Origin of the sequence: Pseudomonas sp. RC10-4-2 (assembly GCF_050433085.1) — a bacterium.
Taxonomy (GTDB): domain Bacteria; phylum Pseudomonadota; class Gammaproteobacteria; order Pseudomonadales; family Pseudomonadaceae; genus Pseudomonas; species Pseudomonas aeruginosa.
Map to the genome: position 1 here is coordinate 894,052 of NZ_JBNPXX010000001.1, position 110,236 is coordinate 1,004,287.

General features: G+C 66.9%; 112 protein-coding genes, 1 tRNA gene and 2 pseudogenes (2 of these 115 running past the window's edge). 74 read left to right on the forward strand and 41 right to left on the reverse strand.

Features of this window, described 5'->3' with window-relative positions:
* Positions 1-38 carry the 3' portion of an aliphatic sulfonates ABC transporter ATP-binding protein gene (gene ssuB / locus FHW81_RS04155; protein WP_003102311.1) on the forward strand. It extends 787 nt beyond the left edge of the window, so only the last 38 of its 825 coding nucleotides appear in the window; its start codon lies beyond the left edge, outside the window; the stop codon is at positions 36-38.
* Positions 39-78: 40 nt separating this feature from the next.
* Entirely contained in the window at positions 79-294 is a 216-nt protein-coding gene (locus FHW81_RS04160; RefSeq protein ID WP_003091900.1) for a TOBE domain-containing protein, read from the forward strand.
* A 179-nt stretch (positions 295-473) separates the two neighbouring features.
* On the opposite strand, the gene FHW81_RS04165 is transcribed toward FHW81_RS04160, so the two are convergent.
* From FHW81_RS04165 to FHW81_RS04190, 6 genes are all read right to left on the reverse strand, one after another.
* Complete coding sequence (locus FHW81_RS04165) at positions 474-812, reverse strand: HopJ type III effector protein (protein ID WP_003091899.1); 339 nt, start codon at positions 810-812, stop codon at positions 474-476.
* Positions 813-863: 51 nt separating this feature from the next.
* A complete protein-coding gene (locus FHW81_RS04170; protein ID WP_003091898.1) occupies positions 864-1,175 on the reverse strand; it encodes a DUF1244 domain-containing protein in 312 nt (103 codons plus the stop codon).
* 128 nt (positions 1,176-1,303) lie between these two features.
* Positions 1,304-1,675, reverse strand: coding sequence for a dihydroneopterin triphosphate 2'-epimerase (gene folX / locus FHW81_RS04175; protein ID WP_003091897.1), 372 nt, complete (start codon positions 1,673-1,675; stop codon positions 1,304-1,306).
* A gap of 1 nt (position 1,676) precedes the next feature.
* Complete coding sequence (folE, locus tag FHW81_RS04180; RefSeq protein WP_003091896.1) at positions 1,677-2,237, reverse strand: GTP cyclohydrolase I FolE; 561 nt, start codon at positions 2,235-2,237, stop codon at positions 1,677-1,679.
* Positions 2,238-2,254: 17 nt separating this feature from the next.
* Positions 2,255-2,959 (reverse strand): dihydromonapterin reductase, encoded by a 705-nt coding sequence (gene folM / locus FHW81_RS04185; protein ID WP_003091895.1) that lies wholly within the window; start codon positions 2,957-2,959, stop codon positions 2,255-2,257.
* Positions 2,960-3,069: 110 nt separating this feature from the next.
* Positions 3,070-3,627 carry an antibiotic biosynthesis monooxygenase gene (locus FHW81_RS04190; protein ID WP_003102317.1) on the reverse strand — a complete coding sequence of 186 codons (558 nt, stop codon included), beginning with the start codon at positions 3,625-3,627 and terminating at the stop codon, positions 3,070-3,072.
* Positions 3,628-3,906: 279 nt separating this feature from the next.
* Between FHW81_RS04190 and FHW81_RS04195 the strand changes: the two genes are divergently transcribed.
* Complete coding sequence (locus FHW81_RS04195) at positions 3,907-4,359, forward strand: flavodoxin (RefSeq protein WP_003102319.1); 453 nt, start codon at positions 3,907-3,909, stop codon at positions 4,357-4,359.
* Positions 4,360-4,511: 152 nt separating this feature from the next.
* On the opposite strand, the gene FHW81_RS04200 is transcribed toward FHW81_RS04195, so the two are convergent.
* Complete coding sequence (locus tag FHW81_RS04200; RefSeq protein ID WP_003114492.1) at positions 4,512-5,405, reverse strand: LysR family transcriptional regulator; 894 nt, start codon at positions 5,403-5,405, stop codon at positions 4,512-4,514.
* A gap of 95 nt (positions 5,406-5,500) precedes the next feature.
* Between FHW81_RS04200 and FHW81_RS04205 the strand changes: the two genes are divergently transcribed.
* The 7 genes from FHW81_RS04205 to FHW81_RS04235 all read left to right on the forward strand — a co-directional run bounded on the left by FHW81_RS04205 (position 5,501) and on the right by FHW81_RS04235 (position 10,670).
* Positions 5,501-5,890 (forward strand): CidA/LrgA family protein, encoded by a 390-nt coding sequence (locus FHW81_RS04205; protein ID WP_003091885.1) that lies wholly within the window; start codon positions 5,501-5,503, stop codon positions 5,888-5,890.
* Entirely contained in the window at positions 5,877-6,563 is a 687-nt protein-coding gene (locus FHW81_RS04210; protein ID WP_003102323.1) for an LrgB family protein, read from the forward strand. Before FHW81_RS04205 ends, FHW81_RS04210 begins: the two co-directional genes overlap by 14 nt.
* A gap of 128 nt (positions 6,564-6,691) precedes the next feature.
* Positions 6,692-7,471, forward strand: coding sequence for a class II aldolase/adducin family protein (locus FHW81_RS04215; RefSeq protein WP_003114490.1), 780 nt, complete (start codon positions 6,692-6,694; stop codon positions 7,469-7,471).
* A complete protein-coding gene (locus tag FHW81_RS04220) occupies positions 7,468-8,364 on the forward strand; it encodes an alpha/beta fold hydrolase (protein ID WP_003102328.1) in 897 nt (298 codons plus the stop codon). The genes FHW81_RS04215 and FHW81_RS04220 overlap by 4 nt, the downstream gene beginning before the upstream one ends.
* Before the next feature lie 98 nt (positions 8,365-8,462).
* Positions 8,463-8,756: a hypothetical protein gene (locus tag FHW81_RS04225; protein ID WP_003114489.1), complete on the forward strand. Its 294-nt coding sequence runs from the start codon at positions 8,463-8,465 to the stop codon at positions 8,754-8,756.
* A 115-nt stretch (positions 8,757-8,871) separates the two neighbouring features.
* Positions 8,872-9,783, forward strand: a complete 912-nt coding sequence (locus tag FHW81_RS04230) for an SDR family oxidoreductase (protein ID WP_003111019.1) — start codon at positions 8,872-8,874, stop codon at positions 9,781-9,783.
* A 116-nt stretch (positions 9,784-9,899) separates the two neighbouring features.
* The gene (locus FHW81_RS04235; RefSeq protein WP_003091874.1) at positions 9,900-10,670 is read left to right on the forward strand and encodes a crotonase/enoyl-CoA hydratase family protein; all 771 of its coding nucleotides are present in this window, start codon (positions 9,900-9,902) and stop codon (positions 10,668-10,670) included.
* A 19-nt stretch (positions 10,671-10,689) separates the two neighbouring features.
* Here FHW81_RS04235 and FHW81_RS04240 read toward each other — a convergent pair whose 3' ends face one another.
* The 3 genes from FHW81_RS04240 to FHW81_RS04250 form a co-directional block, all read right to left on the reverse strand.
* Positions 10,690-11,034 (reverse strand): cupin domain-containing protein, encoded by a 345-nt coding sequence (locus FHW81_RS04240; RefSeq protein ID WP_003091873.1) that lies wholly within the window; start codon positions 11,032-11,034, stop codon positions 10,690-10,692.
* A 34-nt stretch (positions 11,035-11,068) separates the two neighbouring features.
* Positions 11,069-12,475, reverse strand: a complete 1,407-nt coding sequence (locus FHW81_RS04245; protein ID WP_003102335.1) for an NAD(P)/FAD-dependent oxidoreductase — start codon at positions 12,473-12,475, stop codon at positions 11,069-11,071.
* A gap of 90 nt (positions 12,476-12,565) precedes the next feature.
* On the reverse strand, positions 12,566-13,309 hold the full coding sequence (locus tag FHW81_RS04250; protein ID WP_003119583.1) for an AraC family transcriptional regulator: 744 nt from the start codon (positions 13,307-13,309) through the stop codon (positions 12,566-12,568).
* A 284-nt stretch (positions 13,310-13,593) separates the two neighbouring features.
* Between FHW81_RS04250 and FHW81_RS04255 the strand changes: the two genes are divergently transcribed.
* The 3 genes from FHW81_RS04255 (at position 13,594) to FHW81_RS04265 (ending at position 19,411) form a co-directional block, all read left to right on the forward strand.
* Positions 13,594-15,351 carry a DUF1302 domain-containing protein gene (locus FHW81_RS04255; RefSeq protein WP_003102337.1) on the forward strand — a complete coding sequence of 586 codons (1,758 nt, stop codon included), beginning with the start codon at positions 13,594-13,596 and terminating at the stop codon, positions 15,349-15,351.
* Between the two features lie 56 nt (positions 15,352-15,407).
* Positions 15,408-16,778 (forward strand): DUF1329 domain-containing protein, encoded by a 1,371-nt coding sequence (locus FHW81_RS04260; protein WP_003111022.1) that lies wholly within the window; start codon positions 15,408-15,410, stop codon positions 16,776-16,778.
* A gap of 149 nt (positions 16,779-16,927) precedes the next feature.
* Complete coding sequence (locus tag FHW81_RS04265) at positions 16,928-19,411, forward strand: LuxR C-terminal-related transcriptional regulator (RefSeq protein ID WP_096237179.1); 2,484 nt, start codon at positions 16,928-16,930, stop codon at positions 19,409-19,411.
* 6 nt (positions 19,412-19,417) lie between these two features.
* Here FHW81_RS04265 and FHW81_RS04270 read toward each other — a convergent pair whose 3' ends face one another.
* Positions 19,418-20,230: a SirB1 family protein gene (locus FHW81_RS04270; protein WP_106120622.1), complete on the reverse strand. Its 813-nt coding sequence runs from the start codon at positions 20,228-20,230 to the stop codon at positions 19,418-19,420.
* 245 nt (positions 20,231-20,475) lie between these two features.
* On the opposite strand from FHW81_RS04270, the gene FHW81_RS04275 reads away from it, so the two are divergent.
* The 4 genes from FHW81_RS04275 to FHW81_RS04290 all read left to right on the forward strand — a co-directional run bounded on the left by FHW81_RS04275 (position 20,476) and on the right by FHW81_RS04290 (position 24,864).
* A complete protein-coding gene (locus FHW81_RS04275) occupies positions 20,476-21,501 on the forward strand; it encodes a Leu/Phe/Val dehydrogenase (RefSeq protein ID WP_003091859.1) in 1,026 nt (341 codons plus the stop codon).
* Between the two features lie 141 nt (positions 21,502-21,642).
* A complete protein-coding gene (pdhA, locus tag FHW81_RS04280; protein ID WP_039699150.1) occupies positions 21,643-22,740 on the forward strand; it encodes a pyruvate dehydrogenase (acetyl-transferring) E1 component subunit alpha in 1,098 nt (365 codons plus the stop codon).
* Positions 22,733-23,734: an alpha-ketoacid dehydrogenase subunit beta gene (locus FHW81_RS04285; RefSeq protein ID WP_003106981.1), complete on the forward strand. Its 1,002-nt coding sequence runs from the start codon at positions 22,733-22,735 to the stop codon at positions 23,732-23,734. Before pdhA ends, FHW81_RS04285 begins: the two co-directional genes overlap by 8 nt.
* A gap of 17 nt (positions 23,735-23,751) precedes the next feature.
* On the forward strand, positions 23,752-24,864 hold the full coding sequence (locus FHW81_RS04290; protein ID WP_106120623.1) for a dihydrolipoamide acetyltransferase family protein: 1,113 nt from the start codon (positions 23,752-23,754) through the stop codon (positions 24,862-24,864).
* On the opposite strand, the gene FHW81_RS04295 is transcribed toward FHW81_RS04290, so the two are convergent.
* From FHW81_RS04295 to FHW81_RS04305, 3 genes are all read right to left on the reverse strand, one after another.
* Positions 24,865-25,263, reverse strand: coding sequence for a DUF2809 domain-containing protein (locus FHW81_RS04295; RefSeq protein ID WP_039699153.1), 399 nt, complete (start codon positions 25,261-25,263; stop codon positions 24,865-24,867).
* A 93-nt stretch (positions 25,264-25,356) separates the two neighbouring features.
* Entirely contained in the window at positions 25,357-25,941 is a 585-nt protein-coding gene (locus FHW81_RS04300; protein ID WP_003114483.1) for a hypothetical protein, read from the reverse strand.
* A gap of 35 nt (positions 25,942-25,976) precedes the next feature.
* Positions 25,977-26,243 (reverse strand): YebG family protein, encoded by a 267-nt coding sequence (locus tag FHW81_RS04305; RefSeq protein ID WP_003091854.1) that lies wholly within the window; start codon positions 26,241-26,243, stop codon positions 25,977-25,979.
* A 209-nt stretch (positions 26,244-26,452) separates the two neighbouring features.
* Here FHW81_RS04305 and FHW81_RS04310 point away from each other — a divergent pair, with 209 nt between their 5' ends.
* The 9 genes from FHW81_RS04310 to FHW81_RS04350 all read left to right on the forward strand — a co-directional run bounded on the left by FHW81_RS04310 (position 26,453) and on the right by FHW81_RS04350 (position 36,985).
* Positions 26,453-26,722 carry a DUF2790 domain-containing protein gene (locus FHW81_RS04310; RefSeq protein WP_003091850.1) on the forward strand — a complete coding sequence of 90 codons (270 nt, stop codon included), beginning with the start codon at positions 26,453-26,455 and terminating at the stop codon, positions 26,720-26,722.
* 119 nt (positions 26,723-26,841) lie between these two features.
* Positions 26,842-27,060 carry a hypothetical protein gene (locus FHW81_RS04315; RefSeq protein ID WP_003107534.1) on the forward strand — a complete coding sequence of 73 codons (219 nt, stop codon included), beginning with the start codon at positions 26,842-26,844 and terminating at the stop codon, positions 27,058-27,060.
* A 76-nt stretch (positions 27,061-27,136) separates the two neighbouring features.
* Positions 27,137-27,652, forward strand: coding sequence for an RNA polymerase sigma factor (locus FHW81_RS04320; RefSeq protein ID WP_003107536.1), 516 nt, complete (start codon positions 27,137-27,139; stop codon positions 27,650-27,652).
* 64 nt (positions 27,653-27,716) lie between these two features.
* Entirely contained in the window at positions 27,717-28,703 is a 987-nt protein-coding gene (locus tag FHW81_RS04325; protein WP_003138216.1) for a FecR family protein, read from the forward strand.
* 209 nt (positions 28,704-28,912) lie between these two features.
* A complete protein-coding gene (gene hasR / locus FHW81_RS04330) occupies positions 28,913-31,588 on the forward strand; it encodes a heme uptake receptor HasR (RefSeq protein WP_079387005.1) in 2,676 nt (891 codons plus the stop codon).
* Positions 31,589-31,673: 85 nt separating this feature from the next.
* Entirely contained in the window at positions 31,674-32,291 is a 618-nt protein-coding gene (gene hasA / locus FHW81_RS04335) for a heme acquisition protein HasA (protein WP_003091842.1), read from the forward strand.
* 217 nt (positions 32,292-32,508) lie between these two features.
* On the forward strand, positions 32,509-34,305 hold the full coding sequence (locus FHW81_RS04340; protein ID WP_023117055.1) for a type I secretion system permease/ATPase: 1,797 nt from the start codon (positions 32,509-32,511) through the stop codon (positions 34,303-34,305).
* Positions 34,302-35,633, forward strand: coding sequence for an HlyD family type I secretion periplasmic adaptor subunit (locus FHW81_RS04345; RefSeq protein ID WP_017001281.1), 1,332 nt, complete (start codon positions 34,302-34,304; stop codon positions 35,631-35,633). Before FHW81_RS04340 ends, FHW81_RS04345 begins: the two co-directional genes overlap by 4 nt.
* Positions 35,630-36,985 (forward strand): TolC family outer membrane protein, encoded by a 1,356-nt coding sequence (locus FHW81_RS04350; RefSeq protein WP_003113107.1) that lies wholly within the window; start codon positions 35,630-35,632, stop codon positions 36,983-36,985. The genes FHW81_RS04345 and FHW81_RS04350 overlap by 4 nt, the downstream gene beginning before the upstream one ends.
* On the opposite strand, the gene FHW81_RS04355 is transcribed toward FHW81_RS04350, so the two are convergent.
* Positions 36,978-37,265, reverse strand: coding sequence for a DUF3509 domain-containing protein (locus FHW81_RS04355; protein ID WP_003091839.1), 288 nt, complete (start codon positions 37,263-37,265; stop codon positions 36,978-36,980). The two genes, FHW81_RS04350 and FHW81_RS04355, sit on opposite strands and share 8 nt — an antisense overlap.
* A 174-nt stretch (positions 37,266-37,439) precedes the next feature.
* On the opposite strand from FHW81_RS04355, the gene FHW81_RS04360 reads away from it, so the two are divergent.
* The 5 genes from FHW81_RS04360 (at position 37,440) to FHW81_RS04380 (ending at position 41,698) form a co-directional block, all read left to right on the forward strand.
* Positions 37,440-37,925: a phosphate-starvation-inducible protein PsiE gene (locus FHW81_RS04360; RefSeq protein ID WP_003091838.1), complete on the forward strand. Its 486-nt coding sequence runs from the start codon at positions 37,440-37,442 to the stop codon at positions 37,923-37,925.
* Positions 37,926-38,025: 100 nt separating this feature from the next.
* The gene (locus tag FHW81_RS04365) at positions 38,026-38,997 is read left to right on the forward strand and encodes an HlyD family secretion protein (RefSeq protein ID WP_003091837.1); all 972 of its coding nucleotides are present in this window, start codon (positions 38,026-38,028) and stop codon (positions 38,995-38,997) included.
* Between the two features lie 3 nt (positions 38,998-39,000).
* Positions 39,001-40,173: an ABC transporter permease gene (locus tag FHW81_RS04370; protein WP_003098671.1), complete on the forward strand. Its 1,173-nt coding sequence runs from the start codon at positions 39,001-39,003 to the stop codon at positions 40,171-40,173.
* Positions 40,170-41,303 carry an ABC transporter permease gene (locus FHW81_RS04375; RefSeq protein WP_031630919.1) on the forward strand — a complete coding sequence of 378 codons (1,134 nt, stop codon included), beginning with the start codon at positions 40,170-40,172 and terminating at the stop codon, positions 41,301-41,303. The genes FHW81_RS04370 and FHW81_RS04375 overlap by 4 nt, the downstream gene beginning before the upstream one ends.
* 53 nt (positions 41,304-41,356) lie before the next feature.
* Positions 41,357-41,698, forward strand: a complete 342-nt coding sequence (locus tag FHW81_RS04380) for a YceK/YidQ family lipoprotein (protein ID WP_003098676.1) — start codon at positions 41,357-41,359, stop codon at positions 41,696-41,698.
* A 1-nt stretch (position 41,699) separates the two neighbouring features.
* Here FHW81_RS04380 and FHW81_RS04385 read toward each other — a convergent pair whose 3' ends face one another.
* A complete protein-coding gene (locus FHW81_RS04385; RefSeq protein WP_003091833.1) occupies positions 41,700-42,626 on the reverse strand; it encodes a LysR family transcriptional regulator in 927 nt (308 codons plus the stop codon).
* A gap of 273 nt (positions 42,627-42,899) precedes the next feature.
* On the opposite strand from FHW81_RS04385, the gene fpr reads away from it, so the two are divergent.
* Positions 42,900-43,676, forward strand: coding sequence for a ferredoxin-NADP reductase (fpr, locus tag FHW81_RS04390; protein ID WP_003091832.1), 777 nt, complete (start codon positions 42,900-42,902; stop codon positions 43,674-43,676).
* 82 nt (positions 43,677-43,758) lie between these two features.
* Here the strand turns inward: fpr and FHW81_RS04395 are convergent, their stop codons facing one another.
* From FHW81_RS04395 to FHW81_RS04425, 7 genes are all read right to left on the reverse strand, one after another.
* Positions 43,759-44,295, reverse strand: coding sequence for a nitrous oxide reductase accessory protein NosL (locus FHW81_RS04395; RefSeq protein ID WP_003091829.1), 537 nt, complete (start codon positions 44,293-44,295; stop codon positions 43,759-43,761).
* Positions 44,296-44,311: 16 nt separating this feature from the next.
* A complete protein-coding gene (locus tag FHW81_RS04400; RefSeq protein ID WP_060774196.1) occupies positions 44,312-45,139 on the reverse strand; it encodes an ABC transporter permease in 828 nt (275 codons plus the stop codon).
* Positions 45,130-46,044, reverse strand: a complete 915-nt coding sequence (locus FHW81_RS04405; protein WP_003113111.1) for an ABC transporter ATP-binding protein — start codon at positions 46,042-46,044, stop codon at positions 45,130-45,132. Before FHW81_RS04405 ends, FHW81_RS04400 begins: the two co-directional genes overlap by 10 nt.
* Positions 46,041-47,327: a nitrous oxide reductase family maturation protein NosD gene (locus FHW81_RS04410; protein ID WP_003117558.1), complete on the reverse strand. Its 1,287-nt coding sequence runs from the start codon at positions 47,325-47,327 to the stop codon at positions 46,041-46,043. The genes FHW81_RS04405 and FHW81_RS04410 overlap by 4 nt, the downstream gene beginning before the upstream one ends.
* Entirely contained in the window at positions 47,324-49,234 is a 1,911-nt protein-coding gene (nosZ, locus tag FHW81_RS04415; protein ID WP_003098686.1) for a TAT-dependent nitrous-oxide reductase, read from the reverse strand. The genes FHW81_RS04410 and nosZ overlap by 4 nt, the downstream gene beginning before the upstream one ends.
* Before the next feature lie 42 nt (positions 49,235-49,276).
* Positions 49,277-51,424 (reverse strand): transcriptional regulator NosR, encoded by a 2,148-nt coding sequence (gene nosR, locus FHW81_RS04420; protein WP_058159182.1) that lies wholly within the window; start codon positions 51,422-51,424, stop codon positions 49,277-49,279.
* Positions 51,425-51,651: 227 nt separating this feature from the next.
* Entirely contained in the window at positions 51,652-52,065 is a 414-nt protein-coding gene (locus FHW81_RS04425) for a VOC family protein (RefSeq protein ID WP_034084317.1), read from the reverse strand.
* A gap of 60 nt (positions 52,066-52,125) precedes the next feature.
* On the opposite strand from FHW81_RS04425, the gene FHW81_RS04430 reads away from it, so the two are divergent.
* The gene (locus tag FHW81_RS04430) at positions 52,126-52,428 is read left to right on the forward strand and encodes a putative quinol monooxygenase (RefSeq protein WP_031672162.1); all 303 of its coding nucleotides are present in this window, start codon (positions 52,126-52,128) and stop codon (positions 52,426-52,428) included.
* 6 nt (positions 52,429-52,434) lie between these two features.
* Here the strand turns inward: FHW81_RS04430 and tsaA are convergent, their stop codons facing one another.
* From tsaA to amrZ, 4 genes are all read right to left on the reverse strand, one after another.
* Complete coding sequence (gene tsaA / locus FHW81_RS04435; RefSeq protein ID WP_060774197.1) at positions 52,435-53,130, reverse strand: tRNA (N6-threonylcarbamoyladenosine(37)-N6)-methyltransferase TrmO; 696 nt, start codon at positions 53,128-53,130, stop codon at positions 52,435-52,437.
* Between the two features lie 52 nt (positions 53,131-53,182).
* Positions 53,183-53,953: a 3-oxoacyl-ACP reductase RhlG gene (gene rhlG, locus FHW81_RS04440; RefSeq protein WP_003122221.1), complete on the reverse strand. Its 771-nt coding sequence runs from the start codon at positions 53,951-53,953 to the stop codon at positions 53,183-53,185.
* 97 nt (positions 53,954-54,050) lie between these two features.
* Positions 54,051-54,416, reverse strand: coding sequence for a DUF2784 domain-containing protein (locus tag FHW81_RS04445; RefSeq protein WP_003098694.1), 366 nt, complete (start codon positions 54,414-54,416; stop codon positions 54,051-54,053).
* A 153-nt stretch (positions 54,417-54,569) separates the two neighbouring features.
* Positions 54,570-54,896 carry a transcriptional regulator AmrZ gene (gene amrZ / locus FHW81_RS04450; RefSeq protein ID WP_003091802.1) on the reverse strand — a complete coding sequence of 109 codons (327 nt, stop codon included), beginning with the start codon at positions 54,894-54,896 and terminating at the stop codon, positions 54,570-54,572.
* Positions 54,897-55,256: 360 nt separating this feature from the next.
* Between amrZ and phnC the strand changes: the two genes are divergently transcribed.
* The 13 genes from phnC to phnP all read left to right on the forward strand — a co-directional run bounded on the left by phnC (position 55,257) and on the right by phnP (position 65,882).
* Positions 55,257-56,093 (forward strand): phosphonate ABC transporter ATP-binding protein, encoded by an 837-nt coding sequence (gene phnC, locus FHW81_RS04455; RefSeq protein WP_003098696.1) that lies wholly within the window; start codon positions 55,257-55,259, stop codon positions 56,091-56,093.
* 52 nt (positions 56,094-56,145) lie between these two features.
* Positions 56,146-57,150 (forward strand): phosphonate ABC transporter substrate-binding protein, encoded by a 1,005-nt coding sequence (gene phnD / locus FHW81_RS04460; protein WP_003113119.1) that lies wholly within the window; start codon positions 56,146-56,148, stop codon positions 57,148-57,150.
* 67 nt (positions 57,151-57,217) lie between these two features.
* On the forward strand, positions 57,218-58,012 hold the full coding sequence (gene phnE / locus FHW81_RS04465; RefSeq protein WP_003091793.1) for a phosphonate ABC transporter, permease protein PhnE: 795 nt from the start codon (positions 57,218-57,220) through the stop codon (positions 58,010-58,012).
* Positions 58,013-58,032: 20 nt separating this feature from the next.
* Positions 58,033-58,755, forward strand: a complete 723-nt coding sequence (phnF, locus tag FHW81_RS04470; RefSeq protein ID WP_003091792.1) for a phosphonate metabolism transcriptional regulator PhnF — start codon at positions 58,033-58,035, stop codon at positions 58,753-58,755.
* 9 nt (positions 58,756-58,764) lie between these two features.
* Entirely contained in the window at positions 58,765-59,223 is a 459-nt protein-coding gene (phnG, locus tag FHW81_RS04475; protein WP_003098697.1) for a phosphonate C-P lyase system protein PhnG, read from the forward strand.
* Positions 59,223-59,852 (forward strand): phosphonate C-P lyase system protein PhnH, encoded by a 630-nt coding sequence (gene phnH / locus FHW81_RS04480; RefSeq protein ID WP_003113122.1) that lies wholly within the window; start codon positions 59,223-59,225, stop codon positions 59,850-59,852. The genes phnG and phnH overlap by 1 nt, the downstream gene beginning before the upstream one ends.
* Positions 59,852-60,952 (forward strand): carbon-phosphorus lyase complex subunit PhnI, encoded by a 1,101-nt coding sequence (locus FHW81_RS04485; RefSeq protein ID WP_003098699.1) that lies wholly within the window; start codon positions 59,852-59,854, stop codon positions 60,950-60,952. Before phnH ends, FHW81_RS04485 begins: the two co-directional genes overlap by 1 nt.
* The gene (locus FHW81_RS04490) at positions 60,949-61,833 is read left to right on the forward strand and encodes an alpha-D-ribose 1-methylphosphonate 5-phosphate C-P-lyase PhnJ (protein ID WP_003098700.1); all 885 of its coding nucleotides are present in this window, start codon (positions 60,949-60,951) and stop codon (positions 61,831-61,833) included. The genes FHW81_RS04485 and FHW81_RS04490 overlap by 4 nt, the downstream gene beginning before the upstream one ends.
* The gene (phnK, locus tag FHW81_RS04495) at positions 61,830-62,645 is read left to right on the forward strand and encodes a phosphonate C-P lyase system protein PhnK (protein WP_003098701.1); all 816 of its coding nucleotides are present in this window, start codon (positions 61,830-61,832) and stop codon (positions 62,643-62,645) included. The genes FHW81_RS04490 and phnK overlap by 4 nt, the downstream gene beginning before the upstream one ends.
* A 49-nt stretch (positions 62,646-62,694) precedes the next feature.
* Positions 62,695-63,411 carry a phosphonate C-P lyase system protein PhnL gene (gene phnL, locus FHW81_RS04500; protein WP_003098702.1) on the forward strand — a complete coding sequence of 239 codons (717 nt, stop codon included), beginning with the start codon at positions 62,695-62,697 and terminating at the stop codon, positions 63,409-63,411.
* Complete coding sequence (locus FHW81_RS04505; RefSeq protein ID WP_003091776.1) at positions 63,401-64,564, forward strand: alpha-D-ribose 1-methylphosphonate 5-triphosphate diphosphatase; 1,164 nt, start codon at positions 63,401-63,403, stop codon at positions 64,562-64,564. Before phnL ends, FHW81_RS04505 begins: the two co-directional genes overlap by 11 nt.
* A complete protein-coding gene (gene phnN, locus FHW81_RS04510; protein WP_003098703.1) occupies positions 64,564-65,121 on the forward strand; it encodes a phosphonate metabolism protein/1,5-bisphosphokinase (PRPP-forming) PhnN in 558 nt (185 codons plus the stop codon). Before FHW81_RS04505 ends, phnN begins: the two co-directional genes overlap by 1 nt.
* Positions 65,112-65,882, forward strand: coding sequence for a phosphonate metabolism protein PhnP (phnP, locus tag FHW81_RS04515; RefSeq protein ID WP_003122225.1), 771 nt, complete (start codon positions 65,112-65,114; stop codon positions 65,880-65,882). The genes phnN and phnP overlap by 10 nt, the downstream gene beginning before the upstream one ends.
* A gap of 38 nt (positions 65,883-65,920) precedes the next feature.
* Here phnP and FHW81_RS04520 read toward each other — a convergent pair whose 3' ends face one another.
* The 4 genes from FHW81_RS04520 to FHW81_RS04535 form a co-directional block, all read right to left on the reverse strand.
* Complete coding sequence (locus FHW81_RS04520; protein WP_003098706.1) at positions 65,921-66,106, reverse strand: PA3371 family protein; 186 nt, start codon at positions 66,104-66,106, stop codon at positions 65,921-65,923.
* A 51-nt stretch (positions 66,107-66,157) separates the two neighbouring features.
* Positions 66,158-66,304: a hypothetical protein gene (locus tag FHW81_RS04525; RefSeq protein WP_003122226.1), complete on the reverse strand. Its 147-nt coding sequence runs from the start codon at positions 66,302-66,304 to the stop codon at positions 66,158-66,160.
* Positions 66,305-66,393: 89 nt separating this feature from the next.
* Positions 66,394-66,672, reverse strand: coding sequence for a hypothetical protein (locus tag FHW81_RS04530; RefSeq protein WP_003113127.1), 279 nt, complete (start codon positions 66,670-66,672; stop codon positions 66,394-66,396).
* A gap of 192 nt (positions 66,673-66,864) precedes the next feature.
* On the reverse strand, positions 66,865-67,383 hold the full coding sequence (locus tag FHW81_RS04535; protein WP_003091762.1) for a GNAT family N-acetyltransferase: 519 nt from the start codon (positions 67,381-67,383) through the stop codon (positions 66,865-66,867).
* A 119-nt stretch (positions 67,384-67,502) separates the two neighbouring features.
* Between FHW81_RS04535 and FHW81_RS04540 the strand changes: the two genes are divergently transcribed.
* From FHW81_RS04540 to FHW81_RS04590, 11 genes and pseudogenes are all read left to right on the forward strand, one after another.
* Positions 67,503-67,579, forward strand: a tRNA-Arg gene (locus FHW81_RS04540).
* Between the two features lie 1,753 nt (positions 67,580-69,332).
* Positions 69,333-69,581 (forward strand): annotated as a pseudogene (locus FHW81_RS04545) (DUF6531 domain-containing protein); the annotation flags it as partial.
* 273 nt (positions 69,582-69,854) lie between these two features.
* On the forward strand, positions 69,855-70,481 hold the full coding sequence (locus tag FHW81_RS04550; RefSeq protein WP_060852943.1) for an RHS repeat protein: 627 nt from the start codon (positions 69,855-69,857) through the stop codon (positions 70,479-70,481).
* Between the two features lie 14 nt (positions 70,482-70,495).
* On the forward strand, positions 70,496-73,153 hold the full coding sequence (locus FHW81_RS04555) for an RHS repeat-associated core domain-containing protein (RefSeq protein WP_023091128.1): 2,658 nt from the start codon (positions 70,496-70,498) through the stop codon (positions 73,151-73,153).
* A 21-nt stretch (positions 73,154-73,174) separates the two neighbouring features.
* A complete protein-coding gene (locus FHW81_RS04560) occupies positions 73,175-73,744 on the forward strand; it encodes a HEAT repeat domain-containing protein (RefSeq protein ID WP_078450959.1) in 570 nt (189 codons plus the stop codon).
* 1,190 nt (positions 73,745-74,934) lie between these two features.
* Positions 74,935-76,188 carry an O-antigen polymerase gene (locus FHW81_RS04565; RefSeq protein WP_003122406.1) on the forward strand — a complete coding sequence of 418 codons (1,254 nt, stop codon included), beginning with the start codon at positions 74,935-74,937 and terminating at the stop codon, positions 76,186-76,188.
* Between the two features lie 673 nt (positions 76,189-76,861).
* Positions 76,862-77,902, forward strand: coding sequence for an aliphatic amidase (locus FHW81_RS04570; protein WP_003091756.1), 1,041 nt, complete (start codon positions 76,862-76,864; stop codon positions 77,900-77,902).
* 82 nt (positions 77,903-77,984) lie between these two features.
* Positions 77,985-79,101 (forward strand): annotated as a pseudogene (locus FHW81_RS04575) (AAA family ATPase).
* 25 nt (positions 79,102-79,126) lie between these two features.
* Entirely contained in the window at positions 79,127-80,284 is a 1,158-nt protein-coding gene (gene amiC / locus FHW81_RS04580; protein ID WP_003117566.1) for an aliphatic amidase expression-regulating protein AmiC, read from the forward strand.
* Positions 80,281-80,871, forward strand: a complete 591-nt coding sequence (amiR, locus tag FHW81_RS04585; protein WP_003098722.1) for a transcriptional antitermination factor AmiR — start codon at positions 80,281-80,283, stop codon at positions 80,869-80,871. The genes amiC and amiR overlap by 4 nt, the downstream gene beginning before the upstream one ends.
* A gap of 42 nt (positions 80,872-80,913) precedes the next feature.
* A complete protein-coding gene (locus FHW81_RS04590; RefSeq protein WP_003098725.1) occupies positions 80,914-81,432 on the forward strand; it encodes an AmiS/UreI family transporter in 519 nt (172 codons plus the stop codon).
* 53 nt (positions 81,433-81,485) lie between these two features.
* On the opposite strand, the gene lecB is transcribed toward FHW81_RS04590, so the two are convergent.
* Positions 81,486-81,833, reverse strand: coding sequence for a fucose-binding lectin LecB (lecB, locus tag FHW81_RS04595; RefSeq protein WP_003098728.1), 348 nt, complete (start codon positions 81,831-81,833; stop codon positions 81,486-81,488).
* 467 nt (positions 81,834-82,300) lie between these two features.
* Between lecB and FHW81_RS04600 the strand changes: the two genes are divergently transcribed.
* Positions 82,301-83,359, forward strand: a complete 1,059-nt coding sequence (locus FHW81_RS04600) for an HlyD family secretion protein (protein ID WP_003119629.1) — start codon at positions 82,301-82,303, stop codon at positions 83,357-83,359.
* Positions 83,360-83,381: 22 nt separating this feature from the next.
* Positions 83,382-84,392: a DUF2955 domain-containing protein gene (locus tag FHW81_RS04605; protein WP_079388106.1), complete on the forward strand. Its 1,011-nt coding sequence runs from the start codon at positions 83,382-83,384 to the stop codon at positions 84,390-84,392.
* Positions 84,393-84,396: 4 nt separating this feature from the next.
* Here the strand turns inward: FHW81_RS04605 and FHW81_RS04610 are convergent, their stop codons facing one another.
* Together FHW81_RS04610 and dsdA are read right to left on the reverse strand one after the other, a co-directional pair.
* Entirely contained in the window at positions 84,397-85,275 is an 879-nt protein-coding gene (locus tag FHW81_RS04610; RefSeq protein WP_003098734.1) for a DMT family transporter, read from the reverse strand.
* Positions 85,276-85,331: 56 nt separating this feature from the next.
* On the reverse strand, positions 85,332-86,678 hold the full coding sequence (dsdA, locus tag FHW81_RS04615) for a D-serine ammonia-lyase (RefSeq protein WP_003098735.1): 1,347 nt from the start codon (positions 86,676-86,678) through the stop codon (positions 85,332-85,334).
* 325 nt (positions 86,679-87,003) lie between these two features.
* On the opposite strand from dsdA, the gene FHW81_RS04620 reads away from it, so the two are divergent.
* The 3 genes from FHW81_RS04620 to FHW81_RS04630 all read left to right on the forward strand — a co-directional run bounded on the left by FHW81_RS04620 (position 87,004) and on the right by FHW81_RS04630 (position 90,386).
* On the forward strand, positions 87,004-88,245 hold the full coding sequence (locus FHW81_RS04620) for a glutamine synthetase family protein (RefSeq protein WP_079388107.1): 1,242 nt from the start codon (positions 87,004-87,006) through the stop codon (positions 88,243-88,245).
* A 183-nt stretch (positions 88,246-88,428) separates the two neighbouring features.
* Positions 88,429-89,733 carry an MFS transporter gene (locus tag FHW81_RS04625; RefSeq protein ID WP_003098737.1) on the forward strand — a complete coding sequence of 435 codons (1,305 nt, stop codon included), beginning with the start codon at positions 88,429-88,431 and terminating at the stop codon, positions 89,731-89,733.
* Between the two features lie 41 nt (positions 89,734-89,774).
* Positions 89,775-90,386: a TIGR04282 family arsenosugar biosynthesis glycosyltransferase gene (locus FHW81_RS04630; RefSeq protein ID WP_003113134.1), complete on the forward strand. Its 612-nt coding sequence runs from the start codon at positions 89,775-89,777 to the stop codon at positions 90,384-90,386.
* 3 nt (positions 90,387-90,389) lie between these two features.
* On the opposite strand, the gene flgZ is transcribed toward FHW81_RS04630, so the two are convergent.
* From flgZ to flgA, 4 genes are all read right to left on the reverse strand, one after another.
* Positions 90,390-91,181: a flagellar brake protein FlgZ gene (gene flgZ, locus FHW81_RS04635; protein ID WP_003119635.1), complete on the reverse strand. Its 792-nt coding sequence runs from the start codon at positions 91,179-91,181 to the stop codon at positions 90,390-90,392.
* A 28-nt stretch (positions 91,182-91,209) separates the two neighbouring features.
* Positions 91,210-91,680, reverse strand: a complete 471-nt coding sequence (locus FHW81_RS04640) for a flagella synthesis protein FlgN (RefSeq protein WP_003091733.1) — start codon at positions 91,678-91,680, stop codon at positions 91,210-91,212.
* Between the two features lie 54 nt (positions 91,681-91,734).
* Entirely contained in the window at positions 91,735-92,058 is a 324-nt protein-coding gene (flgM, locus tag FHW81_RS04645; RefSeq protein ID WP_003098742.1) for a flagellar biosynthesis anti-sigma factor FlgM, read from the reverse strand.
* Between the two features lie 144 nt (positions 92,059-92,202).
* On the reverse strand, positions 92,203-92,901 hold the full coding sequence (gene flgA, locus FHW81_RS04650; RefSeq protein ID WP_003098745.1) for a flagellar basal body P-ring formation chaperone FlgA: 699 nt from the start codon (positions 92,899-92,901) through the stop codon (positions 92,203-92,205).
* Positions 92,902-93,032: 131 nt separating this feature from the next.
* Here flgA and FHW81_RS04655 point away from each other — a divergent pair, with 131 nt between their 5' ends.
* The 10 genes from FHW81_RS04655 (at position 93,033) to FHW81_RS04700 (ending at position 105,143) form a co-directional block, all read left to right on the forward strand.
* Entirely contained in the window at positions 93,033-93,965 is a 933-nt protein-coding gene (locus FHW81_RS04655) for a chemotaxis protein CheV (protein ID WP_003098747.1), read from the forward strand.
* 76 nt (positions 93,966-94,041) lie between these two features.
* Positions 94,042-94,866, forward strand: a complete 825-nt coding sequence (gene cheR, locus FHW81_RS04660; RefSeq protein ID WP_003091728.1) for a protein-glutamate O-methyltransferase CheR — start codon at positions 94,042-94,044, stop codon at positions 94,864-94,866.
* Positions 94,867-95,180: 314 nt separating this feature from the next.
* Positions 95,181-95,486, forward strand: coding sequence for an anti-anti sigma factor HsbA (gene hsbA / locus FHW81_RS04665; protein WP_003091727.1), 306 nt, complete (start codon positions 95,181-95,183; stop codon positions 95,484-95,486).
* Position 95,487: 1 nt separating this feature from the next.
* Complete coding sequence (gene hsbR, locus FHW81_RS04670; RefSeq protein WP_003098751.1) at positions 95,488-97,203, forward strand: two-component system response regulator HsbR; 1,716 nt, start codon at positions 95,488-95,490, stop codon at positions 97,201-97,203.
* A 65-nt stretch (positions 97,204-97,268) separates the two neighbouring features.
* A complete protein-coding gene (gene htpB, locus FHW81_RS04675; RefSeq protein ID WP_003091725.1) occupies positions 97,269-97,619 on the forward strand; it encodes a two-component system sensor histidine kinase HtpB in 351 nt (116 codons plus the stop codon).
* An 83-nt stretch (positions 97,620-97,702) separates the two neighbouring features.
* The gene (gene recQ, locus FHW81_RS04680) at positions 97,703-99,841 is read left to right on the forward strand and encodes a DNA helicase RecQ (RefSeq protein WP_106120624.1); all 2,139 of its coding nucleotides are present in this window, start codon (positions 97,703-97,705) and stop codon (positions 99,839-99,841) included.
* An 88-nt stretch (positions 99,842-99,929) separates the two neighbouring features.
* Positions 99,930-101,099, forward strand: a complete 1,170-nt coding sequence (locus FHW81_RS04685) for a GGDEF domain-containing protein (RefSeq protein WP_003119637.1) — start codon at positions 99,930-99,932, stop codon at positions 101,097-101,099.
* A 150-nt stretch (positions 101,100-101,249) separates the two neighbouring features.
* Entirely contained in the window at positions 101,250-102,266 is a 1,017-nt protein-coding gene (locus FHW81_RS04690) for a DUF2804 domain-containing protein (RefSeq protein ID WP_003098754.1), read from the forward strand.
* A gap of 117 nt (positions 102,267-102,383) precedes the next feature.
* The gene (locus FHW81_RS04695) at positions 102,384-102,818 is read left to right on the forward strand and encodes a MarR family transcriptional regulator (protein ID WP_003091721.1); all 435 of its coding nucleotides are present in this window, start codon (positions 102,384-102,386) and stop codon (positions 102,816-102,818) included.
* A 276-nt stretch (positions 102,819-103,094) separates the two neighbouring features.
* The gene (locus FHW81_RS04700; RefSeq protein WP_023104593.1) at positions 103,095-105,143 is read left to right on the forward strand and encodes a type IV pilus assembly protein FimV; all 2,049 of its coding nucleotides are present in this window, start codon (positions 103,095-103,097) and stop codon (positions 105,141-105,143) included.
* Positions 105,144-105,150: 7 nt separating this feature from the next.
* On the opposite strand, the gene plpD is transcribed toward FHW81_RS04700, so the two are convergent.
* Complete coding sequence (gene plpD / locus FHW81_RS04705; protein WP_003113139.1) at positions 105,151-107,337, reverse strand: patatin-like phospholipase PlpD; 2,187 nt, start codon at positions 107,335-107,337, stop codon at positions 105,151-105,153.
* Between the two features lie 68 nt (positions 107,338-107,405).
* Between plpD and FHW81_RS04710 the strand changes: the two genes are divergently transcribed.
* Both FHW81_RS04710 and rfaD read left to right on the forward strand, forming a co-directional pair.
* The gene (locus tag FHW81_RS04710) at positions 107,406-107,696 is read left to right on the forward strand and encodes a SelT/SelW/SelH family protein (protein ID WP_003091717.1); all 291 of its coding nucleotides are present in this window, start codon (positions 107,406-107,408) and stop codon (positions 107,694-107,696) included.
* A gap of 95 nt (positions 107,697-107,791) precedes the next feature.
* Positions 107,792-108,784 (forward strand): ADP-glyceromanno-heptose 6-epimerase, encoded by a 993-nt coding sequence (gene rfaD / locus FHW81_RS04715; protein WP_003106207.1) that lies wholly within the window; start codon positions 107,792-107,794, stop codon positions 108,782-108,784.
* Between the two features lie 10 nt (positions 108,785-108,794).
* On the opposite strand, the gene FHW81_RS04720 is transcribed toward rfaD, so the two are convergent.
* Positions 108,795-109,961, reverse strand: coding sequence for an MFS transporter (locus FHW81_RS04720; protein ID WP_003106206.1), 1,167 nt, complete (start codon positions 109,959-109,961; stop codon positions 108,795-108,797).
* A gap of 91 nt (positions 109,962-110,052) precedes the next feature.
* Positions 110,053-110,236, reverse strand: the end of a protein-coding gene (locus tag FHW81_RS04725; protein ID WP_003119643.1) for an SAM-dependent methyltransferase. It continues 569 nt past the right edge of the window; 184 of the gene's 753 nt are visible here — the last part of the coding sequence; its start codon lies beyond the right edge, outside the window; it ends in the stop codon at positions 110,053-110,055.

Consider the following 110,236-nt stretch of genomic DNA (forward strand, 5'->3'; position numbering starts at 1 on the left):
TTTCACCCCTGCCCACGCAACTGCGCTGGGCGCTCTAACCAACCATGCCTCGTTCCGAATCCCCCCAGGAGAAACGCCATGACCATCAAAGCCATCAACGTTCGTAACCAGTTCAAGGGCACCGTGAAGGAAATCATCGAAGGGCCGGTGCTCTCCGAGATCGACGTGCAGACCGCCGCCGGGATCGTCACTTCGGTGATCACCACGCGTTCGGTGAAGGAACTGGAGCTGGCCATCGGTAGCGAAGTGATCGCCTTCGTCAAGTCCACCGAGGTATCCATCGCCAAGCTGTGACGCTGGCTGCGCCGCGCTTGCGGCGGCGAGAAGGGCGGGGACCCCGATGGGGCCCCGCCTTTTTTCGTCGCGTATCGGCAAGGCCGGCCGGTGGCGACGGCTGGCGTGGGTCGCTATGGAGCGGTCGGTAGGGCGAATAACCGCTCGCGGTTATCCGCCGTGGGGGCGACCGGGACTTCTCAGCCCCGGCGCGACAGGGGCTGGCGCTCGAAATGCACGCCGGCCAGGCCGGTCTGTTGCAGGGCGCGGATGTTGGCGTGGTCGTCGCCTTCCGGGTTGTCGCGCACCGCACGGTAGTGCTCGCCGAAGGCCAGCAGGGTTTCCTCGAGGCTGAGGCCCTCGAGGATGGCGAAGCCCAGGGTCTTGCAGGAACCTTCGTTCTGCCCGGCCGGGTTGCTCACGCTGCCGTTGTCGAAGGCGCTCGGCGTGTAGCTGTAGTGCTCGGCGATGAACGCCAGGGTGTCGGTGAACAGGTGGTGTTCGCTGCGCAGACGCGCGCGGAAGTCGGTCAGGGTCATCGAAACAGGCTCATGGTGTCTGGGGCAGGGTTGGCAAGGGGCCCGGTGGCCTCAGGCGTTGCCCTGGCTCTTGGCGAAGGCGGCCTGTTGTTCCGGGCTCGCTTCTTTCTGGTACTTGGCTTTCCACTCGGCATAGGGCATGCCGTAGATCTCTTCGCGGGCCTGGTCATTGCTGACTTCCACCCCGAGGTCGTCGGCGGCGGCCTTGTACCACTTGGACAGGCAGTTGCGGCAGAAACCGGCGAGGTTCATCAGGTCGATGTTCTGCACGTCCTTGCGGGTCTGCAAATGATGGACCAGGGTGCGGAAGGCGGCGGCTTCGAGTTCCAGGCGTTGCTGTTCGGTGAGGTTGGCTGCGGTCATGGCGGTGTTTCTCGACGATGGCTCGGGGCAGGGTGAAGGCACAGGGCCAGGTCCGGCGATGATAAGAGTTGGCGCGGCCGGCGGGCAACGCTTGTGCGCGTCTTCGCGCGGTTCGCTCGTCGGCCGCCTCAGCGGTGGCCGGCGAGGGTGATCGAGACCGACTCGGCGAAGCGCAGCGCGTGCGGCTTGTCCACTTCCACCTCGGCGTAGCGCACCGCCGGGTTCTCCATCACCAGGTCGAGGATTTCCTGGGTCATCCGTTCGAGCAGGGCGAAGCGGTTCTCCTCGACGTGGCGGATGATCGCCTTGGTGATGGTGCGGTAGTTCAGCGCGTGCTCGATGTCGTTGACCTCCACGGCGTCCGCGGCCGGGTAGAGGATGGTCAGGTTGATCAGCACGTCCTGCTTGTTGAGGATTTCCTCCTCCTTGATCCCGATGAAGGTGCGCAGGCGCAGGTCCTTGACGCGGATTCGCGCCATTCCCGGTTCCAGTCGCGGCATGTCACTTGCTCCTTCCGATCAATTGCAGAAATTCCTGGCGGGTGGTGTTCGAGTCGCGGAACGCGCCGAGCATCACCGAGGTGAACATCTGCGAGTTCTGCTTCTCCACCCCGCGCATCATCATGCACATGTGCTGGGCCTCGATCACTACCGCCACGCCGGCGGCGCTGGTCACCTGGCGGACCGCCTCGGCGATCTGCCGGGTGAGGTTCTCCTGGATCTGCAGGCGGCGGGCGAACATGTCGACGATCCGCGCCACCTTCGACAGGCCGAGCACCTTGCCGGTGGGAATGTACGCCACATGAGCCTTGCCGATGAAGGGCAGGAGGTGGTGTTCGCACAGGGAGTACAGCTCGATGTCGCGGACGATGACCATTTCATCGTTGTCCGAGGCGAACAGCGCGCCGTTGACGATTTCCTCCAGGGTCTGGCCATAGCCGTGGCAGAGGTACTGCATGGCCTTGGCCGCGCGCTTCGGGGTGTCGAGCAGGCCTTCGCGCTGCGGGTCTTCGCCGAGACCGACGAGGATCTCCCGGTAATGCTGGGAAAGTGCTGGGTTCATAAGGGGTCCTTGGCGCCTCACTTGACGTGGCGGCCGCCGTTCACGGTCAGGGTGGTCCCGGTGACGTAGGGGTTGTCCAACAGGTAGCGAAGGCTCTGGTAGATGACTTCCGGCCCCGGTTCGATGCCGAGGGCGGATTTCGCCAGGGTGCGGGCGCGGTATTCGGCGTCGTCCCCGTCGTTGAACATCACCAGCGCCGGTGAAATGGCGTTGACCTTGATCCTCGGCGCGAAGCGCGCGGCGAACGACAGGGTCAGGTTGTCCAGCCCGGCCTTGCTCGCGCAGTAGGCGATACGCCGGGCGCTGCCCTTGCGCGCCACGTCGTCGGTGAGGTGAACGATGTCGGCAGGCTGCGAGCGTTCCAGCAGCTCGGCGCAGTGCAGGTTGATCAGGTAGGGCGCGAGCATGTGCACGCTGAACAGTTGCTGGAACGCCTCGGCTTCGTGGCCGGGCGTCTCGGCGACCCAGTCCGAGGCGTTGTGGACGATCGCTCGCAGGCTGTCGGTATGCTGTCGGAGGGCCCCGATGAAGGCGAAGATGCCGGCCTCGCTGGCGAAGTCGGCGTGCAGGGTCAGCGCGCCGGCCTGGCGCAGTTCGTCCAGCGCCGGGCGTTCGCTGCGGTAGCTGACGATCACCGACTCGCCGTCGGCCAGCAGGCGGCGGGCGCAATGCAGGCCGACACGCTGGCTGGCGCCGGTGATCAGGATCGGGGCTGTCGCCATGGGACTCTCACAGCAGGCGAAGGGAATCGGATGGATGCAGGGTACCCGACTGAGCCAGTCGGGCAAAGCCTTGCGCTACGGCCCACCCCGCCGGGGTGGGCGGCAAGCCGTCAGTGCGCTTCCGGCAGGCTGGCGGCGCGCTGCGGGCGGCGGTGCAGCCAGGGGGCGAGCAGGCGGCTGGAGAGAGGGATGAACCAGTAGGTCATCAACGGGGTGAGGACCAGGGTGCTGAGCAGCACCCGCGCGGCCAGCGACAGCTCGCCGAGGTAGGGGCCGGCGCCGAGGTTGAAGGCCAGCGAGACCGGGAAGAACGCCAGCCAGATCGCCACGCTCTGCTTCCAGCGCGGCGGTTTGCGGTTGTCGTCGAACCAGGCGGCGAGACCGTGGGCGCGGCGCTCGCGCGGTTCGTCGAAGAGCCCCTGGCCGCGTTCGAGCCAGGCCTGGCGCGAGGCGGAGTGGGCCCAGGCGGCGAGGGTGGCGTCGTCGGCGAAGCGAAAGATCATCTGGAATTCGTCTCCGCCGGCGGGCGGCGCCAGCGCCCCGGAGCCGAGGTAGCCGGGGAAGTCGGCGGCGAGGGCTTCGCCTTCGCGCTGCCAGGCGAGGAAGTCGCGGTAACGGCCGGCGGCGACGCGGCGGGCCACCAGCAGGGTAACGGGAGCGGTAGACATCGTGTATCTCCTGGAACGGTTGAGCGCGCTTCGTGGGCGCCCTCGGACAACGGCGCAGCGCCGGGGGTGGTGGGCTGCGTCGGAGGACAGGCAAGGATCGTTCCCGGCGTGGTGGCGAAGGTTCGCTGCCGTGTCTACGGCAGCGCGATGACATCCCGATGACAGGGTGCGCACCGAAATGGTGCTTTTGCAGCCTGTCTGCATTGATTCGGTGCGTCCCGCTCGGCGAACGCATGCGGCATAATGCCCGGCTTACCCCTGTTGGCTTACGGAGTGTTCATGAAAGTCGCCATTCTCTCCGGCTCGGTCTACGGCACCGCCGAAGAAGTCGCCCGGCACGCCCAGAAATTGCTGTCCGCGGCCGGCCTCGAGGCCTCCCATCTGCCCCGCGCCAGCCTCGACGAACTCAAGGCCTTCGCCCCCGAGGCATTCCTGGTGGTGACCTCGACCACCGGCATGGGCGAACTGCCGGACAACCTGCAACCGCTGTACTACGCGATCCGCGACCAACTGCCGGCCTGGCACGGCCTGCCGGGCGGGGTCATCGGCCTGGGCGATTCGAGCTACGGCGACACGTTCTGCGGTGGCGGCGAGCAGGTTCGCGAACTGTTCGGCGAACTGGGCGTGCGCGAAGTGCTGCCGATGCTGCGCCTGGATGCCAGCGAAACCGTTACCCCCGAGACCGACGCCGAGCCTTGGCTGGCCGAGTTCGCCGCCGCCCTCAAGGGCTGATCCCGGGCCTGCCCCGCCGAGGCGGCGGATAACCGCGTAGCGGTTATTCGCCCTACACGGGAGGGGACAAGCGGTAGGGCGAATAACGCCCCAGGCGTTATCCGCCGAAACGCCTGCCGAGGCGGCGGATAACCGCGTGGCGGTTATTCGCCCTACGCCGGGCTTTCCTCCAGCGGCTGCTCGCGCAGCAGCTCCAGCCAGGCCTGCGCCGCCCGCGACAGGTAGCCGCCACGGCGCCAGATGAAGGCGATGTCCCAGCGCAGGTCCGGCTCCCTGAGCAGGACCCGCACCACTCCCGGGCGTTCGATCTCGCGAGCGATCACCCGTGGTAGCAGCACCACTCCCTGGTTGGCCGCCACCAGCGCGCCGAGGAAGTCGGCCTGGCCGCTGCGGCCGCCTTCGCGCGGGCTGAAGCCGGCCTCCAGGCAGGCGCGCAGCAGGCGGTCGTTGAGGGTGAAGCTCTGCTGGTAGAGCAGGAACGGGCTGTCCGCCAGTTCGCCGAGGGCGACGCTGGCGGCAGCGGCCTTGGGATGCCCGGCCGGCAGCAGCACGTCCAGCGGTTCGTTGCAGAACGGCTGGTAGTCGAAGCCGTCGTCCGCCGGGGTGAGGCTGCCGGCCAGTTCCAGCTCGCCGGCCAGCACCGCCTGCTCCATGGTCTTGCTGCCGCCTTCCACCAGGTGCACGGCGATGTTCGGATAGCGCCGCCGGTATTCGGCGAAGCGTTGGGCGAACAGCGCGTCGGCGCCGAGCAGCGGCAGGCCCAGGCGCAGTTCGCCGCGGTTGAGCTGGCTGAGGTCGTCCAGTTCGCTGAGCAGGTCGCGGCGCAGCCGCAGCATCTCCTCGGCGCGGCGAAACACCACGGCGCCGGCGTCGGTCAGGCGCACGTGCGGCCCGTTGCGTTCCAATACCTGCACGCCAAGGCTCTGCTCCAGTTGGGCGACCTGCTTGCTGATAGTCGACTGGCTGGCGTGGCGGACCTGCGCCGCCTGGGTGAAGCTGCCCTGGCGGACCACTTCGACGAAGCTGCGGAGTTGACGGAATTCCATTCTGGAATGGCTCTCATGCGGACAATTCGCTTTGGGGATGATAGGCCGGGCCTTATCCTTTCTCCATCCCCGATTTCCCAGCCAAGGCCTTTCCCATGTTGCCCCCGCTCGTCCGCCGTCTGTCCCGCCTTGCCGCCGAACTGGCGGTACTCATCGCCTTCTGGTGGGCCGGCGGCTGGCTGGCGAAGGCCATCGGCCTGCCGCTGCCGGGCGGGGTGGTCGGCCTGGCGGCGCTGTTGCTGCTGTTCGCCAGCGGCCTGCTGCGTCCGGCCTGGCTGCAGGCCGGCGCCGGCCTGTTGCTGGCGGAGATGTTGCTGTTCTTCATCCCGGCGCTGATGAGCCTGCTCGACTACGGCGCGCTGCTACGCAGCGAGGGCTGGCGCATCCTCCTGGTGATCATGCTCAGCACCCTGCTGGTGATGCTGGTCACCGCGGTGTCGGTGGAGTGGATGTGCCGCTGGAGGGCGCGCCATGAGTCTCGATAAGCAAGCCCTGTTCTGGTTGGCGGCGACCGTCGGCGGCTACCTCCTGAGCCGCCAGCTGTACCGCCGGGTGAAGTGGTACTGGCTGTCGCCCATCGTGTTCGTCCCGGTGCTGCTCTATGCCCTGGCGATTCCCACCCATACCCGCTACGCCGACTACGCCCGCGACACCAATTGGCTGGTGGCGCTGCTCGGTCCGGCGACGGTGGCCTTCGCCATCCCGATCTGGCAGCAGCGCGAGCTGCTGATGCGCCACTGGCCGGCGCTGCTGGCCGGGATGTTCGCCGGCACCGCGGTGGCCATCGGCAGCTCCTGGGCGCTGGCCCAGGCCCTGGCGCTGGACGGCCAGGTCACGCTGTCGTTGCTGCCGCGCTCGATCACCACGCCGTTCGCCATGGAGATGTCCCACGACCTGGGTGGCGTGCCGGAACTGACCGCCGCCTTCGTGATGATCACCGGGGTGTTCGGCGCGGTGATCGGCGGCACCCTGCTGCGCGTCCTGCGCTTGCGCACGCCGCTGGCCCGCGGCGCGCTGTTCGGCGTCGGCGCGCACGGCGCCGGCACCAGTCGGGCCTACGAGTTCGGCGGCGAGGAAGGTTCGGCGGCCGGTCTGCTGATGGTTCTCACCGGGCTGTTCAACCTGCTGGTCGCGCCCCTGGTCGCCCACTGCCTGTAGCCTGCGCGCATAGGCCGGCTGAATCCTCCGCCATTCAGCCGGCGCGCGAGTGTAAGCCCGGCGACAGTCGCCGGAGGAGGGCGGGGCTAGACTGCGGGCATCCGATAACGACAAAAGAGGATGCCGCCGTGACCGCCGTTCACTCCCTGCCCGCCGATGTGCAAGCCCAGGTCTCCGCCGCCGAATGGCAGACCCGCGTCGATCTCGCTGCCTGCTACCGGCTGGTCGCCCTGCACGGTTGGGACGACCTGATCTTCACCCACATCTCGGCCAAGGTGCCGGGCACCGAGGACTTCCTGATCAACCCGTTCGGCCTGATGTTCCACGAGATCACCGCCTCCAGCCTGGTGAAGGTGGATGCCAGCGGCAAGAAGCTGATGGACAGCCCCTACGAGATCAACCCGGCCGGCTACACCATCCATAGCGCGGTGCACGAGGTCCGCCACGACGTCGAGTGCGTGCTGCACACCCATACCGCCGCGGGGATCGCGGTGTCCTGCCAGAAGCAGGGCCTGTTGCCGCTGTCGCAGCAATCGTTGTTCGTGCTCTCCAGCCTGTCCTACCACGCCTACGAGGGCGTCGCCCTGAACCATGAGGAAAAGGCCCGCCTGCAGGCCGACCTGGGGGCCAGCAATTTCCTGATCCTGCCCAACCACGGCCTGCTCACCTGCGGCGGTTCCATCGCCGATACCTTCCTCATGATGTTCACCCTGCAACGCGCCTGCGAGGTACAGGTGATGGCGCAGAGCGGCGGCGCCGAGCTGATCCACATCCCGGGGCAGATCCTCGCCGGCGCGCGCGACATGATCGCCGGGGTGATGCGCAGCAAGACCGGCATGGGCGGCCAGCTCGCCTGGCCGGCGCTGCTGCGCAAGCTCGACCAGCAGAACCCGGGCTACCGCCAGTGACCGCGGCGCTGCCCGGCATTCCACTGGAGGCCTGGCGGAGGCGCGGCCGCACCCTGGATTTCAAGGGCTTCCCGATCCGCTACTGGGAAGCCGGGCAGGGTCGGCCGTTGCTGCTGATCCACGGTTTTCCCAGCGCCGCCTGGGACTGGCACTACCTCTGGGAGCCGCTGGCGCAGCGCTACCGCGTGCTGGTCTGCGACCTGCTCGGCTTCGGCGATTCGGCCAAGCCGCGCGCCCATCGCTACAGCCTGCTGGAGCAGGCCGACCTGCAACAGGCGCTGCTCGGCCGCCTGGGAATCGATGAGCCGCTGCACGTGCTGGCCCACGACTACGGCGACAGCGTCGCCCAGGAACTGCTCGCCCGCCATCACGAAGGCCGGCTGCGGCTCGCCTCCTGCGTGTTCCTCAATGGTGGGCTGTTCCCGGAAACGCACCGCCCGGTGCTCAGCCAGAAGCTGTTGCTGAGCCCGTTGGGCGGGCTGTTCGGCCGGCTGTTCGACCGCCGCGCCCTGGCGCGCAACTTCGCCAAGGTCTTCGGCCCGCGCAGCCAGCCCGGCGAGACCGAGCTGGATGCCTTCTGGAGCCTGATCGAAAGCAACCAGGGGCAGCGGGTGATGCATCGCCTGATCCGCTACATCGTCGACCGCCGCGAGCAGCGTGAGCGCTGGGTGGCGGCGTTGCAGCACGGCGGGGTGCCGTTGCGGGTGATCGACGGCGCCGTCGACCCGATCTCCGGGGCGCACATGGTCGAGCGCTACCGGCAACTGGTCGCCGATGCCGACTGCGTGCTGCTCGATGGCATCGGCCATTATCCGCAGATCGAAGCGCCGGCGGCGGTGCTCGAACATTACCTGGCGTTTCGCGCCCGACTGGATGATTCAGAGTTTTCTTAAGCGAGTTTGAGATTGCAGCAAGTGCCATCGCGCAAGGATCGGGGCTAGGGTGCTGGCGCCTCGCTGGACGAGGCGTTTCGTCACCCATGGAGGTCTCCATGCACGATCCCGTTTCTCCCTTGCGCGCGTTCGACGAGGGCTCCTGGTTGTTCCGCCAGATGGTGCAGGCGCAACCGTTCATCCGCCAGTCCGGGATGGTCCTCGCCGAACTCGGCCTGCTGCTGGCGCTCGGGCTCGGCTACCTGTGCTGGCAGGAAGGCAGTCGCTGGTACGCCGTCGGCGCCGGCCTCGCGTTGCTCGGCAGCCTGCTGCTGGTGGTGGTCCGGCACAACTACGACTGGTGGCTGTTCAAGCTCGGCCCGCGTGGCCGGCTGTACATTCCGTTCGACTGAAGCGGAACATCCCGCTGCCTTATCGGGCGCCATTCATGGCGGCGCGAAGCCTTGTCCCCGCCGGCGGGCTGGCCGACACTCGGGCAATCCTTCCTACTGCCCTGGAGTCCCGAACATGAGCGATGCCCTGCGTTTCGACGACCAAGTCGTGATCGTCACCGGAGCCGGCGGCGGCCTTGGCCGCGCCCACGCCCTGCTGTTCGCGAAGCATGGCGCCCGGGTGGTGGTCAACGACCTCGGCGGTAGCACCCATGGCGAAGGCGCCAGTGCCTCGGCGGCGGACAAGGTGGTGGCGGAGATCCGTGCCGCCGGCGGCACCGCGGTGGCCAACCACGACTCGGTCACGGACGGCGGCAGGATCGTGGAGAACGCGCTGGACGCCTTCGGTCGCGTCGACGTGGTGGTCAACAATGCCGGCATCCTGCGTGACAAGACCTTCCACAAGATGGAGGACGCCGACTGGGACCTGGTCTACCAGGTGCATGTCGAAGGCGCCTACAAGGTCACTCGCGCCGCCTGGCCGCACTTGCGCGAGCAGGCCTACGGGCGGGTGGTGTTCACCTCCTCGACCTCGGGCATCTACGGCAACTTCGGCCAAAGCAACTACGGCATGGCCAAGCTCGGCCTCTACGGCCTGACCCGCACCCTGGCCCTGGAAGGGCGCAAGAACAATATCCTGGTCAACGCCATCGCCCCCACCGGCGGTACGCGGATGACCGAGGGGCTGATCCCGCCGCAGGTCTTCGAGCAGCTCAAGCCGGAGCTGGTCAGCCCGCTGGTGGTCTACCTCGGCAGCTCGGCCTGCGAGGATACCTCGGGGCTCTATGAGGTCGGCGGTGGCTGGATCGGCAAGGTACGCTGGGAACGCAGCCTGGGCTTCGGCTTCGATCCGAAGGCCGGCTTCGACGCCGAGGACGTGGCCGCGCACTGGCAGCAGATCTGCGACTTCGAGAACGCCGCGCACCCGGCGGACAACGTCGAGGCGCTCCGTGAAATGATGGCCAACCTGCAGAAGCACGCGCTCTGAGACGCCCGGCGGATGCGGCGCGGCCGCGGGAAAAGGACTAAGGTGAAGACCGGCTGACGCCGGTCTTCTGCCATCCGGCCGGTGTCTTTTTTCGCTTTTTCCGCAGGGAGTCTGTCATGAGTGTCATCGTCGAACGCAACGGCCCGGTCACCACCCTGGTCATCGCTCGCCCTGAGCGGCGCAATGCGGTGGACCGGCCGACCGCCCAGGCCCTGGCCGACGCCCTGCGCGAGTTCGAAGCGGACGATACGGCGCGGGTCGCGGTACTCACCGGCAGCGGCGGCAATTTCTGCGCCGGCGCCGACCTGGCGGCGGTGGCCGAGGATGGCGAGCGGCGCAATCGCCTGGAGGCGGAGGGCGACGGACCGATGGGGCCGAGCCGCATGCAGCTCGGCAAGCCGCTGATCGCCGCCATCGAAGGCTATGCGGTGGCCGGCGGGCTGGAGCTGGCGCTGCTCGCCGACCTGCGGGTGATGGCCGAGGACGCTATCTGCGGAGTGTTCTGCCGGCGTTTCGGGGTGCCGCTGATCGATGGCGGCAGCGTGCGCCTGCCACGGATCGTCGGGCAGGGCCGGGCGCTCGACCTGATCCTCACCGGGCGTCCGGTGAAGGCCGACGAAGCGTTGCAGATCGGCCTGGCCAACAGGGTGGTGCCGAGCGGTTCGGCGCGAGCCGAGGCCGAGGAGCTGGCGGCGGAACTCGCCGCCTTCCCGCAGACCTGCATGCTCGCCGATCGCGCCAGCGTATACGCGCAGTGGGAACTGTCCTTCGACGTGGCCCTGGCCAACGAATTCCAGGGCGGGCTGGCGGTGATCGAGAGCGGCGAGACCCTGGAGGGCGCGCAGCGCTTCAAGGACGGCGAGGGGCGCCACGGGCGCTTCGAGTGACGCCGTCGCGCCGCCCGGGCTAGCGGTGGATGATCACGTAGCTCTTGCGCACGGTTTCCTGCACATCCCACACGCCAAGACTGTTCTCCGGCAGCAGCAGGGCATCGCCGGCCTCGATGCGGATGGTCTCGCCGCCGTCCGGGGTGAAGGTGCAGCGGCCTTGCAGGAAGTGGCAGAACTCCTGCTCGACGATCTGCCGCCGCCAGCGTCCGGGGGTGCATTCCCAGATGCCGGTTTCCACCTGGTCGGTGCGCTCCACGGCGTAGGCGCGGGTCTGCGCGACCGGCTCGCCAAGGGGCACCGCGACCGGGCTGGCGGCGCCAAGATCGGCGCCGGCGGTATTTTTCAGAAGGGTCAGGGCCATGCGGTTTTTCCTCTGTGGGAGGTGGAGGGGATTCTCAGCGCATCAGGCTTTCCATGCCGGCCGCGAGGGTTTGCGCCAGGCTGCGGCGCCAGGGCGCGCTGTGCGGGTCGGCAAGGACCCGGTCCTCATGGACGAAACTGCGGATGATCGCGTTGTAGCCGAGCCAGCGGCAGGGTTCCGGTTCCCAGCGGGCCAGGCTGTCCAGCGGACGCTCGCCCAGCACCCAGGGCTGCCGCAGCAGCTCGCTGTCCTCACCGAGGATCAGCGCGGCCAGGGTGCGGCCGCCGAGGTTGCTGGCGCCGACCCCTTCGCCGCCGTAGCCGCCGGAGAGGGCGATGCCACTGGCGCGGTCGAGCAACATGTGCGGGCGGAAGCGCCGGGCCATGCCGAGGTTGCCGCCCCAGGTGTGGCTGATCCTGGCGTCCTTGAGCAGCGGGAAGAGTTCGCCGAACAGGTAGCGACGCAGGCCGACTTCCTCGTCGTCGAGGCTGAAGTCGCTGCGCAGCTTGCCGCCGAAGCGGTAGCCGCCCCGCGCGCCGAAGGCCAGGCGGTCGTCGGCGGTGCGCTGGCCATAGGTGACCTGGCGGCTGAATTCGCTGAAGGCCTGGCCGCGCTCCAGGCCGATCTCCGCCCAGACCGACGACGGCAGCGGCTCGGTGGCCACCAGCAGACTCTGCACCGGCAACTGGTAGTGGCCCAGCGGCGGCAGGCTGGCGGCGTAGCCTTCCACTGCCGGTACGATCCATTCGGCGCGCAGTTCGCCGCGCTCGGTGCGCAGCAGGCCGCGTTGCCAGTGCAGCACCCGGCTCTTCTCGAACAGCCGCACGCCCAGGCGCTCCACCGCGCGGGCCAGGCCGCGCGCGAGCCTGGCCGGCTGGATGGTGGCGCAGTGCGGCGAATGGATCGCCCCGTAGCTGCCGGGGATGCGCAACTGCTGGTCGAGTTCCTGCGGCGTCAGCCAGCGGTAGTCGCTTTCGTCCAGGCCTTCGGCATAGAGATCATGCAGATAGGCGCGCAGGCGGCGTTCCTGTTCCGGGTAGCGCGCCGCGCAGTAGAGCACGCCGCCCTTGCGGTAGTCGCAGTCGATGCCTTCCTCTTGCAGCACCCGCGCGACTTCGTCGGGAATCCCGTGCAGCAGGTCGTAGCCGGCCCGGCGCCGCTCCGGCGGCAAGCCGGCGAGCAGGCCGTCCTCGCCGAGCAGGTTGCCCATCAGCCAGCCGCCGTTGCGCCCCGAGGCGCCGAAGCCGGCGGTTTCTGCCTCGACGATGGCGACGCGCAACTGCGGCGCCCGGCGCTTCAGGTAATAGGCGGTCCAGAGGCCGGTGTAGCCGGCGCCGACGATGGCCACGTCGACCTCGAGGGATTCTTCCAGGGACGGGCGCGCTTCGAGCGGATCGTCCAGTTGATTCATCCACAGGCTGAGGTGGCGCCAGGCCGACATAGAGGGCTCCATAGCGAGAGGGAAGGGGGAATGCGGCGAGAGTAGGAAGATGCCGTGCGCCTGTCGTGCGCGCGGGTCCGCTGGGAAATCTCAGCGGCGCGACGACAGGCGCTTCAGGTATTCGCGCGGAGACTGGCCGGTGTGCTGGCGGAAGCAGCGGTAGAAGGCCGACAGCGAATTGAAGCCGGCGGCGAAGGCCAGTTCGTCGACCCGTCCGGGCAGCTCGCCGGAAAGCTGGCCGAGCAGGTGTTGCAGGCGGGTCTGGTTGACGTACTGGTAGAAGCTCAGGCCGAGCACCTGGTTGAGCAGGTAGGAAATCTGGTTGCGCGTATAGCCGGTGGCATTGGCCACCTGGGTCAGGTCCAGGTCCGGATCGAGATAGGGCTGGGCCTGCTGGAAGTAGTGCTCCAGGTCGCGTGCCAGCAGGCTCAGCTGCTTGGCCGAAAGCCCCAGGCGGCTGGCCGGCGGCCGGCCGTCGCCGCCGGCCTGGGCTCCGCCGCCGCTTTCGTGGACCAGCGAGGCGTATTCGTTGATGCGCCAGATCAGGCCGTCGCGCACGGTGATCGCCTCGCTGGCGCGGAACGAAGCCAGGCGGCCGCTGAGGGTCACCCGCAGGCGGTACTGGATGAAGGCGGTATCGCCGTCGAAGCGGATACGGTCGGTGTGCTCCAGCGACTCGTCGGGGCCCTTGGGCATGGTCGCCTCGACGTACTCGCGGAGATCGGCCAGGCGCATCCGGCGGTTCTGGAAGAAGTCGTTGTATTCGACCTCGGGATGATAGAGCGCCATCACCGCGTCGATGTCGCGGTGCTTCCAGCTGAGGTGATAACGCATGACCGTCTCGCGGGTGGCGTCGGCGAGATCGCGGTCGGCGGGAATGGTCTGTTCGGGCTGCATGCAGCGAAGGATGCCATCGCCGCCGCCGGCGGAACAGTGCCGCGCTGTCATCCATGCACTGGATGACGGCGTATCCATCCTGCATATGGCGTTCGCCGAGGCGCTTTCCAGGGCCCCTGTTCACTCTTTCGGGCGACAGCCGGAATACCTCCTTGGTGCGCTTACCGCCGTTCGGGCCGCTGGGTAGGGTGTAGCCACCTCGACCCTGTCAGGAGAGCCGCATGACAACAACAAAAAGGCGCGGAATCTTCCCTCTGCACGCACTCGCTGCGGCCACAGCCCTGGGTTGCGCCACCCAGGCCTCGGCCGTGTCATTCAACATCGGGGAGATCGAAGGGCAATTCGACTCGTCGCTGTCGGTGGGGGCCAGCTGGTCCATGCGTTCCGCCGACAAGGACTACATCGGCACCCGCAACGGCGGCCACGCCTCGTCGCAGACCTCCGACGACGGCCGGCTGAACTTCAAGAAGGGCGAAACCTTCTCGAAGATCTTCAAGGGCATCCACGATCTGGAACTCAAGTACGGCGACACCGGCGCGTTCTTCCGTGGCAAGTACTGGTACGACTTCGAGCTGAAGGACGAACACCGCCTGCTCTACGACATCGACGACCACAATCGCAAGGAGGGCGCCAAGTCCTCCGGGGCGCAGCTGCTCGATGCCTTCCTCTACCACAACTACAGCATCGGCGACCTGCCCGGCAGCGTGCGGGTCGGCAAGCAGGTGGTGAGCTGGGGCGAGAGCACGTTCATCCAGAACTCGATCAACAGCATCAACCCGATGGACGTCGCCGCGTTCCGCCGGCCCGGCGCGGAGATCAAGGAAGGCCTGATCCCGGTGAACATGCTCTACCTGTCCCAGGGCATCAGCGACGCGCTGACCGTCGAAGGCTTCTACCAGTTGGAGTGGGACCAGACGGTGATCGACAACTGCGGCACCTTCTTCTCTACCACCGACGTGGTCGCCGATGGCTGCGAGCGGATGGTCTACGCCGGCAGCGACTTCGACCCGAACCCGGCCAACGGCTACCGCTACCTGCCGCGCGCCGGCGATCGCGATGCCCGCGACAGCGGCCAGTGGGGCCTGGCCCTGCGCTGGTACGCGGCGGAGCTGAACGACACCGAGTTCGGCCTGTACGCGATGAACTACCACAGTCGCAACCCGTACTACAGCGTGATCGCCGGCAACGGCCTGGCCACCTCCGACCCGGTCACCGGGCGCTCCACCGGCTATTACTTCATCGACTATCCCGAGGACATCCGCCTCTACGGCCTGAGCTTCCAGACCAACATCGGCAGCACCTCGGTGGCCGGCGAGCTGAGCTACCGGCCGAACATGCCGCTACAAATCAACAGCACCGACATGTCGATCGCCGCGATCTACCCGACCACCCTGTTCGGCAACCCGATCTACGACAGCGGCTTCGCCACCCCGCGCGCCGGCGAGGTGATCAACGGCTACGTGCGCAAGCCGGTGACCCAGGCACAGGTGACCGTCACCCAGTTCTTCGACCGGGTACTGGCGGCCGACCGCCTGACCGTGGTCGGCGAAGTCGGCTACAACCACCTCAGCGGGGTCGACGGCGACGACCTGCGCTACGGTCGCGACGCCATCTATGGCATCGGCGAACTGCCGAACAACGCCTTGTGCACCGGCGCGCTCAACGTGGCCAACCCGCAGGAGTGCAACAGCCACGGCTTCTACACCCGCAACTCGTGGGGCTATCGCCTGCGCGGGATCCTCGAATATCCCAACGTGTTCGCCGGGGTCAACCTGAAGCCGAACCTGGCCTGGTCGCACGACGTCGAGGGCTACGGGCCGAACTTCAGCGAGGGCGCCAAGGCCGTCAGCGTCGGCCTCGATGCCGACTACCAGAACACCTATACCGCCAGCATCAGCTACACCGACTTCTTCGGCGGCAACTACAACCCGATCAACGACCGCGACTTCCTCGCGGTGAGCTTCGGGGTGAACTTCTGAGGTCCGCCGCCCCTCGGGGCGGCCGCTTTCGCGGATACGAACAAGGATAACGACGCATGAAAACAGCACGACTCCTGTCCTCCGGGGCGCTGGCCCTCAGCCTGCTGGCCGGTTCGGTGACGGCGGCGGTTTCGCCCGACGAGGCCGCCAAGCTCGGCAGCAGCCTGACCCCCATCGGCGCGCAGAAGGAAGGCAACGCCGACGGCAGCATCCCGGCCTGGACCGGCGGCCTCGCGGCCAGCGCCGGCAAGGTCGATGGCAAGGGCTTCCTTTCCGATCCCTTTGCCGACGAGAAGCCGCTGTTCACCATCACCGCGCAGAACGTCGAGCAATACAAGGACAAGCTCTCCGACGGCCAGTTGGCGATGTTCAAGCGCTACCCGGAAACCTACCGGATCCCGGTGTACAAGACCCATCGCACGGTGGCCCTGCCGGCCGAGATCGACGAGGCGGTCAGGCAGAGCGCGCTGAACGTGCAGCCGATCAACGACGGCAACGGCCTGTCGAATTTCGAGAAGAGCCGCTACTACGCCTTCCCGATCCCGAAGAACGGTGTCGAAGTGCTCTGGAACCACATCACCCGCTACCGCGGCGGCAACCTCAAGCGCACCATCGTCCAGGCCACCCCGCAGACCAACGGCAGCTTCACGCCGATCCGCTTCGAGGAGTCGGTGGCATTCCCGCAGAACATGCCCGACCTCGACCAGAGCAAGGCGGCCAACATCCTCACCTTCTTCAAGCAGCAGGTGACCGCGCCGGCGCGCCTGGCGGGCAACGTGCTGCTGGTCCACGAGACCCTCGACCAGGTCAAGGAGCCGCGCCTGGCCTGGGTCTACAACGCCGGCCAGCGCCGCGTGCGGCGCGCCCCGCAGGTGGCCTACGATGGCCCGGGCACCGCCGCCGACGGCCTGCGCACCTCGGATAACTTCGACATGTTCTCCGGCGCCCCGGACCGCTACGACTGGAAGCTGGTCGGCAAGCGCGAGATGTACATCCCCTACAACGCCTACAAGCTCAACGACCCGACCCTGAAGTACGGCGACATCATCAAGGCCGGGCACATCAACCAGGACCTGACCCGCTACGAGCTGCACCGGGTGTGGGAAGTGGTCGGCACGGTGAAGCCGGGCGAGCGGCACATCTACGCCAAGCGCCACATGTACATCGACGAGGACAGCTGGCAGATCGCCCTGGTCGACCACTACGACGGTCGCGGCCAGCTCTGGCGGGTCGGCGAGGGCCACGCGCAGTACCACTACGACCAGAAGGTCGCCGGCTACACCCTGGAGGCGCTCTACGACGTGATCGCCGGTCGCTACCTGGCGCTGGGCATGAACAACGAGGAGAAGCGCGGCTACGAGTTCGGCTTCAAGGCCTCGTCCGCCGACTACACGCCGGCCGCCCTGCGCAACGCCGGGGTACGCTGAGTCCCGGCCAGTCGCGACGAGCGCGTCGGCTTGTGCCGACGCGCTCGTGCGTTATGACGGCCCATCACCCGGCGCAATCATCGTTCAGCAGCGGGGCAGGCGCGGTCTAGGCTCCCGGCAAGGCGCTTCGACAGAACAAGAGCACTGCCATGACCGAGCCGACCGAGCTGCCCGCCGCCTTGCCGCGGCTGCCGCCGCAGCACCTGCCGCGGCCCCGTTTGCACCAGCCGCTGCTGCGCGGCGAATGCCGCCTGCGACTGCTCTGCGCGCCCGCCGGCAGCGGCAAGACCGTCCTCCTCGGAGAATGCGCACGGCGGGCGCCGCCTGGCGTGCAGGTGGTCTGGCTGGCGCTGGGCGGGGAAGCGCTGGACCCCGCGACCTTCCGCCGCCGCCTGGCCGGCGCTCTCGGCTTGGCCGAGGACAGCGACGAAGCGCAGCTGTGCCGGCGGCTGCGCAACGCTTCCGCGCTGTGGCTGCTGCTCGACGATTACCCACGGCATCCCGACCCCGCCCTCGACGCCTGCCTCGATCGCCTGTTGAGCGCGGCCTCGCCACGGGTGGGCTGGTGGCTGGCGAGCCGGCGGCGGCCGCAGTGCAACCTGGCGCGGTTGCTGCTGGAAGGGGAGTTGCTGGAGGTCGACGGCGGCCTGCTGGCGTTCGATGCCGACGAGGTCGCCGAACTGCTCCGCCTGCACGGGCGCGGCGCCGATGCCGCTACGGCCGGGACACTGCTGGAACGCAGCGGCGGTTGGTGCGCCGCGTTGCGCTTGCGCCTGCTGGTCGGCGAAGAGACGGCCGGACCGTTGTTGCAGGAATACCTCCAGCACGAGTTGCTCGACGAGCTGCCGCCGCCGCTGGCCGACGCCGCGCGTGCCCTGGCCTGGCTGCCGCAAGTCGGTCCGGAGCTGTTCCGCCGGCTGTTCGAGGAGCTGCCCCACGGGCTGGACGACCTGTTGGCGCGGGGCTTCCCCCTGCTGGCCGATGCGAACCAGCGCTACAGCCTGCCACCGGCGATCCGCGAGGCCTGGCGCGAAGCGCCGCAGCGCCCGCAGCGGGACTTCCACCGGGAAGCCTGCGAATGGTTCGCCGAACACGGCGAGACCCGCGAGGCGGTCGACCAGGCGCTGGCCGCCGACGAACCGGAAACCGCCGCCGGATTGTTGCAGAAGCTCACCGAGGAGCAATTGCTGCACGGCCACAACATCGGCATGGTCCTGGCCCTGCGCGACGAACTGCCGGCGGCGCTGCTGGCCAGCACGCCGCGCCTGGTGATCCTGAATGCCTGGACGCTGCTCTACGCCGGACGCCTGGCCGAAGCCGAGGACTGCATCGGCCAGTTGGCGCGCTTCCTGCCGATGCCCTCGGCGTCCCGCCAGCGGGTGCTGCTGGCGCAATGGCAGGGCTTGTTCGGGATCCTCCTGCACTGCCGCGGCGAGCGCGGCGCCGCCGACTACCTGCGCGAGGCGCTGGAGCAACTGCCGGAGGACGCCTGGTCGCAGGGACTGATCTGCCGCTCGGCGCTGATGCAACTGGCGATGATCGAGGGGCGGATGGACCAGGCGCGGTTGATCGGCCGCGATGCCTTGCGCCTGGCGCGCGAGCACGACAGCCTGATCTTCGAGGCGCTGATCGAACTGGAGCGGGCGCAGTGGCTGGAGCAGCGCGGCGAACTGCTGCGCGCGGAAGGCGTCCTCGATCGCGCCCAGCGCTACCTGGAGGACCTCGGCCAGCAGGGCAGCCCGATGCTCGGCCGGATCGCCCTGCGCCGCGCGCGCCTGTGCCTGCAGCAGGGCCGCGAGGTCGAGGCCGGGCACTGGTATCGGCTGGGCCTGGAGCAGGCACGGGAGAATCTCGATCCCTGGGCGCTCTACGGCTACCTGGGACTGGCCTTGCTGGAGGCCGGGCAGGGCGACCTGGACGCGGCGTTCAACCGCCTGCTGGAGGTCGAACGGCTGATGCAGCAGCGCCATGTCCCCGATCCGCTGTATCGCGGCGCGCTGCTGCTGGTCAGCTCCGCCCTGACCCTGCAGCAGGGACGGCCGGCGCAGGCGCGGGAGATCCTGCTGCGGGTCCGCGCCTACTTCCAGCCGGGACGGGCGCGCCTGTCGCCGCCCTCCGAACCGGAGCTGGAAGCGCGGGTAGAGCACCAATTGGCACTGGCCGAACTCTACAGCGGCGAGGCAGCCGCCGCCGAAGCGCGGCTGCGCGGGCTGCTCGCCATTCTCGAGGCGCAGGGGCGGCAGACGCTGCTTTGCGAAGTGCGCATGGGTATCGCCGAGTGCCAGTTCCTCTCCGGACAATTGCCCCAGGCCCAGCAGACCCTGCGCAGCGGCCTGGAGCTGGCGGAGCGGCTGGGCCTGCAACTGCCGCAGCGGCGACTGCGGGATCGCCAGCCGCAACTGTTCGCCGCCCTGCCGGGGGAAGAAGAGGAGGGGCTCAGTCCGCTCAGTTGTCGGGAGCTGGCGGTGCTCGGCCTGATCGCCCAGGGCTGCTCCAACCAGGAGATCGGCGAGCAACTGTTCATTTCCCTGCACACGGTGAAGACCCACGCCCGGCGGATCAACGGCAAGCTCGGGGTGGCCCGTCGGACCCAGGCGGTGGCGCGGGCCAAGGCCCTCGGCCTGCTCGCCTGAGCGGCCTCAGTGCAGGGCGCGGCTGGTCGGCGGGGCGAGTTCGCCCAGGCGCTGGCCGAGGCGCAGTTGCTCGGTGGGATCGTCGCTGAGCAAGAGCGCGCGTTCCAGGTCGTAGCGTTCCGCCTGCGGGCAATCCAGTTGCCGATAGAGGCCCGCGCGGGCCTCGTGGTCGGTGGCGCCCACCGGGCCGAGTTCGATCACCCGCTGGGCATCCTTCAGCGCGGCCAGCGGCTCGCCGGCGGCGCTGTGCAGTTGTCGCAGGTTGCGCGACAGACGCTGGAGGATTTCCCCGGGAGAGGCCTGCTTCAGGTAGGCGGCTTGCAGCTCGCTCTTCGGCCCCTGCAGGCGCAGCAGCAGTTCGCGGCAGTCGGGGGTATAGAGGCGTCGTCCGGTGGCCGGGTCGAGCAGATGGTCGGCCTGCGGCACGCGCAGCAGGAAGCGTCCCGGGAAGTTCACTCCGACCAGCGGAATGTCCAGCCGCCGCGCCAGTTCCATGGCCACCAGCGCCAGCGACAACGGCTGTCCCTGGCGCCGCTGCAGCACCAGCGGGAGCAGGGCCGAGCGCGGTTGCAGGGGGAAGTCGTCGTCTTCGCAGAAACCCTGTTCGCTCATTCGCCGCAGCAACCCCTGGGCGCGCTCGCTGGCCGAGGCGCGGTCGTCCAGGCTGGCGCCGATCTGCCGGACGAGTTCGTCGAGCTCGCGCAGGGCGTGGGCGGGCGAATACGCCGGGAGGTGCTCCGCGGCGATCCACAGGGCCGCCTCGAACAGCGCTGGCGGTTCCTGGGCGAGACAATCGAGGCAGGCTTGACGCGGGTCCATGGCTTTCCTCCTGGTGCGCCTGGATCGCTGCGGACGGGCCGTTCGGAGCACGCCGGGGCCGGTTTCGAGCGGGCGGACCCCAAGGTTGTAACCGTCCGCCGAAGCTTCGTCCAGTACCCGGCTCGGCGAGCGCCGCCGCCTGGTCGTCGGCCTTGCGGGCGTTTCGCCGACGCCTGCCTATACTGAAGGTGCCGGGCGGCAACGGCCCGGCCCGGACAACAAGCAGCAAGCAGGGGAGCCCCAGCATGTTCGACATGATGGACGCGGCCCGGCTCGAGGGTCTCCACCTCGCCCAAGACCCGGCCACGGGACTCAAGGCCATTATCGCCATCCACAGCACGCGACTCGGCCCGGCGCTGGGTGGTTGTCGCTACCTGCCTTACCCCAACGACGAAGCCGCCATCGGCGACGCCATCCGCCTGGCCCAGGGCATGAGCTACAAGGCGGCCCTGGCCGGGCTGGAGCAGGGTGGCGGCAAGGCGGTGATCATCCGCCCGCCGCACCTGGACAATCGCGGCGCGCTGTTCGAGGCCTTCGGGCGCTTCATCGAAAGCCTCGGCGGACGCTACATCACTGCGGTGGACAGCGGTACCTCCAGCGCCGACATGGACTGCATCGCCCAGCAGACCCGCCACGTCACCAGCACCACCCAGGCCGGCGACCCCTCGCCGCATACCGCCCTCGGCGTGTTCGCCGGGATTCGCGCCAGCGCCCAGGCGCGCCTCGGCAGCGACGACCTGGAAGGCCTGCGGGTCGCGGTGCAGGGGCTCGGCCACGTCGGCTACGCATTGGCCGAGCAACTGGCGGCGGTCGGCGCCGAGTTGCTGGTCTGCGACCTCGATCCCGGCCGGGTGCAACTGGCCGTCGAGCAGCTCGGTGCCCATCCGCTGGCGCCGGAGGCATTGCTCTCCACCCCTTGCGACATCCTCGCGCCCTGCGGGCTGGGCGGCGTGCTCACCAGCCAGAGCGTCAGCCAGTTGCGCTGCGCGGCGGTGGCCGGGGCGGCGAACAACCAGTTGGAGCGGCCGGAGGTCGCCGACGAGCTGGAGGCGCGCGGCATCCTCTATGCGCCGGACTACGTGATCAACTCCGGCGGCCTGATCTACGTCGCCCTCAAGCACCGCGGCGCCGACCCGCACAGCATCACCGCGCACCTGGCGCGGATTCCCGCGCGGCTCACCGAGATCTATGCCCATGCCCAGGCCGACCACCAGTCGCCGGCGCGGATCGCCGACCGTCTGGCGGAACGGATTCTCTACGGCCCGCAGTGACGGGCCGGCGTTTCCGGCGAGGCCGCCAGCGGGCCTCGCCAGCGGCAGTGCGGGCCACCCCCGCCGCGCCGCGCGTGCACGCCGCCACCCGCGGCGCGACCCTGAGCGGCACGCCTACCCGGCGTGCGGAGGAGGTTTGCGATGGTTCACAACCGGATCGACCCGCCTTTCACCCGCTACCTCGACAGCGACGGTCGGCCCCTCGGCGAGTTGCCCGCCTGGGCCGGCGACAGCGATGCGCTGGTCGGCCTCTACCGGCAGATGCTCCTGACCCGCCTGTTCGACCAGAAGGCGGTGGCCCTCCAGCGTACCGGGCGGATCGGCACCTATGCGCCAACCCTCGGCCAGGAAGCCATCGGAGTGGCCATCGGCAGCCAGATGCGCGCCGAGGACGTGCTGGTGCCGTATTACCGCGATACCGCCGTGCAATTGATGCGCGGCGTGCGCATGGAGGACATCCTCCTCTACTGGGGCGGCGACGAGCGCGGCAGCGACTACGCCGAACCGCTGGCGGCGCAGGACTTTCCCATTTGCGTGCCGATCGCCACCCAGGCCCTGCATGCCTGCGGGGTCGCCTCGGCGTTCCGCATCCGCGGCGAACACCGGGTGGCGGTGACCACCTGCGGCGACGGCGCCACCAGCAAGGGCGATTTCCTCGAGGCGCTGAACGTGGCGGGCGCCTGGCAGTTGCCGGTGCTCTTCGTGGTCAACAACAACCAGTGGGCGATCTCGGTGCCGCGGCGCATCCAGTGCGGCGCGCCGACCCTGGCGGAGAAGGCGGTGGGTGCCGGCTTCCCCGGCGAACAGGTGGACGGCAACGACGTGCTGGCGGTCGCCGAACGCGTCCGCGCGGCCCTGGAGCGCGCGCGCCAGGGCAAGGGGCCGACCCTGCTGGAGTGCATCAGCTATCGCCTGTGCGACCACACCACGGCCGACGACGCCAGCCGCTACCGTTCCGCCGAGGAGGTCAACCAGGCCTGGCGCGAGGAGCCGATCAAGCGCCTGCGCGCCTTCCTCGCCGGCCGCGGCCAGTGGGACGAGGAGCGCGAGCAGGCGCTGGTGGGCGAGTGCCAGGCGCGGGTGCAGGAGGCGGTGGAGCGTTTCGAGACGTTCGCCGCGCAGGCGCCGCAGGCACTGTTCGAGCATGTCTACGTGCGCTGGCCGGCGGTCCTGGAGGAGCAGCGCGAGCAATTGCTGGAGCGCGCCGCGCGGCGGCAGGGAGGGGCCGAACATGAATGAGCGCAACGGCGAAGCGAAACGCCTGGCCCTTCTGGAGGCGGTCAACCTGGCGTTGCACCGGGCCATGGCCGAGGACGAGACGGTGGTGGTGCTGGGCGAAGACGTCGGGGTCAACGGCGGGGTGTTTCGCGCCACCCTCGGCCTGCGCGAGCGCTTCGGCTTCAAGCGGGTGCTGGATACGCCGCTGGCGGAGAACATGATCGCCGGGCTGTCCATCGGCATGGCCGCCCAGGGCCTGAAGCCGGTGATGGAGATCCAGTTCATGGGCTTCATCTACGCCGCCATGGAGCAACTGGTGTCCCATGCCAGCCGCCTGCGCAATCGCACCCGCGGCCGCCTGGCCTGCCCGTTGGTGCTGCGCACGCCGATGGGCGCGGGGATCCGCGCGCCGGAGCACCACAGCGAGGCGACCGAGGCGATGTTCGCGCACATCCCCGGCGTCCGCGTGCTGGTGCCGTCGTCGCCGGCGCGGGCCTACGGCCTGCTCCTGGCGGCGATCGACGATCCCGATCCGGTGATCTTCCTCGAGCCGACCCGGCTCTACCGGATGAACCCGCAGCCGCTGGCGGACGACGCCCGGCGCCTGCCACTGGACAGTTGCTTCACCCTTCGCGAAGGCGGCGACCTGACCCTGGTCAGCTGGGGCGCCAGCGTCCACGAGACCCAGCAGGCCGCCGAGCGCCTGGCGCAGCGCGGCATCGAGGCCGAAGTGATCGACGTCGCCTGCCTCAAGCCGCTCGACCTCGACACCCTCGAAGCCTCGGTGCGCAAGACCGGTCGCTGCGTGATCGTCCATGAGGCGCCGAAGAGTGGCGGCCTCGGCGGGGAAATCGCCGCGAGCCTCTACGAGCGTGTCCTGTTCGACCTGCGGGCGCCGATCCAGCGGGTCGCCGCGGCCGATATCCCGCCGCCGCTGTACCGCCTGGAAGCGCTGTACATGCCCGCCGTGGAGGACATCCTGGCGGCCTGCGACACCGTGCTCGGCTACGCCTGAGCCAAGGGGAGACGACCATGAAGCACTTCAAGCTGCCCGACCTGGGCGAGGGCCTGCAGGAAGCGGAAATCGTCGAATGGCACGTCAAGGCCGGCGACAGCGTGCGCGCCGACCAGCGCCTGGTCTCGGTGGAAACCGCCAAGGCGCTGGTGGACATCCCTGCGCCCTACGATGGGGTGGTGGGCAAGCTGTTCGGCGCCGAGGGCGACATCCTCCACGTCGGCGAACCGCTGGTGGGCTTCGAGGGCGAGGAGGCGGACGCCGGTACCGTGGTGGGGCGCCTGGAGGGCGGCGGTAGCGCCCTGGAAGACCGTTTCTTCATCGGCGCCGCACCGTCCACCCGCGAACACCTGGCACCGCGCGCGACCCCGGCGGTGCGCCAGTTCGCCCGCCAGCAGGGCGTCGAACTGGCCGGCCTGAGCGGCTCCGGCCCGGATGGCCTGATCACCCGCGCCGACGTCGAGGCCGCCGCCCAGGGCGCCCGCGAACGCTTCGGCGGCGAGCGCTTGCGCGGGGTACGGCGGAGCATGGCGCTGAACATGGCGCGCTCGCATGCCGAGGTGGTGCCGGTGACGATCTACGGCGACGCCGACCTGCATCGCTGGAAGACCGCACGCGACCCGTTGATCCGCCTGGCCCAGGCGCTGGCCGAGGCCTGTCGCGCCGAGCCGACCCTCAACGCCTGGTTCGATGGCGCCTCGTTGTCGCTGAAACTGCATGAGCGGCTCGACCTGGGGATCGCCGTGGACACCCCGGACGGCCTGTTCGTGCCGGTGCTGCGCGACGTCGGTGCGCGTTCGGCGGAGGACCTGCGCGCCGGTATGCGGCGCCTGCGCGAAGACGTCCAGGCACGCTCGATCCCGCCGGCGGAAATGCTCGGCGCGACCCTGACCCTATCCAACTTCGGCACCCTGTTCGGCCGCTACGCCAACCCCGTGGTGGTGCCGCCGCAGGTGGCCATCCTCGGCGCCGGCGGCATCCGCGACGAAGTAGTGGCCTGGCGCGGCGAGATGGCGGTCCACCCGATCCTGCCGCTCTCGCTGAGCTTCGATCACCGCGCGGCCACCGGTGGCGAGGCGGCGCGTTTCCTCAAGGTACTGGTGAACGCCCTGGAGCAGCCCGACGGCTGATCAGCGCCGGCGCTCCAGCCACCATGCCAGCAGCGCGCCGAGGGCATAGGCGAGCAGGTCGAAGCCGTCGGCGGTGCTACCGAGAACGATGCGCAGCACGGGGCTGGAGAATTGCCAATGCAGTTGCGCCGCCAGGTACTGGCCCAGTTCCAGCAGCGCGCCGACGGCAAAGGCGGCGGATGTCAGCCAGGCGGCCGGCGCCCTGAGCGCGCTGCCCATCAGGTAGTAGAGCCAGACCACCGCCAGCAGGTCGCCGCCGAAGCTGCGTATCCAGCCCCAATGCCGGCCCAGGGTGGCGAGCAGGACCAGCAGGCCGAACAGCAGCAGTGCCAGCAGCAGGCTGCGCCGGTCCAGGCGCCAGCGTCGGGAGCGGACGGGGGAGGCGGGGAGAGCGGGCATGGGACCTTCCTGGTCGATGGGGCTGCCGGGCGTTGTACGGCAAGCGCCGGTTTCCGGCAAGCCGGGCGCGGGTCGGACAAGCGCCGCGCGGACTCAGCGGCGTCGCAGGCTGGCGAGCAACTGCTCGATGAAGGCGTCGCTGCCGGAGCTGTCGAGGTAGTGCACCTGGGGACCGTCGAGCAGGTAGAGCGCGTGGTAGGGCTTGCCGGCCTGGCTGCCGCGCAGGCGATAGACCTCGGTGCCGGCCACGCGGTAGCGGCTGACGCTGGCGCGCCGGTCGCACAGGCCGAGGGCCTGGCGCTGCGCCTGGAGACGCTCGCGCTCGGCGTCGGGCAGGCCGTCCAGCGGCAGGGCTCCGAAGAGCAGGCGAACCTGTCGCGGAAGGTCGAGCCGTTCGCCCTCGTCCGCGCCCATCTCGTTGCCTTCGAGCAGGCGGTGGGCGAGGTAATGACCCTCGGCGTAGCGAGCGATCAGCAGGTCGCCGCTGTGCAGCAGGGTTGCGGGGGCCCGTTGCAGGTCGAGTTGCAGTCTGCCGGTGCCGCCCAGGGCCAGGACCTGCGCGGCGCCGGCAGAGGCTGCCGGTGTCTCGGCGTCCGTGGCCCGGAATGGGCAGGCGAGGGCAGGGGCGCCGGCGAGGCCGAGGAGGACGCACAGCAGGCCGGCAAGTTGTCGCGGCATGTTTCGGCTCCTTGCGCTTTGCTTGCAGCGGCGGCTCATTCGTCCGCGGCGTTTTCCTCGAACAGTTCGTTGAGGGCGTCCGGCTGGTTCTTGAAGGCGCGGGCGAAGGCGTCGCGGTTCTTCGCCATGAAGATGCCGAGTTCTTCCACCTGTTCCTCCTTCAGCGACGGCACCGCCTTCTGCAGCACCTCGGCCAGCGTTTCCGCCAGCTCCAGCATCTTGTCGTAACGATCGGCTTCAGCCTTGTCCATGAACAAACGCTCCTGATCCCGGCTGCTGCGGTACACCACTTCGACGGCCATTCATCACCTCTGTGCCTTCTGAGTCGGAAGGTTGCTTTGACTGGTTATTCATACAGTATATGGCGTCTTGCCGTCCGTGGATAGCGCCAGGATTGCCGGCGCATTGCCGGGGCGGTCGTCGTCTGACAGAAATGTCACGCCGGGCTCATGAGCCTGACAGTCTCCGCAGCGTAGTTTCAGGCTGAACGTTCTACCAAGGAGACATCCTCATGAGAGTGATCCCGTTGGCACTTGTCGCGCTGCTCGGCCTGGCGCCGCTGGCCCAGGCGCAGCAGCAGCCCTACGGACCCAACCCGGACTCGAAATCGCTCCGCCAGCACTACGTGGAAGGGCGCCTGGACATCGCCCGGGTGATCTACAAGACCGACCTGTGGAGCGCCTGTGGGATCGTCCCGGCGCGCCTGGTCTACGAGGACTCGCAGGGCGAGCGGCATACCGTCGAGTACAAGGCCTGGGGCAGCGGCTGCAGCGGCAATTGAGCGAACCCGGCGCGGCACGGGCCGCGCCGGGTTTTCCTCGGCTCCCGCGCTTCTGCTAAGGTTGCGCGCCTGCCGCCCGTTGCGCGGCGCATACCTTCCGCCCCGCAAGGATGCCCGGCATGCAAGACTTCGGTTTCGCCCTTCTGCTCATCGGCTACGTCTGGTCCGTGGCCAGCGGCGGTCGCCGTTCGATCCCCTGCGCATTGCTCTGCCTGCTGCTGTTTCCGCTGGCGCAACTGGCCTTCGCCATCAACGACGCGCCGATGCGCCCGCCGCTGGCGCTGGCGGCCCTTGGCGCGGGCCTGGCCTACCTCGGCGGCGGCTCGGTGTTCGGCTGAGCCCGGCATCTCACAAGAATACGATTGAAAATCATTATCATAAAAAATATGCTGCTGTCCTTCTGAAAGGACGTGGGTGGATGCGCCGTTGGCGGAGCAGGATCTCAAGGCACTGTTTCTCAGGCATGCCCGGCAGTTGCAGTCGTATCTGTTGCGCAAGACCCGCGATCCGCACCTGGCGGCGGACCTTGCGCAGGAGAGCTTCCTGCGCCTGGCCGAGCAGCGGCACAAGGAGCCGATCGAGCATGTCGACGCCTATCTCTACCGCACCGCGCACAACCTCACCATCGACCATTACCGGCAGGAACGGCGGCGCCGCACCGAGACCCGGCCCAACGACGACCTCGCCGGGTTCGTCGCCGACCAGCCCGGCCCCGAGGAGTCCGCGGTGGATGCCGATGCGCTTGCCCGCCTGCGCGAGATAGTCGCCGAACTGCCGCCGCGCACCCGTGAGATCTTCCGTCTCAACCGTCTGGAGGGGCTGACCCATGCCGAGGTGGCGAGACGCCTGGAAATCTCCGATAGCTCGGTGCAGAAGCACCTGGCCCGCGCCCTGGCCCATGTGATGCAGGCACTCGAGGATTCCCGCTGAATGGATTACCGAGTCTTGCCGGTTCGCGCGTCTGAACCTCTATAACGACCAACGAGAGCCGCACGTGAACAGCCCCCAGGAACAACAGCAGATCCGCCAGCAGGCCGCCGAATGGGCGATCCGCCTGGACGGCGGCGACCTCGACCGGTCCCGGCGCGAAGCGCTGGACGGCTGGCTGGCGGCCGACCCCCGGCACCCGGCCGCGCTGGCGCTGGCGCAACGGACCTGGAAACAGCTGGGATCGCTGGCCGAACCGCGGACGATGGTTCAGACGCCGGTCGCCAGCGCGCCGCGCCGCGCCGGGGGGCGGCGCAAGGGCTGGCGCGGCTGGGCCGCGGCGGCGGCGGTGCTGCTGGCCCTGGGCAGCGCCTGGAACGAACGCGACGCCGGCGTGAGCTGGCTGGCCGACCACGCCACCGGCAAGGGCGAGGTGCGCATCCTGCGGCTGGTGGATGGCAGCGAGGTCGAACTGGACGCACAGAGCGCCATCGATGTCGCCTACGACAGCCGCGAGCGACGGGTGCGCCTGCTCGAAGGCAGCGCGATCTTCCGCGCCGCCCCGCGCGCGGGCCGGGAGACCCGGCCCTTTGTGGTGGAAAGCGCCGGCGGCAGCACTCGCGCGCTGGGCACTCGGTTCCTGGTCAGCCGCAACGACGACGGCAGCGTCCAGGTCGGGGTGCTCGAACACCGCGTCGCGGTGGCCCTGGCGCATCCGCGCACGGGGACCGTCGGGCGCCGCGAGCTGGGCGAGGGCGAGAGCCTGCGCTACAGCGCGGAGGGCGGCGTCGAGGCGCCGCTGGGCGGTCGCCTCGACGACCTGACCAGTTGGCGGCGCGGCCTGCTGGTCTTCGACGAGCAGCCGCTGGGCGAGGTGGTGGCGCGCCTCAATCGCTACCGGCCGGGGCATTTGCTGGTGGCTCCCGGTGCGTTGGCGCAGCGGCGGGTCAGCGGCGTATTCCGGGTCGCCGACCTGGAGGCCTCGTTGCAGTCGATCAGCGATGAGCTGGGAGTGCGCAGCCTGGGCCTGGCGGGAGTGACGCTGCTGTACTGAGCGGCGCGATCGCTTCCGAGAGCCTCGACCACGGGCCAGGCAGTCGCCCCGCGCGCTTGTTCCGGCAGGGGCCGGGAAGCGCATTTTCGAGCCGTGGATCCCGCCGGCGAAAAATTTTCTCGATTTCCGTTACTGACTTTCCCTGCCTCCATCGTTCTCTTAACGAGACTGATTCTTATTACACAAAACGATGGAGTGTAGGCGCTGTCATGAAACATCGTGGATGGAGTGCCGTGCGAGGCGGTCGCAAGGGGGCGCAACTGGCCCTGGGGCTGGGCCTGGTCCTGCTGGGAACGGCCGCGCTACCGCTGCATGCGCAAGACGGGGCGGACTCGGCGAGCCAGCAGCAGACCGCGCTGCGCCGGGTCCGGCTGGACATCCCGGCACAACCGCTGAACCGCGCCCTGCTGCGATTCGCCGAGCAGGCCGGGGTCCAGGTGTTCTTCGACAGCCAGCGTTTCGCCGGTCTCGGCAGCGCGGCGGTGCACGGCGAATACGTGCTGGCCGACGGCCTGAGCCAGATGCTCCAGGGCAGCCCGGTGGAATACCGCTTCTCCGGCAAGGACCAATTGAGCCTGATCCGCGTCAGCCAGGACGACCTGGTGCAGATGTCGCCCTCGGTGATCTCCGCCGCGCGTCCGGACGACTGGGTCTACCAGACGCCGCATTCGGTCAGCGTGATCGGCCGCGAGCAGATCGAGCGCAACCCGCCGCGGCATGCCGCCGACATGCTCGAGGAAACCCCCGGGGTGTACTCCTCGGTGAGCCAGCAGGACCCCGGCCTGTCGGTGAACATCCGTGGCATCCAGGACTACGGGCGGGTCAACATGTCGGTCGACGGCATGCGCCAGAACTACCAGCAGAGCGGCCACCAGCAGCGCAACGGGACGCTCTACGTCGATCCCGAGCTGCTCAGCGAGGTGGTCATCGACAAGGGCGCCAGCTCGGCCATGGGCGGCGCCGGGGTGATCGGCGGGATCGCCAACTTCCGCACCCTGGAGGCCCGCGACCTGGTCAAGCCGGGCAAGCAGGTCGGTGGCCGGGTGCGCCTCACCAGCGGCCTGGGCGGCGACGCCAACGGCACCCACTTCATCGGCAGCGCGGCCTTCGCCATCGGCACCGAGGCCTGGGACATGCTGGTCGCCGCCAGCGAGCGCCACCTGGGCGACTACGACCCGGGGACCAAGGGCAGCATTGGCGAGCTGCGCACCGGCGCCTGGTTCAATCCCGAGGCCGGGCAGCGGGTCAAGCATTCGCCGGTGGCCTACTCCGGCTACGTGATGCGCTCGCGACTGGCCAAGCTTGGCGTCGCCCTGCCGCAGGACCAGCGCCTGCAGTTCAGCTACCTGACCACCCAGGTGTCCTACGACGACGCCAACATGCTCAACACCGAGAACCAGGCGCTCTGGGAAAAGCTCGGCAGCAGCGACGTGCGTGCGCAGAACTTCGCCATCGACTACGGCTACGCGCCGGACAACCCGCTGGTGGACTTCAAGGCCAAGCTCTACTACGTCGACAACCGCAACCGCCAGCAGACCCTGCAACGCGGTATCACCCCCGGCTACTCGATCACCTACCAGACCGACACCTACGGCGCGCAGGCGCAGAACACCTCGACCTTCGCTCTCGACGAGCTCTCCACGCTGCGCGCCAACTATGGCCTGGAGTTCTTCTACGACAAGGTGCGGCCGGACTCCAGCCAGCCGCGGGCGAGCACCTCGGCGGTCGGCTTCCCTGCGGCCGAAGGCATGACCCCCAAGGGCGACCGCGCCCTCGGTAGCCTGTTCGCCCGTCTCGACTACGACTACGACGACTGGCTCAACCTCAACGCCGGGCTGCGTTACGACCGCTACCGCCTGCGCGGCGACACCGGCTTCAACGCGCGCACCTTCATCCTTGGCACCACCCGGCAGACCGACATGCCGCTGCAATACGCCGTCGACCGCGAGGAGGGGCGCTACTCGCCGACCTTCGGCCTGTCGGTCAAGCCCGGCGTCGACTGGTTGCAGTTGTTCGCCACCTACGGCAAGGGCTGGCGCCCGCCGGCGGTGACCGAGAGCCTGATCACCGGCCGCCCCCACGGCGGCGGCGCGGAAAACATGTACCCCAACCCGTTCCTCAGTCCGGAGCGCTCGAAGGCCTGGGAAGTCGGTTTCAACGTGCTGAAGGAGAACCTCTGGTTCAGCGATGACCGCCTGGGCCTGAAGGTCGCCTACTTCGACACCCGGGTCGACGACTTCATCTTCATGGGCATGGGCATGCAGCCGCCGGGCTACGGCATGGCCGGGATCGGCAACAGCGCCTACGTCAACAACCTCGACAGCACGCGCTTCCGTGGCGTCGAGTACCAGCTCGACTACGATGCCGGGCTGGCCTACGGGCAGCTCTCCTACACGCACATGATCGGCAGCAACGACTTCTGTTCGAAGACCGCCTGGCTCGGTGGCGTCACCCAGACGGTGAAGGGCAGCGGTCGCCGCCCGCCGGTGATCGACATGCGGCCGGACGAGCAGGCCAACGCCGCCACCCATTGCAGCGCGGTGCTCGGCTCCGCCGAACACATGCCGATGGATCGCGGCTCGCTGACCCTGGGCATGCGCTTCTTCGACCGCAGGCTGGACGTCGGCGCCCGTGCCCGCTACAGCGAAGGCTACTCGGTGGCTGGCGGCGCCACGGTGTCGCAGGCCGGCGTGTACCCGGCGGACTGGAAGGAATACACCGTCTACGACCTGTACGGCAGCTACCGGGTGAGCGATGAACTGACCCTGCGCCTGGCCATGGAGAACGTCACCGACCGCGCCTACCTGGTGCCGCTGGGCGACGTGCTGGCCTTCACCCTCGGTCGCGGGCGGACCCTGCAAGGCACCCTCGAATACCAGTTCTGACCCCCGTTTTGCCCAGTGAAGGGCAAAACCGGAGCGGGCATCCGTGCGCTCCGGCATTCACCACTCGTTGAATTGGAGTTTTGGCATGAGCATTTCGATTTCCTACAGCACCACCTACAGCGGCTGGACCGTAGCGGATTACCTGGCGGACTGGTCGGCCTACTTCGGCGACGTCAACCATCGTCCGGGCCAGGTGGTGGACGGCAGCAATACCGGCGGCTTCAACCCCGGTCCGTTCGACGGCAGCCAGTACGCGCTGAAGAGCACCGCCAGCGACGCGGCCTTCATCGCCGGCGGCGACCTCCACTACACCCTGTTCAGCAACCCCAGCCACACCCTGTGGGGCAAGCTGGACAGCATCGCCCTCGGCGACACCCTGACCGGCGGCGCCTCCAGCGGTGGCTACGCCCTGGACAGCCAGGAGGTGAGCTTCAGCAACCTGGGCCTGGATTCGCCGATCGCCCAGGGCCGCGACGGCACCGTGCACAAGGTGGTCTACGGCCTGATGAGCGGCGACAGCAGCGCCCTGCAGGGGCAGATCGACGCGTTGCTGAAAGCGGTCGACCCGAGCCTGTCGATCAACTCCACCTTCGACCAGTTGGCCGCGGCCGGCGTCGCCCATGCCACCCCGGCTGCGGCAGCGGCGGAAATCGGCGTGGTCGGCGTGCAGGAACTGCCGCACGACCTGGCCCTGGCGGCCTGAGCAACTGTCCACGATAGCGTTCGTGGACTGCTTGCGCTAAAGGCCGGAGAGGAGTTGGCGCTCCTCTCCGGCGCACGAACCGCCGTCGCTGCGCCTCGCACCCGTGGCGACGGCGGCCCCCGGATTGTTCCTCCGCCGGCCGTGCCCGGCAAGCGGAGACTGCCGCAATGTCCTCCGGGCCCGCTCGCGGCCCGGACACCCACAGGACCCGACTCCGATGAAGCTCCGGCCGGCCTCGCCGCGCAATGAAATCCTCGCCACCCTCGGCCGCTTCCGCCCGGCGCTGCGCAGCGTCGCGCTGTTCACCGCGGTGATCAACCTGCTGATGCTGGCGCCGTCGCTGTACATGCTGCAGGTCTACGACCGGGTGCTCGGCTCCGGCAACCACATGACCCTGCTGATGCTGACCCTCATGGTGCTCGGCCTCTACCTGCTGCTCGGCGCCCTGGAGTGGGTGCGCAGCCTGGTGGTGATCCGCCTCGGCGGCCAGCTCGACATGCAACTCAACCAGCGCATCTACGACGCCTCGTTCCGCGCCAGCCTGGAGCGCGGCGAGCAGGCCGTCGGGCAGGCGCTGAACGACCTGACCAGCCTGCGCCAGTTCCTCACCGGCAACGCCCTGTTCGCCTTCTTCGACGCGCCCTGGTTCCCGCTCTACCTGCTGGTGATCTTCCTCTTCAGTCCCTGGCTCGGCCTGCTCGCCCTGGTTGGGGCGCTGCTGCTGGTGCTGCTCGCCTGGGTCAACGAAAGCCGCTCGCGCGAACCGCTGGCCGAGGCCGGGCAACTGTCGATCCTCGCCACTCAGCAGGCCTCGGCCAACCTGCGCCAGGCGGAAACCCTGGCGGCAATGGGCATGTTGCCGGCCATGCGCGCGCGCTGGTTCGCCCAGCACCAGGCCTTCCTTGCCCGGCAGAACCTCGGCAGCGAGCGCAGCGCGGCGATCGGCGCGACCTCCAAGGGCGTGCGCCTGGCCCTGCAGTCGCTGGTGCTCGGCCTCGGCGCCTGGCTGGCGGTGGAAGGCCTGATCACCCCGGGGATGATGATCGCCGGCTCGATCCTGATGGGCCGCGTGCTCAGCCCCATCGACCAGTTGATCGCGGTCTGGCGCCAGTGGAGCGGCGCGCGGCAGGCCTACCAGCGACTGGCGCGGCTGCTCGAGGAGAATCCGCCGGCCGCCCTGGGCATGCCGCTGCCGGCGCCGCGCGGCGCGTTGCGCGTCGAGCGGCTCTGCGCGGCCGCGCCGGGACGCGAGCAGGCATTGTTGCAGGACCTCGGTTTCGCCCTGGAGCCTGGCGAAGCGCTCGGCGTGATCGGGCCGTCCGGTTCCGGCAAGTCGACCCTGGCGCGCTTGCTGGTGGGCGCCTGGCAGCCGCTGTCTGGCGCGGTGCGCCTGGACGGCGCCGACCTGCGGCAGTGGAGCGCGGCGGCACTGGGGCCGCACATCGGCTACCTGGCCCAGGACGTGCAACTGTTCGCCGGCAGCATCGCCGAGAACATCGCGCGCTTCGCCGAGGTGGATGCCGAGAAGGTGGTGGCGGCAGCGCGCCTGGCCGGCGTACACGACCTGGTGCTGCGCCTGCCGCAGGGCTACGACACGCGCCTTGGCGACGGCGGCGCCGGTCTCTCCGGCGGCCAGCGCCAGCGCATCGGCCTGGCCCGCGCGCTGTACGGGCGACCGGCGCTGATCGTGCTCGACGAACCCAATGCCAGTCTCGACGAGGCGGGTGAGGCGGCCCTGGCCGAGGCCATCGCGGCGATGCGCCGGCAGGGCAGCAGCCTGGTGCTGGTCACCCACAAGCCGGCAGTGCTGGCGCTGACCGACAAGCTGTTGTTGCTGCATGGCGGGCGCCTGCAGCGTTTCGGCGCGACCGCCGAGGTGCTCGCCAGCGCCTCGCCGCCGGCCGCTGCGGCCCCGGCCCCGGCGCCGACACGGCCGACGCCGGCGTTCGGTTTCGGCTACCGGCCGGGACCGGGCATGCCGGTCGGCGGTGTGCCGGGAGGAGCGGCGCGATGAGCGGGCAGGCGCGGTTGCGCGAAGTCGGCGCCGGCGGCGCGGCGCTGGAACTGGACGAGAAGCGTTTTTCCCGGCTCGGCTGGGGGCTGGTGCTGCTCGGCTTCGTCGGCTTTCTCCTGTGGGCCGGGTTGGCCCCGCTGGACAAGGGCGTCGGGGTCTCCGGCACGGTGATGGTGGCCGGTAGTCGCAAGGCCGTGCAGCACCCTACCGGCGGCCTGGTCAGGCACATCCGCGTGCACGAAGGCGAGCGGGTTGAGGCAGGACAGGTGCTGCTGGAGATGGACGCTACCCAGGCCCGGGCCCAGGCCGATGGCCTGTTCGCCCAGTACCTGGCGGCGCTGGCGAGTCTGGCGCGGCTGAGCGCCGAGCGCGATGAAAAGGCGCGGATCGAGTTTCCCGCCGAGCTGCTGGCGCTGGACGACCCGCGCCTGCCGACCCTGCTGGAACAGCAGCGGCAGTTGCACGACAGCCGTCGGCGGGCGCTGCGCCTGGAACTCGATGGTCTCGCCGAGACGGTCGCCGGCAGCCAGGCGCAACTGGACGGCCTGCAAGCCGCGCTACGCAGCAAGGAGCAGCAGCGCGCCGCCCTCGAGGAACAATTGCGCGGCCTGCGCCAACTGGCCAGCGAGGGCTACGTGCCGCGCAACCGCCTGCTCGACAGCGAGCGCCTGCTGGCCCAGGTCAACGGCGAGATCGCCGGCGACCTCGGCAGCCTCGGCAGTACCCGCCGGCAGATCCTCGAACTGCGCCTGCGCATGGCCCAGCGGCGGGAGAAGTTCCAGGAAGAGGTGCGCGCCAGCCTGGCCGACGCCCAGGTGCGCGCCGAGGAGTTGCGCAATCGCCTGGCCAGCGCGCGCTTCGACCTGGCCAACAGCGAGGTACGGGCGCCGGTCGCCGGCCTGGTGGTCGGCCAGGAAGTGTTCACCGAGGGCGGCGTGATCGCGCCCGGCCAGCAACTGATGGAAATCCTCCCGGAGCGCCAGCCGCTGCTGGTGGACGCTCGGCTGCCGGTGGAGATGGTCGACAAGGTCCGCGTCGGCCTGCCGGTGGAGCTGATGTTCAGCGCCTTCAGCCAGAGCACTACGCCGCGGGTGGAGGGCGAAGTGACCCTGGTTTCGGCCGACCGCCTGCTGGACGAGCGCAGCGAGGCGCCGTACTACCGGGTGCGCATCCGCGTAGGGGAGGAGGGCGTACGTCGCCTGGCCGGCCTGGAGATCCGCCCGGGGATGCCGGTGGAGGCCTTCGTTCGCAGCGGCGAGCGCTCGCTGTTGAACTACCTGTTCAAGCCGCTGGCCGACCGTACCCACCTGGCGCTGGGGGAAGAATGAATCGCCTGCGAGCCTGCCTGCTGTCCTCCGCGCTGCTTTCGGCCTCTTCGGCCCAGGCGCTGGGCCTGCTGGACGCCTACCAACTGGCGGTGCGCCACGACCCGACCTTCCAGGCGGCGCTCCACGAGCGCCGCGCCGGCAGCGAAAACCGCGCCATCGGCCGTGCCGGCCTGCTGCCGAGCCTGCGCTACGACTACAACAAGGCGCGCAACGACTCCACCGTCAGCCAGGGCGACGCCCGCGTCGAGCGCGACTATCGCAGCTACGCCTCGACCCTCAGCCTGGAGCAGCCGCTGTTCGACTACGAGGCCTACGCGCGCTACCGCCAGGGCGAGGCCCAGGCGCTGTTCGCCGACGAACAGTTCCGCGGGCGCAGCCAGGAACTGGCGGTGCGCCTGTTCGCCGCCTACAGCGAAACCCTGTTCGCCCGCGAGCAGGTGGTCCTGGCCGAAGCCCAGCGGCGCGCCCTGGAAACCCAGCTGGCGTTCAACCAGCGTGCCTTCGAGGAAGGCGAGGGCACCCGCACCGACCTGCTGGAGACCCGCGCCCGGCTGAGCCTGACCCGCGCCGAGGAGATCGCCGCCAGCGATCGCGCGGCGGCGGCGCGGCGTACGCTGGAGGCGATGCTCGGGCAGGCACTGGAGGATCGCGAACTGGCCGCGCCCATCGAGCGCTTCCCGGCGCTGCGCCTGCAACCGGCGACCTTCGAAGGCTGGCGCCAGGTGGCCCTGCAACGCAGCGCCGAGCTGGGCGCCCAGCGCCATGCGCTGGAGGCGGCAGCCTACGAGGTGGAGCGCAATCGTGCCGGCCACTTGCCCAGGCTCAGCCTCTACGCCAGCAGCAGCAAGACGCACTCGGCTTCGGAAAGCACCTACGAACAGAAATACGACACCGACAGTGTCGGCCTGCGTCTCAGCCTGCCGCTGTTCGAGGGCGGGCGGGTGTCGGCAGCGACCCGCCAGGCCGGCGACAAGTACGCCCAGGCCCAGGCCGAGCTGGATGCCCAGGTGGCCAGTGTGATCAATGACCTGCACAGCCAGTTCGACCTGACCGCCAGCAGCCTGGCCAAGGTGCGTGCCTACGAGATGGCGGTGGCGGCGGCGCGCGAACAGGTGACAGCGACGCGGCGCAGCGTCGCCGGCGGGGAGCGGGTCAATCGCGACGTGCTGGACGCCGAACAGCAGTTCTACGGCGCCCGCCGCGACCTGGCGGAAGCGCGCTACGCCTACCTCAACGCCTGGCTGCGCCTGCGCCAGCTGGCGGGGGTGCTGGAAGACCGCGACCTGGCGGTGCTGGCTGCCTATTTCGGCGCCGGCGAAGGACGCGCGCAGGTCACCGCTGCCATCAGATAGCTATCGGCCAGCGTGCCTTGCCTTGGGTCATCGCCTGCAACAGTTGCGGCGCGCTGGTGCCGTTTTCGATGGCGATGCCGAAGCGGATGCTCTCGATCATCCGCTGCAACTGTTCCAGGTCATGCAGTTGCGCCGGTCGGATCAGGCGCTTGGCGGCGACCCCGCGTTCGTTGGAGAGGGTGAGGACGATGCTGCCGTCCGGCCGCTCCAGGCTGAGGTTGACCCGGTACTCGGCCTGGAAGGCCTCGGTGAGGAGCTGGAAAGGGCTGCTGTCGGTCATGGCGGACCACCTGAATGCTGTCGTGCTGGTTGGGACTGGGTGCCGCCCGGAAAGTTCTTTGTCACCGCCGGGCTGTACCCTGCGCCGACGTGCGGACGTCTATCTGCGCACGTGCCTTGGCCTGGGCCTTGCACGCTTCGGGCCAGGTGGCCGTCGTCTTTGTCGGGAGAAGCTATGAAACAGAATTGGGCCGAGCGCCTGCGCGCAAGCATGCACCACCAGGCGGAGAGCCTCGGCAACCTGCTGGTGGAGGCGTTCCACTACCTGGCCCTGTTCGCCATCGGCGCCACGGTGTTCTGGGCGGCGGGCGCGGCCTTCCTGGGGATGGTGAACAAGGGGCATGCGTCGATCGACGACATCCTCCTGCTGTTCATCTACCTCGAGCTGGGCGCGATGGTCGGTATCTACTTCAAGACCAACCACATGCCGGTACGCTTCCTGATCTACGTGGCGATGACCGCGCTGACCCGCCTGATGATCGCCGACATCCAGCACAACCATACGCCGGACGATGGCATCATCCTGGTCTCGGTGGCGTTGCTGCTGCTGGCGCTGGCGATCCTGGTGGTGCGCTTCGCCTCGGCGCGCTTCCCTTCGGCGAAGTCCGACGGCGCCGCCGCGCGGCGGGTGGCGAGCGAGGACGCCGAAGGGGAAGCCTGATTCGTCGCCGCGCCGGAGCCGGTCTCCGGCGCGCTTCCGGCCAGCGCAACGGCCTGGCAATGTACTACCATCGCCCGGTCGTGTTCAGGAAGCCTGCCCCATGAAGGGATGGAAACTCTTTACCCCGCTGCTGATCCTCGCGATCGTCGCCATCACCCTCTACCTGCGCCTGCACAATCCGCCCCTGCTGTTGCAGGGCGAGGCGGACGCCACCAACGTCATCGTTTCCTCCAAGGCCAAGGGCCGGGTCCAGGTGCTGCACGTGCGGCGCGGCGACGAGGTGAAGCAGGGCGACCTGCTGATCAGCCTCGACAGCCCCGAGCTGGAAGCCCAGCTCGATGCCCTGCACGCGGCGCGCAACCAGGCCCAGGCGCAGCTCGATGAGTCGCTCCACGGTACTCGCGAGGAGAGCATCCGCGCGCTCAAGGCCAGCCTGGCACAGGCCGAGGCCGAGTTGCGCAACGCCGAGTCGGATTTCCAGCGCAACCAGCAGATGGTCGAGCGCGGCTTCCTCTCGCGGACCCAGTTCGACCTCTCGCGGCGTGAGCGCGATGTCGCCCGTGACCGCGTCGCCGAGGCGCGGGCCAATCTCGACGAAGGCCTCAAGGGCGACCGCGAGGAGCGCCGCCAGGCGTTGCAGGCCGCGGTGCGCCGGGCCGACGCGCAGATCGCCGAGCTACAGGCGCAGATCGACGACCTGCAGGTGCGCGCGCCGGTCAACGGCGAGGTCGGGCCGATCCCCGCCGAACAGGGCGAACTGATCAACGCCTACAGTCCGCTGCTGACGCTGGTGCGGCTGGACGACAGCTACTTCGTCTTCAACCTGCGCGAGGACATCCTGGCCAAGGTGCGCAAGGGCGACCGCATCGTCATGCAGGTGCCCGGCCTGGGCGGCGCCGAGGTCGAGACCGAGCTGCGCTACATCGCCCCGCTGGGCGATTTCTCGACCAGGCGCGCGACCCGCGCCACCGGCGATTTCGACCTGAAGACCTTCGAGACCCGCTTCTACCCGTTGCAGCCGACACCCGGCCTGCGCCCGGGCATGAGCGCGCTGTGGCGCTGGACGAACTGAGCGATGGCGTGGGCCGCGCTGAAGCGCAACGCCAGCCGTTTCGTCCAGGCGTTCAACACCGAGACGCGGATCGCCTGCCGCAGCTGGACCATCCACTGGCTCGGCTGGTGCTGGCCGCTGCTGCTGTTCGGCGTGATCAGCGGCGTCTACCAGGCCGGTACCCTGCTGGACATGCCGCTGGCGGTGATCGACAAGGACCATAGCCAACTGTCGCGCAAGTTGATCCGCGAACTCGACGCGACCTCCCACGCCCAGGTGATCACCGTTCCCGCCGGCGTCCAGGAGGGGCTCGACGCGATCCGTCGGGCCGATGCCTACGCCTTGCTCTACATCCCGCCGGACTTCGAGGCCGACGTGCTCGGCGGGCGCGCGCCGAAGGCCGAGCTGTACTACAACGCGCTGCTGTATTCGGCCGGCTATGCCGCCACCCAGGACTTCTCGGCGCTGGTCGCCAGCCTCAACGGCGAATTGCGTCCGCGCCTGGCCGCCGGGATGCCGGCGGCGCTGCCGCACCTGGCGAGCATCAGCGTGTCCTACGACAGCCTGTTCAATGCCAGCGGCAACTACATCTATTACCAGCAGTTCGCCGCCATCGTGCACCTGCTACAGCTGTTCGTGATCGTCACCATGGTCCATGTGCTGGCCCGCGAGGCGCCGGAACTGCGCGCCTCCTCGCCGCACATCCTGCGGGCCAAGGCCCTCGGCGTACGCCTGGTGGGCAAACTGGCGCCCTACACACTGCTGTTCACCGCGCTGCTGATGCTGGAAATCTTCCTGCTGGTGGCGTTCTCCGGCGCGCGCATCAACGGCAGCCCGCTGGCGATGCTGATGATCACGCTGTTCTACGTGATTGCCGCGCAGAGCGTCGGGTTGGTGCTGTTCGTCTTCACCGCCAACCGCTTCACCGCCTATTCGCTGGTGGGCATGCTGATCGGCGTCGCCCAGACCTACTCGGGAGTGCTGATCCCGGAACTGGCGATGCCGACCCTGGCGCGGGTGATCGCCGAGGCCGAGCCGCTGACCCACACCCTGCACGGCCTGTTCGACCAGTTCCTGCGCCAGGCGCCGCCCAGTTCGGCGCTCTACACCTGCGCCAAGCTGGCGCTGTACCCGCTGATCGCCTACATGATCGCCAAGATGCGCCTGCGCAGCCGCCTGGACCTGAGCCCGATATGAAGAACTACCTGCAGATCCTCCGGGAAACCCTGAAGGCCATGCTGTCCAAGCCGATGTGGCTGATGGTCGTGGCCTCGGTGTGCATCACCTCGCTGCCGTACATGAACCACACCGCCCTCGACCTGCCGGTGGCGGTGGTCGACGAGGACCACAGCGACGTGTCGCGCGAGCTGGTCCGGCTGCTCGATTCGGCGCCGAAGGTCGCCGTGGTCGGCTACGACAGCCTGCCGCAGGCCAAGCGCGACCTGGCCTGGCGCGAGCTGTACGCGATCATCGTGATCCCGCTGAACTTCGAGAAGCGCCTGCTGCGCGGCGAGGCGCTGGTGATCCCGTACTTCGGCGATGCCACCAACCGCATGGCCAACGGCCAGATCCAGCAGGACATCTCGGCGGTCTACAGCGCGCTGACCAACCGCTACAACGCTGCCCTGCTGGAACGCGAAGGCTTCACCGCGACCCAGGCGCAGTTGGTGCTGAGCCCGCTGGTAGGGCAATTGACCGACCTGTTCAACCCCGGCATCAGCTTCGCCGCCATCGTCCTTCCGGGGTTGCTGTCGCTGATCCTGCAACACAGCCTGCTGCTCGGCTGCACCCGCGGCAACATCATGCTGCGCGGCGGCACCCCGCGCTACATGCGCCAGCCGCTGTCGACCCGCTTCGGCCGCTACAGCGCGCAACTGCTGATCTGGACCGTGCTGGCGATGCTCTTCTACGTGATCTGGCCGCACCTGCTGGGCTATCGCCAGTCGGCCTCGTTCTTCATGCTGCTGGGGATCGTCCTGCCGTTCCTGATCGCGGTGATCGCCCTCAGCGAGTTCATCGCCGAGCTGCTGCCCACCGAGGAATCGGTGTACCTGACCATGACCTTCATCACCCTGCCGCTGTTCTACATGGCCGGCTACAGCTGGCCGGAACAGGCCATGCCGGACTGGGTACGCTGGCTGGCCGACGCGATCCCCTCGACCTGGGCGATCCGCGCCATCGCCGAGATGAACCAGATGGACCTGCCGCTGCGCGAAGTCAGCGACCATGCCCTGGTGCTGCTGGGCATGGCCGCCACCTATGCGTTGCTGGGTACGCTGCTGTACCAGTACCGCAACTGGCGCTGGGACAACGTCAAGGGTTGGTGAAGCGGCGCAAGGCCGGCCATACTCGGCTGGCGTTCGCACAGGGAGATGAAGGAATGTTTCGTTCGGGGCTTTCTTTGCTGGTGCTTCTGGGGCTCGCCACGCTCGGCGGGTGCGGTTCCGTCAACACGCTGGTGCGCGACGACGCCAGCGCCGCCCACGACCTGCGCCTGAAGGCGACCGCCTGCACCAGCCTGCCGCGGGTGTACAGCGGGGTCAGCTACACCTTCTGCCGGCTCAACGTGAAGACCGGGTCGCCGGTGGCGCCGGCGCAAGCCGACGGCATCCTCGAGGTGCTGGCCCTCGACTTCGCGCTGTCCGGGGTGATCGACACCCTCGCGCTGCCCTATACCTCGTACCGCCAGTACCGCGACGGCAACCTGTCCCTGGCCAACTGAGTCAGGGAATCAGCGGCAGCACGATCTCGTCGCTGCGGCTGATCCCGGCGGTCTCGCTGCGGCACAGGTCGAGGAACTCGCGCATGGTCGCGGTCTGGTACTTCTGCTTGTGCCAGATGAAGTAGAACTGCCGGCGCAGGTCCAGGCCGGGCGTTTCCACCGGCACCAGGCTGCCGCGGCGGAAAGCGTCGCGCAGGGCCAGGCGGGAAATGCAGCCGATGCCCAGGCCGGACTCCACGGCACGCTTGATCGCCTCGGTGTGCTCCAGCTCCAGGCGGATGTTCAGCGGCCGCGGGTGATGACGCATGGCCTGGTCGAAGGTCAGGCGGGTGCCGGAGCCCTGCTCGCGGAGGATCCAGGCCTCCCGCGTCAGCCGTTCCAGGTCGGCGCCGCCCCGCCGCGCCAGCGGATGCTGGGGGGCGCAGAACACCACCAGTTCGTCCTCCATCCAGGGTTGCACCTCGATGTCCGGATGCCGGCAGTCGCCCTCGATCAGGCCCAGGTCCAGCTCGTAGTGGGCGACCTGCTGCACCACCTGGGCGGTGTTGTGCACGTGCAGGCGCACCCGGCAGTCCGGCTGGCGCTGCATGAAGGCGCCGATCAGCAGCGTGGCCAGGTAGTTGCCGATGGTCAGGGTGGCACCGAGGTCGAGGGAGCCGAAGGCGGTCTTGCCGTTGAGCAGGTTCTCGATTTCCTCGCCGCGGTCGAGCAGCGCCACCGCCTGCGGCAGCAGTTGGCGGCCGAGGGCATTGAGGGTCAGGCGCTTGCCGGCGCGGTCGAACAGCTTGCAGTCGAACTGCCGCTCCAGCTCGCCGAGCGAGGTGCTGGTCGCCGACTGCGACAGCGACAGCCCCTCGGCGGCACGGGAGACGCTCTCCTGCTGGGCCACGGCGACGAACACCTCGAGCTGGCGGAGGGTGAATTTCATCCAGGCTTCCTCGTCTAGAGCGAAAGACCCCGCGACATTTTGCCGTTCCGTCGGCGGGGTTGGCTCGGTTATCCTTGCGCCCCGTCCGCGGGAGCGATGGGAGCCCTCGGCGGCCGGCGGCCGACCGATATCGTGTTATCCCATATCCATATTCTGGATAAGCATTATCCAGACAATTCATTTTGCGGATATTTTGGCAACCGATAAAATGCCGCGCAACTGCGTCACGTCTGCTGCTGTTGGTGTGCGCCCGCGTTTTCCTAGGAGTCTTTGATGAGCAATCTGTACACCGAGCGCGTTCTCAGCGTGCACCACTGGAACGACACCCTGTTCAGCTTCAAGACCACCCGCAACCCGGGTCTGCGCTTCAAGACCGGCCAGTTCGTGATGATCGGCCTGGAAGTCGACGGTCGTCCGCTGATGCGCGCCTACAGCATTGCCAGCCCGAACTACGAAGAGCACCTGGAGTTCTTCAGCATCAAGGTCCCGGACGGCCCGCTGACCTCGCGCCTGCAGCACCTGAAGGAAGGCGACGAGCTGATGGTCAGCCGCAAGCCGACCGGCACCCTGGTGCACGACGACCTGCTGCCCGGCAAGCACCTCTACCTGCTCAGCACCGGCACCGGCATGGCGCCCTTCCTCAGCGTGATCCAGGACCCGGAAACCTACGAGCGCTACGAGAAGGTGATCCTGGTCCACGGCGTGCGCTGGGTCAGCGAACTGGCCTACGCCGACTTCATCACCAAGGTCCTGCCGGAACACGAGTACTTCGGCGACCAGGTGAAAGAGAAGCTGATCTACTACCCGCTGGTGACCCGGGAGCCGTTCCGCAACCAGGGCCGCCAGACCGACCTGATGCGCAGCGGCAAGCTGTTCGAGGACATCGGCCTGCCGCCGATGAACCCGCAGGACGACCGTGCGATGATCTGTGGCAGCCCGAGCATGCTGGAAGAGACCAGCGCCGTGCTCGATAGCTTCGGCCTGAAGATCTCGCCGCGCATGGGCGAGCCGGGCGACTACCTGATCGAGCGCGCCTTCGTCGAGAAGTAGGCCTCCGCCGCGCCTCGTCGCGCCAGGCGAAGAAAGCCCCTGCCGTATCCGCGGCAGGGGCTTTCTGCTTTCCGGCCCCCGCTCAGTGCGCCGGGTGCCGGTGCGGGTGGTCGCCGCCCACGCCTTGCAGCACCGCCTGGTCGATCTCGTCGAAGCGCAGTACCCGGCCGCCTTCCTCGGCCGCCAGGCGCGTCGCGGCCTCTTCGTCGGCGAACGAGGCGAGGGTGGCGCCCATGCCGCCCGGCCGCTGGATGCCGACCACGTAGTAGGCGCGGGTGGCGTCGATCAGGCGGGCATCGTCGGGGTGCCGCCAGTCGGCCTGGCTCATGTCGTGGACATACAGGCGCGCCTGGCCCTGGCGGTTTTCCGGTTGCAGCCACCAGCCGAACAGTTCGGCGGTGGAGCAGAACTTGCGCACCGCGCCGGGAAGCACCGCCTCGCCCTTGGGACCGGGCATTTCCTCGATGAGCATGCCGCAGACGTGGCATTCGTCGCCGCTGGCGATCGGCACCGGGCCGAGTGCCGTGGCGTCGTCCCGCGACGCATCGCAGCCGGCCAGCAGCAGGCCGAGCAGGAGCGTGCCGAGCAGAGGGCGCAGGGGGAGGGTATGACGTTGCATGGCGGAACCTCGTGAGTCAGATGGGGCGGCGGCGGAACAGGCCGTGGGCCAGCGCCAGGGCAGCGCAGGCCCAGAGGACCAGGGCCAGCCAGAGGGCGCTGGCGGACACCGGCAGGTCGCTGGCCAGGGGAACCACCCCGCCGGCGGCGGCTGCGTCGAAGCCGGACAGGTTGATCAGCCGGTAGAGGTCGGTCGGGTTGAGCAGCAACAGCCAGGGCAGCAGCCGCGGGCTCAGGTGACCCTGGCTGAGGACCAGGATCGCCAGCAGGGCCAGGTCGAACAGCAGGACGAAGAAGAACCACAGGCCGAGCGCCTGCCCGGCGGCGCTGGATTTCTCGCTGGCGCGGCTGCTCAGGGCGTAGGCCAGGGCGAGGAACACGCAGCCGAGCAGCAGCGAGGAACCCATGAAGCGGCCGAAGGCGCCCAGCAGGATGGCCGCCTCGACCTCCGGCACCAGCGCGAGGATCGCCAGCGCCGCGCTGCCGAAGCCGATCAGGGTGGCCAGGGCGAGGATCAGGCCGTGACCGAGGAACTTGCCGAGCAGCAACTGGCCGCGCCCCAGCGGGTAGGTCAGGAGCAGCAGCAGGGTGCCGCCTTCCTCCTCGCCGACGATGGCGTCGTAGGCCAGCAGCAGGGCGATCAGCGGCATCAGGAAGGTGGCCAGGCTGGTCAGGCTGGCGACCGTCGCCGGCACCGAAGTGAAGCCGACCTGGCCGGCCGCGGCGGCGCCGAACCAGGCGATGCCCACCGAGAGCAGGGCGAACAGCAGGCTGATCGCCAGCAGCCAGCGATTGCGCAGGCCGTCGGCCAGTTCCTTGCGGGCGATGGTCCAGACTACGGGCATGGCGTGGCTCCGGCGGGGGCGGGGGACATGTGGTGGCGATAGAGGTCCTCCAGCGACGGCGGCAGGATTTCCAGGTCGAACTCGCGCGCGGCCAGCAGCGCTTCCAGCACGCCGTCGCGCTCGGCATCGTCCAGCAGTACCTCGATGCGCTGGTCGTCCAGTCTCCGCGCCGCCAGGCCGGCCCGGTGCCAGCGTTCGAGCCACTGCGGGTTATGCGGGCTGGCCAGGCGCACGCGGGTCGGCAGAGCCGCCTTGCGGCGCAATTCGGCGAGGCTGCCGGCCACTTGCAGGCGGCCGCCGGCGAGAATCGCGGCGCGGTCGATGTGCGTCTCGACGCCGGGCAGCACATGGGAGCAAAGGACGATCCCGGTGCCCTGGCCGCGCAGGCGGTCGAGCAATTGGTAGAGCTCGACGGTGGCCAGCGGGTCGAGGCCCACCGTCGGTTCGTCGAGCAGCAGCAGGCGCGGTTCGCCGAGCAGCGCCTGGGCCAGGCCGAGGCGCTGGCGCATGCCCTTCGAGTAGGTTTTCAGGCGCCGCCTGGCGGCATGGCCGAGGCCGACCTGTTCCAGCAGGCGCGCGGCTTCGGCCGGCGCCACGCCCTTGAGGCGGGCGAAGTGGCGCAGGGTTTCCGCGCCGCTGAGCTGCGGGTAGAAGGTCACGTTCTCCGGCAGGTAGCCGAGCTGGCGGCGCGCCTCCAGGCTCCTCGCATCGTGGCCGAGGACCCGCACGCGGCCTTCGCTGGGGGCCAGCAGGCCGAGGACCAGCTTGATGGTGGTGGTCTTGCCGGCGCCGTTGTGGCCGAGCAGGCCGAGCACCTCGCCGGGCTCCAGGCGCAGGTCGAGCCCGCTCAGGGCGGTGAGGGCGCCGTAGCGCAGGGTCGCGCCGTCGATCTCGACCAGGCTCATGGCCTCGGCTCCGCGGCGGGCATCCGCATCAGCGGATGGCTGTCGCGCACGCCGGGCGAGCGCACCACCGGGAAGGCGCGCTGGACCCAGCGCAGCAGCTCGATGCTCGGGCTGTTCAACAGCAGGCGTACCTGCGGGTACAGCCAGATCAGCCGGTCGACGTTGTCGTTGGGCTCGTAGGCGACGTCGCCGAGACCGTCGTCGTCGCGGTCCCAGCCCAGGTAGTCGCTCCAGTAGTTGCCGCGGCCGTCGGCGGACCACTCCTGCTCGCGGCTGGCGACGTACTTGACCTGCTGGCGGTTGCCTATGAAGGCGTTGCCGGCGATGCGATTGTCCTCCGAGCCGGCGGTGAGGTGGATGCCCAGGGCGCTGTCGGCGAAGCTGTTGCCTTCGATGCGGTTGAACAGCGAGTTGTAGATGAACAGCGCCTTGCCCTCGGCGCCGGAAATCATCGCGTCGCCGGTGCTGCCGCTGCGCACGCCCTCGACGCGGTTGCCGGCCAGGGTCGAGTAGGTGATGTAGTTCATCAGGATGCCGTAGTTCTCGTCGTCGATGGAGCGGTTGCCGGTCACGGTCAGCTTGCGGCTCTGCATCAGCGCGTAGCCGGTGCGGGTGCGCCGGGTCAGGTTGTCGGTCACCCGGCTGTTGTGGGTGAACATGTAGTGCACGCCGTAGCGCAGCTCCTCGAAGCGGTTGGCTTCGATGCTGCTGTCGTTGGAAGTGTCGATGTAGACCCCGTCGCGGGTGTGGCTGACCCGGTTGCCGCGGACCAGGGCGTCCTTCACCGCATAGAGGTGGATACCGTTGCCGCGATCCTGGGAGCGCACGCTTTCGTCGCCCTCGATGCGGTTGTCGAGCACCTGCGCGCCCGCCGTGGCGTCGAGCCAGACGCCGAAACCCGCGCCGCGCAGGTCGTTGCCGCGGATCACGGCGCCGCTGGCGGCCTTGCCGACGAAGATCGCGGCGTCGAGTTCGGTCAGGTTGCGCCCCCAGTTGCGCAGCCGGCAGCCCTCGACGGTGATCCCGGGGCTGGTCAGGGTCAGCAGGCTGCCGTGGCCGCCGCCGTCCAGTTCGGCGCCGGCCTCGCAGCGTAGGTGCAGCGGCCGGTCGATGACGAAGTTGCCGGCGTAGCGGCCCGCCGCCAGGCTCCAGCGGCCATCGCCGTCGGCCCGCAGCGGCAGGCCGTCGACCGGCTCCGCGCGGGCCGTGGCGAGGCCGAGCAGGAGCAGGGCGAGGAGCGGCCCCGCCCGGCGCCCGGCCAGCGACCGCGCTGCGTGGATCAAGCCTTTTCCACCAGCATCCGCCCGCACATTTCCATGTGCAGGGCGTGGCAGAACCAGCTGCAGTAGTACCAGTGCACCCCGGGCTTATCGGCGACGAAGGTGATCGACGAGGTCTGTTGCGGGCTGATCTCCATGCAGACGCCGTGGTTGACCATGACGAAGCCGTGGGTCACGTCCTCGATCTCGTCGAGGTTGGTGATGGTCACGGTGACTTCGTCGCCCTGCTTCACCTTGAACTCGGTGAGGCCGAAGGAGGGCGCCATCGAGACCATGTAGACGCGGACCTTGTTGCCCTCGCGGATGACCTTGTTGTCCTTCATCAGGTCGATGCCGTCCTTTTCCGCGCGCTTGACCGTCTCGGCGAAGAACGGGTCCTTGCGGTCCCAGATCTTGCGGGTCTTGATCTGGTCGCGGCGGGCGAGGATGCAATCGTGCGGTTCGGCGAAGGTCGGGCCGTCGTGGACCAGCTTCATTTCCTCGCCGGAAATGTCGATCAACTGGTCGTTCTCCGGGTGCAGCGGACCGGTGGGCAGGAAGCGGTCCTTGGAGAACTTGCTGAGCACCACGATCCACTTGCCGTCGGCTTCGCTGGTCTCGCACAGGGTGGCGTGGTTGTGCCCCGGCTGGTACTGCACGTCGAGTTTCTGGCGGATGTAGTCGACCTTCTCGCCCTTGTAGGCGCGCACCGCGTCGGCCAGGTTCCACTTCACCAACTGGCTGTCGATGAACAGCGTGGTATAGGCGTTGCCTCGGCCATCGAAAGTGGTGTGCAGCGGGCCGAGGCCCAGTTCCGGCTCGCCCACCACCACGTCGCGCGGGTCGGCCAGCTTGCCGGCGAACAGGTCGCCGAGGCGCTCGATGGCGATCATGGTGCAGGTCGGCGAGAGCTTGCCGTTGGCGATGAAGTACTTGCCGTCCGGCGAGGTGTTCAGCCCGTGGGGGTTCTTCGGTACCGGGATGTAGCGGGTCACCGGGCTGTCCTTGCCGTCCTTGCGCCGGCCGTCGACCACCGGCACCTTCGAGTCGCCGAGGGTGACGAAGCGCTTCGCCTTGATCTCGGCCTCGATGCGCGGGATGTCGAACACCACCACCCAGTCGCGCTCGTTGCGCATCATGCCGCCGAGGTCGACGGCCTTCTCCGAGTTGTAGCAGGTGGAGGCGGCGAACCTGCCGCTGTAGTCCATGTCGGTGTTGTCGAGGTTGCCGTCGACGATCACCTGCCAGGCCACTTCCATGGTCTCGGCGTCGATGGCGTTGTACAGGGTGAAGGCGTTGTCGCCGGACAGGTCGAAGGTCGAGCCGTCGTTGGGATGGGGGATGATGAACTCGGCGTTGCAGAACACGTAGCGGGTATGCGGCACCTTTTGCAGGCGCAGGCCGTGGATCGCCTGGACGTTGGGAATGGTGACGATGCGGTCGCATTTCATGACGTCCAGGCGGATGCGCGCGACCCGGCTGTTGGCCTTGTCGTTGATGAACAGGTACTTGCCGTCGTACTTGCCGTCGGTCATCGAGATGTGCGGATGGTGGCAGTCGCCGTTGAGGAAGCGCGCGCTGTCGCCGAGGACCCGCTTGCTCTCGTTGGTCAGGCCCCAGCCGGTGGCCGAGTCGACGTTGAACACCGGTATGCGCATCAGCTCGCGCATCGACGGCACACCGAGCACGCGTACTTCGCCGGAATGTCCGCCGCTCCAGAACCCGTAGTACTCATCCAGTTCGCCGGGGGCGACCTCGGCCTTGCTGCGCTCGCCCTTGCCCGCGGCCCGGGCCTCGCGGCCGACCACCGCGCTGCCCAGGGCGCTGGCGCCAACCAGGGCGGCGGCTCCGGTCAGCGCCGAGGCGCCGAGGAAGCCGCGGCGGTTCAGGCCGTGGGTTTCTTCGTGGGGGCTTTTCGTGTCGTCGCTCATCTCGTGTCGTCCTCAAGGGCAGTCAGGGGAAAGGGAGCCAGGTCAGAGGTTCTCCGCGGGTATCCGCGCGTTGTCCGCCGGCGCGCTCTTCGCGCGCTTCTTGCGCTTGTTCACCAGCGGCGGGCACTTGTCCTGGTCGTGGTAGGTCATCTGGCAGTCGAGGCAGTAGTGGCATTCGTTGGCCTCGATGCGGCCGTCGGGATGGATCGCCTGGATCTCGCATTCGCGGGCACAGAGCTGGCAGGGCCTGCCGCATTCCGCGCGGCGCTTGAGCCAGTCGAACAGGCGCGCCTTGGCCGGGATCGCCAGGGCCGCGCCCAGCGGGCAGAGGTAGCGGCAATAGACCTTGCGGGTGAACAGGTTGACCACCAGCAGCGCGACGGCGTAGGCGACGAACCACCACTGGCGGTCGAAGCCGAGGGTGATGGCGGTCTTGAACGGCTCCACCTCCGCGGCCTGCTCGGCCAGCGCCAGGGATTCCAGGGAGAGACCGAAGAGCACCAGCAGGATGATGTACTTGATCGCCCAGAGCCGCTCGTGCACGGCGAACGGCACCTGGAACTGCGGCACGCGGAGCTTGCGCGCGAGTTCGTTGAGCAGTTCCTGTAGCGCACCGAACGGGCACAGCCAGCCGCAGAACACGCCGCGGCCCCAGAGCAGCAGGCTGGCTGCGGTGAAGGTCCAGAGGATGAACAGCAGCGGGTCGCTGAGGAACAGCTCCCAGCGGAAGCCTTCGAACAGCGCGTGGACGAAGGTCAGCACGTTGACCACCGATAGCTGGCCGAGGCAGTACCAGCCCAGGTAGACCAGGGTGAACGCCAGGTAGCCGGTGCGCAGTCGCTGCATCAGGCGCGGCCGTCGCACCAGGCGGTCCTGGAGGAAGAGGATCGCCAGGAGCAGGACGAGGGCGGTACAGAGGACTCCGATCTGGAAGCTCTTCTGGTACCAGACCCGCAGCCACAGCGGCCGGGCAGCCTCTTCCAGGGCGGCCAGTTCCTCGGCCGTTGGCTGCGGCCGCTCCAGGTATTCCTCGGGCGTCTGGCAGGCCAGCTCGAAGCTGGTGAATACCCCCGCCACCGGGCCGGTCTGGCGCCGCACGAGCAACTCCAGGGTCCAGGGCGAGCCCGGATCGAAACGCTGGCTGGCGCGGGCGACGAAGATCGCCATCTCGCGGAACTCCGGCATGCCTTCGGCGTAGACGTCCGACAGGCGCTGGTAGTCGAGGTCGCGGAAGCTGATGATGTCGCCGAACTGGCGCAGTTGGACCCGATCGAAGATGCCACCGCGCACGTAGCCGGAACCCTTGAAGGAATACTCGCCGTCGCCGAGCACGACGAAGGCGTATTCGCCTGGCTTCAGCGACGCCATCAGTTCGCGGTACTGGTTGTCGCCGAGCAGGCTGCGGCCCACCGCGGGAGGGTTGAGCAGGGCGCTGTAGAGATCGATGAACGGCTCGTCGCGGTGCGCCGCGTCGGCTTCGCCGATGCCTTCGGCCTCGCTGCCCTTGAAGGCGTCGTCGATCTGCCCGCGACTCAACTGCAGGCGGCGGATCGCACCGTTGCCGAGCAATTCGCTCCAGCTCGCCGTCGCTGCCGGTTGCTGGCGCACCTGCGCCGGCTTGGGCCGCACATTGCCGCGGTCCTCGATCAGGCCGAGGGAAACCGCCACCGTATGTGCGGCGCGCATGACGATCTCGTTGACCACCATCACCGTCACCGTGGCGCCGCTCACCGCGTCGACGGTAACCGCCTGCGGGTCGCTGGAGCGGCCGACCACCACCCGCTGGTCGGCGCGCACGCCGTCGTACCTGGCGCTGAAGGCGTGCAACTTCTCTTCCGGGATGCCGATCAGCAGGATCGGTTCGTGGTGTTCGAGGACGTAGGCGTCGCGGATAACCGCCTGCGGATCGAGGATCACCTGCAGGTTGATCGGCTTGCCGGAGTAGGCCGGGATGTCGGTGACGCTGAGGGTCTGGAAGGCGTAGCCGAGGGTTTCCTCGCCCTTGCTCAGGCGGCGTACGCCGTAGTCGCCTTCGGGGTCGCCGATCCGCTCGACCGCGGGGAATACCTGGGCGATGCGCAGACGCTCCAACTCGCTGAGTTCGGCACCCTGGGCGGCGAGGCCGACCAGCAGGAGCATCCAGGCGAAGACACACCGCCACGATCCGGCGGAAAAACGAAGGGCGCGCATAGGTTCCATCTACTACTGGCTACCGGCGAAAAAAGGGACGCCGCGCTGCGGTGGGGTCTGCGCCTGGCGGTGGAATCGCTTCCGTTGCCGGATGCTAGGAGGAGCGGGGGCGGAACGCGCTTGATGAAAGTCAAGAAGTGGAGATGAGGAACAAGCGAGGTTGCTGGCACTCAGTGTACCGAGTCGCCCCTCTCCCTTCAGGGAGAGGGGAGAGGGCTGCCCGAGGCTCAGGCCAGGCGTTGCCCGGATACCGCTGGATGGTACAGCGGCTGCACCTTGTTGCCCGCCGGGTCGAGCAGGTGGAAGCTGCGCGCGCCGTCGCCGTGGTCTAAGGGTTGGTCGAGCAGGGTCACGCCCAGCGCCTTCAGGTAACGGTACCAGGCTTCCAGTTCCTCCACGCTGTCGACGACGAAGCCGTAGTGATCCATGGTCTGCAGGCCGTTGCTGGCGGCGTGGGCGCGGCCGAGGGAAAGGTTGTCGTTGCCGCAGGTGAGATACACCAGGTCTTCGTTGGCGCGGTTCAGCACTTCCATGCCCAGCACGTCGACATAGAAGCGCTCGCATTCTTCCAGGTTGGGCACCAGCAGGGCGAGGTGACGCAGGCCGTTGAGGCGGGAGGGGCGGGCAGGGCGGTCGGACATGGGTTTGCTTCCTTTTTTGTATACAATAATTTTGTAAATCTAAAACAAAAGGAAGTTTCCGTGTACTGCATCTTTATCAAGACCCGCCTCAGGGCCGGCTGCGCCGAGGCTTTCATCGATGCCATCCAGGTCAACGCCGCCGCTTCCGTGTCCACCGAGCCCGGCTGCCTGGTGTTCGACGTTTCCCGCGACCGACAGGACCCTGACCTGGTCTATCTCTACGAGGTCTATCGCGATGACGCGGCCTACGAGGCGCACACCCGCACCGCGCATTTCCGCGACAGCCGGCCGTTGGTCGAGCCGCTGATCCTCGAACAGGAAGTCTTCGAAAGCGACGCGCTGGCGCTCAATCCGCTGCGCTGAGAAGGCTCAATCGCCGCGGGCGACGTCCAGCACGCGGATCAGGTCCGGGCGCGGGTAGTGCCAATGCACGTCGAGGTCCCACAGGCGCACCCCGTAGCGGCGCCCGGGCTCCGGCTTCTGGTAGGCCGGGCGTGGGTCCTGGGCCAGGCATTGCTCGATCAGCTCGGCTACCGGCTGCCGCAACCGCTGGCCGTGCTCATGGGCCTGGCGCCGCGCCTGCTCGCTCCACTCCACCGTGATGCCCGGCGGCGGCGCGTCGGCGATGCCGTTGCGGGCGTCGGCCACGGCGTCGGCGTAGGGTACGTAGGGCTTGATATCGAGTACCGGGGTGCCGTCGAGCAGGTCGATTCCGGACAGCCACAGGCGCCCCGCTTCGAAGCCCTCCAGGCGCACCACCGACTGGCCGATGCCGTTCGGCCGATGGGTGGCGCGGGTGGCGAAGACTCCCAGCGAGCGGTTGCCGCCCAGGCGCGGCGGGCGCACCTTCAGTCGCGGCTTGTCTTCCAGGGCCTGGTGGAAGAGGAACAGCAGCCAGACATGGCTGACCTGCTCCAGGCCTTCCAGCGCTTCCACCTGGTCGAACGGCGGCAGCAGTTCCAGGGTCCCCCGCGCCGCCGGCGCGAGCAGCGGCTGGCGCGGGATGGCGAACTTCTCCATGAAGCAGGAGCGGATGTAGCCGATGGGAGAAACGCTGTGGGTCATGGCGGGACGAGGCGAGCGGTCGGGGGCGTCATGTTACCCGGATTGGCGGCGCTCAGAGATGAAAACCGCCGTCGATGGGGATCACGTTGCCGGTCATGTAGGCGCCGGCGGTGCCGGCCAGGCTGATCGCCAGCGCCGCCATCTCCTCCGGGCGACCCCAGCGGCCCATGGGAATCGACGCGCTGTCCGCCTCCAGTGCCTGCGGGTCATTGGCGATGTGACGGGTCATGCGGCTCGGAAAGCGTCCGGGAGCGATCACGTTGACATTGATGTGCTCGCCGACCAGTTCCTTCGCCAGCATCCGCGACAGTTGATGCAGCGCGGCCTTGCTCGGCCCGTAGGCATAGGCTTGTTCGCCCATGGCGCTGATGCCCGCCACCGAGCCGATGTTGATCACCCGCGCCGGGTTCTCCGCGCTGGCCGAGCGGCGCAGCAGCGGCAGCAGTTGCTGGATGCAGGAAAACACCGAGGTGACATTGAGCTGCATGACCTTTTCCCAGCCGGACACCGGATAGCTTTCCAGCGCTGCGCCCCAACTGGTGCCGGCGTTGTTCACCAGGATATCCAGCCGCGCGCTGAGTCCGCCGAGCGCCTCCGCCAGGCGCCGGGCACCGGCTTCGCTGGAAAGGTCGGCGGGGATCGCCTGGCAGTCGCCGTAGGCCGAGAGGCGTGTGGCGGTGTCGGCGCAGGCCTCTGCGTCACGTGCGCAGATGAAGACGCGGGCGCCGGCTTCGAGAAGACCCTGGGCGATCATCTGGCCGATGCCGCGGCTGCCGCCGGTGACCAGGGCGATGCGACCGGCGAGACTGAAATAGGGATGCATGGGAATGACTCCGGGCTGGGCAGGGGAGACCAGCCTACGATTCGCCTCGCTGCCGGCGCAGCATTATCCAGGTACGGAATGACGTGGCATCCGTGGCTCAGCGGCTACCGCGGCGATGCAACAGATACAGGTAGGCGATCAGGTTGAGCAGCAGAACGATGGCGCCAAGGATCCACTGCACCGCCGGGGTCAGGCCGGCGGGATAGATCAGCGGCAACAGGTAGTGCTCGACGAAGCCGCCGCTGTAGCCGGCGTCCCCGGCGGCCCGGCGCAGACGATTCTCCAGCGGGGTCAGCGGACAGGGCAGGCCGAGAAACTCCACCGCGCAGCCCCAGGCCACCGCCGGCAGGTGCAGCCAGGCCAGGCGTGGCCAGCGCAACGGCAGCAGGCCGCCGAACAGGACGAACAGGATGAAGCCCAGGTGCAGCCAGACCAGGGCATCGGCGGCCAGGCGATAGCTCATTCGGCTCTCCCTCGTGGCGTTGGAGGGATAACGCCACCGCTACAGGGGCCGGCGGATAACCGCCTTGCGGTTACTCGCCCATGGTTTGGCCATCCATAAAGAAAAAGCCGGCGAATGCCGGCCATTTCAAGCGCTACGCGTGGGCTTCGGCGCTCAGGCCTGGGCCAGCTCCGCATCGTGTGCGATCAGGGCGACCAGCGCGTTCTGCTGACGGTGGGTCAGCTGGCGGAAACGCTGCAGCAGCTCGCGCTCGTGCAGGCTGAGTTCCGGGCTGTCCAGGCGAACACCGAGATTGTCTTGCAGCGCCCCTTCCTGGAGCAGGCTCTGCTCGAGTCGGGCGATGATCTCGGAGTTCATGCTGCGGTGATGGCTGCGAGCGACTTCTGCGATCTGCTCACGCATGCCCTCGGGCAGACGAACGACGAATTTGTCAGCGGTACGGCTGGAGTAGGTAGGAGTTGCCTGTTTCAGTGGGCGCATACATTGAACCTGTAGAGTCAGGGAAAAGCGGTGCCGAGGAAGCGTTCATTGTTCTCGGGCCTATGACCACGATTTCCGCTAGCCGTTCAGTCTGTTATTTCGGAAACAACAATTAGTTGACGTCAATTGTGCGTTGCGTGCCGGCGTTTTGCCAGTACCAGCTATCTGAAATGCGATCGATTCAGCAAAAGCCTAGTTTTTTACTGGGGGTTGGATGATGGCCTTCTGACCACCGGTCGTTCAAGGGATTGTCACTCGACTGTCATCGTCACTTCACCGGGCTGACACAGTCTCCTTCTATCTTGGTCTACACCAGATGGCGCCGCTGGCGTCTTCGTGCAACCGATTGGAGGGAGAACGATGAGCGCGGTGATCCGTGTCGACAGCCTGAACAAGACCTTTGCCCGCAAGCAGGCGCTTTTCAACCTGAGGCTGGAGATCCAGGCGGGCGAGATGGTGGCGTTGATCGGTGCATCCGGCTCCGGCAAATCCACGCTCCTGCGTCACGTCGCCGGGCTCGCCCGCTGCGACCGCGACAACGGCGGCAGCATCGACGTGCTGGGTCGCCGCCTGCAGGCGTCCGGCCGCCTGAGCGGCGAAGTGCGTCGCCTGCGCGCCGACATCGGTTACATCTTCCAGCAGTTCAACCTGGTCAACCGCCTCAGCGTGCTGGACAACGTCTTGCTCGGCTTCCTCGGTCGCATGCCGCGCTGGCGCGGTTCGCTGGGGCTGTTCAGCGCCGAGCAGAAGCGCCAGGCCCTGGAAGCGCTGGCGCGGGTCGGCCTGGCCGATTTCGCCGGGCAGCGCGCCTCGACCCTTTCCGGTGGCCAGCAGCAGCGCGTGGCCATCGCCCGCGCCCTGACCCAGAAGGCCGAGGTGATTCTCGCCGACGAACCGATCGCCTCGCTCGACCCGGAGTCGGCGCGCAAGGTGATGGACATCCTCGCCGACATCAACCGCCACGACGGCAAGACCGTGGTGGTGACCCTGCATCAGGTCGACTACGCGTTGCGCTATTGCCCGCGCGCGGTGGCCCTGAAGGGCGGCCGGATCCTCTTCGACGGCAGCAGCGAGCACCTTTCCGAAGGCTTCCTCAACGAACTCTACGGCGCCGAAGGGGACACCCCGCTGCTGTTTTCCGACCGTGCCCGGCGAGGGGCGGAGAGCCAGCCGGAACTGACCCTCGCGCGCGCCTGACGTCATTCGAACCGCATAAAAACCCGCCAAACCCTGCCCAGGAGTTCTCTCCATGTTGAAACGCTTCAGTCGTGTGCTCGCGGCTTCCGCCCTGCTCGCCGGCTCCCTTGCCGGGATGGCGCACGCCGACCAGCCGGTGATCAATTTCGGGATCATCTCCACCGAGTCGTCGCAGAACCTCAAGAGCATCTGGGAACCCTTCCTCAAGGACATGAGCCAGCAGACCGGCTACCAGGTGAAGGCCTTCTTCGCCCCCGACTACGCCGGGATCATCCAGGGCATGCGTTTCGACAAGGTCGACATCGCCTGGTACGGCAACAAGGCCGCCATGGAAGCGGTGGATCGCGCCCACGGCGAGATCTTCGCCCAGACCGTCGCCGCCAGTGGCGCGCCGGGCTACTGGAGCCTGCTGATCGCCAACAAGGACAGCAAGATCGACAGCCTCGAGGACATGCTGGCGAACGCCAAGAGCCTGACCTTCGGCAACGGCGATCCGAACTCCACGTCCGGCTACCTGGTGCCCGGCTACTACGTGTTCGCCAAGAACAACGTCGACCCGGTCAAGGCCTTCAAGCGCACCCTCAATTCCAGCCATGAGGTCAACGCACTGGCGGTGGCCAACAAGCAGGTCGACGTCGCCACCTTCAATACCGAGGGCATGGAGCGCCTGGAATTGACCCAGCCGGAGAAGGCCAGGCAGCTCAAGGTGATCTGGAAGTCGCCGCTGATCCCGGGCGACCCGCTGGTGTGGCGCAACAACCTGAGCGACGAGCAGAAGAACAAGCTGCGCGACTTCTTCTTCAAGTACGGCGCCAACGCCGAGCAGAAGAAGGTCCTCGCCGACCTGCAATGGTCGAAGTTCCAGCCCTCCGACGACGACCAGTTGCTGCCGATCCGCCAGCTCGAGCTGTTCAAGCAGCGCACCGACGTGGCGAACAACGCCAACCTCGGCGCCGAGGAGAAGGCCGCCAAGCTGAAGGCCCTCGACGAGGAGCTGGCCAAGCTGGAGAAACGCATGGCCGAGCGCGAGCAGAAAACCGCCGCCAACGCCGGCTGATCCACCCCGGGCGCGGCCGGCGCCGCGCCCCACCCGATTCGCCAATACCGCTGTCGAGATTCCCGATATGAGCACTCTGAGCACCACTGCCGCGGCGGCCGCCACCGGCAAGCCATCCTGGGGTCGCCTGGTCGGCTGGGGCCTGTTCCTCGCCATCCTCGCCTGGTCCTGGAAGGGCGCGGAAATGAACCCGGCCGTGCTGTTCCGCGACGCCGGCAACATGGCGACCTTCGCCGCCGACTTCTTCCCGCCGGACTTCGGCAACTGGAAGCTCTACCTCAGCGAGATGCTGGTCACCGTGCAGATCGCCCTCTGGGGCACGGTGCTGGCGATCGTCTGCGCCATCCCGCTGTCGATCCTGGCCTCCGAGAACATCGTGCCCTGGTGGGTCTACCAGCCGGTGCGGCGGGTGATGGATGCCTGCCGTTCGATCAACGAGATGGTCTTCGCCATGCTCTTCGTGGTCGCCGTCGGCCTGGGCCCGTTCGCCGGCGTGCTGGCGCTGTTCATCAGCACCACCGGGGTGCTCGCCAAGCTCTTCGCCGAGGCGGTCGAGGCGATCGACCCCGGTCCGGTCGAAGGCGTCCGCGCCACCGGTGCCAGCGCCCTGCAGGAGGTCATCTTCGGGGTCATCCCGCAGGTCCTGCCGCTGTGGATCTCCTATTCGCTGTACCGCTTCGAGTCCAACGTACGTTCCGCCACCGTGGTCGGGATGGTCGGCGCCGGCGGCATCGGCGTGATCCTCTGGGAGGCCATCCGCGGCTTCCAGTTCGGCCAGACCTGCGCCGTGCTGATCGTGATCATCGTGGTGGTGAGCCTGATCGACGTTCTGTCACAACGCCTGCGCAAGCTGTTCATCTGACGACGCGAGGAGGGCGCCTGGTGCGCCCTTTCCAAACCATGCACTTGTCTAGACAAAGCGAACCGCTGTACCGCGAACTGGCCGAACGGCTGCGCCAGGAACTGCTGGCCTACCGCCCCGGCGACTACCTGCCCGGCGAGATCCAGCTGGCCCAGCGCTTCGCGGTGAACCGCCATACCCTGCGCAGGGCGCTCGACGAACTGGTGCTCGAAGGCCGCGTGCTGCGGCGCCAGGGCAAGGGCACCCAGGTCCTGGAGGCGCCGACGATCTACCCGATGGGCGCCGCCAACGCCTACACCGAGTCGCTCTCGGCCCAGGGCCACCGGGTCGAGGCCCGGCTGCTGGAGGCGCGCCAGCGTCCGGCCGGCGCCGCCGAGGCCACCCACCTGGGGATCGGCGAGGGCGGGCGGGTGCTGGAACTGACCACCCTGCGTTACCTCGACGGACAGCCAGTGAGCCTGATCCGCCATTGCTACGCCGTTTCCCGCAGCGAGCTGCTCGCCGACTACCAGGGCGGTTCGCTGCGTCGCTACCTGGCCGACAAAGGCCTGCCGCTGACCCGCACCTACAGCCTGATCGGTGCGCGCCTGCCCAACCGCGAGGAGGCGGCGCGCCTGCTGATGCCCCGCCATGCGCCGTTGCTCACCGTCCTCACCCTGTCCCGCGACCGTACCGGCCAACCGGTGGAACTGGCCCAGTCGATCAGCCGCGCCGATCGCTTCCAGTACCAGGTCGCCCCCTAGGAGAAGCCCATGACCGCCTTGCATTCCGATCCCACCATCGCCGCACGACAGCGCTGGATGGGCGTGCTCGCCCGCGCCCGTCGCGAGGAGCTGGACGCCCATGCGGACGCCCTGCGCGATGCCGACTATCACCTGCTGCGCGCCGCCGAGACCGGCATGACCCTGGTGCGCGGACGCATGGGCGGCACCGGCAGCCCGTTCAACCTCGGCGAGATGACCGTGACCCGCTGCGTGGTGCGGCTCGGTGACGGACGCACCGGCTACAGCTATGTCGCCGGGCGCGACAAGCGCCACGCCGAACTGGCCGCCCTGGCCGACGCGCACCTGCAGGGCGCCGACGCGGCGGCCTGGCAGGCGCGCCTGATCGAACCGCTGGCCCGCACCCAGGCCGAGCGCCGCGCCGCCCAGGAGGCGGAAATCGCCACTACCAAGGTGGAGTTCTTCACCCTGGTCCGAGGAGAAGATTGATGACCAGCGCTTCGCTTCCCAGCCCGGCGGATACCGCCGCGCTATTGCAACCGGCGTTCCAGGACCCGGTCCTGGATGCCCAGCGGAGTTTCCGCGCGGCGCTCAAGGCCCTCGCCGAACCGGGGCTGGTGCGCAACCTCGACCGCGCACCGGCGCTGGCCGCGTTGCAACCGGCCAGCTACGCGCTGTGCCTGAGCTTCCTCGACTCCGACACCCCGCTGTGGCTGGCGCCGGGTCTCGACAGCCCGACGTTGCGCGCCAACCTGGCCTTCCATTGCGGCTGCCCGATCGTCGCCGAGCGTGAGCAGGCGCTGTTCGCTTTGCTCGACGAAGGCGAGCTGGACGACCTGAGCGGCTTCGACAGCGGCAGCGACCGTTATCCGGACCAGTCCTGCACCCTGCTGATCCAGCTTGCCGGCCTCGATGGCGGCGCCTCGCTGGAGTGGCGCGGACCGGGCATCGCCGAAGTGCGCCAGGTGGCGTTGCCGGTGAGCGCCGGGTTCTGGGCACAGCGCGCCGCACGCACCGAATTCCCCAGGGGCCTGGATGCTTTCTTCGCCGCTGGCGAGCGCATCCTCGGCCTGCCACGCAGTACCCGGGTCAGCGAACCCGTCGAGGAGGTGGCCTGATGTACGTAGCCGTCAAGGGTGGCGAGAAGGCCATCGACAACGCCCATCGCCTGCTGGCGCGCAAGCGCCGCGGCGATACCGCGCTGCCGGAGCTGTCGGTGGAGCAGATCCGCCAGCAGATGCCGCTGGCCGTGTCGCGGGTGATGACCGAGGGTTCGCTGTACGATGAGCAACTGGCGGCACTGGCGATCAAGCAGGCGGCCGGCGACCTGATGGAAGCGATCTTCCTTCTCCGCGCCTACCGCACCACGCTGCCGCGCTTCGCCGCCAGCCTGCCGCTGGACACCGCCGGGATGCGTCTGCAACGACGGATCTCGGCGACCTACAAGGACCTGCCGGGCGGGCAACTGCTCGGTCCGACCTTCGACTATACCCATCGCCTGCTCGACTTCAGCCTGCTCGCCGAGGGCGACTACCCCGGCCCCGAAGTGGAGCGGGGCGCGTCCCTGGAGCCTTGTCCGCGCGTGCTCGGCCTGCTCGACCGGGAAGGCCTGATGACGCCGGAGTACGAGCTGCCCGGCGCGGTGCCGGATATCACCCGCGAGCCGCTCGACTTCCCCACCGGCCGCGCCCAGCGCCTGCAGGCCCTGGCCCGCGGCGACGAGGGCTTCCTTCTCGCCCTGGGCTATTCGACCCAGCGCGGCTACGGCCGCAACCATCCGTTCGCCGGGGAGATCCGCATCGGCGCCTGCGAGGTCTGGCTGGAGCCCGAGGAACTCGGCTTCGCGGTGCCGGTGGGCGAGATCGAGGTCACCGAGTGCGAGATGGTCAACCAGTTCGTCGGTTCCCGCGAGGAACTGCCGCAATTCACCCGTGGCTACGGCCTGGCCTTCGGCTACGCCGAGCGCAAGGCGATGGGCATGGCCCTGGTCGACCGCGCCCTGCGCGCCGAGGAATACGGCGAGGAGGTGGTGTCGCCGGCGCAGCAGGAAGAGTTCGTCCTGATGCACTGCGACAACGTCGAGGCCGGCGGCTTCGTCTCGCACCTGAAGCTGCCGCACTACGTCGATTTCCAGTCCGAGCTGGAGCTGATTCGCAAGCTGCGTCGTCCCGGCGTCGCCGAATCCGCGCAACCCACTGACCAGGAGAAGCGCGCATGAGCCTTTCCCCGCAAGCCAGCGCCGCGCCGGAGCAGGGCTACAACTTCGCCTACCTCGACGAGCAGACCAAGCGCATGATCCGCCGCGGCCTGCTCAAGGCGGTGGCGATCCCCGGCTACCAGGTGCCCTTCGGCGGCCGCGAGATGCCGCTGCCCTACGGCTGGGGCACCGGCGGCATGCAGGTGACCGCGGCCATCCTCGGTGCCGACGACGTGCTCAAGGTGATCGACCAGGGCGCCGACGACACCACCAACGCGGTATCCATCCGGCGTTTCTTCGCCCGCACCGCCGGGGTCGCCACCACCGAACGGACCCCGGAGGCGACGGTGATCCAGACCCGCCACCGGATACCGGAAACCGCCCTGAGCGGCGAGCAGATCATGGTCTACCAGGTGCCGATCCCCGAGCCGCTGCGCTTCATCGAGCCTTCCGAGGCGGAGACCCGGACCATGCATGCGCTCGACGACTACGGGGTGATGCACGTGAAGCTCTACGAGGACATCGCCACCTTCGGCCATATCGCCACCAGCTATGCCTACCCGGTTACGGTGGACGAGCGCTACGTGATGGATCCCTCGCCAATTCCCAAGTTCGACAACCCCAAGCTGGACATGAGCCCGGCGCTGATGCTGTTCGGCGCAGGTCGCGAGAAACGCCTGTACGCGGTGCCGCCGTTCACCCGGGTGGCGAGCCTGGACTTCGAGGACCACCCCTTCGAAGTCCAGCGCTGGGAGGAAAGCTGCGCCTTCTGCGGCAGCCACGAGTCCTACCTGGACGAACTGATCGTCGACGACCGTGGCGGCAAGCGCTTCGTCTGTTCCGACACCGATTACTGCACGCAGCGGCGTGCCTGCCAGGAAGAAGGGGAGGACGCGCAATGAACGCGGTCTGCGAATCCATCGATGCGAACCTCGACGCGCGCGATCGGCCGCTGCTCTCGGTGCGTGGCCTGACCCGCCTGTACGGGCCGGAAAAGGGCTGCCAGGAGGTCGACTTCGATCTCTACCCCGGCGAGGTGCTGGGCATCGTCGGTGAGTCCGGCTCGGGCAAGTCGACCCTGCTCTCGTTGCTCTCCGGGCGCTGTCCGCCGGACGCCGGCACGGTCGCTTACCGCGACGACGGCGACCGCTGGCTGGACCTCTACGCCGCCAGCGAAGCCGAGCGGCGCACCCTGCTGCGCACCGAGTGGGGCTTCGTCGAGCAGAACCCGCGCGACGGCCTGCGCATGGGCGTGTCCGCCGGCGCCAACATCGGCGAACGGCTGATGGCCCAGGGCGTGCGCCACTACGGTCGGCTGCGCCAGGCCGGGCTGGACTGGCTGGAACAGGTGGAGATCGATCCGCTGCGCATCGACGACCTGCCGCGAACCTTTTCCGGCGGCATGCAGCAGCGCCTGCAGATCGCTCGCAACCTGGTCTCGGCGCCACGCCTGGTGTTCATGGACGAACCCACCGGCGGCCTCGACGTGTCGGTGCAGGCGCGCCTGCTCGACCTGCTGCGCGGCCTGGTGCGCGAGCTGGACCTGGCGGTGGTGATCGTCACCCACGACCTGGCGGTGGCGCGCCTGCTCGCCGACCGCCTGATGGTCATGCGCCGTTCGCGGGTGGTGGAAGCCGGTCTCACCGACCAGATTCTCGACGACCCGCAGCATCCGTACACGCAATTGCTGGTGTCGTCGGTCCTGCAACCCTGAGCCGAAGCGTCGGCGCCGGTCCGCGCGACGGGCGCCCGGAGAAGTAGCGATGAACAACCTGATCGAGGTCCGCGACCTCAGCAAGACCTTCACCCTGCACCAGCAACAGGGCGTAGTGCTCAATGTGCTGCGCGGGCTCAACTTCAATGTCGCCGGCGGCGAATGCCTGGTGCTCCACGGACGCTCCGGCGCCGGCAAGAGCACCCTGCTGCGCACGCTCTACGGCAACTACCTGCCGGCCGGCGGCAGCATCCGCCTGCGCCACGCCGGCGACTGGTTGGAACTGGTCGGCGCCGAGCCTCGCGAGGTGCTCGCCGTGCGTCGCCAGACCCTCGGCTACGTCAGCCAGTTCCTGCGGGTGATCCCGCGGGTGGCGACCCTCGACGTGGTCATGGAGCCGGCCCTGGCCCGTGGCTGGAGCCGCGACAGCGCCGAACTGCGGGCGCGCAGCCTGCTGGCCCGGCTGAACATCCCGGAACGCCTCTGGCAACTGGCGCCGGGTACCTTTTCCGGCGGCGAGCAGCAACGCGTCAACATTGCCCGCGGCTTCATGGTCGAGTGGCCGATCCTGCTGCTCGACGAGCCGACCGCGTCCCTCGACGAAGCCAACCGCCAGGTAGTGCTGGAGCTGATCGGCGAAGCCAAGGCCGCTGGCGCCGCGTTGATCGGCATCTTCCACGACCGCGCCGCCCGCGAGGCGGTGGCCAGCCGCTACCTGGACATGAGCCAGGAGCTTTCCCGTCAGGAGCAAGCCCATGTCGTCTGAACGCGTTCTCAGCAATGCCCGGGTAGTCAGCGCCGAGCGGGTCTTCGTCGGCAGCGTGCTGCTGCGCGACGGCCTGATCGCCGCGGTCGACGAAGGCCGCAGCCACCTGGCCGGGGCCGAGGACCTGGGGGGCGACTACCTGCTGCCCGGTCTGGTCGAGCTGCACACCGACAACCTGGAGAAGCACATGACCCCGCGTCCCGGCGTCGACTGGCCATCGGCCTCGGCGGTGCTGGCGCACGACGCGCAGATCGTCGCCGCGGGAATCACCACGGTGTTCGACGCGCTGTCCATCGGCGACGTCAACCCCAAGGGCAAGCGCATGCAGCAGTTGCCGAAGATGCTCGAGGCCATCGGCGAGGCCGCCGCCAGCGGCGACGCGCGCGCCGACCATCGCCTGCACCTGCGTTGCGAGGTCAGCCATCCGCAGACGCTGGAGGTGTTCCGCGAACTGGTCGAGCATCCGCTGGTGCAACTGGTCTCGGTGATGGACCACGCCCCCGGCCAGCGCCAGTTCGCCAGGCTGGAGAAGTACCGCGAGTACTACCAGGGCAAGTACCACCTGAGCGATGCCGAGATGGACGCCTTCATCGTCGAGCAGGTAGCCAACTCCGAGCGCTACAGCGACGCCGCCCGTGCGGCCATCGTCGATGTCTGCCAGGGACGCGGCCTGTCGGTGGCCAGCCATGACGACGCGACCCTCGCGCATGTCCGCGAGTCGGCCGGCTACGGCATGGCCATCGCCGAGTTCCCGACCACCGTGGAGGCCGCCAGGGCCAGCCACGAGCACGGCCTGCAGGTGCTGATGGGCGCGCCCAACGTGGTCCGCGGCGGTTCCCACTCGGGCAACGTGGCGGCGGCGCAACTGGCGGGAATCGGCGTGCTGGATATCCTTTCCAGCGACTACTATCCGGCCAGCCTGCTGCATGCGGCCTTGCTGCTCGCCGGCGAGCACAGCGAGTATGATGCGATCCGCTACGACCTGCCGCGCGCGGTGGCGATGGTCAGCCGTACCCCGGCGCTGGCCGCCGGGCTGACCGATCGTGGCGAAATCCGCGTCGGCCTGCGCGCCGATCTGCTGCAGGCGCGGGCGCTCGGCAACAACCAGCCGGTGGTGCGTCAGGTCTGGCGCGGCGGGCAGAGAGTGTTCTGATGACAGGCAGACTGATTTATCTGATGGGGCCTTCCGGCTCGGGCAAGGACAGCCTGTTGCAGGCCGCGCGCGAGCCCCTGGCGCTGCGCGGCTGCCGTATCGTGCGGCGGGTGATCACGCGCTCCGCGGAAGCGGTGGGGGAGGACGCCCAGGCGGTGACTCCGGCGCAGTTCGACACCCTCGAGCGGGCCTCGGCGTTCGCCATGAGCTGGCGCGCGAACGGCCTTTGCTATGGCATTCCGGTGCAGATCGACGAGTGGCTGGCGCAGGGCTACGACGTGCTGGTGAACGGCTCGCGCGGCTACCTGGCGCAGGCCCGCCGGCGCTATCCGGATCTGCTCGCGGTCCTGCTCGGGGTGAAACCCGAGGTGCTGCGCCAGCGCCTGCTGGCGCGCGGCCGGGAAAGCCCCGAGGAAATCGAGGCGCGCCTGGCGCGTAACGCCGAGTTCGCCGCCGGCCTGGAGGGCCCGCTGTTCCAACTGGACAACTCCGGTGATCTCGACGACACGCTACGCACCCTCCTGGCCCGTCTCGGCAGCGACCGCGCATGCGCCTGACCCTGCTCGGCACCGGCGACGCCCGCCAGGTGCCGGTCTACGGTTGCGATTGCCCGGCCTGTCGCAACGCCCGCGCCGACGCCGGCCTGCGTCGCCGTCCCTGTAGCGCGCTGCTGGAGTGCGCCGGCCAGCGCTGGCTGATCGACAGCGGCCTGGTCGATCTCTGCGAGCGCTTCCCGCCCCATAGCCTCGATGGCATCCTCCAGACCCATTACCACGCCGACCACGCCCAGGGCCTGCTGCACCTGCGCTGGGGCCAGGGTCTGGTGATCCCGGTGCACGGCCCGGCCGACCCGGAGGGCCTCGCCGACCTCTACAAGCATCCGGGCATCCTCGATTTCAGCCAGCCCTTCGGCGCCTTCGAGCGGCGCCAGTGGGGCGCGCTGGCGGCGACCGCGTTGCCGCTGGTCCACTCGAAGCCAACCTTCGGCTACTTGCTGGAGGGGGCTTCCGAGGAGGGAACGATACGGCGCCTGGCCTACCTCACCGATACCGTCGGGCTGCCGGCGGACAGCGCCTCGCGATTGCTCGCGGCGCCGCTGGACCTGCTGGTGCTGGACTGCTCGATGCCGCCGCAGGAGCGGCCGCCGCGCAACCACAACGACCTCACGCGGGCACTGGAGTGCATCGAATCGCTGCGTCCCCGGCGGGCCGTGTTGACTCACGTCGGGCATACGCTGGACGCCTGGCTGCTGGACCACCCCGCTGCGTTGCCCGAAGGGGTGGAACTGGCGCGCGACGGCGTGTGCCTGCCGCTGTGAGCGACGCTGTAGCGCCCGGTAAAGCGCTGCGGGCGAAATCAGTCCAGGCTTGGATCGAAGCGGATTCGCCGACCTACCACCAGTGCAAACAGCAGCCATGCGCCGGAAATGCCCAGCAGTCCCCAGGCGCACCAGGCGAGGAGGGTGGCCTCGGGCGGCAGGCTCAGCGCCAGGATCGCGCTGGCGATCACTACGAACAGAAGAATGACGGCGGATCGTGACATGGTTTCACTCCCGGAGCCCTCTCCGTCGGGCTCGCTGTTCCTTGTGCCGGCTCAGTGGCGCCGAGGTTCCGTGGCGCCCTTGTCGCTCAGCGGAAGCTTCGCTGGATATTCGTCTCCTCCGTGCTCTATCAGCCAGAGCAGCCCGTAGACGCCGACCGAAAGGGCCAGGGCGGTCAGCGGCAAAGCCAGGATCCACATGTTCTTTCTCCCTTTCCGCCCGCCAGCATCCCGGGGACCTGTGCGGCGGTGTAGCGTCGTTGGATGCCGGTCTCCCGGCGCTTGCTTCGTCAGAATGTCCAGGCCTGTTCGTCGGCCGCGGTCACCAGCGCCGTGCCGCGCTCGTCCTCGCCTACGGTGACGATGCGCGGGGATTCGTCGGGCGCCTGGATCACCAGTTGTTGCGCAGCGGGTGCCCACTGCGGCGTTGCGTTGCTGTCCAGCACTACCGGCCTTTCGCCGTTGCGTTCCTGCGTCCTGTCCTCGTCGCCCAGTGCGCTGTTCTGGAAGACTACGAGAGCCAGCAGGGAAAGAAGTCCGGTGCCGACCAGGTTGCGTGAGCTGCTCATGTTCACCTCCATTTCGTAGCTTTGCCAGGCAGATGGCCAAGGTTTGATCCTGAGGGTCTTGTAGCAGCGGTTGTGCCAACTTTTTTCTATAAAAAATCCTTTTAAATCAATGAATTATATATGTGCCCGAGACTCTCTCGCATGCACTTTGCACGGATGGGCATTTTACCGGTTGCAAAATGCATGATGATGTCAGCCCAGATGCAGCGCCAGGCTTACGCCGTGGCTGGTGAACCCTAGCGCGGCATAGAAGCGCTGCGCGGTTTCCCGGTCCTGGTGGCTGGAAAGCGCCAGTTTGTAGCAGCCCCAACTGCGCGCGCGCTCCACGGCCCGGCCGATCAGTTCGCGGCCTACGCCCTGGCCGCGGGCGTGGCGGTCGACCACCATGTCTTCGAGAATCGCCGAGCGGGCGAAATCGTGCGCCAGGTGTTCGATCAGATGCAGGGTGCAGGTGCCGAGCAGGCGCTCGCCGCGCTCGGCCACCAGGGTGACCCGGTCGCCGCGCGGTCGTTGCAGCTGGATGGCCAGCAACGCCGGGTCCGGGCGCGGATCGGCGCTACCGAGTTGCTGTAGCAGCAACGACAGGCGCGGCGCGTCGTGCTCGCTGGCGATCCGCACGTCGAAGCTGGCGAAGGGGGAGTCCGGTATCCGCGGCTGGCGCGGGGCGTCCGGCAGGTCCTGTGCGGCGGGAATGGCGACGGTCTGGTTCATGCTGCACCTCCAGGGTTGCGGAAAATTATGCGCAGCCTTGGTGGCAGTGGCATGACAAACGCTTTCTCTGCCGTTAACATGCCGCCCGGACGCGGCGCACCGCTCGCCATGTCCGGCGTGTCCCGGTAGCTCAATTGGATAGAGCATCCCCCTCCTAAGGGGAAGGTTGGAGGTTCGACCCCTCTCCGGGACGCCAAATATATCGGGCACTTACCGCACATCGCTTCTCCCGGGCCAGTTCTTTGTCAGGGCATGGTGGGTGCAGTAAGCCTACAAAGAAAGCCTCGTCCTGAATCGCTCAGACGGGGCTTTTCCATGCCGGCCAGCTCAAATGTCTGTCGTCAGCGCCAGCAGGACAACCGGGTGGCCTGCGCCGCTCCCGGTAAGCTCGATCCTCGCTTTCCCTTCTCATCGCGACCTTCGCGCGCGTTCTTAATTCTCCGAATACCCTACCAAGCGCATCGCTGGATGCAGCTTCGAGATCTTTCACCTTCATCGAGAGCACGTCCTCATTGTGGTTTTCCGGGCAGTTCTAGCCTAGTGCCATTACGTCGAGGTCTGGGCTCGATGTGATGGTGTGCCTAAGGGCGGTGCCGGCAGATCGCATCCAGGCGAATGAGGTGCTGGAGATAGGCGGAATTTTCCGCCGATCAGGAGGGGCCAGAAACTTTCCGGACTCTGGCCGGAGGGGAGTGCGGAATCATTGCAGATCCTGGCCATGCCATGCCGGAAAATTTTCCGGTATATGGCGGGAAAGTATCCGGCACATGCGACGGGCACGCTTTTGTACCGTATCGGGTGGGTCCCTCGGCGACTGGTCTGGCAAGGTAGGTTTTTCTCACTTTCCCCCATTAGTAGTGGTCGTGATCTGTGGTGCCTGACTGTCTCCTCAACGTTGTGGGCACGGTCGCGCGACCCTCTCCTGAAAATTCAGGAATTTCGTCCCCAGCTCAAAAGAACGTTTTGCGTCCTTTAGCCTGGGCGAGATACTGGGAGTTTTCCTGCATTGCAGGAGATCCGAACTGGCGATTTTCCGGTTTTGCCGGGGTGTCGTTTCATCGTCCTTGGGCATAGCGGGACGGTATCCTCATTGGCCGTCCTCCATTGGAGTTTTTGCCGCCGGCGGTGGCCGCAAGGCAGGCCGACTGCGCCACCTCGTCCGAGGTCGGTAGATTCCTGGCTTAATCACCTTGGCCGCGTGCTTGCTCCCGTCTGGCTCACGGACAGAAATTTGCGTAAACGCCGTCGGTTCTTAAGACTGGCTCACGGAATACAGTGAACATCTATACGAAACTCGACTGCCGGATATGATCGGCACTGGATTTGGGGCGAATAGTAAGCCGGGTAGATGATCGAGGGGGCTCCATTGCGAACAGGGATGTGGCAGGAAATGGAGGTTCTTTGTAGGTGCTCATCAAATTCCGCTCGACTTTCTAACAGCGAGACGCGAGAGAGTGGGCTGGGCGCGCTAAGCACGTCCACGAATCACTCTGCACTATGTTTGTCCGGTTTCGCAGTTGCAGACCGGGCTTTTTATTGTCCCGGAGAAAGGATGGATGAGAATTAAGACACGTATATCAGCCCTGAGGATGTCGCTTTTTATGGCGTGCTTATTGCCTTCGCTATTTTTTGCTCGGGACGTTAATGCACAACAGTTTTATTGGGCTTTGGCATTTCCTTCTGCCGTTTCTGGGGGGAGCTACAGCTCACCGTCGTCGGCGTGCGCTGTTGTGTTCGACTATTTCAAGTCGAGAACTAACTGGATCGAATCCGTGGAGCCTGTGCGAAGAAATGACAGGGCTTTTGATTGCTTTGCGCGCGGCACGGATCCTTCTGGAAGTGCGCACTCTGGAAATGTTGGAGCTATCTCTAGATTTGGCGATTCGTGTCCTTTAGGTGCTGAATATAATGCGGAAACAGGCAGTTGTGATTGTCGGTCAGGGTATGAAATGGATGACTCTGGCTGTAAGATTCCAGATAAAAACGGCCTCGAAAAGGGACCGCCTCCACCAGAGGGCTGCGCAGGAAATCCGGTCAATATCACCAATGGCAACAAATACCAAGTTGAACACGACTTAAGTATTCCGATCCCGTTGACCCGGTACTACAATGGCCTGGACAGCTTGTGGCGACATTCGTATTCTGCGCGTATAACACGCAAGGATGATGGCTTCCTACTCTACCGCGAAAACGGAAAAGCCTCGGAGTTCACGGGATCGGGAAAAGATCTAACCTCCATCACAGACCTGGGCAGGCTTAGCCGGTTACCAGGAAAGTTTAGCTACACCTCCGAACTCAACGAAGTGATGGAGTTCGACCAGAATGGAATACTCACTAAACTCACTACCAAGGAAGGTCGCAAATATCGTGTAGAGCGAGGCGCTAATCTTACGATTGGCGACGAGCATGGCAACAAGCTCGTTCTCTCGGAGGGAGCCAACCATCAACTCCTTCGCGCTCAGATAGGGGGTATGTCCATTGAGTACACATACGACAAGGAACAGCGACTCACTTCGGTAACACGGACAGATGGGCAATACAGCACGAAAACACAGTACCTCTATGACGACCCGAGGAACATAAAACTACTTACAGGCATCCAGGATAACAATAATCGCCGCTTCGCCACCTGGGCCTACGACAACCAAGGCCGCGCCATCTCCAGCGAACACGCCAACGGCGCCGAAAAGGTCTCCCTCGCCTACAACGATGACGGCTCCACCACCGTCACCAACGAATACGGCAAGCAGGCCACCTACCGCTTCCAGGTGATCCAGGGCATCAAACGCATCGTCGCCATCGAAGGCGAGCCCTCTCCCAACTGCCCCAGCAGCAATTCCACCTTCACCTACGACGAACGCGGCCTGCTCAGCAGCAAACGCGACAACAACGGCAACCTGACCACTTACCAGTACAACGCCCGTGGCCTGGAGACCTCGCGCACCGAGGCCGCCGGCACTGCGCAGGCGCGCACCATCACAACCGACTGGCACCCGACCCTGTTCCTCCCAGTGCAGGTCAGCGAGCCCGGCCGGATCACCCGCTACCAGTACGACGCCGAGGGACGCAAGACCGGCGAGACCGTCACCACCCGCTGACAAGGACGACCCCCATGCGCATCCCCCCATACTTCCCCCGCCTCGGCGCCCTCGCCCTGGCCTGCGCCCTGGCCCTGCCCGCGCAGGCGGCCGAGCGCGCCTGGAGCTACAGCTACAACGCCCTCGGCCTGATCGAGCGCGCCGACGGTCCGCGCACCGATGTGCAGGACGTCACCCTCTATGCCTACGACAGTCGCGGCAACCTGACCCAGGTGACCAACGCCCTCGGCCAGGTCACCCGCCTCGGCGACTATGACGAGCGCGGCAAGCCCGGCAGCATCACCGATGCCAACGGCGTCACCAGCAGCCTCGCCTACACCGGCGTCGACGGCTGGCTGGCCTCCGTCAGCACCGCTGGCAGCACCACCCGCTTCGACTATGACGCGGTCGGCCAGATCACCCGCGTCACCCGCGGCGACGGCAGTTGGCTGAGCTACGAATACGACGACGCACGGCGGCTGGTGGCGATCGGCAACAACCTCGGCGAACGCCTCGAATACGACGTCGACACCAAGGGCAATCGCACCGCCCAGCGCATCAAGGACGCCAGCGGCAGCATGGTGCGTCAGCAGCAATGGGCCTACGACGAGCTTGGCCGGCTGCTCCGTGCGGTCGGCGCCGGCGGCCAGACACGCAGCTTCGCCTACGACCTCAACGACAATCCGGTCGGCGAAACCAACCCGCGCCAGTTCGCCCACAGCCAGGCCTTCGACGCCCTCGACCGGCTGGTCGGCCAGAGCGATCCTCTCGGCGGCAAGACCCAACTCGCCTACGACGCCCAGGACAACCTCACCGAGGTCAAGGACCCGCGCGGCGTCACCACCCGCTACGAATACGACGGCCTCGGCAACCTGACCCGACTGGTCAGCCCGGACAGCGGCACCACCACCTTCGAGCACGACGCCGCCGGCAACGTCATCCGCCGCACCGACGCTCGCGGTGCGGTCACCGAGTATCGCTACGACGCCCTCAATCGCCTGATCGAGCGCCACTCGCCGAGCGACCCGAGCCTCGACGTACAGTACCGCTACGACCTCACCGCCGACGGCAACAAGGGCATCGGCCGCCTGGGCGCCATCGAAGGTGCCCGCGACAGCCTGGTGTACCGCTACGACGAGCGCGGCAACCTGGTCGAGCAGGTACGCAGCATCCGCCTCGACCAGCAGACCCTGCTCGACCGCGTGACCTACCGCTACGACGCGGCCAACCAACTGCTGGAGATCGGCTACCCCTCCGGCCTCGCCATCGGCTACCCGCGCAATGCCGGCGGCCAGGTCGCCAGCGTGACCCTGGCAGTGGGCGACAAGGCACCGAGCACCCTGGTCGGGCAGATCGCCTACCTGCCCTTCGGCCCGCTGCAGCGCCTGACCTGGGGCAACGGCATCGCCCTCAGCCGCGAGTACGACCAGGACTACCAACTGCTGCGGCAGAAGGTCGGCCCCTGGCAGAGCGACTACCAGCACGATGCCAATGGCAATATCCAGCAGCACCGCCACAGCCTCTGGGGCACCCTGGACTACCAGTACGACCCGCTGGACCGCCTGACCGAGGAACGCGGCGTCCAGGGCGGGCGCAGCTACGCCTACGACGCGGTCGGCAACCGCACCCAACGCAGCGACAACCCCGCCTCAGGCGGCACCGCCAGCAGCCAGGACTACCAGTACGCGCCCGACAGCAACCGATTGACCGCCATCGGCGCGCAAGCGGTGACCAGCGACGCCGCCGGCAACCTCACCCAGGACCGCGCCGCGCGCAAACTGGCCTACGACACCCAGGGCCGCCTGCAAAGCGTCAGCCTCGACGGCCAGCAGGTCGCCGAATACCGCTACAACGCCCTCGGCCAGCGCATCGTCAAGCTCACCCCCGAGAGCGTCACCACCTACCTCTACGGTCCCGACGGCCAGTTGCTCGGCGAAGCCGAACACGACGGCAGCGGCCGGAAACTGCGAGCCCAGTACTACCTGTGGCTGGACAGCCTGCCGCTGGCCACCATCGACGCCGACTACGACGCCCAGGGCAAGGTCGGCAACCCGACCCTGCTCTACCTCCATGGCGACCACCTCGACACCCCGCGCCTGGCCACCGACGCCAGCGGCCAGATCGCCTGGCAGTGGCAGTCCGACGCCTTCGGCCGCGGCGAAGCGCTGAGCCAGGGCAGCACCCAGGTCAACCTGCGCTTCCCCGGGCAGTACTACGATGCGGAGAGCGGGCTGCACTACAACTACTTCCGCGACTATGATCCGGAGACTGGGCGGTATGTGGAGAGTGATCCGATTGGGTTGGCCGGCGGCTTGAATACGCTTGGATATGCCGGCCAAAATCCTGTAATGCACCAAGATCCTGATGGCTTGGCATTTATGCTTTTAGCTCTCCCCTTTGCAGGTGGAACCAGCCTAGGCTCTGCGCTCACATCAGCTACAGCATTAGGAATAGGGGCTTGGGGGCTAACCACCCTTGGTGACTCCCCCGTGCAAATGGCTGCTCCAGGGAACGTAGCTGATTCGCAAATTGTTCGAGATTACGGCGAAGACGCATCTCAAGCACGCCAGTGTGGAGGTAAAGCCCCTGATCGATGTGAATGGCTTGAGCAAAACAAAAATAACTATCGCCCTGACCAGGTTAAGGCAACCCAAAAAGCATGGGGATGTCGTAGAAGTAGGCATGGTCGTTAAACTTAAATAGTGGAGTACGAAATGATTGACGACCTTGACGAGTCATCCTCAATACTTAGGCTGCTCGTTGCAGACTCACTTAAAAGATGGACAGATAATGCTCTTCTTGGTCTGCTAAGTGAACAGGATGCTATTGTTAGAACCGCCGCAGCTCGAGAGCTACAGATGAGAGGGGGGCGTGACATATTTGAGAAAGTTCAGCATCTATCTGGAAACGAGAATCCCGAGACTCGGGAGATTGCAGCTTTCATTCTTGGGCAAATTGGAACACCTAAAATGCCTTTTAAGGATGAATCGCTTCCGACCCTGTTATCGCTTGCAGATGATGAGGATGCGGGGGTTCGATCAGCCACTGCTGCTGCATTTGGACATTTGTGCTATGAAAGTATGCCTCTCAATGTAGAGAAATGCTTAATTAAGCTTTGCTCTGACAGTAATGAAAGTGTCAGGGCATGTGCAGCATATGCACTAGGTAACTCTTCTGGAGGAAAAGAAGTTCGAATTTTACTTGAAAAGCTTTTGGCTCAAGAAGGAGTTGGCGAATATGCCGAGCTTGGGCTTGAAATTCTTGAGGCCAAAAAAAATAAATAATTAAATATTGAATGATGGATGTAAAGTGCACGTTGGGGACTCTGTTGAGGATTTCCCGAATCAGGTGAAATGTACCGATCCCGTTACCCTGCTTTCCGATGAGGCAGGTGAGTTTCTCTGATACCGAGAGAAAAGGGGCAGATTTATTTTTACTACTCTAACTTCGGCGACTGCGCCCACGCTGAACTACCCAAAGCAAATAACTCGCTAAACCATGCGCCCTTGCCTAGGCATCGCGAAGTTCCTTTACGGCATCTGCTCTGGAGCCTCCATGCTAGGAGGATTAGAGTAGAGAAAATAAATCTGTCCCCTTTATGCTCAAAGCAAATAACTCGCTCAACCATGCGCCCTTACCTAGGCATCGCGAAGTTCCTTTACGGCATCTGCTCTGGAGCCTCCATGCTAGAAAAATTAGAGTAGAGAAAATAAATCTGTCCCCTTTATGCTCCTGAAGATGCACAAAACTGGGGGCTTGATGAGGCTGGTATTTCAATTGAGGCGGAACCATTTGGATTAGTATTCTGGCCGCAATCTGAAACTGAAGATCCAGTTAGATTTATTTCCAGAAAAGAGATCAGCTAGTCTTGCTGGAAATATAAAGGGGAATGGGGCAGATTTATTTATGTCACCTGACTTTCCAGAAGGTATAAGCCCAGCCCTGCGCTGGGCTTTTTCCTCCGCGATTTAGCCGATTACCTTGCACCGAGTAGCGCTCGTTGGCGGGCTTTTTCCGAGAAAAGGGGACCGAGAAAAGGGGACCGAGAAAAGGGGATAGACTTATTTTTACTACTCTAATTTCAGCGACTGCGCCCACGCTGAACTACTCAAAGCAAATAACTCGCTAAACCATGCGCCCTTGCCTAGGCATCGCGAAATTCCTTTACGGCATCTGAACTGGAGTCTCCATGCTAGAAAATTAGAGTAGAGAAAATAAATCTGTCCCCTTTATGGGTCCCCTTTATGGTCGTATGAGGAATGTTCGGGTGGAAGCGTTAAGATCACTAGCGCCGTGGCAGAATCTCTGACAGTACCTATGCGACCTACACCAATACTGATGGCACAACCCTGAACCTAACCGCAGGACGGTACGCCGAGCTTTGAAGCAATGAACAGCTGGATCCTGAAGTGAATCGTAGCCACAGAGATGTGGCTATCGGCTACAATCGGCGCCTGTCAGTCTGGAGGATGCCATGTACGCGATGCTCACCGGTGCAACCCTGCTCATATTTGCAGTGGCTGCGAGGCTTCTAGCGCGTAGCGCCATACACCCCTCGGTCGCTATGCCTATCACCTGGGGGCTAGGTCTCATCGGTGTCAGTCTAGCATCGTTGATAGGGTTCTACCGTGTCGAGTCTGATGCACTGCTAATTTTTCTGTTTGGTGTGATGTCATTCTCCCTCTCCGCTGGGTGTTTCTCGTTTCTTTACAACGGTTACTTTCGTGCGCCGAGTTCAAATTTTCTGTTCGATAGCGAACTTCGGACCAGGGCGCTCGTAATCTTTTTCTGCTTGGCGCACATCGTATTTCTTACGGTAATTTATAGAGACTTGTCTTCTATAGCTCCAACACTGCGCGAGGCTGCGTATATGGCGCGCGCCCAGTCTGTATCCGGTGAGCCCGTTTTAAGCTCGCTCTCAATGAACTATTTACAGCTTGGACAGACCGTCATACCACTTGTGGTTTTACTATACTTGCGCGGTAAGTGTGGAGTCCTAGGCTTCTTGGCTATATCTGTTCCATGGATGGGGGTTATCTTGCTCGCAAGTGGTCGAGCATCACTTATGCAGATGCTTGTCGGGTTATTCTTTATCTACATACTTGTCAAGGGGAGTCCTTCTTTAAAAAGCCTTCTTGTAATAGGTTTGGCAATGTTTTTAGTTATTGCTGTTGGCGCTGTCGCTACATCCAAGATTCAATTTCATGAAGGTGATGGGATCTCGACTCTTTTCATAGAGCTCTATCGTCATGTGGCGGGATATGCTTTGCAAGGGCCTGTTCTCTTCGATAGGTACTATCAGGGCTCAATACATTTAGAGCCATATTGGTCGCCGCTAAATGGCTTTTGCAGCATATTGGCTACAGTTGGTCTCTGCCAGAAACCCCCTCTTCATCTTGACTTCTATGAGTATGCGCCTGGTGAACTCGGCAACGTTTACTCGATGTTCTTCTCAATGTATCCGCACTATGGCGCTTTGGGCGTAATAGGAGTGATGGCTCTGTATGGAATGCTTTGCTCTTATGCATACTGTAAAGCGAAGAAAGGTAGCCTATACTTTACAGTCCTTTCCTCGTACCTCTTTTCTGCCATTGTCTTTTCCCTGTTCAGTGACCAGATATCCACCTCCTGGTGGTTCTACGTCAAGATGACAATAATTCTTGGAATTCTGTGCTTCGTATTCAGGCGAGATCGAATGTTCGTGATCCGCCTTCCACAAGCTGGGTAATCATCAGTGGTTTGTATTGTGCTGTATATGGCTTTCGTTAGAAATCCCTCTCAAACTCCCTAGCATCTGCATCAATGGCGTCCCTCTTCGGGACGCTATGTGCCAAACTTCCGTCGTTCTGCGTTGCAGGAAAGAATATCTCCATACCATATCTCGTATGCATATGCGCCAACTCCATAAGGAGAGAAATTATTTGGCAATGAGCTAATATTCGAGCGAATTTCATGCTTCTTGCCGTTAATGTGTAGACAGTATTTATTACCTGGGCTCTACCTTGGGGACTCCCCGCATCGCTCCTGATGTCTCTGAGCTTGTTTTCACCTCTTGGGATTGCCTTGCCGCCTGTCTTCGTCACCATCGGGGCGCGGCAAGCGACTGTTTCCAGTGCCTGACTGTGTAGAATTCCCATAGAGGCTTGGTACGTCGCCCAGAAGGCTGGATGCTTCGGATGCCGTTTGCATACGCTTGTCACTTCCATGTTTTACATAACGATACATGAACCTTGACAGCTCCTTCCGACGGGGCTTATAAGTGGCGCCATCAGGTCGTGCGCATCAGCGTCGATGTCGCGGGACCGAACCTAACGCATACGCACAGAGCAAATGGGCTCTCCCGGGGTTACCCGGGAGGGCCTTTTTTCGTCCCGAAAAAATAACAACAAGAGGTGATACCCATGCGTCACGGCGATATTTCCAGCAGCAACGACACCGTCGGAGTGGCGGTGGTCAACTACAAGATGCCGCGCCTGCACACCGCGGCGGAGGTCCTGGACAACGCCCGGAAGATCGCCGACATGATCGTTGGCATGAAGCAGGGCCTGCCCGGCATGGACCTGGTGGTGTTCCCCGAGTACAGCCTGCAGGGCATCATGTACGATCCGGCGGAGATGATGGAAACCGCGGTGGCGATCCCCGGCGAGGAAACCGAGATATTCTCCCGCGCCTGCCGCAAGGCCAACGTCTGGGGCGTATTCTCCCTCACCGGCGAACGGCACGAGGAGCATCCGCGCAAGGCGCCGTACAACACCCTGGTGCTGATCGACAACAACGGCGAGATCGTCCAGAAGTACCGCAAGATCATTCCCTGGTGCCCCATCGAGGGCTGGTATCCCGGTGGCCAGACCTACGTCAGCGAAGGGCCGAAGGGCATGAAGATCAGCCTGATCATCTGCGACGACGGCAACTACCCGGAAATCTGGCGCGACTGCGCGATGAAGGGCGCCGAGCTGATCGTGCGCTGCCAGGGCTACATGTATCCGGCCAAGGACCAGCAGGTGATGATGGCCAAGGCCATGGCCTGGGCCAACAACTGCTATGTGGCGGTGGCCAACGCCGCCGGCTTCGACGGCGTGTATTCCTACTTCGGCCACTCGGCGATCATCGGCTTCGACGGTCGTACCCTGGGTGAGTGCGGCGAGGAGGAAATGGGTATCCAGTACGCCCAGCTGTCGCTTTCGCAGATCCGCGATGCGCGCGCCAACGATCAGTCGCAGAACCACCTGTTCAAGATCCTCCACCGCGGCTACAGCGGCTTGCAGGCGTCCGGCGATGGCGACCGGGGCCTGGCGGAGTGTCCGTTCGAGTTCTACCGCACCTGGGTCACCGACGCCGAGAAGGCGCGCGAGAATGTCGAGCGACTGACCCGCTCGACTACCGGTGTGGCGCAATGCCCGGTCGGCCGGCTGCCCTACGAGGGACTGGAGAAGGAGGCCTGACGGCAGACGCCGCCAGCCCGGCGTGCCGTCGTGCGGCACGCCGTCTCCGCCATTTCCCCCTGTGGCAGAAGGAGTTTCATCCATGCCTTTTCTGAGCGACATGCTCGACCAGTCCCGCCGGCAGCAGGACGAGGAACAGGCCCTGGCGCGGGAGAATCTTGCCGAGGCAAGTCTGCTCCAGGCCCACCTGAGTCACCGCAGCGCCCTGCACAGCCGTTTCCGTTTCGACCCGGCGGCGGTGATGGACTGCCTGCGCGCCGAGGTGCTCGGCCAGGAACCGGCGCTACAGGCCGTCGAGGACATGCTCAAGGTGGTTCGCGCGGACATCGCCGACCCGCGCCGTCCGCTGTTCAGCGCGCTGTTCCTCGGCCCCACCGGGGTCGGCAAGACCGAGATCGTGCGCGCCCTGGCCAGGGCCCTGCACGGCGACGCCGAGGGGTTCTGCCGGGTGGACATGAACACCCTGTCCCAGGAGCACTATGCCGCCGCCCTCACCGGTGCGCCGCCGGGCTACGTCGGGGCGAAGGAGGGCACCACCCTGTTGGAGCAGGACAAGCTGGACGGCAGTCCCGGGCGCCCCGGCATCGTTCTCTTCGACGAGCTGGAAAAGGCCAGCCCGGAAGTGGTCCATGCGTTGCTCAACGTACTCGACAACGGCCTGCTGCGGGTCGCTTCCGGCGAACGCACCTACCATTTCCGCAATACCCATGGTGTTCATGACCAGCAATCTCTGCGCCCATGAGATCCAGCGCTACGACGAGCGTCGCCAGCGCCTGCCCTGGCGCCTGCTGCCGGTCGGCGGCGAGCGCCGGCGGCGGGACATCGACGGGATGGTCCGGGCCCGGCTGCTGAAGACTTTCTCGCCGGAGTTCGTCAATCGTCTCGATAGCGTGGTCACCTTCAACTGGATCGAACGCGACGTCGTCGCGCGCCTGGTCGAGCTGGAGGTGCAGCGGCTCAACCGGCGCCTGGAGAAGCATCGCTGCCGCCTGGAGGCGACCCCGGAGGTGCTGGCGAAGATCGCCCGCGCCGGCTTCGACCGGCAGTTCGGCGCCCGTGCGTTGCGCCGCAGCGTCCGTCATCATCTCGAGGTACCGCTGGCCGAGCATCTGCTCGACCACCACCAGCCGGGCGACGGGAACTGCACGACCTACCTGGCGAGCCTGGAGCACGAGCGGGTTCGCTTCGTGCGGCGCTGAGCGACAGTCACAGGAGAGGAAACGGATGGGATCGCACCAGGAGCGGCCGCTGATCGGCCTGCTGTTCTCCGAAACCGGCGTCACCGCCGATATCGAGCGCTCGCAGCGCTATGGCGCATTGCTTGCGGTCGAGCAACTGAACCGCGAGGGCGGCGTCGGCGGTCGCCCGATCGAAACGCTGTCCCAGGACCCCGGCGGCGACCCGGACCGCTATCGGCTGTGCGCCGAGGACTTCATTCGCAACCGGGGGGTACGGTTCCTCGTGGGTTGCTACATGTCGCACACGCGCAAGGCGGTGATGCCGGTGGTCGAGCGCGCCGACGCGCTGCTCTGCTACCCGACCCCCTACGAGGGCTTCGAGTATTCGCCGAACATCGTCTACGGCGGTCCGGCGCCGAACCAGAACAGTGCGCCGCTGGCGGCGTACCTGATTCGCCACTACGGCGAGCGGGTGGTGTTCATCGGCTCGGACTACATCTATCCGCGGGAAAGCAACCATGTGATGCGCCACCTGTACCGCCAGCACGGCGGCACGGTGCTCGAGGAAATCTACATTCCGCTGTATCCCTCCGACGACGACGTGCAGCGCGCCGTCGAGCGCATCTACCAGGCGCGCGCCGACGTGGTCTTCTCCACCGTGGTGGGCACCGGCACCGCCGAGCTGTATCGCGCCATCGCCCGTCGCTACGGCGACGGCAGGCGGCCGCCGATCGCCAGCCTGACCACCAGCGAGGCGGAGGTGGCGAAGATGGAGAGCGACGTGGCAGAGGGGCAGGTGGTGGTCGCGCCTTACTTCTCCAGCATCGATACGCCCGCCAGCCGAGCCTTCGTCCAGGCCTGCCATGGTTTCTTCCCGGAGAACGCGACCATCACTGCCTGGGCCGAGGCGGCCTACTGGCAGACCTTGTTGCTCGGCCGCGCCGCGCAGGCCGCAGGCAGCTGGCGGGTGGAAGACGTGCAGCGGCACCTGTACGACATCGACATCGACGCGCCCCAGGGGCCGGTCCGGGTGGAGCGCCAGAACAACCACAGCCGCCTGTCTTCGCGCATCGCGGAAATCGATGCGCGCGGCGTGTTCCAGGTCCGCTGGCAGTCGCCCGAACCGATTCGCCCCGATCCTTATGTCGTCGTGCATAACCTCGACGACTGGTCCGCCAGCATGGGCGGGGGAGCGCTCCCATGAGCGCCAACTCGCTGCTCGGCAGCCTGCGCGAGTTGCAGGTGCTGGTACTCAACCCGCCGGGAGAGGTCAGCGACGCCCTGGTCTTGCAGCTGATCCGCATCGGTTGTTCGGTGCGCCAGTGCTGGCCGCCGCCGGAAGCTTTCGACGTGCCGGTGGACGTGGTCTTCACCAGCATTTTCCAGAATCGCCACCACGACGAGATCGCTGCGCTGCTCGCCGCCGGAACTCCGCGCACTACCCTGGTGGCGCTGGTGGAGTACGAAAGCCCCGCGGTGCTCTCGCAGATCATCGAGCTGGAGTGCCACGGCGTGATCACCCAGCCGCTCGACGCCCACCGGGTGCTGCCTGTGCTGGTATCGGCGCGGCGCATCAGCGAGGAAATGGCGAAGCTGAAGCAGAAGACCGAGCAGCTTCAGGAACGCATCGCCGGCCAGGCCCGGATCAACCAGGCCAAGGCGTTGCTGATGCAGCGCCATGGCTGGGACGAGCGCGAGGCGCACCAGTACCTGTCGCGGGAAGCGATGAAGCGGCGCGAGCCGATCCTGAAGATCGCTCAGGAGTTGCTGGGAAACGAGCCGTCCGCCTGAGCGATCCGGGCCGACCAGAACAATAACAAGAGGGGTATCGTCATGATGCTGGGACTGGTTCTGCTGTACGTTGGCGCGGTGCTGTTTCTCAATGCCGTCTGGTTGCTGGGCAAGATCAGTGGTCGGGAGGTGGCGGTGATCAACTTCCTGGTCGGCGTGCTGAGCGCCTGCGTCGCGTTCTACCTGATCTTTTCCGCAGCAGCCGGGCAGGGCTCGCTGAAGGCCGGAGCGCTAACCCTGCTATTCGCTTTTACCTATCTGTGGGTGGCCGCCAACCAGTTCCTCGAGGTGGACGGCAAGGGCCTCGGCTGGTTCTGCCTGTTCGTCAGCCTCACCGCCTGCACCGTGGCGATCGAGTCGTTCGCCGGCGCCAGTGGTCCGTTCGGCCTGTGGAACGCGGTCAACTGGACAGTCTGGGCGTTGCTCTGGTTCTGTTTCTTCCTGCTGCTGGGGCTGTCCCGCAGCATCCAGAAGCCGGTGGCCTACCTGACCCTGGCCAGCGCCATATTCACCGCCTGGTTGCCCGGCCTGCTGCTGCTCGGGCAGGTGCTCAAGGCATAGCAGGAAGTCGGAAAGGGATGGCGGCTTGCCGCCATCCCGTCCCTTCCGAACTCCTAGCCGAGCGGCCAGTTGATCACCACGACGGCGTCGTTGTAGTCGTTGTCGGTGCCGTCTTCAGAGCCGACCAGGGCGAAGTTCAGCTCGTTGGTCAGGATTACCTGTGCCGAGACCAGATCCGAGGGGCGGCCGTTGACGCTGACCTGGACCTGTACCTTGCCACTGCTGCCGGAGTTGAGCACCTGGGTGCCGATGACGGCGTTATTGGTGCTTTGCCCGCTGAAGGTCGCGGCCGTCTCGTTGTTGACCAGCACGTTCACCGTCTGGGTTCCGGACGAGTTGGCGAAGGCGGTGACGCCGAACCGGGTGTTGGCGGGAAGGGTGAACACTCCTTGTGTTGCCATGGTGTATCTCCACTGAATACCTGGCCTGCCTTTTCAGGCAGCCGTCTGGCGCGCGGTATGGCGTGTCGGGAGAAAACCGCAGTCCTTGGCGGCAGGCGATGCGCAGGCAGGAAGGACGCATCGTTCAGCCAATCTACGCCTTCGACCGGGCGCGACCACTGCTAGAGTTCGCAGGAGGGCTACAGGGGTGTCCTGGCACTGGCGATGCATGGCCCGGTGCCGGACTGCGGCAGCGGCCTGCCGTGCCGGCTCGTTCGATTGTTACGCTGTCTGTAACGATCTATTGCCGATGCCGGCAGGCCAGGGGCGATTGTCTCGAAATATACTGCGTCACCTGGTCGCCGCAGCGGCGACGGCTACCCACTGGCCGTCGTCCGGGTCGCCGGTTCCATCCCGGCCGCGCCAACCCCCGCATTCAGGCCCCGCTGCGGCGACTGCATTCCCGCTGGATTCGAGGCTCGTACCCTATGACTCCCGATCAACGATTTGCCCGTTGGGTTCAAGTCGCTATCGCGGTATTCGTGTTGCTGTTCGTCTACTTCCTGGTCGCCGACCTGTGGATGCCGCTCACCCCGCAGGCCCAGTTGACCCGGCCGGTGGTGCGCGTCGCGCCGCGTGTCAGCGGTCAGGTCGCCGAGGTGCTGGTGTCCAACAACGGCCACGTGCAGCCCGGCGAAGTATTGTTCCGCCTCGATCCCGAGCCTTTCCGACTGGCCGTGCGCCAGGCCGAACTGGCACTGGAGGAAGCCGAGCGCACCAACCGCGAGCTGGATGCCGCCATCGCCTCGGCCAAGGCCGACCTCCTGGCCGCGCGCAGCAGCGCCGGCGAGCTGGACAGCGAGGCGCGCCGCACCGCCCAACTGGTGCAGCGCCACCATGTGTCGCAGCAGATGCACGAGCAGGTCAGCGCCCAGGCCCAGGCCGCCCGTGCCCGGGTCGCCGCGGCCCAGGCGCGGATCGGCGAGCTGACCGCGCGACGCGGCACGGCCGGCGAGGACAACCTGCGCCTGCGCCAGGCGCGCAATGCCCTGGCCCAGGCTCGTCTGCAACTGCAATACAGCAGCGTCCGGGCCGACCGCGCCGGGACCCTGAGCAACCTGCAACTGACCCCGGGCACCTACGTTCCGGCCGGAACGCCGGTGGCGGCGCTGGTGGACGACCGTATCGACATCGTCGCCGACTTCCGCGAGAAATCGCTGCGCTACGTGCGCCCTGGCGACCGTGCGGCGGTGGTGTTCGACGCGCGTCCCGGCGAAGTGTTCGGCGCGCGGGTGGCGGCCATCGACGCCGGGGTCAAGGAGGGCCAGCTGGACGCCAACGGCGACCTCGCCGCGCCGGTCACCTCCGACCGCTGGGTTCGCGACGCCCAGCGCCAGCGCCTGCACGTGGTGCTCGACGAACTTCCCGAAGGCCTGCTGCCCACCGGTGCCAAGGCCACCGTGCAGCTCTATCCCGGCGACGGCCTGAGCCATCTGCTCGGTCGCGCGCAGATCGTCGCCATCAGCCTGCTGCACTACGTCTACTGACGCCATGCCGGCCAAGCTCGCGATGTCCGCCAACGACCTGCGTCAGTGCCTGCGCATCGCCGGCGGCGCCACCCTGGGGTTCTTCGTCTGCAAGCTGATGAACTGGGACTACGGCTCGTTCTTCGGCGTCTACCCGATGCTGCTGCTCGGCCTGACGCCGGTGATCAACCTGCACATCGTCCGCCAGTTCCTCGCCAACTCGGTGGTGATCAGCGTCGAGGTACTGGTGCTGTACGGGTTGTTCGGCGACCGGCCGCTGCTGATGACGCCTATCGTCTTCGGCCTCTTCGTCTACCGCTTCGCCCTGATGGCGCGCGGCCCGCTGTTCTTCTTCGGCGCACTGAGTTCGGTGTTCCTCTCGATGCTGCTGCACTTTGCCAGCTATCCGGACGTCGATCTGTTCGACATGCTCGCCAGCAACATGGTCGCCACCTGGCTGACGGTGGCCATCGCCGTGCTGATGTTCTACCTGTTCCCCGACGTCGAACCGCGGTCGCCGCGCCAGGCGCCGGCCAAGGACGCCCCCAGCCGGCGCCACGAGACGCTGCTCGGGGCCACGGTGGCGACCTTGTCCTTCGTGGTCTTCCAGACCTTCGACCTGAAGGACTCGCTGTCGGCGCAGATCGCCTCGATCCTGGTGTTGTTTCCCATGCACTGGAAGGGCGTGCACTTCGCCGGGCGCATCCGCGCCCTCGGTACGCTGCTCGGCTGTGCGCTGGCGGTGGGCTTGCAGGTGCTGCTCTACGATCACTACGACATCCTGCCCTTCGTCGCCCTGTTGCTGTGGATCTCGACGATGTTCTGCGCGCGCATCCACATGCTGGAGAACGGCGTACCGGGGATCGGTTTCGGCGCGCTGACCACCCTGGCGATCGTCCTCGGCCAGTACCTGACGCCAACCCACGACATGATGTACAGCGTGCTCTACCGATTTACCTCGGTGTGCTTCGCGGTGCTGATCACGTTGATGACGGTGCTGGTGATCCACCTGTTCCTCAACCGCTTCGCCGCCACCCGGCACTACAGCCACTGAGGCCTCAGGCGCGCCGGCCCGGCCAGTTGACCAGCGCGACGCCGAGCATCACCAGCAGCATGCCGCCGATCGCCGCCGGCGCCAGGCGCTCGTCGAACAGCAGCCAGGAGGCCAGCGCGGTCACTGGCGGCACCAGGTAGAACAGGCTCGCCACCTTCGACGCGGCGCCATGCCGGATCAGCGTGTAGAGCAGGCCGACGGCGCCGAACGAGAGTCCCAGCACCAGCCAGCCGAGGGTCAGCACGAACGGCGTGCTCCACTGCACCTCGCGGCTTTCGAAAAGCAGGGCGGCGAGGCCGAGCAGGGCGCCGCTGGCCAGGTACTGGACGACGCCGCCGGTGCGCAGGTCCATGCCGCCGCAGAAGCGCTTCTGGTACAGCGTGCCGCAGGTGATCGCCGCCAGTGCCACCAGCACCGCGGCCCAGGCCAGGCCGTCGGCGCCACCGTGGATGCGGCCGAGTACCACCAGGGCTACGCCAGCCAGGCCGAGCGCCAGTCCCAGCCATTGCCGGCGGCTGACCTGCTCGCCGAGCCAGATGCCGGCCAGGGCCGCGGTAGCCAGCGGTTGCAGGCCGACCAACAGGGAGGTCAGGCCGGCCGACATGCCGTGCTCGATGGCGAGGAACACCCCGCCCAGGTACAGGCCATGGACCAGCAGGCCGGCGACCGCGACATGCCCGGCCAGCCGTGCCGAGCCCGGCCAGGGCGCACCGCTGAGCAGGGCGAAGGCGGCCAGCAGGGCGGCCGCGAGGAGCAGGCGGATGGCCAGGAAGGTGAAGGGCTCGGCGTACGGCAGGCCGAACTTGGCGCCGAGGAATCCAGTGCTCCAGAGCAGCACGAAGAGCAGCGGCATGCCGCTGCCGAGCCAGGCGGGTGTGCGCATGCAAGGTCCTCGTCGGGAGGTGGCGGGACGGTCGTGGCGCCCCGCGCGTGTCGGTGTCAGTCCAGCAGCGAGCGGCCTCGCTCCAGGTAGGCGCGCATTTCCGTCTCGGGCACCATGCCGCCGCCGGTGGCCCAGACCAGGTGGGTGGCATTGGCCAGGCGCGCCGAGGTCAGCCCCATGCGTTCGCGATAGCCCTGCGGCTCACGGGTGACCCGGGCGATGCCCGGCGCGCCGGCCAGGGCCGAGGGTTCCAGGCGGATGCCCTGGCTGCGCTCGAGCAAGGCGAGCAGGCGGAACAACTCGTCGTCGTCCACCGTGTAGTAGCCGTCGAGCAGGCGCTGCATGGCGCGGCCGACGAAGCCCGACGGACGCCCCACCGCCAGGCCATCGGCGGCGGTGCGGTTGTCGATGCCGAAGTCCTGCACCGAAACCTGCTCGTGGCGGCCGGTATAGACGCCGAGGAACATGCAGGGCGAATGGGTCGGCTCGGCGAACAGGCAGTGCACCGCGTCGCCGAACGCCAGCTTGAGGCCGAAGGCCACCCCGCCGGGACCGCCGCCGACCCCGCAGGGCAGATGGACGAACAGCGGGTGCTCGCTGTCGACGCGGATGCCGGCGGCGTCCAACTGGCCGCGCAGTCGCTCGGCGGCAACGGCGTAGCCGAGGAACAGGTCGCGGGAGTTTTCGTCGTCGACGAAATGGGTGTAGGGATCGCCGGCCGCTTCGCGGCGGCCCTGTTCCACCGCGACACTGTAGTCGGAGGCGTACTCCACCACCGTCACGCCGTGGGCGCGCAGCTTGTCCTTCTTCCACTGGCGGGCGTCGGCGGACATGTGCACGCTGGCCTGGAAGCCCAGCGCGGCGCCGATGATGCCGATGGAAAGGCCCAGGTTGCCGGTGGAGCCCACCGCTATCCGGTGGCGGGCGAAGAATGCCCGGCAATCCGCCTCGGCCAGCCGCGAGTAGTCGTCGTCGAGGCCGACCAGGCCGTGCTCCAGGGCCAGGCGCTCGGCATGGGCGAGCACTTCATAGATGCCGCCGCGGGCCTTGATCGAGCCGGAGATCGGCAGGTGGCTATCGCGTTTCAGCCAGAGCCGGCCGGGCAGTTCGGCGGCGTAATGCTGGCGCAGGGCATCGTGGAAGGTGGCGACCTCGACCAGGTCGGACTCGATGATGCCGCCGCTGGCGGCGGTTTCCGGAAACAGCCGGGCGATCAGCGGGGCGAAGCGCTGCAGGCGGGCGCTGGCGTCGGCCACGTCGGCGGCGCCGAGGCCGACGTCGGCCAGGGCTTCGGCGCTCGGCGCGATGGCCGGGTTGAACCACTCGCTCGGGCGCAGGGCGATGAGGTCGGCCAGGCGCGGGAATTCGGCGAGCCAGTCGGCCTTGGATGTTCCGAGAATCAACGGCAGTACTCCTGTGGCGGGTAGGGCGGCGAAGGCACAGAGGATATACGCCTGGCCGGCGTTTTTCCTCGTACCCGGCAGGCAAGGCAGAACGCCTCTGCGGCGAAAGGCTTTGCACACGCGAGAATGTGCCGCATGCTTGATATCTTGAACAAGCGATGCGTATTTTGTACGCGGCCGCCGCCCGGTGCGGCATCCGCGATACCAACAAGGATAAGAAGTCATGACTATCGAAGGCCAAGGCTCACTCGCCGAACGGCTGGCTGGAGTTGAAGAAATCGAATGCGTCACCCCCGACCTCAACGGGGTGCCGCGCGGCAAGGTGATGACCGGCGAGGGCTTCCTCAGCGGCCGGCGCCTGCAGCTCGCCCGTGGCGTGCTGCTGCAATGCATCATGGGCGGCTACCCGCCGGCGCGCTTCTATGGCAGCGACGATGGCGACCTGGCGCTGGTCGCCGAGCCGACCCAGGTCCATCGCCTGCCCTGGAGCAACACTCCGCGCGCCTTCGCCATCTGCGATGCGCAGGAACTGGATGGCACGCCGTCCGGGCTGTCCACCCGCGGCCTGCTCAAGCAGGTGGTGGCGCGCTACGCCGCCCACGGCTGGCAACCGGTGGTGGCCACCGAACTGGAGTTCTTCGTCTTCGCCCCGAACACCGATCCCAACGAGCCGTTCCAGGCCCCGCTGGGGCCGGATGGCCGGCGCGAGCTGGGCTATTCGGCCTTCAGCGTGTCTTCCAACAACGGCCTGCGGCCGTTCTTCGAGGACGTCTACCGCTGCATGGATGCGCTGGGCCTGGTGCGCGACACCTTCATGCACGAGATGGGCACCAGCCAGTTCGAGATCAACTTCCTGCATGGCGACCCGGTCCTGCTGGCCGACCAGACCTTCCTGTTCAAGCACCTGCTCAAGGAGGTCGCGCTCAAGCACGGCCTGATCGTGGTGTGCATGGCCAAGCCGCTGGCGAAGACGCCGGGCAGCTCGATGCACATCCACCAGAGCATCGTCGAACTGGACGGTGGGCGAAACATCTTCAGCGAAGCCGATGGCGAGCCTTCCGCCGCGTTCCGCCACTTCATCGGCGGCCAGCAGGCCTGCCTGGCGGACTTCACGCCCTTCTTCGCGCCGCATGTGAACTCCTTCCAGCGCCTCTGCCATCCCTACGCTTCGCCGAACAACGCCTGCTGGTCTCACGACAACCGCGCCGCCGGCCTACGCATCCCGGCCAGCGGAGCCTCCGCGCGGCGCGTCGAGAATCGCCTGCCGGGCGCCGACGCCAACCCTTACCTGGCCATCGCCGCCAGCCTGGCCGCCGGTCTCTACGGCCTGGAGCACGAACTGGAGCCGAGCCCGGCGATCCAGGGTGAGTTCGAGGTACCGGAGGAGTTGACCCTGCCTTGCACCATGTACGACGCCCTGCGGCGCCTGAAAGGCAGCGCGCTGGCGCGCGAACTGTTCGGCAGCGAGTTCGTCGAAGGCTACGTGGCGACCAAGAGCATGGAGCTGATCAGCTTCTTCGACGAGATCAGCCCCTGGGAGCGTCGCGTCCTGGCAGCCCAGGCCTGATCCACCGTGGTACTTTCCTAGCCCTGTGTCACCCCCTGCCGCCTCGCGGCGGCAGGGTCGTGGTGTCGGGTGCCGGCTTCGGCATCCCGCGTCCTGTCCCGGGGCCTCCCCGGGACTCCAACGCTGTGCGAGCCGGCCAGTCCGCGAGCGGCGCCGGCTCCCTTGTACGGGACCGGAGGTCCGATGCGGCGGATTTTCTTCTCTTTTCGCGCCCTCTATTTCGCTACTCTGCTGATGCTCACCGGCTCCGGCCTGCTCAGCACCTACCTGGCGCTGCGCCTGGCGGCGGACAAGGTCGACGGCCTGTGGGTCGGCGCGCTGATGGCAGCCAACTACTTCGGCCTGGTGCTGGGCGGCAAGGTCGGTCACCGGCTGATCGCCCGGGTCGGCCACATCCGCGCCTACGTCGCCTGCGCCGGGGTGGTCACCGCCGCGGTCCTCGGCCATGGCCTGCTGCCCTGGCTGCCGGCCTGGATCGCCTTGCGCATGGTGATGGGCCTGGGCCTGATGTGCCAGTACATGGTGATCGAGAGCTGGCTCAACGAGCAGGCCGATGCCAGCCAGCGCGGCGCGGTGTTCGGCGGCTACATGGCGGCTTCCTACCTGGGCCTGGTGCTCGGCCAGATGATCCTGGTGGCGCATCCGCAACTGGGGCCGGAGTTGCTGATGCTGGTGGCCTTCTGCTTCGCCCTGTGCCTGGTGCCGCTGGCCCTGACCCACAAGATCCACCCCGCAGCGCTGCGCCCGGCGCCGCTCGAACCACGCTTCTTCATCCGCCGGGTGCCGCAGTCGCTGACCACCGTATTGGTCTCGGGGCTGGTGGTCGGCTCCTTCTATGGCCTGGCGCCGCTGTACGCCAACCAGTTGGGGTTGCCCAACGAGCAGGTCGGCCTGTACATGGGCGCCTGCATCTTCGCCGGGCTGCTGGTGCAGTGGCCGCTCGGCTGGCTGTCCGACCGTCGCGACCGCGCCTGGCTGATCCGCGCCTGCGCCATCCTGCTGTGCCTGTTCGCCTTGCCGCTGGCATTGTTGCAACAGATGCCGCTGGCGTTGCTGCTGGCCCTGGGAATCGCCGCGAGCATGTTGCAGTTCACCCTCTATCCGCTGGCAGTGGCCTTTTCCAACGACCATGTGGAGACCGAGCGACGGGTTTCGCTGACCGCCATGCTGCTGGTGACCTTCGGCGTCGGCGCCTGCATCGGGCCGCTGGCGGCCGGCGCGCTGATGCGGCTGTTTGGCGCTAACATGCTATATGCGTTCGTCAGCGCCTGCGCGCTGATCCTGGTCTGGCGGGTCCATCCGGAGAAGGTCAGCGGCCTGCACCGGGTCGACGACGCGCCGCTGCACCACGTGCCGACCCCGGACAACATGACCAGCTCCCCGCTGGTCGCGGCGCTCGATCCGCGGGTAGACGAACAGGCGGTGCAGGAGCAGATGGTCGATGGCGAGCCCGACGCGCCGCAGGCCGACGGTGCGACGCAGAACTGAACTCCGCTCGCCGCGGGAGCCGATAGGCAGGAGAGGTTGCGATGAGTCCGACGCTTTCCCTTCACCTGATGGTGCGCAACCTGCCGCCCGGGCAGCGGCGGCCGAAGATCGCCCAGGCCATCGGCGAGGAGAGCGCGGGACGCTTGCAGCGGGTATTGCTGGAACGCGCCCTGCGCCTGCCCGATCGCGGTTTCAGCGCCCGCATCCTCTGGTTCGACGACGATCTGGACAGCGATCTGCAGGCGCTGGCGGTGGCATTGGGCTGGAGCCTGATGAGCCAGCCGGCCGGCGACCCCGGCGAGCGCATGCGGCGTATCGCGGCGCTGGGGTTGGCGGAAAGCGAGGCGGTACTGCTGATTCGCCACGACTGCCCGGTGCTGGACGGCGACTACCTGGAAGCGGCCTGCACCGCCCTGGGCCGCCACCAGGCGGTGCTGGGGCCGGTGGAGCGGGGCGGCTACGCGCTGCTCGGCCTGACCCGGGTCGACCCGCTGTTGTTCGAGTCGATGCCCTGGGGCGGAGACCGCCTGCTGGCGCTGACCTGCGAGCGTCTCCGGCAACTGGGCTGGGAGCATCACCTGTTGCCGGCGCTCTGGGACGTCGACCGTCCCGAGGACCTGCCGCGCCTGGCGGCGCTGGGGCTGGTCCTGTGAAACTCAGAACAGTTCGTCTTTCTCGAAGCGCCGCGCTTCGCGCTGTAACTGGTAGACGAAGCGATCCACCTGACGCTGGGCGAGGCCGCTCATCTCGCTGAAGCGGACGCCGGCGAAGGTCGCGTCGAGCTTTTCGTCGAAGCGCACGTGACGCAGTTCGATCGCGCTACTGATCGCGCCCTGTGGCAGCTGGGCGCTGAAGTCTTCGTAGATCTCGCCGGGATGCAGGCGTTCGGCGACATTGCCGGCGAAGCGCAGCTTGGCGCCGGTGGCGGAGATATCCAGCAGTTGTCCGCTCAGCGGCGCGCGGAGTTTTTCCCCGGCGATTTCCGCGGCGATCGGCTGGCTCTGCTTGATGCTGGCGCGGTAGGCGTTGCGGCGCTGGTGGTAGAGCACTTCGGCGGGAAGGGCGGCCCAGTAGCAGGGGACGCCGTCGTGTTCGCCGAACTGCACCGGGCGCTCGCATTCCCAGGCGATACGCACGCCTTCGTGGAAGGCTTCGACGCGAAACGCCTCGCCGTTCTGCAGGAAACGTTCGCCGGTGTTGGGGATGAGTTCGTCCAGCGCGACCATCCCGCGGTCGCGGTCGATGTCCACCAGGAAGCTCTGGAAGCGCTGGTTGCGATCGGCAAAGGTGATCAGCAGGGAGTCGCGGCTATCCTGCAGCAGGCGCAGGTTGGCCTGGATTTCCACGGGGGCCTTGAGCACCTTCGGGGGTTGCGGCCCCGCTTCTTCGACGAACGGGTTGGGCACCTTCAATGCTCTCCTGGGGCACGAATGCCTCAATGATAGCACTGTGCCTTGATACGTGTGCTGGTCGGGTTCAGGCCTGGCTGAGCGGACGTTGCCGGCTGCTCGAGGCGGTGCCGCCGCGGCTGTCGTACAGGCTCGGGGCGTCCTGGCCGCGGAGGATGTTCAGCAGGCTGCCGGTGGAAGCCTGGTTGGCGCGGATGATCCGCCCGTTGCGCAGATTGGCCTGCTGGCAACGCTCCAGCAGTTCGCCCAGTTCGTCGCCGCGCGCCAGCAGCTCGGCGCCATCCGCGCGCTCGCGGGCATAGCGGGCAAGGCCTTCGCGGTCGAGGGAAACGCCGGCTTCGCGGAGGATTTCCGCGCGGGCCCGGCCATTTCGCTCCAGTTGCTGCATCAGTGGCTGCTTGGCCCCGAGAAGCTGTTGCAGAACCGGCAGCTCGCGCCGTTCCAGGGCCTGGAATTCTTCGTCGACCAACTGCAGGAGTTGGCTGGCGTGGCCGATATCCTCGGCGAACAGATCGAGCAGGGTAGGGGAGTCAGGCATCTCGGGCTCGGGAGTTCATTCGGCGTCCAATGTCCTCCAGCGCGTCCTTCGAGGTCAGCGCTGGGATTCGAAGTCGAGCAGCTTGCTGGCAACACGCTCGCTGTCGACCTGATAGGTGCCATCGGCGATCGCTTGCTTGATCCGGGCAACCTTATCGTTGTCGACCACCGGCAGGGTCTGCAGCTGGTCCGTGACTTTCTGCATGTTCTGGGCGGTTTCGCTGATCTGCACCGACTCGCCGCTCTTCGGAGCGGAAGTCGCAGCCTGGCCTGCCTTGTCGGCGCCAGTGGCGTCGGGGCGACCTGCGGCGGTGCTGCCGGTACGGCCGGTGGTGGCTGGCGTGCTGCCGGGATTCAGCCGGTTGAAGTCGATGACCATGGTTGTAAACCTCGAAGGTATTGGACGCTTGCCTAGCTTTTCGGCGAAGGCTTGAAAAACTTTAGGACTTATTTTCGTGCGTCGTTTCCCAGTTTAGAGAAACCCGCCGGGGTAGCGCCAGCGCTACCGGCCACGGCTTTCCCTCTACATATTCACCTCGACCGTGCCGGGTTCTATCACGCGGGCCTTGATTATCCGCTGCGAGCGCAGGTTGCGCACGCGGATCTGCTGGCCCGGGGCGCCATCGGACAGCGCCTCGCCGGGCATCTTGACGTTGATGGTGGCGGTGCGTGCGAGGATCACCACCTGGTCGCCCTTGCGCACGGCCTCGGCCTGCTCGAGGAAGACCGGCGCCAGCACCTGGTCGTTGACCACCGGTCGGCGCAGCTTCTGCCCGACGACGCGGGCCGGATCGGTCAGGTAGCCCTGGGTCAGCAGGCCGACGTCGCGCTCGACCAGGGCGATGTCGGCATCCTCCAGCACGTGCGCGCGCTTGAGTGGCTGCACCGCGACCACTACCTGGCGGAACAGTTTCACCTGCGCCGGCATGAAGATGGTCCAGGGCGCACTGCCTTCGCAACTGATGCGCACGGTGACCCTGCCGATCGGTTGTGCCGGACTTTCCTGGCTGAGCGTCAAGTCCCTGTCGCATTCGGCCAGGCGCAAGCGCGGGTCGACGCGATTGACCTGAATCTGGTAGCGCCCGTCGAGTCCGCTATTCTGCAGATATTCTTCTACCTTGAATTCAAGAAACCCCTGGGTGGAGCCGATAAGTACCTCGGGAGCGGTAAAACCCTGGGCCTGGCTGTTGTTAGCCGCGCACAGGTAGCCGAGCCCGAGCAAAACGGGTAAAAACCGTAGAGAAGTATGGCTACATGCCATTATTCGTCGAAAAACTGTCGTTGCCTGTTTCATGCAACGGGTTAAGCAATGGTCGTGCCGGAGTCCGGCACGACCGTCTGAGGGGAGCGCCAATGGCCGGTGTTTTGGATTCAGTCAACCAGCGTACGCAGTTGGTCGGACAGAACCGTCTGGAGCTGCTTCTGTTCCGCCTGGACGGCAACCAGCTCTACGGCATCAACGTGTTCAAGGTGAAAGAGGTGTTGCAGTGCCCGCGCCTGACGGTGATGCCCAAGTCCAGCCCGGTGGTGCGCGGGGTGGCGAACATCCGCGGAGGCACCATTCCGATCCTCGACCTGGCGCTGGCCACCGGCCGCCGCGGGTTGCAGGACCTGACCAACAGCTTCGCGATCATCACCGAGTACAACACCAAGGTGCAGGGCTTCCTGGTGCGCTCGGTGGAGCGCATCGTCAACATGAACTGGGAAGAGATCCATCCGCCACCCAAGGGCGCCGGCCGCGAGCATTACCTGACCGCGGTGACCCGGGTGGACAAGCAGTTGGTGGAAATCATCGACGTGGAAAAAGTGCTCGCGGAGGTCGCACCGACGTCCGAGGAAGTGTCCCACGGAGTGGTGGACGCCGAGACCCAGAGCCGCGCGGTGACCAAGCGGGTGCTGGTGGTGGACGATTCGTCGGTGGCGCGCAAGCAGGTAATCCGTTGCCTGGAGGCGGTCGGCGTGGAAATGACCGCGCTCAACGACGGGCGCCAGGCCCTGGAGTACCTGCAGAACATGCTCTCCGAGGGACGGCGTCCGGAAGACGAGCTGCTGATGCTGATCTCCGACATCGAAATGCCGGAAATGGACGGTTATACCCTGACGGCGGAAATCCGTAGCGATCCCCGCCTGCAGAAACTGCACATTCTCTTGCATACTTCGTTGTCCGGGGTCTTCAACCAGGCGATGGTGAAGAAGGTCGGTGCGGACGACTTCCTCGCCAAGTTCCGTCCGGACGATCTGGCGGCGCGGGTGGTGGAGCGGATCAAGGCGGTGGACGCGGGCTGAGCGATCGGCCCTCGACAACAATGTGAATACGGGTGACCGGCTGCGTTCCGGTCGCCCAGGGCGAAGAGGCTTATGCGTGTCGGCAGCTAATGCGGATTTCGAGTTGTTCAGGGTCTTCCTCGAGAAGACCTGCGGCATTGTGCTGGGCAGCAACAAGCAGTACCTGGTCTCGAGCCGGCTGAACAAGCTGATGGAGCAGCAGGGCATCAAGAGCCTGGGAGAGCTGGTGCAGCGCATCCAGACCCAGCGCGGCGGCCTGCGCGAGATGGTGGTGGACGCGATGACCACCAACGAGACCCTGTGGTTTCGCGATACCTACCCGTTCGAGGTGCTCAAGCAGCGGGTTCTTCCCGAACTGATCAAGGCCAACGGCGGGCAGCGCCTGCGGATCTGGTCGGCGGCCTGTTCGTCAGGCCAGGAGCCATACTCGCTGTCGATGGCCATCGACGAGTTCGAGAAGACCAACCTGGGGCAGTTGAAGGCGGGCGTGCAGATCGTCGCCACCGACCTGTCGGGGTCGATGCTCACCGCCGCCAAGGCCGGCGAATACGACACCCTGGCGATGGGCCGCGGTCTGTCCCCGGAGCGTCTGCAACGCTATTTCGACGCCAAGGGACCGGGGCGCTGGGCGGTCAAGCCGGCGATCCGCAGCCGCGTCGAGTTCCGTGCCCTGAACCTGCTGGACAGCTACGCCAGCCTCGGCAAGTTCGACATGGTGTTCTGCCGCAACGTGCTGATCTATTTCTCCGCCGAGGTGAAGCGCGACATCCTGCTGCGCATCCATGGCACGCTCAAGCCTGGCGGCTACCTGTTCCTCGGCGCCTCCGAGGCGTTGAACAACCTGCCCGACCACTACCAGATGGTGCAGTGCAGCCCGGGCATCATCTACCGGGCCAAGTAGCGCAAGGAAGCGGACCCGCGCCAGGTTGCGCCGGGGGTGACCTGGCAGCCTGGCGCGGGTCCGCTTGGGACGGGCAGGTGGGACGAGACTTTCGCCCACTGCCCAGGCTCCGAGCGCCACGCGCGGCGGCGCCGTCGCAGCCCGCTCGGCACAGGACGGCTGGCTCGGAGCGGGGCAGTTTAGGACTGCGCGATCTAGTTGTATTGACAGATATTTCTGATAGTCAGGTGATCTGGCAAGTTGCCGCTTTGCCGGGGAACTGCTTACATGATTCAAGCCTTCCCTCGATCCGCCACGCCTACCAGGAGACTTCCATGGCCATCACTGCGCTGCCCTCGGCCGATGGGCAAGAGTTGACCATCCAGATCCAGGGGCGCTTCGACTTCGGGGCCCATCAGGATTTCCGCGACGCCTACGAGCGCGTCGCGATCACTCCGCGACGCTATGTCGTCGACCTGCGCAACGCCACTTACCTGGACAGCTCGGCCCTCGGCATGCTCCTGCTGCTGCGCGACCACGCCGGCGGCGAGAACGCGCAGATCAGCCTGGCGAACTGCAGCCCGGAAGTGCGCAAGATCCTCGCCATCTCCAACTTCGAGCAGTTGTTCAAGATCAGCTGAGATGAATCCCCCGGCGGCGCGGATCGAGAGCCTGACGATTCTCATCGCCGAGGACAACGCGGCCGACCGCCTGCTGCTGTCGACCATCGTCAGCCGCCAGGGGCATCGCGTGCTGACCGCCGGCAACGGCCTGGAGGCGGTGGCGCTGTTCGAGACCGAGCGGCCGCAACTGGTCCTGATGGACGTGATGATGCCGGTGATGGATGGCTTCGAGGCTGCCCGGCGGATCAAGCAGCAGGCCGGCGAGGAGTTGGTGCCGATCATCTTCCTCACCTCCCTCAGCGAAACCGAGGCGCTGGTGCAGAGCCTGGAGGCGGGCGGCGACGACTTCCTCTCCAAGCCGTACAACCGGGTGATCCTCGAAGCCAAGATCAACGCCATGGGACGTCTGCACCTGCTGCAACGAACGGTGCTGGAGCAGCGCGACCTGATCGTCCGGCATAACGAGCACCTGCTCAACGAACAGCGGGTGGCCAAGGCGGTGTTCGACAAGGTGGCCCATTCCGGCTGCCTGAACGCCAGCAACGTGCGCTACCTGCAATCGCCCCTCGCGCTGTTCAACGGCGACCTGCTGCTGGCCGCCTACAAGCCGTCCGGCGGCATGCACGTGCTGCTCGGCGACTTCACCGGCCACGGCCTGCCGGCGGCGATCGGCGCGATGCCGCTGGCCGAGGTGTTCTACGGGATGACCGCCAAGGGCTATCCGATGGCCGACATCCTCCGCGAGATGAACGCCAAGCTGAAGCGCATCCTGCCGGTCGGCGTGTTCTGCTGCGCCACCTTGCTCAACCTGAGCTTCCAGCGCGAACTGGTGGAGGTCTGGAACGGCGGTTTGCCGGACGGCTACCTGCTGCGCGCCGCCAGCGGCGAGCGGGTCGCCCTGGTGTCCCGCCACCTGCCGCTGGGAATCCTCGAACCGGCGGCGTTCAGCGACCGTTGCGAAACCTATCCGCTGGATATCGAAGATCGGATATTCCTGTTTTCCGACGGGGTCCTCGAGGCCAGCAACAAGGCTGGCGAGATGTTCGGCGAGGCGCGGCTGCTCCAGCTGTTCGAGCGCAATCGCCAGCCGTCCGCGCTGTTCGACGAGATCCAGCGCAGCCTGGCGCAGTTCCGCGGCGCGGTGCAGGACGACGTGAGCATGCTCGAAGTGCGGCTGCAGCCGGATAGCGGCCTGCAATGCCCGCCGCTGGCGTTTTCCGATAGCGGCGTGAGCAGTCCGCTGGACTGGTCGGTGAGCTTCGAATTCCGCGCCGAAACCCTCAAGCATTTCAACCCGCTGCCCCATGTGCTGCAACTGCTGCTCGAGGTCCACGACCTGCGCGCGCGCGGCGGCGCGCTGTATACGGTGCTCGCCGAACTCTATTCGAACGCCCTGGAACATGGCGTCATCGGCCTCGATTCGACGATGAAGAGCGACGCGGCGGGATTCGCCCGCTATTACCAGGAGCGGGTCAGCCGCCTGCAGGCCTTGCGCGACGGCTACGTGCGGCTGCACCTGGACCTGGCGCCGCATGGCGCGGGGGGGCGTCTGCTGGTGCGGGTCGAGGACAGCGGCGAAGGTTTCGACGTGGAGCGCGCGCTGAATGCCGTGGAGCGCCAGGAACGCCTCTGCGGCAGGGGTTTGCGCCTGATCCGCGAATTGTCCGATCGTTGCCAGTGGTCGGCCGACGGAAAGGTGGTGTCCGTGGAGTTTTTCTGGTCGCCTCAGGCATAATCGCGCTTTCGTCGCGGTGCTCCTAATGGGTAGGGCATCGGAAGTCGACTTCAGGGAGCGATCGAATGTCCGCGCCGCATCTCGATGATCGTGTTCTGGCTTCGCTGCAGGAGGTCATGGAGGACGAATATCCGGTCCTGCTGGATACCTTCGTGCTCGACTCCGAGGAGCGCCTGCGCAGCCTGCATGCCGCCCTTCAGGCCGGCGATGCCCAGGCTTTGCGGCATACCGCACACAGCTTCAAGGGAGGCAGCAGCAACATGGGCGCGGTACTCCTCGCCGGCTACTGCAAGGAGCTGGAGGAAAGCGCCAGGCGCGGCGACCTGCAACGGGCGCCGGCGCTGATCGAACAGATGGAGCGCGAATTCGCCATCGTCCGCATCCTTTTCAAACAGGAACGTCAGCGCTATCGCTGAGGTTTTCGTCCTTTCCGGCGACAAGGTACCGGCCCGATCGAGCCTCCCTGGCGTATAATGCGCCGCTCGATTTGGAGTCCTTCATGCGCGAGCAAGCCCTACGCATCCTCAAAGACGTTTTCGGTTACGACGCCTTCCGTGGCAACCAGGCACGGATCATCGAGCGGGTAGCCGAGGGTGGCGATGCGCTGGTACTGATGCCCACCGGCGGTGGCAAGTCCCTGTGTTTCCAGGTCCCGGCGCTGCTGCGCGAAGGCCTGACGGTGGTGGTGTCGCCGCTGATCGCGCTGATGGAGGACCAGGTCGCCACCCTGGACGAACTCGGCGTGCCGGCGGTGGCGCTGAACTCCACCCTCAACCCCGAGCAGCAGCGGGACATCGCCGAGCGCCTGCAGCGTGGCGAGATCAAGCTGCTCTACCTGGCACCGGAGCGGTTGGTCCAGCCGCGCATGCTGGCCTTCCTGCAACTACTGCCGGTCGGCCTGTTCGCCATCGACGAAGCGCACTGCGTGTCGCAATGGGGCCATGACTTCCGTCCCGAATACCTGCAGCTCGGCCAGCTTGCCGAGCTGTTCCCGCAGGTGCCGCGGATCGCCCTGACCGCCACCGCGGACATGCGTACCCGCGAGGAGATGATCCAGCGCCTGCACCTGCAGAACGCCGAGCAGTTCCTCTCCAGCTTCGACCGGCCGAACATCTTCTACCGCATCGTGCCCAAGGAGCAGCCGCGCAAGCAGTTGCTCGGCTTCCTCTCCGAGCGGCGCGGCGATGCCGGCATCGTCTACTGCCTGTCGCGGAAGAAGGTCGAGGAGGTCGCGGAATTCCTCGGCAACCAGGGCTTCCCCGCGCTGCCGTATCACGCCGGACTGTCCAACGAACTGCGTGCCCACCACCAGAAGCGCTTCCTCAACGAGGAAGGCTTGATCATGGTGGCGACCATCGCCTTCGGCATGGGCATCGACAAGCCCAACGTGCGTTTCGTCGCCCACCTCGACCTGCCCAAGAGCCTCGAGGCCTATTACCAGGAAACCGGCCGCGCCGGCCGCGATGGCCTGCCGGCCGACGCCTGGATGGCCTACGGCCTGCAGGACGTCCTGCTGCTGCGGCAGATGATGCAGAGTTCCGAGGGCGACGAGCGGCACAAGCGCGTCGAGCGGCACAAGCTGGAAGCCATGCTGGCGCTCTGCGAGGAAACCCGTTGCCGGCGCCAGGCGCTGCTGGCCTATTTCGACGAGGAGATGCCGCAGCCCTGCGGGCATTGCGACAACTGCGTGGACGGCGTGGAAACCTGGGATGCCACCGAATCCGCGCGCCAGGCGCTGTCGGCGATCTACCGCAGCGGCCAGCGCTACGGCGTCGGCCATCTGGTGGATATCCTGCTCGGCCGCGAGACCGAGAAGATCCGCAGTCTCGGCCACCAGCACCTGGCGGTGTTCGGGATCGGCAAGGGGCGTGGCGAAGACGAATGGCGGACCCTGTTCCGCCAGTTGGTCGCGCGCGGCCTGGCCGACGTCGACCTGGACGGCTTCGGCGGCCTGCGCCTGACCGAGGCCTGTCGTCCGCTGCTGCGGGGCGAGGTGCGGCTGGAGCTGCGCCGCGACCTCAAACCACAGCGCGCCAAGGGCTCCTCCAGCGGCGGCGCCAGCGCCGCCAGCCAATTGGTGCGCAGCGAAGAGCGGGAAATGTGGGAGGCCCTGCGCGCGCTGCGGCGCAAGCTGGCCGAAGAGCATTCGGTGCCGCCCTATGTGATCTTCCCCGACGCGACCCTGCTGGAAATGCTCCGCAGCCAGCCGCGCTCGCTATCCGACATGGCCCAGGTCAGCGGGGTCGGCGCGCGCAAGCTGGAGCGCTACGGCCAGGCCTTCCTCGATGTCCTCACCGACTCGCCGGCGGCGCCCGCCGCGCCGCCGCAGGACCTGCGCCACGAATTGGCCAGCCTGGCCTGTGCGGGGATGACCCCGGCGCAGATAGCCCGCCAGCTCAATTGCAGCGAGAAGAACGTCTACGCGATGCTCGCCGAGGCCATCGCCGGTCAGCAGGTGAGCCTGGAGCAGGCGCTGGATCTGCCCGAGGAACTCCTCGGCGAAATCCAGGACGCCTTCCTCGAGGAAGACGGCGAACTGCCGCCGGTGGCGGCGCTGGAGGAGCGTTTCGGCAAGCGGGTGCCGAGTGGCGTGCTGCACTGCGTGCGCGCCGCCCTGCAGGTGGAACTGGAGTCGTGATATGGCCATTTGCCGGTATTTTCTGACGCCAATCTTGTGACGTCCTTCGCAAGCGTCTACTGTGACGCCAAGCCCTCCAAGAGAAGAGGTGTGCGTGACACAGAAGGACCGGTTGGACGACTCCCGTTCCAACCTCTATGCCGACCAATTGAACCGCGGTTTCCGCGGTCTGCGTTTCCTTCCCGAACTGGAGCGTGACTACCGGCGCTACATGCTGGAGGACAGCTTCGCGCTGAAACGCATCGCCCTCAGCGTCGGCATGCTCGTCTGGCTGGCGTTCATCGGCATCGACCTGCTGATCCTCGCTGGTCCCCCGCTGTGGGGCGTACTGGCGGTGCGCCTTGGCGTGCTGGTCCTGCTACTGGTCTGCGGCTGCCTGATCATGCTGCGCCGGCACATCCAGCTGATGGTGCCGCTGAGCATCGCCTGCGTCCTCGCCCTTGGCGTCGGTGCGGCGGCAGTGGTCGGCCTGGCGCATCGGGCGGATCCCGGCTATCCCTACGAAGGCCTGCTGCTGGTCAGTTTCGCCGCCTATTTCCTCGCCGGCCTGCGGTTGTCGCAGGCATTGAGCTGTGCGTTGGTCGTGCTGCTCGCCTACCTGGGTTTCGAGTGGTGGGCGGGTACCCAGGAGCCGCTGGGCAACAACCTGCTGTTCCTGCTGTTCGGTAACCTGATCGGCGCGGTCGGCTGCTACCTGCTGGAGTTCAAGTCGCGCGAGCATTTCCTCATCAGCCGCCTGTTGCGGGTGATGGCCGACCACGACAGCCTGACCGGCCTGCACAACCGGCGCAGCTTCAACCAGCACCTCGACCGCCTCTGGCGCCAGGCCCAGCGCGAACAGAAGACCCTGGCGCTGCTGCTTTGCGACGTCGACCATTTCAAGGCCTATAACGACCGCTACGGACACCAGGCTGGCGATGCGGTCCTGCAGCGCATCGGCGCGGTGTTCGAGGCGAATGCCAGGCGTCCGCTGGATATGGCGGTGCGCCTGGGCGGCGAAGAGTTCGCCCTGTTGCTGTACGGCGCCAACGAGCACGAGGCGAGGCTGCGCGCGGAAGCGCTGCGCGCACAGGTCCAGGCGCTGCGCATGGAGCACGAGGCGTCGGACACGGCGCGCGAAGTGACCCTGTCGGTCGGCGTGTCCTGCCTGTGGCCGACCCCGGGCAACGACCTGAAGCGTCTCTACGATCTCTACGAGCATGCCGATCGCGCGCTTTACGAAGCCAAGGCGTTCGGCCGCAACCAGGTGGTGGCCTGAGTCCATGGCCGATTTTGTCCCTGTGGCTGGCGCCGCCGGTGACTGCGGGACGAGGCGGCGAATGCTAGGTTCGACAGGAAAAAATGCCAGGCACGGCCGCTCTTCGCAGAGCTGCCGGCCCCACCGCGAGACGACTTCCGGACGGACCCCATGCAGCGCTTGATCCAGGCCAACGGCCAACCGCACTACGGCATCTTCCCGAGTGCCCCGCAGCACATCAATTACCGCGATTTCGACTTCCGTTCGCCGATGGGCCGGCGCGTGGGGGCCCTGGGCAAATGGCGACGCTTCCATCAGTTCCAGTACTTCGGCCTGATCAGCCCGGAGCTGATCGGCGGCTGCGCCCTGGCCCAGCTGAGCTTGCTTGGCGTCGGCTTCGTCTACCTCTACCAGCCTTCCAGCGGACGCATGCTGGAGCGGCGCTTCAAGCTGCCGCTGGGGTTCGGAACCCGGTTTTCCCAGACCCCGGACGACGGCGTCTGCGAACTGCGCCAGGGGCGCAACCTGCTACGCCTGGAGAACCGTATGGCTCACCGGGAGAAACGCCTGCTGGTGGAACTCGACGATGGCACCCGCATCGACGCCTGCTTCAGCGAGGAGGCGCCGAGCTTCCAGCCGATGTGCCTGTGTACGCCGACCGCGGTGAACGGCTGGGTCTACGCGCAGAAGGTGGCCGGCGTGCGCTGTCGCGGCGACGTGCGCAGCGCCCTCGGCGACCACGACCTGCAGGCGCTGGACGCCTTCGCCCATCACGACTGGTCGGCGGGCTACATGCGCCCGGAAACCTTCTGGAACTGGGCTTGCCTGTCCGGCGAGGCGGACGGCTTGCGGGTCGGCCTGAACCTGTCGTGCGGGGTCAACGAGACCAGCTTCACCGAGAACTGCTACTGGCTGGACGGCGAACTGCTGAAGGTCGACAGCGTGCGCTTCGACTTCGACCGCGACCAGCCGCTGCGGCCCTGGACCATCCGTTCATACGATGGCCAGGTGGAGCTGCGCTTCGAGGCTCACGGCATGCATCAGGAGCGGCTGAACCTCGGTCTGCTGGCGAGCAACTTCAAGCAGATATTCGGTTGTTTCAGCGGTGTGCTGCGTCCGCGAGGTCGTGCCGAGGTGAGGATCGAGCGGCTCTGGGGCTTCGTCGAGGACCAGTACGCGAAGTGGTAGACAGGGCCTGGCCTGGGCATATCGTGCGACAATTTGTCATTGTACGGGGGGAAATTGGACGGGCATTATTAGCCGACTAATAATTAGTCAAATGAAATATCGGACCTCCTTTTTCCTATGGCTCAGACAGACAAGCACTATTTCGGCACCTTGCTAGCCCAGACTTCCCGTGCTTGGCGCGCTGAACTCGACCGCCGCCTCAGTCACCTCGGCCTGTCCCAGGCGCGCTGGTTGGTGTTGTTGCATCTGGCGCGCCATCGCGATTCGCCCACCCAGCGCGAGTTGGCCCAATCGGTCGGGGTCGAAGGCCCGACCCTGGCGCGGCTGCTCGACGGCCTCGAGTCCCAGGGCCTGGTACGGCGCCTGGCGGTGGCGGAGGACCGGCGGGCCAAGCACATCGTGCTGACGCCCAAGGCCGATGTGCTGATCGCCGATATCGAGGCCATCGCCGCCAGCGTTCGCAACGACGTACTGACCGGCATCGACGAGTCCGAGCAGGCGCTGTGCCAGCAGGTGCTCTTGCGAATCCTGGCGAACCTGGAAAAGCGCTGAGCACTGCGTCACGAAATTCCGCTAGAATCGCCATTTTTATGGCATCACCTCCTGGGCTTTCGTCCGAAAGCCCTCTGCAGAGGTTTTCGTCGGTTTTCTGACGAAAAATCTTGACCGTTTCCACGGCATTCCTCTATTCAGTGATGGCAAAAAGCCATGTCTTGCGCCATGTGGTGCGTTCAGCCCTGTACGGGGCGAAATTCGGGCTAACGTGAAATAGATGTAGCAGTCGACCGCTGGCCGGCTGTGTGCTCGAAGTGCGGAGAAAAGAACGGAATGCCCGGTAAAGCCTTGCGTGTCATGTTGTGTGCCTGGTCGTGCCTGTTGGCCGGGCAGGCGAGCGCCCTGGGAGTGGGAGACATCACCCTGCATTCGGCGCTCAACCAGCCGCTGGATGCGGATATCGAACTGCTCGACGTCGGCGATCTCGGCGCGGACGAGATCGAGGTCCGCCTGGCGGGCGCCGACGTCTTCGCCGCGGCCGGGGTGGAACGCTTGCAGTTCCTCAACGAGCTGCGTTTCAGTCCGGTGCTCCAGGGGCGCGGTGGCAATCGCATCCATGTGTCCTCGAGCCGACCGGTGCAGGAGCCCTACCTGAATTTCCTGGTGGAGGTGGCCCGCCCCAACGGCCGCATCGTGCGCGAATTCACCGTACTGCTCGATCCGCTCGGTTATACGCCGCGCATGCTTCCGGCCGCGCGCAGCGGGATCGAGCCGCAGCGGCAATCCTCGACGCCGGTGCCTGCGCCGCGTAGTGCCGCGGTCGTCGTAGACCCGGCACTGCTGGAGCCGGGCGACGAATACCTGGCTCGCCCCAGCGACAACCTCTGGGCCATCAGCGGACGCCTGCGTGGTGCCGGCAACGCCGATCGCGCGCAACTCATGGAGGCCCTGTACCAGCTCAATCCGCAGGCCTTCGTCAATGCCGACCGGCACCGGCTCAAGGCCGGCGCGCGCCTGCGCCTGCCGGCCGGCTACCAGCCGGAGCGAGGCGCGCCCGGCGCCGTGAAGGAGGCGGCCGTGGAAGTCCTGCCGCCAGCCGATGCCGCCGTGGTGGAAAACGCTCCGGCGGCTCTCGTCGAGGCGCAGCGCCAGGCGGATGCCGAGGCCGAGGCGTTGGCCCGGCAACGGGAGGAACTGAGCCAGCGGATGGACGATCTGCAACGCCAGTTGCAGGCCTTGCAGGAACAACTGCAGCAGCGCGATCACCAGGTCGCCGAACTGCAACAGCAACTGGCCCGGCGCCAGGCGGTGCGGCCCGCGGCGCCGCCGCCCGCCGCGGCCGCGCCTTCGGTTGCGCAACCGGTTGAAACGCCGACGGACTCGCAGTACTGGCGCTGGATGATCGTCCTGCTGCTGGTCCTCGCTCTGCTCGGCGTGTTGCTGTTGCGTCGCCGCCGCGAAGAGGCTCCTGTCCCGGCGGTCGAACCGAAGCGCCGGGTCGCCCTGAACCTGCCGCTGCGGCGTGCGCCGCGCTCCCCGGCGGCCGCACCGGCGCCGGCAAAGGTCGAGGAACAGGCCAGGCCGCCGGTCGCCGCTCCCTCCAGCCCGCCGCCGTCTCCTCCGCCTGCTCCGGCCGCCGCTCCGCGCGCCGCCATGGCTGCGGCGGACAAGCTGGACGGCGCCGACATCTATATCGCCTACGGTCGCTACGGACAGGCCCGCGACCTGCTGCGTCAGGTACTCGCCGAGCAGCCGCAGCGCCTGAGCGCGCGGATGAAGCTGTTGCTGGTGCTGGCTGAGCTGGGCGATGCGGCCGGCTTCGACGCGCTGGCCGAGGAAACCCTGGCCAGTGGCGGCAACCCGGAGGCCATCGACGAGTTGCGCGGACGCTACCCGGCGCTGCTACAGATGCCGGCGACCGAGACGCCGGCGGCAACAACCAAGGACGACGACTGGAGCGACCTGCCGCTGGCCGAGCCGCCCGTTTTGCAGCAACCGGATGCGACCTTGGGCGCCGACGGCTTCGGCGACCTCAACCTCGATCTCGATCTCGACTGGGGCGCCCTGGAGAATCCCCTGGACAACCCCGACCTGCCGCGCCGCGCCGCTGCCGGCAAGGCGGAACCGGCGGAGGAGCCCCTGGCGTTCGAGAGCAATCTCCATGAACTGCCGGATGTCGCCGAGTACGAACACCTCGAACTCGACCAGCCGGAGCCGGCCACGGTGCCGCCGGAGGAGGCCTCGGCCAGCCTGGACCGGGCCCGCGCCTGCATCGACAGCGGCGATCTCGACCAGGCCAGCCGCATCCTGCGCCTGGTGGTGGCGCACGGCGACCCGTGGCAGAAGGCCGAGGCGCGCGAGTTGCTGGCGCTGATCGCCTGAACTCCGCTCAGAAGTTCTGCCCGAGGTTCAGGTAGAACGCCTTGAAGTTCTCGTCGTTGATCCCGTAGCTGAAGGTCAGCGGCCCCAGCGGCGTATCGAAGCCGATCATCAGGCTGGCGGCGTTGATGTAGCCGCTGTCGTATTCGTTGTCGTTGTTCCAGATGCGTCCGCGCTCGATGCTGCCGCCTAGGTACAGCGGGAAGTCCAGCGGCAGGAAGGAACGTTCGGTGAGGCGCCGGTAATAGACGATCCGTCCCAGGCTGTAGTTCTGCCCGGACAGCGCGTCGCGGCGGAAGCCCGACAGCTCGCGGGCGCCGCCGAGGGTGAAGCTGGAGGTGACCACCTCGGCGTCGTCCAGGGTGCGCCCGTAGCCGCCGCCGAACACCCAGGTGTCGGCGCCGAAGCTGAGCGCCTTGTTCAGCCGCAGGTCCCACTGCCGGTAGCTGTCGTCCGAGCCGAGGGACTTGTCGTAGCGGCGCATGGTCAGGCCGATCTCCTCGCCCTCGTGGGGGAAATTGACGTCGTCGACGGTATCGAACGAGTACTTCAGTTCGTAGTAGCCCTCGGTGAAGTCGATGTCCGGCAGGCTCGGGTCGCCGATGCGCACGTCGGCCTTGCCGTAGGCCTGCACCGCGCCCAGGCGGATTTCGCCGTTGTTGGCGATCTGCCGGCCGACGTTGAGGCCGTAGCCGTAGCGCTCCAGGCGATAGCGCAGCAGCGGGTCGTTGTCCTCGGTGACGTCGACGTTCTGTGCCTCGTGGAACAGGAAGGGCGCGACGAAGTAGCGCGAGCCGACGTCGAGCGGCTGGTAGAACTCGCTGTAGAGTTCCTGGCGGTCGCCGAGCTGGACCCGGGTCAGCCACTCGGCGCCGAGCCGGTTGAGGCCGTTCATGCGGTAGCTGCCGCCGAGGTTGAAGGTGCTTTCGCCGCGCATGTCGTCGGACAGGTTGAGGCCCAGGCGAAGGAAGTCGGTGCCGCCTTTCTTGCCGGTGGCGTGGATCACCAGGGTGTTGAGCTTCTTCTCCTTGACCACCCGGTACTGCACCTGGTCGAAGTAGTCGAGGCCGTAGAGGGTGCTCATGTCGTCCTGCAGGCGGCCGAGGTCGAGGCGCGTGCCGAGCGGCTGGCGGATGTAGTGGCGGATCACCTCGTCGCTGACCTTCGAGTTGTTCTCCACGCGGATCGCGTCGATCACCGGCTTGCGCTGGTTCGGCGTGCGCGCCACGTCGAGCGCTTCGCTGTTGAGGTCCTTCGGCTTGCGCAACTCGGCGAGGCGCGCGGCGAGCACCGTGGTGGCGCGGTAGCCGGCGTCGATCAGTTGCGGCACGCGGCCGAAGTCGGTGGTGCCGTAGCCGGACAGCGGCGGCTGGATCAGCACGTCGCCGGGCTTGAGCGTGGCCAGCTGGGCTTCGGAGTTCTTCCGGGTCATCAGGGTGATCGACTGGTTCATCACGTCGAGCACGGTGCTCAGGTCCTTGCGGTCGCGCAGCGGGTTGCCGATGTCGACCACGATCACCACGTCCACGCCCATGTCGCGCGCCACGTCCACCGGGATGTTGTCGACCATGCCACCATCCACCAGCAGCCTGCCGTCGATCTCCACCGGGGCGAACACGGCGGGGATCGACATGCTGGCGCGGATCGCCTGGGGCAGGTGGCCCTTGCGGAACACCACTTTCTCGCCGGTTGCGATATCGGTGGAGACGGCGCGGAAGGGGATCGCCAGCTTGTCGAAGTCGCGGTTGTCGCTGGTGTGCACCAGCAGGCTTTCCAGCACCATCGCCAGGTTCTGGCCCTGGATCACCCCCAGCGGCAGGCCGAGGGTGCCGTCGTCGCGGAAGCTGATCTTCTGCTTGACCAGGAAGTCGCGGTCGTCCTGCTTGCGCCGGAACGGCACGTCCTTGCGCGGCGGCGCGTCGGACAGCGCCTGCTGCCAGTCCATCTCCAGGGCGATGCGCTCCAGTTCGGCGGGGGTGTAGCCGGAGGCGTACAGGCCGCCGACCACCGCGCCCATGCTGGTGCCGGCGATGGCGTCGATCTGGATGCCCTGTTCGTCGAGGGCCTTGAGCACGCCGATATGGGCCAGGCCGCGGGCGGCACCGCCGGAGAGGACCAGACCGATCTTCGGCCGGGCCTCCGCGGCGAGGGCGGACAGGGGAAGCAGGAGCAGCAGTACGAGCAGCAGGCGGCGCATGAGAACGATCCGGAGCCGGGTGAAAAGGCGGCTATTATAGGCGCGACCGTTTCCCCTGAGCCGCCGACATGCCCACCGCCAAGCCCGAAATCGTCATCACCTATTGCACCCAGTGCCAGTGGCTGCTGCGTGCCGCCTGGCTGGCCCAGGAACTGCTCAGCACCTTCGCCGACGATCTCGGAAAAGTCTGCCTGGAGCCCGGAACCGGTGGCGTCTTCCGCATCACCTGCGACGGCGTGCAGGTCTGGGAGCGCAAGGCCGACGGCGGCTTCCCCGAGGCCAAGGCGCTCAAGCAGCGGGTTCGTGACCGCATCGACCCGCAACGCGACCTCGGTCACAACGATCGTCCTTCCCGCTGAACCGCTGCCGTCCGCCCATGGCTTGTTGCAGGTCAACGGGCGGCACGGCGCATAGGCATAGCCTGGGGGCATTCATCCTGTCGAAGGGAGTGCCCATGAGCATCATCGTCACCGGCGCCGCCGGCTTCATCGGCAGCAATCTGCTGCAGGCGCTGAACCGGCGCGGCGAGACCGACATCATCGCGGTGGACGATCTCACCGACGGCGAGCAGTTCCGCAACCTGGCGGACGCCGATATCGCCGACTACCTGGACCAGAACGACTTCCTCGAGCGTTACGCCCGCGGCGACTTCGGCACGGTCCGCGCGCTGTTCCACCAGGGCGCCTGCGCCAGCACCCTGGAAAGCAATGGCCGCTACATGATGGAGAACAACTACCGCTACAGTTGCCGCCTGCTGGAAAGCAGCCTGGAACTCGGCGTGCCGTTCCTCTACGCCTCGTCGGCGGCGGTCTACGGCGCCGGCCGGACCTTCCGCGAGGCGCGCCAGTACGAGCGGCCGCTGAACGTCTACGGCTATTCCAAGTTCCTCTTCGACCAGCGTGTGCGGCGGGCGCTGCCGCAGGCGCGCAGCCAGGTGGTCGGCCTGCGTTACTTCAACGTCTACGGGCCGCGCGAGGAACACAAGGGGCGGATGGCCTCGGTGGCCTACCACTGCTACCAGCAATTGCGCCGCGACGGGCGGGTCGAACTGTTCGGCGAACACGGCGGCTTCCCGCCCGGCGGCCACCTGCGCGACTTCGTCGCGGTGGAGGACGTGGCGCGGGTAAACCTGCATTTCTTCGACCATCCGCAGCGTTCGGGAATCTTCAACCTCGGCAGCGGCCAGGCACGGACCTTCAACGAGGTCGCCCTGGCGGTGATCAATAGCGTCCGCGCCAACGCCGACCAGCCGCCCTTGTCGCTGCAACAGGCCGTGGAAAGCGGCCTGCTCGGCTACCGCGAGTTCCCCGAGTCGCTGCGGGCGCGCTACCAGAGCCATACCTGCGCCGACCTGGAGCTGCTGCGCGAGGCGGGCTACCGCGACGATTTCCAGAGCCTGGAAGAGGGCGTCGCCGGCTACTGCCGCTGGCTGGCGCGCAGCGCCTGAGGGATCCTGCTCAGCGGCCCAGTGCCCCGCCTACCGGGGCGCGGGCGAAGCGCAGCTCCGGCAGCAGGGTCAGCAGCGCCAGTACTCCGAGGGCCGCGCCGACCCAGAGCGCGCCCTGCAGGCCGAATCCGCCGGCGATGCCCAGGCCGCCGATCCAGGAACCGGCCATCACGCCGAGCATGATGCAGGCGGTGTGCACCGAGTTGACCAGCATGTTGTTATGGCCGACACGTGCGCCGCGGGTCACCAGCGCCGGGTTCATCGACACCCCGGTCAGGCCGATCACCACCAGCGCCGCCACCGCCACCGCCGGAACCTGTCCGAACAGGGCGAAGGCCACCATCGCGGCGATGGCCGCCAGCAGGCCGAAGGCCAGGACCGCGATGGTATGGCGGTCGGCCAGGCGGCCGACGATGTTGTTGCCCACCAGCGTCGCCAGGCCGTAGACCACCAGCAGCAGCGGTACGGTCGAGGCGGAGAAGCCGCTGACCTCGGTGAGGATCGGCACGAAATAGGTGAAGCCGGCGAAGGTGGCGCCGATCAGCAGCAGACTGGTGGCGTAGACCCACCATAGATGGGCGTTCCTGAACACCTTCAGTTCCTCGCGCAGCGAGCCGCTGCCCGCCGACCCCGGGATCGCCGGCATCAGCTGCAACACCAGCAGGCCGACCAGCACTGCCACCAGCGCCACCGCGAAGAAGCTCGCGCGCCAGCCGTACCATTCGCCCAGCCAGGTGGCGACGGGCAGGCCGAGCACGGTGCCGACCATCAGACCACCGAGCACCAGCGACGACGCGCGGCCGAACTGGTTGCCTTCGACCAGTTCGGCGCAGGCGGTCAGCGCCACGCCGAAGAAGGCCGCGGCGGCGACCGCGGTGACCAGTCGCGCCGCGACCATCACCGCATAGCCCGGCGCCAGGGCGCCGATGACCTGGCCGACCACGAACAGCGCGATCAGGCCGAGCAGGGCGTTCTTGCGCGGCACGCGGAGCAGGGCGGTGGTCAACAGCGGGCCGCCGACGGCCATCGCGCCGGCGTAGAAGGTGACCAGGTAGCCGATCGCGGCGAAGGACACGCCGAATTCGGCGGCCAGCGCCGGCATCAGCCCGGCGACCATGTATTCGCTGGTGGTCAGGGCGAAGATCGCGGCACCGAGCACGTAGACAATCAAAGGCATGTTTCCAGCTCCCGAGCGGTTCAGACGACGATGAAGCGAGCCACGGCGACCTGCCCGTGCCGTGGCCGCGCGATGAATGCACGACGGCGACTCATGCCGCCGACGAACCGAAGCCCTGGTCGGCGCCTTCGGGCAGCACCGTCACGCAGTGGGCGAACAGGTTCGAAGCGCTGCGCACCACGGTCAGCCCGCACTCGGCGAGCAGGGCGTGGAGGCAGGCGCGTGAATACGAGCGCGAGTAGAAGCCGTCGCTGCCGGTGAACACGGTGCCGTCG

What these genes read in the sequence shown, in the direction of transcription:
- rfaD (WP_003106207.1), top strand. Translation starts at nt 107,792, where the DNA reads ATGAGCATCATCGTCACCGGCGCCGCCGGCTTCATCGGCAGCAATCTG.
- FHW81_RS04395 (WP_003091829.1), bottom strand. Translation starts at nt 44,295, where the DNA reads ATGCAACGTCATACCCTCCCCCTGCGCCCTCTGCTCGGCACGCTCCTG.
- htpB (WP_003091725.1), top strand. Translation starts at nt 97,269, where the DNA reads ATGTCCGCGCCGCATCTCGATGATCGTGTTCTGGCTTCGCTGCAGGAG.
- FHW81_RS04555 (WP_023091128.1), top strand. Translation starts at nt 70,496, where the DNA reads ATGCGCATCCCCCCATACTTCCCCCGCCTCGGCGCCCTCGCCCTGGCC.
- FHW81_RS04630 (WP_003113134.1), top strand. Translation starts at nt 89,775, where the DNA reads ATGAGTCCGACGCTTTCCCTTCACCTGATGGTGCGCAACCTGCCGCCC.
- FHW81_RS04355 (WP_003091839.1), bottom strand. Translation starts at nt 37,265, where the DNA reads ATGACCGACAGCAGCCCTTTCCAGCTCCTCACCGAGGCCTTCCAGGCC.
- FHW81_RS04445 (WP_003098694.1), bottom strand. Translation starts at nt 54,416, where the DNA reads ATGAGCTATCGCCTGGCCGCCGATGCCCTGGTCTGGCTGCACCTGGGC.
- phnL (WP_003098702.1), top strand. Translation starts at nt 62,695, where the DNA reads ATGAACAACCTGATCGAGGTCCGCGACCTCAGCAAGACCTTCACCCTG.
- FHW81_RS04300 (WP_003114483.1), bottom strand. Translation starts at nt 25,941, where the DNA reads ATGCCGCGACAACTTGCCGGCCTGCTGTGCGTCCTCCTCGGCCTCGCC.
- FHW81_RS04535 (WP_003091762.1), bottom strand. Translation starts at nt 67,383, where the DNA reads ATGAACCAGACCGTCGCCATTCCCGCCGCACAGGACCTGCCGGACGCC.
- hasR (WP_079387005.1), top strand. Translation starts at nt 28,913, where the DNA reads ATGAAACATCGTGGATGGAGTGCCGTGCGAGGCGGTCGCAAGGGGGCG.
- folM (WP_003091895.1), bottom strand. Translation starts at nt 2,959, where the DNA reads ATGGCGACAGCCCCGATCCTGATCACCGGCGCCAGCCAGCGTGTCGGC.
- FHW81_RS04565 (WP_003122406.1), top strand. Translation starts at nt 74,935, where the DNA reads ATGTACGCGATGCTCACCGGTGCAACCCTGCTCATATTTGCAGTGGCT.
- FHW81_RS04490 (WP_003098700.1), top strand. Translation starts at nt 60,949, where the DNA reads ATGAGCCTTTCCCCGCAAGCCAGCGCCGCGCCGGAGCAGGGCTACAAC.
- FHW81_RS04310 (WP_003091850.1), top strand. Translation starts at nt 26,453, where the DNA reads ATGAGAGTGATCCCGTTGGCACTTGTCGCGCTGCTCGGCCTGGCGCCG.
- phnE (WP_003091793.1), top strand. Translation starts at nt 57,218, where the DNA reads ATGAGCACTCTGAGCACCACTGCCGCGGCGGCCGCCACCGGCAAGCCA.
- FHW81_RS04305 (WP_003091854.1), bottom strand. Translation starts at nt 26,243, where the DNA reads ATGGCCGTCGAAGTGGTGTACCGCAGCAGCCGGGATCAGGAGCGTTTG.
- FHW81_RS04520 (WP_003098706.1), bottom strand. Translation starts at nt 66,106, where the DNA reads ATGTCACGATCCGCCGTCATTCTTCTGTTCGTAGTGATCGCCAGCGCG.
- FHW81_RS04205 (WP_003091885.1), top strand. Translation starts at nt 5,501, where the DNA reads ATGTTGCCCCCGCTCGTCCGCCGTCTGTCCCGCCTTGCCGCCGAACTG.
- FHW81_RS04375 (WP_031630919.1), top strand. Translation starts at nt 40,170, where the DNA reads ATGAAGAACTACCTGCAGATCCTCCGGGAAACCCTGAAGGCCATGCTG.
- FHW81_RS04550 (WP_060852943.1), top strand. Translation starts at nt 69,855, where the DNA reads ATGTCCATTGAGTACACATACGACAAGGAACAGCGACTCACTTCGGTA.
- phnC (WP_003098696.1), top strand. Translation starts at nt 55,257, where the DNA reads ATGAGCGCGGTGATCCGTGTCGACAGCCTGAACAAGACCTTTGCCCGC.
- FHW81_RS04370 (WP_003098671.1), top strand. Translation starts at nt 39,001, where the DNA reads ATGGCGTGGGCCGCGCTGAAGCGCAACGCCAGCCGTTTCGTCCAGGCG.
- FHW81_RS04285 (WP_003106981.1), top strand. Translation starts at nt 22,733, where the DNA reads ATGAATGAGCGCAACGGCGAAGCGAAACGCCTGGCCCTTCTGGAGGCG.
- FHW81_RS04255 (WP_003102337.1), top strand. Translation starts at nt 13,594, where the DNA reads ATGACAACAACAAAAAGGCGCGGAATCTTCCCTCTGCACGCACTCGCT.
- flgM (WP_003098742.1), bottom strand. Translation starts at nt 92,058, where the DNA reads ATGGTCATCGACTTCAACCGGCTGAATCCCGGCAGCACGCCAGCCACC.
- FHW81_RS04710 (WP_003091717.1), top strand. Translation starts at nt 107,406, where the DNA reads ATGCCCACCGCCAAGCCCGAAATCGTCATCACCTATTGCACCCAGTGC.
- lecB (WP_003098728.1), bottom strand. Translation starts at nt 81,833, where the DNA reads ATGGCAACACAAGGAGTGTTCACCCTTCCCGCCAACACCCGGTTCGGC.
- FHW81_RS04700 (WP_023104593.1), top strand. Translation starts at nt 103,095, where the DNA reads ATGCCCGGTAAAGCCTTGCGTGTCATGTTGTGTGCCTGGTCGTGCCTG.
- fpr (WP_003091832.1), top strand. Translation starts at nt 42,900, where the DNA reads ATGAGCAATCTGTACACCGAGCGCGTTCTCAGCGTGCACCACTGGAAC.
- FHW81_RS04405 (WP_003113111.1), bottom strand. Translation starts at nt 46,044, where the DNA reads ATGAGCCTGGTCGAGATCGACGGCGCGACCCTGCGCTACGGCGCCCTC.
- FHW81_RS04640 (WP_003091733.1), bottom strand. Translation starts at nt 91,680, where the DNA reads ATGCCTGACTCCCCTACCCTGCTCGATCTGTTCGCCGAGGATATCGGC.
- phnP (WP_003122225.1), top strand. Translation starts at nt 65,112, where the DNA reads ATGCGCCTGACCCTGCTCGGCACCGGCGACGCCCGCCAGGTGCCGGTC.
- folX (WP_003091897.1), bottom strand. Translation starts at nt 1,675, where the DNA reads ATGCCGCGACTGGAACCGGGAATGGCGCGAATCCGCGTCAAGGACCTG.
- plpD (WP_003113139.1), bottom strand. Translation starts at nt 107,337, where the DNA reads ATGCGCCGCCTGCTGCTCGTACTGCTGCTCCTGCTTCCCCTGTCCGCC.
- phnN (WP_003098703.1), top strand. Translation starts at nt 64,564, where the DNA reads ATGACAGGCAGACTGATTTATCTGATGGGGCCTTCCGGCTCGGGCAAG.
- hsbR (WP_003098751.1), top strand. Translation starts at nt 95,488, where the DNA reads ATGAATCCCCCGGCGGCGCGGATCGAGAGCCTGACGATTCTCATCGCC.
- FHW81_RS04695 (WP_003091721.1), top strand. Translation starts at nt 102,384, where the DNA reads ATGGCTCAGACAGACAAGCACTATTTCGGCACCTTGCTAGCCCAGACT.
- FHW81_RS04165 (WP_003091899.1), bottom strand. Translation starts at nt 812, where the DNA reads ATGACCCTGACCGACTTCCGCGCGCGTCTGCGCAGCGAACACCACCTG.
- FHW81_RS04620 (WP_079388107.1), top strand. Translation starts at nt 87,004, where the DNA reads ATGACCGGCGAGGGCTTCCTCAGCGGCCGGCGCCTGCAGCTCGCCCGT.
- FHW81_RS04295 (WP_039699153.1), bottom strand. Translation starts at nt 25,263, where the DNA reads ATGCCCGCTCTCCCCGCCTCCCCCGTCCGCTCCCGACGCTGGCGCCTG.
- FHW81_RS04720 (WP_003106206.1), bottom strand. Translation starts at nt 109,961, where the DNA reads ATGCCTTTGATTGTCTACGTGCTCGGTGCCGCGATCTTCGCCCTGACC.
- FHW81_RS04365 (WP_003091837.1), top strand. Translation starts at nt 38,026, where the DNA reads ATGAAGGGATGGAAACTCTTTACCCCGCTGCTGATCCTCGCGATCGTC.
- FHW81_RS04385 (WP_003091833.1), bottom strand. Translation starts at nt 42,626, where the DNA reads ATGAAATTCACCCTCCGCCAGCTCGAGGTGTTCGTCGCCGTGGCCCAG.
- FHW81_RS04290 (WP_106120623.1), top strand. Translation starts at nt 23,752, where the DNA reads ATGAAGCACTTCAAGCTGCCCGACCTGGGCGAGGGCCTGCAGGAAGCG.
- FHW81_RS04230 (WP_003111019.1), top strand. Translation starts at nt 8,872, where the DNA reads ATGAGCGATGCCCTGCGTTTCGACGACCAAGTCGTGATCGTCACCGGA.
- FHW81_RS04690 (WP_003098754.1), top strand. Translation starts at nt 101,250, where the DNA reads ATGCAGCGCTTGATCCAGGCCAACGGCCAACCGCACTACGGCATCTTC.
- FHW81_RS04275 (WP_003091859.1), top strand. Translation starts at nt 20,476, where the DNA reads ATGTTCGACATGATGGACGCGGCCCGGCTCGAGGGTCTCCACCTCGCC.
- amiR (WP_003098722.1), top strand. Translation starts at nt 80,281, where the DNA reads ATGAGCGCCAACTCGCTGCTCGGCAGCCTGCGCGAGTTGCAGGTGCTG.
- FHW81_RS04245 (WP_003102335.1), bottom strand. Translation starts at nt 12,475, where the DNA reads ATGTCGGCCTGGCGCCACCTCAGCCTGTGGATGAATCAACTGGACGAT.
- phnK (WP_003098701.1), top strand. Translation starts at nt 61,830, where the DNA reads ATGAACGCGGTCTGCGAATCCATCGATGCGAACCTCGACGCGCGCGAT.
- FHW81_RS04340 (WP_023117055.1), top strand. Translation starts at nt 32,509, where the DNA reads ATGAAGCTCCGGCCGGCCTCGCCGCGCAATGAAATCCTCGCCACCCTC.
- FHW81_RS04315 (WP_003107534.1), top strand. Translation starts at nt 26,842, where the DNA reads ATGCAAGACTTCGGTTTCGCCCTTCTGCTCATCGGCTACGTCTGGTCC.
- amiC (WP_003117566.1), top strand. Translation starts at nt 79,127, where the DNA reads ATGGGATCGCACCAGGAGCGGCCGCTGATCGGCCTGCTGTTCTCCGAA.
- FHW81_RS04625 (WP_003098737.1), top strand. Translation starts at nt 88,429, where the DNA reads ATGCGGCGGATTTTCTTCTCTTTTCGCGCCCTCTATTTCGCTACTCTG.
- hsbA (WP_003091727.1), top strand. Translation starts at nt 95,181, where the DNA reads ATGGCCATCACTGCGCTGCCCTCGGCCGATGGGCAAGAGTTGACCATC.
- FHW81_RS04210 (WP_003102323.1), top strand. Translation starts at nt 5,877, where the DNA reads ATGAGTCTCGATAAGCAAGCCCTGTTCTGGTTGGCGGCGACCGTCGGC.
- phnD (WP_003113119.1), top strand. Translation starts at nt 56,146, where the DNA reads ATGTTGAAACGCTTCAGTCGTGTGCTCGCGGCTTCCGCCCTGCTCGCC.
- FHW81_RS04485 (WP_003098699.1), top strand. Translation starts at nt 59,852, where the DNA reads ATGTACGTAGCCGTCAAGGGTGGCGAGAAGGCCATCGACAACGCCCAT.
- FHW81_RS04525 (WP_003122226.1), bottom strand. Translation starts at nt 66,304, where the DNA reads ATGTGGATCCTGGCTTTGCCGCTGACCGCCCTGGCCCTTTCGGTCGGC.
- nosR (WP_058159182.1), bottom strand. Translation starts at nt 51,424, where the DNA reads ATGCGCGCCCTTCGTTTTTCCGCCGGATCGTGGCGGTGTGTCTTCGCC.
- FHW81_RS04610 (WP_003098734.1), bottom strand. Translation starts at nt 85,275, where the DNA reads ATGCGCACACCCGCCTGGCTCGGCAGCGGCATGCCGCTGCTCTTCGTG.
- FHW81_RS04345 (WP_017001281.1), top strand. Translation starts at nt 34,302, where the DNA reads ATGAGCGGGCAGGCGCGGTTGCGCGAAGTCGGCGCCGGCGGCGCGGCG.
- FHW81_RS04560 (WP_078450959.1), top strand. Translation starts at nt 73,175, where the DNA reads ATGATTGACGACCTTGACGAGTCATCCTCAATACTTAGGCTGCTCGTT.
- FHW81_RS04195 (WP_003102319.1), top strand. Translation starts at nt 3,907, where the DNA reads ATGAAAGTCGCCATTCTCTCCGGCTCGGTCTACGGCACCGCCGAAGAA.
- FHW81_RS04170 (WP_003091898.1), bottom strand. Translation starts at nt 1,175, where the DNA reads ATGACCGCAGCCAACCTCACCGAACAGCAACGCCTGGAACTCGAAGCC.
- folE (WP_003091896.1), bottom strand. Translation starts at nt 2,237, where the DNA reads ATGAACCCAGCACTTTCCCAGCATTACCGGGAGATCCTCGTCGGTCTC.
- FHW81_RS04570 (WP_003091756.1), top strand. Translation starts at nt 76,862, where the DNA reads ATGCGTCACGGCGATATTTCCAGCAGCAACGACACCGTCGGAGTGGCG.
- pdhA (WP_039699150.1), top strand. Translation starts at nt 21,643, where the DNA reads ATGGTTCACAACCGGATCGACCCGCCTTTCACCCGCTACCTCGACAGC.
- FHW81_RS04160 (WP_003091900.1), top strand. Translation starts at nt 79, where the DNA reads ATGACCATCAAAGCCATCAACGTTCGTAACCAGTTCAAGGGCACCGTG.
- rhlG (WP_003122221.1), bottom strand. Translation starts at nt 53,953, where the DNA reads ATGCATCCCTATTTCAGTCTCGCCGGTCGCATCGCCCTGGTCACCGGC.
- FHW81_RS04260 (WP_003111022.1), top strand. Translation starts at nt 15,408, where the DNA reads ATGAAAACAGCACGACTCCTGTCCTCCGGGGCGCTGGCCCTCAGCCTG.
- nosZ (WP_003098686.1), bottom strand. Translation starts at nt 49,234, where the DNA reads ATGAGCGACGACACGAAAAGCCCCCACGAAGAAACCCACGGCCTGAAC.
- FHW81_RS04270 (WP_106120622.1), bottom strand. Translation starts at nt 20,230, where the DNA reads ATGGACCCGCGTCAAGCCTGCCTCGATTGTCTCGCCCAGGAACCGCCA.
- FHW81_RS04235 (WP_003091874.1), top strand. Translation starts at nt 9,900, where the DNA reads ATGAGTGTCATCGTCGAACGCAACGGCCCGGTCACCACCCTGGTCATC.
- recQ (WP_106120624.1), top strand. Translation starts at nt 97,703, where the DNA reads ATGCGCGAGCAAGCCCTACGCATCCTCAAAGACGTTTTCGGTTACGAC.
- FHW81_RS04240 (WP_003091873.1), bottom strand. Translation starts at nt 11,034, where the DNA reads ATGGCCCTGACCCTTCTGAAAAATACCGCCGGCGCCGATCTTGGCGCC.
- FHW81_RS04505 (WP_003091776.1), top strand. Translation starts at nt 63,401, where the DNA reads ATGTCGTCTGAACGCGTTCTCAGCAATGCCCGGGTAGTCAGCGCCGAG.
- FHW81_RS04250 (WP_003119583.1), bottom strand. Translation starts at nt 13,309, where the DNA reads ATGCGTTATCACCTCAGCTGGAAGCACCGCGACATCGACGCGGTGATG.
- FHW81_RS04600 (WP_003119629.1), top strand. Translation starts at nt 82,301, where the DNA reads ATGACTCCCGATCAACGATTTGCCCGTTGGGTTCAAGTCGCTATCGCG.
- FHW81_RS04190 (WP_003102317.1), bottom strand. Translation starts at nt 3,627, where the DNA reads ATGTCTACCGCTCCCGTTACCCTGCTGGTGGCCCGCCGCGTCGCCGCC.
- FHW81_RS04265 (WP_096237179.1), top strand. Translation starts at nt 16,928, where the DNA reads ATGACCGAGCCGACCGAGCTGCCCGCCGCCTTGCCGCGGCTGCCGCCG.
- FHW81_RS04655 (WP_003098747.1), top strand. Translation starts at nt 93,033, where the DNA reads ATGGCCGGTGTTTTGGATTCAGTCAACCAGCGTACGCAGTTGGTCGGA.
- phnG (WP_003098697.1), top strand. Translation starts at nt 58,765, where the DNA reads ATGACCGCCTTGCATTCCGATCCCACCATCGCCGCACGACAGCGCTGG.
- amrZ (WP_003091802.1), bottom strand. Translation starts at nt 54,896, where the DNA reads ATGCGCCCACTGAAACAGGCAACTCCTACCTACTCCAGCCGTACCGCT.
- hasA (WP_003091842.1), top strand. Translation starts at nt 31,674, where the DNA reads ATGAGCATTTCGATTTCCTACAGCACCACCTACAGCGGCTGGACCGTA.
- FHW81_RS04380 (WP_003098676.1), top strand. Translation starts at nt 41,357, where the DNA reads ATGTTTCGTTCGGGGCTTTCTTTGCTGGTGCTTCTGGGGCTCGCCACG.
- FHW81_RS04225 (WP_003114489.1), top strand. Translation starts at nt 8,463, where the DNA reads ATGCACGATCCCGTTTCTCCCTTGCGCGCGTTCGACGAGGGCTCCTGG.
- FHW81_RS04350 (WP_003113107.1), top strand. Translation starts at nt 35,630, where the DNA reads ATGAATCGCCTGCGAGCCTGCCTGCTGTCCTCCGCGCTGCTTTCGGCC.
- FHW81_RS04200 (WP_003114492.1), bottom strand. Translation starts at nt 5,405, where the DNA reads ATGGAATTCCGTCAACTCCGCAGCTTCGTCGAAGTGGTCCGCCAGGGC.
- FHW81_RS04425 (WP_034084317.1), bottom strand. Translation starts at nt 52,065, where the DNA reads ATGTCCGACCGCCCTGCCCGCCCCTCCCGCCTCAACGGCCTGCGTCAC.
- FHW81_RS04360 (WP_003091838.1), top strand. Translation starts at nt 37,440, where the DNA reads ATGAAACAGAATTGGGCCGAGCGCCTGCGCGCAAGCATGCACCACCAG.
- FHW81_RS04400 (WP_060774196.1), bottom strand. Translation starts at nt 45,139, where the DNA reads ATGCCCGTAGTCTGGACCATCGCCCGCAAGGAACTGGCCGACGGCCTG.
- FHW81_RS04605 (WP_079388106.1), top strand. Translation starts at nt 83,382, where the DNA reads ATGTCCGCCAACGACCTGCGTCAGTGCCTGCGCATCGCCGGCGGCGCC.
- tsaA (WP_060774197.1), bottom strand. Translation starts at nt 53,130, where the DNA reads ATGACCCACAGCGTTTCTCCCATCGGCTACATCCGCTCCTGCTTCATG.
- phnH (WP_003113122.1), top strand. Translation starts at nt 59,223, where the DNA reads ATGACCAGCGCTTCGCTTCCCAGCCCGGCGGATACCGCCGCGCTATTG.
- FHW81_RS04530 (WP_003113127.1), bottom strand. Translation starts at nt 66,672, where the DNA reads ATGAGCAGCTCACGCAACCTGGTCGGCACCGGACTTCTTTCCCTGCTG.
- FHW81_RS04590 (WP_003098725.1), top strand. Translation starts at nt 80,914, where the DNA reads ATGATGCTGGGACTGGTTCTGCTGTACGTTGGCGCGGTGCTGTTTCTC.